This is a genomic window from Nocardioides sp. AX2bis, from assembly GCF_902506435.1.
Classification (GTDB): domain Bacteria; phylum Actinomycetota; class Actinomycetes; order Propionibacteriales; family Nocardioidaceae; genus Nocardioides.
Window position 1 is genome coordinate 2,603,642 of sequence record NZ_LR733215.1, and the last position, 113,430, is coordinate 2,717,071.

Here is a 113,430-nt window from a genome sequence, read left to right on the forward strand (position 1 = left end):
GGGGGAGGCCACACCGGCGAGCCTACGCCCGCCGCGGGGCCGTGGTGCCGGAACCGCTCGGCCCGCGCTGTGACGTGGTCGGGCCGGAGAGGGGGACCTAGGGGGGTAGCCGCGAGCCCCCCGACCGGCGAACGTGGGCTGCAGCGAAGGCAGGTGCTGTGCCCCGACCCACCGGCCGCCCTGAACCCCGCGCACCCTCGTCCTCGAGTGGTGCGCCCGCGCCCGAGAGGTACGTCATGAGCCCACGCCCAGCCGCCGCGCCACCGGCACCGCTCGTCGTCGCGTCCGTGCCTGCCGACCACCCGTACGTCCGTCACCTCGCCGCACCGGACACCGTCCAGGACGCGTCCGTCGTCCGCCTGCCCGACCCGGACCCGGACCACCCCGACGACCCGACCCGCACCGCGCAGGGCCGCTGGTGGCCGCCGGCCATGCTGCGACCGGAGTGGGTGCCCGCGCGCGACGTCGACCTGCTGCACGTGCACTTCGGCTTCGACGACCGCACGCCGGCGCAGTTGCACGACCTCGTGACCGCCCTGCGCGACCGGCGCCGGGCGCTGGTGCTGACCGTCCACGACCTCCGCAACCCGCACCACACCGACCCCGCCCTCCTGATCGCCCAGCTCGACGTCCTCGTACCGGCCGCGGACGCGCTGCTGACCCTGACCGACGGCGCCGCGGACGAGGTCCTCGCCCGGTGGGGCCGGCGCCCCACCGTGGTGCCGCACCCGCACGTGGTCGACCTCGACGTCATGCGTCGGGTGCGCGCGGCCCGCGCCGGCACTCCCACCAGCACTCCCCGCGTCGGCGTCGCGGTCAAGGACCTCCGCGCCAACACCGACGTCCTGCGCCTGCTGCCGGCCCTGGAGGCCCTGGCGGGCGACGGGGTGCGTCCGGTGGTCAGCATCCACCGCGCCACCCACGACCAGCCCCGCGACGACCGCGCCGCGCGCCTGGTCGCCTCCCTCGACGCCGCCCACGCCCGCGGGACGATCGAGCTGGTCGTGCACGAGCCGCTGGACGACGCCGCCCTCTGGTCGGCGGTCGCCGGGCTCGACGCGATGGTCCTGCCCTACCGCTTCGGCACCCACTCCGGCTGGCTCGAGATGTGCCACGACCTCGGCACCTCGGTGGTCGCGCCCAGCACCGGCCACTACGCGACGCAGGGGGCCGACACGACGTACGCCGCCGAGGCGGACTTCCCCGACGGCGAGGGCGCGGACACCGCGTCCGTCGTGGCCGCGGTCCACCGCGCGCTCGCCGCCCGCGCGGCCGGGCTGCCCGGTCTGGACGCGGACGCCCGCCACGCCCAGCGCGTCGCCGTCGCGCGCACCCACGACGTCGTCTACCGCGACGCGGTCCGCTCCGCAGCCGCCCGTCCCGCCCGTCCCGCCCGCACCAGCGCGAGCGAGGGCGCCGCGTGACGGCGGTCGTGGCGGGCCCGCCGCCCACGAGCACCGTCGGCGGCGGGTCCGGACCACGGCTGCGCGTCGCCGTGATCGGGCCGGCCCGCTTCCCGCTGGTCGAGCCCTTCGCCGGCGGCCTCGAGGCCCACACCCACGCCCTCGTCGTCGGCCTGCGCCGCCGCGGCCACGCGGTCACCGTCTTCGCCGCCCCCGGCAGCGACCCCCGCCTGGCCGCTGTCGACCTCGCGGTCGACACCTTCGCCAGCAGCCCCGCGGCCCGCGCCGACGTCGGCGCGCCCCCGGAGCGCTGGATGCGCGAGCACCACGCGTACCTCGACCTCATGCTCGGCCTGCGCCGCCGCACCGGGCGCCGCTTCGACGTCGTCCACGACAACTCTTTGCACCACCTGCCGATCGCGATGGCCGACGTCCTCGACGAGCCCGTCGTCACCACGCTGCACACCCCGCCCGTGCCGTGGCTGGAGTCGGCCGCCGCGCTGGCCTCGGAGCGGCACCGGTTCGTCGCGGTCAGCGACGCCACCGCCCGCTCCTGGCGGCACGCCCTGCACGCCGAGGTCGTGCCCAACGCCGTCGACACCGAGGCCTGGTACGCCGGCCCGGGCGGCCGCCGCGCGCTCTGGTCGGGCCGCCTGGTGCCCGAGAAGGCGCCCCACGAGGCGGTGCTCGCGGCCCGCGCCGCCGGGGTGGCCATCGACCTGGCCGGACCGGTGCTCGACCGCGCCTACTTCGAGCAGCAGGTGCGCCCGCTGCTGGCCGAGGACGCCCGCTACCTCGGCCACCTCGGCCGGGCCGCGCTGCGCCACGTCGCCGCGCACTCCTGCGTGGCGGTGGTGACCCCCGCCTGGGAGGAGCCGTTCGGGCTGGTCGCGATCGAGGCGCTCTCCAGCGGCACCCCCGTCGCCGCCTACGCCCGGGGCGCGCTCCCGGAGATCCTCACCGACGGCGTCGGCGCCCTCGCCGAGCCGGGCGACGTCGCCTCCCTGGCCCGGGCGATCAGGACCGCGGCCCAGCTCGACCGGGGCGCGGCCCGCGAGCACGCGGTGCGGCACTACTCCCACGACGTCATGCTCGCCGCGTACGAGCGGGTCTACGCCCGCGCCGACCAGGGCGACCTGGTCGCGTGAGCACCGGGCGCCCCGTCACGATCGGCTACTACGTCCACCACCACGGCTCGGGCCACGCGCACCGCGCCACCGCCGTGGCCGGCGAGCTGCACCGCCGTGGTGCCCTGGTCACCGGGCTGTCGTCGGCACCCCGCCCGACCGGCTGGCCCGGGGAGTGGGTGGCGCTGGACCGCGACGACGACCCGGCCGTCGCCGACCCCGATGCGGTGGACGCCACGGCGCACGGACGGCTGCACTGGGTGCCACAGCACCACCGCGGCCTCGCCCGTCGTACGGCGCAGCTGTCGGCCTGGCTGGCCGACGCCGACCCCGACGTGGTGGTCACCGACGTCTCGCAGGAGGCGACCCTGCTGGCGCGCCTGCACGGCGTGCCCGTCGTCTCGGTCGTGCTGCCGGGCCGCCGCGACGACGCCGCCCACGCCCTGGGGCTCGGCGTCTCGGCCGAGGTCGTGTCGTTCTGGCCGCCCGCCGCGGACGGGATGTCGCCCGGGCTGCCCGACGACGTCGCGGCCCGGCTGCGACCGCTGGGCGGGCTGTCCCGCTTCGCGCCGGAACCGTCCCCGGTCGCGGGAGCAGCCTCGGGCTCGGTCGTGGTGCTCGCCGGGACCGGCGGCGGCTCCGAGGTCCTGCAGGAGGCCGCCGCCCGCGGCGCCGCCGCGGCGCCGGACCTGGCGTGGCGGGTGCTCGGACCGGGGTCGTGGAGCACCGACCCGTGGGCCGAGATCCGGGCCGCCGACGTGGTGGTCACCGCGGCCGGCCAGAACTCGCTGGCCGAGGTCGCGGCCGCCCGCGTCCCCGCCGTGGTCGTCCCGCAGGACCGCCCGCACGACGAGCAGCGCACGACCGGCCGCGTCCTGGCCGGTGACGCCTGGCCGGCCCTGGTCGTCGACGACCCGGCCACCGCCGACTGGGCGGACCTCGTACGACGCGCGGCCCGCCTCGACGGCGGCCGCTGGGCGGCCTGGGTCGACGGCGGCGCCGCCGCCCGGATGGCCGACGTCGTCCTCACGGCCGGGGTGCGGCCGTGAGCACCGCCGTCGTCACGATCGTCCACGGCCGGGCCGCGCACCTGCGCCGCCAGCACGCCTCGCTCCTGGCCGACCCGCCCGACCACTGGGTCGTGGTGGCGATGGACGACCCGTCCGTCGCCGGGTGGCGCCCCGACCGGCTCGTCCCCGACGTGGTCGAGGTCGACCGCGACCCCCTCGGGCTGCCGCTCGCGGCGGCCCGCAACGCCGGCGCCCGGCGCGCCCGCGAGCTCGGCGCCGACGTGCTCGTGCACCTCGACGTCGACTGCCTGGCCGGCGACGGCCTGGTGACGGCGTACGCCGCGGCCGTCCGCTCCCGGCCCGGCCGCGTGTGGTGCGGCCCGGTCACCTACCTCCCCCCGGCCCCGCCGGAAGGCTACGACCTGGCTCGTCTGCCCGAGGCCGACGCGCCCCACCCCGCCCGGCCGGCACCGGCCCCGGGCGCGCAGGAGGACTCCGAGGACTGGGACCTGTTCTGGTCGCTGTCCTTCGCGCTGGCCGCCGACGACCTCGCCGCGCTCGGCGGCTTCTGCGAGGAGTACGTCGGGTACGGCGGCGAGGACACCGACGCCGCCCAGCTCGCGCGCCGCACCGGGCTCGGGCTGACCTGGCTCGGCGGCGCCCGGGCGTACCACCAGCACCACCCGGTCAGCAGCCCGCCGGTCGAGCACGTCGCCGACATCGTGCGCAACGCCCACCTCTTCCACCGCCGGTGGGGCTGGTGGCCGATGGCCGGCTGGCTGGAGGCGCTCAGCGAGCGCGGGCTGGTCCGGCTCGGACCCGACGGCTGGGAGCTGGTCGGGTGAGCGCCCTGGTCGGCACGGCCGCCCGTACCCCCGCCGAGCGGGCGCACTACGGCGACTTCTACGACGGCCCGCCCGCGCCCGGCGAGGGCGTCCCGCTGCTCGCGGTGATGGGCAACTGCCAGGCGGAGTCGCTGCGGCTGGTGCTCGAGGACGACGACGTGCGCACGGTCCGGCTGCCCGCGATCCACGAGCTCGGCCCCGGCGACCTGGCACCGCTGCACCGGCTGCTCCCGCGGCTCGACCTGCTGGTGAGCCAGCCGGTGGGCGCCGACTACCGCGGGCTCCCGCTGGGCACCGCCCAGCTGCTCGAGCGGGCCCGCCCCGACCTGCGGCACGTGCTGGTGCCGCCGGTGCGGCACGCCGGGCCGTACCCCTGCCACCTGGTCGTGCACCCGCCCGGCCTGGCCGACCCCGACCCGCCGCTGGTGGCCTACCACGACGTGCGCACCGCCGTCCGCGCCGCGTGGCTGCGCGCCGGGCGCACCCCGCCGCCGGTGGGCGCCGCCCTCGGGCCGGCGCCCGACGCCGCGACGGTGGCCGCGGTCTGCGCGGACTCGCAGGCCCAGCTGGCCCTGCGCGAGACCCGGCACGGCACGGTGGTCGCCCACGACCTCCTGCTCGCCCCGACCTTCGCGCACCTGCGCACGGTCAACCACCCCGGCAACGCCCTGCTGGAGCCGCTGGGACGGCGGGTCCGCGCGGCGCTGGGCCTGGCCGACCGCCCGACCCGGATCGCCCGGCCGCTGCTGGACCACGTCCACGCACCGCGCGAGGCCTCGGTCGCCGCCGTGCTCGACCCGGGCGAGCCGGCGCGCGACCACTGGCTGCTGGGTGGGGTTGCGGTGCCCGTCGCGGAGGTCGAGGCCGCGCACCTGGCCTGGTACGCCACCCGCCCCGACGTGCTCGACGTCGTCCTGGACCGCTCGGTCGCGCTGTGCGGGCTGCTCGGGCTCGAGCTCCCGGGGGGTGCGTCGTGAGCGCGCCACCGGTCCACCTCCTCCCCGACCTGCCCGGCCACGGCGTCACGCTGCACGCCTCGCAGGTCGCTGCGGCGGTCGGGGCGGACACCCTCGACCTGACCGCGCTGCTGGACCTCGCGCCCCAGCCGGTGCACGTGCACGTCACCGACCGCCTGCTCGGTGCCACCGGCGAGGAGACCTCCGCCCGGCTGGTCGCGCTCGGCCGGCGCCAGCCGATGACGGTCACGCTGCACGACGTCCCGCAGCCCGGCGACGGACCGGTCTTCGCGCGGCGCGTGCCCGCGTACGCCGCCGTCCTCGCCGCCGCCCGCGGCTGGGTGGTCAGCTCCGAGCACGAGCGGGCGCTGGTGCGACGCCACCTCGCCCCGACCGACGACGGCGCCGTGGTGCCGCTGCCGGTGATGCCGCTGCCGGTGCCGGACGGCGCCGGCCCGCGGACGTGCCCGGCCGACGGGCCGCTGGTCGTCGGCGTCCTCGGCTGGGTCTACCCCGGCAAGGGCCACGACGAGGTGCTGCGCGCCTGCGCCGGGGTCCGCCGCGACCGGTCGGGTCCGGTCGTCCTGCGTGCCCTCGGCCGGGTCGCCGCCGGCCACGACCACCTGCTCGACGAGCTCGCCGCGCTGGCCGCCGACCTCGACGTCGGGCTCGAGGTGAGCGGCTGGGTCGCCGACGCGGACCTGCCGGCGGCGCTGACCGACGTCGACGTCCCGGTCGCCGCCCACCACCACGTCTCGGCGTCGGGGTCGATGAACAGCTGGGTGGCGGCGCGGCGTCGGCCGCTGGTCACCGACGGGACGTACGCCCGGGAGATGGCCGCGCTGCGCCCCGGCACGCTGACCCTCGTCGACGACGACCTCGCCGCCGCGCTGGCCCGGGCTGCGGCCGACCCGGCGGGCACCTGGCTCGCCCCCGGAGTCGGTCTGGCACCGGGCCTGGACGAGGTCGCGGCGGCGTACCGCGCGTGGTGGTCGCGGTGAGGGGCCGCACCGTCCCCGGCAACCGCTGGGACCTGCTGGCCGACGTTCCCGCGCCGCCCCCGAGGGTGACCGTGGTCGTCACGCACTACCAGCAGCCCCGCGAGCTGGCGCGGACCCTGCGCGCGCTGGCCCGCCAGGACCACCCGGCCGACCTGCTGCAGGTGGTGGTCGCCGACGACGGCTCGTCCGAGCCGCCGCGGGTGCCCGCCGGGGTCATGGTGGTCACGCACGTCCACGACGGGTTCGGGGCCGCGAAGGCGCGCAACCGCGGCGCCGCGGCGGCGACCGGCGACGTCCTGGTCTTCCTCGACGCCGACACCACGCCGGAGCCCGGGTACGTCTCCCGCGTCGCCCGCCTGCCCGGCCTGGCCCCCGAGGTCGTCACCACCGGACGGCGCCGGCACGCCGACCTGTCGGGAGTGCCGACCGACGCCGACGTCGAGGTCGCGGGTCCCGCGCACGAGCTGGCCTCCCCCACCTGGCTGCGCGACGAGCTGGCGTGGAGCAGGGACCTGCTCGACGCCGACGAGACCTCGCTGCGCCTGGTGCTCGGCGCGGTCGTGTCCTGCTCGGCGGCGATGTTCGCGGCGGCCGGCGGCTTCGACGAGACCTTCGACCGGTACGGCGGGGAGGACTGGGAGTGGGCGCACCGCGCCTGGACCCACGGCGCGCTGCTGGCACACGTGCCCGAGGCGGTGGCCTGGCACGACGGCCCCGACCGCGCCGAGCGGCCCGGCTGGGGCACCGAGGGCGAGGGACGGGAGCGGCTGCTGGCCGAGACCCTCGCCGTCGGCGCCCGGATCCCCGCGCCGGGCCTGGGCCCGGCCGGTCTGTCCCCCGACGGCGCGGCCGACCCGCTGGTCACCCTCGACGCCGGGCTCGGCGGCGACGCCCTGGTGGTGGCGGTCGACAGCCTGCTGGCCGCCCTCCCCCGCGCCCGGGTGCTCGCCATGCCGGAGCAGCACGCGCTGCTGCTCGGCGACCACCGCGTGGTGGTGCACCCCGCCGGGGCCGACCACCTCGCGGCGGCACCCGCCCGGACCGCGTGGCGCCGCCTGCACCTGCACGCCGCGGTCAGCGGGCCGCCCGCGGCCTGGACCGAGCACGCCGACCTGCTGCGGGGCGCCGACGCCGCGGGGCACGTCGCGGTGACCCGCGGCGGGGCTCCGCTCGTGACGTGGTCGACGCTGCGCGCCGAGCGCCGCGCCGCGCGGTGGGGACGCGAGGACCTGCACCCCCGGCTCGCCCGCCCGGCCTCGGGGCTGACGGTGGTCGGCGGCGACGTGACCGTCCAGGCGCGCTGGGGCGGTTGGCGCTGACGGCGCCGACGAAAGAACGTACACAGCCCGTCGCCGGCCCGACCTGCCCGCCGACGGCGCCGCATCGTCGCAGGTCAGCCGGGTGTGTCTCCGGGCGCGCTCACGGCGGGACGGCTTGTGTACGTTCTTTCGTCGGCATCCGCCTGGTCGTCCCGCGTAGTGATCGCGCGACGCTCGGATGGGGCGGCCCGCTGACCTGCAGCGACGCGAGCAGCCCGGGCCGTGGCTCCACCTTCACTACGCAGGACGACCGGCCTCGGTGAGGATGGGGGCGTGATCGTCACCTTCGACCTGTTCAGCGCCCTCACCGACACGCGCACCGGAGCCTCCCGCACAATCGGCGCGATCGCCCGGCGGCGCGGGTGGTCCCAGACCGGCGAGGAGCTCTACGACCGGTGGGACGCCTGCAACAAGGCGGCCCAGCGCACCGCCGAGCACCCGACCTCGTTCCGCGACGTCTCGCTCGACGCGCTGGCGGAGGCCTACGGCGCGCTCGGCGTCGACCCCGCGCTCGCCGGCGCCGACCTCGGGGAGCTGCACGCCGGTGTCGGCGACTGGCCGCTGTGGCCCGACGTCGCCGCCGCCGTCGCGGCGGTCGCCGAGCAGGCGCGGGTGGGCCTGCTGTCCAACGTCGACGACGACCTGGCCCGGTTGACCCGGGCACACGCGCTCGTCGACCCGACCCTCGTCCTGAGCTCGCAGCGGCTCGGCGCCTTCAAGCCCGACCCGCGGATCTACGCCGCCGCCGTCGACGCGGCGGCACCCGACCGGCTGGTGCACGTGGCGGCGTCGGCCCGCGACGTGCGCGGCGCGCTCGAGGCCGGGATCGACGTCGTCCGCCTGGTCCGTCCGGGCCACGCCGTCGACCCCGACGGCCCCGCCCCCGCGCACGAGGTCACCGACGCCGCCGACCTGCCGTCGGTCCTGCGCGACCTGACGGCCGGGCGGGGATAGCCGGGGACTATCCCCGCGGCGGGCTCGGTTGTGCCGACCATCGACGTCACCGACCGAGGAGTACCCATGAACAGCACCCCCGCCACCGGCCCCGCCACGACCACCGCCTGGGTGGCCCGCGGCGGCCGCGGGCCCGACGACGAGGACGCCTTCACCGAGACCACGGTCGAGGTGCCCGCGCCCGAGGGCCACGACCTGCGGGTACGGGTGGCCGCGGTGTCGGTGAACCCGGTCGACACCAAGGTCCACGCCGGCCTGGCCGAGGGGACGCAGCAGCTCGGCTGGGACGCCTCCGGCGTGGTCGAGTCGGTCGGGTCCGAGGTGACCCGCTTCGCCCCCGGCGACGAGGTCTACTACGCCGGTGACCTGACCCGGCCGGGCACCGACGCCGGGCTGCACCTGGTCGACGAGCGGGTCGTCGGTCGCAAGCCGGCCACGCTCGACCACGCCCAGGCGGCCTCGTTGCCGCTGACCGCGATCACCGCGTGGGAGACGCTCTTCGACCGGTTCGGCCTGGCTGCCGACAGCACCGGCACGCTGCTCGTGGTCGGCGGCGCCGGCGGCGTCGGGTCGGTGCTGGTCCAGCTCGCCCGGCAGCTGACCGGCCTCACCGTCGTGGCGACCGCGGGCCGCGAGGAGAGCCGGGCCTGGGTGGAGGGCCTCGGCGCGCACCACGTCGTCGACCGCCGCGACCTCGTGGCCGCGGTGGGGGAGGTCGCCCCGGACGGGGTCGACCTCGTCTTCACCGCCCACTCGGCCGGCAACGTCGAGGCCTTCGCCGAGGTGCTGCGGCCCTTCGGCGAGGTCGTGGCGATCGACGACCCCGAGCAGCTCGACCTGCTGCCGCTCAAGGGCAAGTCCATCGCGTGGCACTGGGAGCTGATGTTCACCCGCTCGATGCAGGGCACCGCCGACCTCGTCGAGCAGGGCCGGCTGCTGGACCGGGTCGCGGACCTGGTCGACGACGGCACGCTGCGCCACACCGCGACCACGGTCGTCGAGGGTCTCGACGCCACCACGCTGCGGGAGGCCCACCGCCGGCTCGCGTCCGGCTCGACGATCGGCAAGGTCGTCCTCACGCTCCGCGGCTGACCCCTCGGGGACGCAGCGAGGCCCCCGTCGCGGACGACGGGGGCCTCGGTGGGCGTACGAGGTGCGTCAGTTCGTGTACTGCTGGTTGAGCTCCTGCTCGCACTTGTCGATCGCGGACTGACCGCCACCGTTGTCCTCGACGCACTGGGTGATGTCGCTGACGAGGCCCCCGACGAACAGCCCGATCGCCGCGGCGAGGACCAGGCCGAGGATGCCGAGCACGATGCCGCTGATCGCGAAGCCCTTGCCCCCGTGGGTCGGCTTCTTGGACTGGACCAGCGCGACGATGCCGAGGATGACGGCGACCAGGCTGAGGATGGCGCCGAAGACGATGAGACTGCCGAAGAGTCCCAAGATGCCGAGGACCAGCGCCGCGATGGCCAGGCCCTTCTTCAGCTTGGCCGGCTGACCGCCGTACTGCTGGTTGCCGTACTGGTTGGACTGCGGCGGCTGGTTGCCGTACTGGTTGGGCTGGTTGCCGTACGGGTTCGGCTGGCCCGGCTGGTTCGGGTTGTTGCCGTAGGGGCTCTCGGGAGGGGGCTGGGTCATGGCAGGGACTCCTTGCAGTGGGGGAAGACGGGCCTGGGGTGGTCAGCGCTTGCGGTGCGGGTCGCGCAGCATCCGTACCCCGGCCCACGCGGCCAGCGGGACCGCGAGCACCAGGACGAGCAGGACGAGCCAGGTCGTGGTGGACATGGCGGCACCGTACTAAGGGCTCACCCCCCTTCCGGGTCCCCTCGGCGCCCCGGCGCGTCCCGGGGGCGAGCAGCGTCCGGCGTGCGGGGCCGAGGCGGAGGTAACGTGACGGCGCTCACCACCCGCCTCGGAGGAGACCGCCATGTCCACGTCCACCACCTCGCGACCGCCCGGGGACGCCGCGCCACAGCCGCGCCGCGCCGACCGCGCCACCCCGCGCTCGATCGCCGTCTGGGTCCTCGTCGCCCTCGTCGGCGCCACCTGCTGGGTCGTCCTGGCCCTGAGCCGCGGTGAGTCCGTCTCGGCGCTGTGGATCCTGTTCGCGGCGCTCTCGTCGTACCTGATCGCCTACCGCTTCTACGCCCGCTTCATCGCGCGGCGGGTGCTGCGGCTCGACGACACCCGGGCCACCCCGGCCGAGCGGCTGGAGAACGGCACCGACTTCGAGGTCACCGACCGCCGCGTGCTCTTCGGGCACCACTTCGCCGCGATCGCCGGCGCCGGTCCCCTGGTCGGGCCGGTGCTGGCCGCCCAGATGGGCTACCTGCCCGGCACGATCTGGATCGTCGTGGGCGTGATCGCCGCCGGCGCGGTGCAGGACATGGTCGTGCTGTTCTTCTCGATGCGCCGCGACGGCAAGTCGCTGGGTCAGATGGTGCGCGAGGAGATCGGCGTGGTCGGCGGCACCGCCGCCCTGATCGCGGTCTTCGCGATCATGATCATCCTGCTCGCGGTGCTGGCGCTGGTCGTCGTCAACGCCCTGGCCGAGTCGCCCTGGGGCGTGTTCTCGATCGGGCTGACCATCCCGATCGCACTGCTGATGGGCTTCTACCTGCGCTTCTGGCGTCCCGGCAAGGTCCTCGAGGTCACCGGGATCGGCGTCGTGCTGCTGCTCGCCGCGATCGTCGGCGGCGGCTACGTCGAGAACAGCGCGCTGGGCGACACCCTCACCCTCTCGCCCGAGACGCTGACGATCGCGCTGGTGCTCTACGGCTTCGTCGCCTCGATCCTCCCGGTCTGGATGCTGCTGACCCCCCGCGACTACCTGTCGACGTTCATGAAGATCGGCGTGATCCTGCTGCTCGCCGTCGGGCTCGTGCTGGCGCGCCCGGTGCTGGAGAACCAGGCCGTCACCGAGTTCGCCTCGAGCGGCGAGGGCCCGGTCTTCGCCGGGTCGCTCTTCCCGTTCCTGTTCATCACCATCGCCTGCGGCGCGCTGTCCGGCTTCCACGCCCTGATCGGCTCCGGGACCACGCCGAAGATGCTGGCCAAGGAGAACCAGGTCCGGATGATCGGCTACGGCGGCATGCTGATGGAGTCCTTCGTGGCCATCTCCGCGCTGATCGCGGCGAGCGTCATCGACCAGGGCCTCTACTTCGCCATCAACTCGCCGGCCGCCGCGACCGGAGGCACGATCCAGGGGGCCACGGACTTCGTCAACGGCCTCGGCTTCACCCTCACCCCGGAGACGCTCCAGGCCGCCACGGCGGCGGTCGAGGAGGACCTGGTCTCCCGCACCGGCGGCGCCCCGACCCTGGCCCTCGGCATCTCCCAGATCTTCACCTCCGCCTTCGGCGGCGGGCTGGCGGCGTTCTGGTACCACTTCGCGATCATGTTCGAGGCGCTGTTCATCCTCACCGCCGTCGACGCCGGCACCCGGGTGGGCCGCTTCATGCTCCAGGACACCGTCGGCAACGTCTGGAAGCGCTTCGGCGACACCTCGTGGAAGCCCGCGTCGTGGACGGCCTCGGCCGTCGTGGTCGCCTGCTGGGGCTACATGCTCTACGTCGGGGTGACCGACCCGCTGGGCGGCATCAACCAGCTGTTCCCGCTGTTCGGCATCGCCAACCAGCTGCTGGCCGCGATCGCGCTGACCCTGTGCGTGACGCTGTTCCTCAAGCACGGCTGGCTGAAGTGGGTCTGGGTGCCCGGCATCCCGCTGGTCTGGGACCTCGTGGTCACGATGACCGCGAGCTACCAGAAGGTCTTCTCCGACAACCCGCTCATCGGCTACTTCGCCCAGGCCGACCGCTACCGCGCGGCGCGGGACGCCGGCGAGGTGCTGGCCCCGGCCACCGACGCGAGCCAGATGGACACCGTCATCTTCAACTCCACGGTCAACGGCGTCCTCCAGGCCAGCTTCGCCCTGCTGGTGCTGGTGATCCTGGCCAACGCCGTGCTGATCTGGGTGCGCGCCATCAGCCGCGGGTCGCTGCCGACCACCGAGGTCCCGGCCCAGCCCTCGCAGCTGGTCGCCCCGGCCGACTTCATCGCCACCGCGGAGGAGAAGGACGCCGTGCGCGCCTGGGACGAGCGGCAGCGCGACGGCGTGGGGTCGCGCCGGTGAGCGCCGCGTCGGCCCGGACCACGACGGGCCCGGGGCCCGTACGCCGGGCGCTGGCGGGCGTCCGCTGGTACGCCCGGGAGCTCAGCGGCGAGGCGAAGTGGGACGACTACCTCGCCCGCTGCTCCCGGGAGGGCACCGAGCCGATGACCCGCCGCGCCTTCGAGCGCCACCGCGACCACCTGCGGGAGGGTGCGACCCAGGGGCGGTGCTGCTGACCCCCGCCCGCCCTGCGTGACGTGCTGCAGCCCCCGCCGGTCGGCGGGGGCTGCTGTCGTACGGGCGCGATTGCGCGGTTCCTGCAGGTTCTGGTCGGGCGGATCAGTCACAACTCCGCCATTGCGGAGCTGTGGCGTCAGCCCGCGGCGTACGCCCCGACCATCCCGCGGTGCATGACCCGGTCGCCGACCACGCCGGCGTGGTCGGCGCGGTGGAGGACGGCAGCGTTGTCCCAGATGACGACGTCGCCGGGCGCCCAGGCGTGGTCCAGGGTGTTGTCGGGGCGCGTGGAGTGCGCGAGCAGGGCCGCGACGGTCTCCTCGGTCTCCGCCGGCGTCATCCCGCTGATCGCCGAGCAGCGCTTCGGGCTGGTCAGGTAGAGCGCCGGGCGGCCGGTGACCGGGTGCGGACGGAAGACCGGGTGGTCGGCGGCGGCCTCGTCGTCCGGGCCCAGGTCGACGCCGGTCACGACGTGGGTGATCGTGCGGCCCTCGAGCCGCTCACGCAGCTCGTCCGGCAGCGTCTCGTAGGCGCGGTACTGGTTGGTGAACTGCGTCGCGCCGCCGGCCGCGGGGATGCTGACCGCCCGGAGCGCGGTGTACGCCGGGGGCTGCGCGACGTAGGAGGTGTCGACGTGGAAGTTGCTCACCGGCGCCGTCTCGCGCCCGACGTTGCTGATCAGGTTCAGGTCGGGGTAGCCCGGCAGCGGCGTCTCGCCCGTGGTGAAGGTGAGCTCGCCGAAGCCCTGGAGGAAGGCGAGGAACGCGTCGTCGTCGATCTCCTGGCCGGGCAGCACCGCCACGCCGTGCTCGGCGAGCAGCGCGCGCAGGCTCGCCCAGAGGTCGGCGTCGGGGCGGGACAGGTCGACGTCGGTGACGCGGACGCCGACGGGCTCGAGGATCTCGGTCTGCATGGTCACTCCTGGGATCGGGGGCGGGCGGCAGGGCTGGCAGCAGGGCGGGCGGCGGGGCTGGCGAGGGCGTCGTCGACGGCGAGCGCGAACAGCCGGTCAAGGTCGATGCCGGCGGCGCCGGCCATCACGGCCACGACGCTGGTGCGGGCGTAGGAGCAGTAGAGGCCGGCCTCGAGGAAGTACGGCTCCCCGACGGGGTCGACCCGGAAGTCGAACAGGCCGTAGTGCCGGCAGCCGAGCGCGTCGTAGCAGCGCAGCGCCGCCTCCTGCACGCGCGCGACGACGGGGTCGTCGTCGGCCACGATCCAGGCGTGCTCGGCGTCCTTGGCGACCAGGCCGAGCTCGCCGTCCTCGGCGCGCCGCAGCTTGTCGGCCTCGTCGCGGATCGGCTTGGTGGTGGCGTCCACGGCGTACTCCTCCAGCGGCAGCGCCACCAGCTCGCCGTCGACGTCGACGACGCCGCAGCGGACCTCGCGGCCGAGCTCGACGTAGGCCTCGACCAGCGCCCGCCGGGCACCGACGGCATGCGCGCAGGCGGCCTCGACGGCGGCCGGGAGGTCGGCGCTGTCGCGCACGAGCGTCACGCCGAGGGAGTTGTCGGCGTCGACCGGCTTGACGACGACGGGCAGCTCGAGGGTGACCTCGTCGCCGGGCCGCACGACCTGGGAGGCCGGCACCCGGACGCCACGCGCGCCGACCACGGCCGAGGCGCGCGCCTTGTCGGCGCCCACCGCCATCACGTCGGGGGTGTTGCCGAGGTACGGCACGCCGAGCAGGTCGAAGAGCGCGCGGTAGTGGGTCATCCCGGCCACGCAGAACATCTGCGGGACCATCACGTCGGGCGCGATCGCGGCGATGCGGGCGACGGCACCGGGCAGGTCGACCGGCTCCGCGGCGTCGATCGCGGCGGCGGACAGGTCGGTCGGGAAGCGCCACCGGCCGTCGGGCGTCACGTAGGCGACGTGGAACTCGTACCGCTCCCCCGCCGTGGCCTCGAGGCAGTCCGCGGCGTAGAGCCGCGAGACGTCGGCGTAGAAGTCGCTGGTCGAGGAGCCCGCGAGGTGCAGCACGGTGGTGGTCACGTCAGTCCCCTGCCGGCTCGACGAGCTTGCCGATGTTGAGGTCGATCTTCAGCCAGGGCCGGAGCCGGACCAGGTTGCCCAGCAGCAGCGCCGGCACGTGCACGTGGTGCAGCCACCAGAACGGCACCGGGTCGGCGGCGTCGAAGACCGCGTCGCGCCCGCCGCGCAGGGTGCGCAGCCGCGCCGGCAGCGACCGCGGGTGCCGCAGGCCGAGGTAGAGCTCGTGGTAGGTCCAGTACGTCGGGCGCGCGCCGACCGGCTCCAGCGCGGGCGCGCCGACCGGGGCGTCCTCGAGGTACGCCGCGGCGAGCCCCGGGTGGCCGTCGAGGAGCGTGATCGCGGAGTGCGTGCGCGGGTTGCACTCGATCGCGCGCACGACGCCCCCGGCGTCCTCGATGAAGTCCAGCGAGACCTGGCCGGTGAACCCCTCGCCCTGCGCGGCCACGAAGGTCTCGACCCACTCCCGGATGCCGGGGTGGTCGACGTGGTCGTAGGTCAGCTGCCAGGCCGAGGACCGGCAGCACACGTGCACCCGGAGCCGGCCGTCGCGAACGGTGCCGTGGGTGCAGTACTCCGTGCCCTCGACGAACTCCTGCAGGATCCAGGGCTGCTCGGGCGAGATGGGCAGCGAGCGCACGAACGCCTCGGTCTCCGCGCGGGTCGGTCGGGGCAGCAGGGTGAGGTCGAGGCGGCGCACGGGGTCGTACGGGATGGACTTGAGGATGTAGGGCCGCGGCCGGTCCTCGAGGTCGAGGTCGATCACCTGCTGCGGGTCGGTGATCCGGTGCGAGTCCGGCACGGCCAGCCCGGCGGCGACCGCGGCCTCGGCGAAGGACGCCTTGTCGTCGACCATCCGCAGGTCGGCGGGGCCGAGGTGGACGACCTCGCAGCCGACCGCCTCCAGCGCGTCCTTGGTGTCGGCGTCGGCCACGCTCGAGGCGGGGCTGCAGACCGGGACGTAGACGTCGGCGCCCTCGCTGCGGGCCACCTCGACCAGGGCGGCGGGGTACGCCGGGTCGGTCTCGTGCGGCACGACCCGGAAGGCGTCGACGGCCCGGGAGAACCGGTGGGCGGTCAGGCGGTAGCGGCCGGACTCGACCAGCACGACGCGGTGGCCGGCGGCGTGGAAGGCGCGGGCCAGGACCAGGGACTTCGACATCTTGCCGCCGCTGACCAGGACCGTGCGGCGCTCCGCGGCCGGGGAGGGCTCCACGCGGCGGCGGCGCAGGAGGGCCGCAGCGGTGACGACGGAGTCGACCGGGAGCGTGGCCTGGAGCAGCGCCAGCGCACCCGCGGTCCGGCCCAGCGTGCGTGCGGCCGTCCTCACCTCCACGCTCACACCCGTCGCAGCAGGGTGACGCCGTCACGCAGCGGCACCAGCACCTGCTCGACCCGCGGGTCGGCGGCCACACGCTCGTTGAACGACGCGACCGCGCGGCCGTTGGCCGAGCCCGGCCCCTCGGCCCACGGCTCGCCCTGGAGCAGGGTGTTGTCGACGCAGACCACGCCGCCGTCGGCGAGCAGCCCCTCGTCGTCGGGGCCGGTGCCGAGCACGGCGTCGAGGTAGGCGGCGTACCCGGGCTTGTCGGCGTCGATGAAGACCATGTCGAAGAGCTCGCCGGCGTCGGAGAGCCGGACCAGGGTGTCGGCGGCGGGGCCGACCTCGACGGTGATCCGCTCGCCGGCGGTGGACGAGGCGAAGCACTCCTGCGCGAAGGCCGCCGTCGCCGGGTCGAGCTCGCACGCCACGACGTCGCCGCCCTCCCCCACGGCCTCGGCCATGGCCAGCGCGGAGTAGCCGGTGAACATGCCGACCTCGAGCACGCGGCGGGCCCTCGTGGCGTGCACCAGGAAGGCCAGGAAGCGGCCCTCGACGTGGCCCGAGAGCATCTCCTGCTCGAGCACGAGCCCGGCCTGCTCGGTACGCGTGCCCCAGTCGGCCCTGCGGGTCCGTGTCTCGAGCGCCGCGAGGGCCGGCGAGGCCGGGCTGGTCACCGCGGCGACGTACGGGTCGAGACCGGCGACCAGCGAGGTCGCCCGGGCCAGGTCGGCCCGGACGTCGTCGTCGATGCCGTCGACCCCGGACAGACGCCGCTCGACCCGCTCCAGCAGGTCGGCCGCGATGCCCAGCGGCGTGACCGGGCGCGGGTCAGGCACTGGCGGCCTCGGGCAGCTCGGGGACGCGCGGGCCGACCTTCTCGCTCGAGGTGTACTGGTCGACGCCCTCGCCGCCGCGCGGGTAGCCCGCCGCGACGCGCTTGTGCTCGGCCAGGATCGTGGCCAGCTCCTCGACGGTGAGGTCGTTGACGAAGTGGCAGGTGCCGATCGGGCGCGGCACGGCCGCGCGCAGCTTGCCGTCACGGGTCTGCAGGATCGAGGCCGTGGCGCGCTCGATCAGCTCGGCGGTGAAGTACGGGCTGTCGATGGCCAGGCCGAGCTGGCTGAAGAGGCCCAGCACGCGGTCGCGGTCGGCGGTGGTGATGTAGCCGCGCTGCTCGGCGATGGTGGCCGAGAACGCCATGTCGACCGCGATCGCGTGGCCGTGGAAGAGCGGCGGCTCGGGCGTCAGCTCGAGCGTGGGGCTCCAGGTGTGGCCGTAGGCGATGACGCGGTCGAGGTCGAGCTCGTGCAGGTTCGGCACCTCGAGCTCGAGCATGGTGTGGATCGCGTCGTAGGTGATCGAGTCGGAGACCTCGCGCAGGTGCTCGGCGCCCTCGGCGTACCCGAAGGCGCTGTGGAGCAGCTCGTCGCCGTACTTCTCCAGCGACTCGAAGATGCCGGCGTGGGAGACGGTCGCGATCTTGATGATCTCGGCGATGCCGTTGCGGACCTGGTCGATCGGCAGCGTCTGCAGCAGCGAGAAGTCCAGGAAGACCTTCTTCGAGGCGTGGTAGGCGCCGAGGCGGTTCTTGAACTTGCCGTGGTTGGCGCCGACCTTGATCGAGACGCTGGCGTCGATCAGCCCGATCAGGGTGGTCGGGATCCGCACGTAGTCGGTGGTGCGCTTGTAGGAGGCGCACGCGAACCCGGCCACGTCGGTGGTGAGGCCGCCGCCGACGACGAGGACCTGCTCCTTGCGGAGCAGGCCGAAGTCGCTGAAGGAGTCGACGATGTCCTCCAGCGTCCGCAGCGACTTCGCGGTCTCGGCGATCCGGACCTCGACGACGGTGAGGTCGATGCCGTGGTGGTCGAAGTACGCCTGCGCGCGCTCGCCGTGGAGGGCCTGGACCTGCTCGTCGACCACCATCAGGCAGCGGCCGAAGGAGCGGAACGTGTCGGCGAGCTCGGGGCGGGCGGGGTCGAACACGTGGGGCGTGAGCAGCAGCGAGTAGTCGATCTTCTCGTAGGCCTCCACGTGGAAGGCGTTCTCGGTGGCCTCGAGCCGGGCCTGGGGGTCGCTCATGATGATCTCCTGTGGCCCACACGGGCCGGACGGGTGCGGTGGAGCAGTGCGGTGGGGCGGCAGGGGTACATCAGGGGGTCGTGCTGTCGGGGGCGTAGGGGGCGGCGACGCTCAGGAGGCGTCGAGGTACTCCTGGAGGTCGACCAGCGTGAGCTGCTCGAGCCTCCCGGCGGCCCCCGAGAAGTCGTGGCCGGCGGTGTTCTCGTTGGGGAAGGCCACCGAGGGGACCCCGGCGGCGTTCGCGGCCTGGATGCCGCCGACGTTGTCCTCGATCGCAACACAGGCGCCCGGCTCCTCGCCGAGCTGCTCCAGGGCGTAGCGGTAGGCGGCCGGGTCCGGCTTGGAGGTCTCGACCTGGGTCGCGTCGACGACGAGGTCCAGCGCGGACAGGTCGACGTGGGCGGCCAGCGCGCGGGCGAGGGCGTCGATGTTGTCGCGGGAGGTGGTGGTGACCAGGGCGACCTTGGTGCCGGCCTCCTGGGCCTGGCGGATCGTCTCGACGACGCCGTCGCGCGGGGCGATGTCGGCCTCGGCCAGCGCGGCCTGGAACAGCTCGGACTTCGTGGCGTGCACGGCGGCGGCGTCGACGTCCTCGCCGCGCTCGCGGGCGTAGTCGGCGACGCGGTCCTTGCCGCCGTTGCCCTGGAGCAGCCCGCGGTACTCCTCCTGGCCCCACTCCCAGTCGAGGCCGTGCTGGGCGAAGGCCCGGTTGAAGGCGTCGCGCTGGATCTCGGAGGTGTCGGCGACCGTGCTGATGGAGCCGAGGAGGAGGGCGGTCATGAGGGTCCTGTCGTCGCGTGGGAAGGGGGGCGCGGCGGCGGGGCCCCAGACGGGACCACCGGGCTGCGGCGCGATGACGACCCTGCCAGGGCCCCCCAGGGCGGGGACCCTCCGCACGGGTGGGGCCGGGCGCTCGGATGAACGAATGGTGAACGTGGGCCGAACGCGGCATGATCCACCGGGTGCTCCCGTCCCCGCTTCTCCTCGTCGCGTGGCGGTTGACGGTCGCCGCGAGCGGGCTGCTCGGCGTGGTGCTGGCCGCCCAGGTCTACGACGTCTGGTGGACGGCGCTGTCGCAGCTGGCCAACCTCGCGGTCGCGGGGACGTACGCCGCCCTGGCGGTGCTGGCCGCCGCCGGGCGCGACACCGGCCGCTCCTGGCTCCCCGGCGCCCTCGCGGCCACGATGTGCCTGGTGGCGCTGGCCTACCTGCCGCAGCAGAACGGCAACCTGCTCACGGCGTGGTCGCTGCTCGAGCACGTCGTCACGCCTGTCCTCGTCGTCCTCGACTACGTGCTCGGCCGTCGGCGCGCGGCCGCGCGGTGGTGGCACCCGCTGACCTGGACGATCGCGCCGCTGGCCTACCTCGCCTGGTACGTCTCCGCCGACCTCGCCGTCTACGACGCCCTCGACCCGGGCCGGCCGCTGGTGATGACCGGGCAGGTCGTCGTGCTGGGCGCGGTCCTGGTGGGCTGCGGGTACGCGCTCGTGGCGACGGGGCGCCGTACGGTGGTGGCGTGAAGAGCGTCTGCGTGTTCTCGGGGTCGGCGTCGGGACGGCGACCGGAGTACGCCGCCGCGGCGACCGCGCTGGGCGGCGAGCTGGCGGCCCGCGGGCTGCGCCTGGTGTACGGCGGGGCCCGCGTCGGCCTGATGGGCGCCGTCGCCGACGGGGCGCTGGCCGGTGGCGGCGAGGTGGTCGGCGTCATCCCCCAGGGCCTGGCCGACCGTGAGGTCGCCCACGACGGCCTGGCCGACCTGCGCGTCGTCGGCAGCATGCACGAGCGCAAGGCGCTGATGACCGAGCTGTCCGACGGCGTCGTCGCGCTCCCCGGCGGCCTGGGCACCCTCGACGAGCTCTTCGAGTCCCTCACCTGGGCCCAGCTCGGCCTGCACGGGCTGGAGCGCAAGCCGGTCGGGCTGCTGGACACCGGGGCGTACTGGTCCCCGCTCCTCGCCCTCGTCGAGCACACCGTGGACGAGGGCTTCGTGGGCCGCGACCGCCTCGACCACCTCCTCCGCGCCGACGACCCCGCCGCCCTCCTCGACCTGATGGCCGCCCGCGCCTGACGGGGTGGCGGTCGAGGAGCGAGCGCCAGCTCCGGTGGTCGAGGAGCGAGCGCAAGCCCCGGTGGTCGAGGAGCCAGCGCAAGCCCCGGTGGTCGAGGAGCCAGCGCAAGCCCCGGTGGTCGAGGAGCGAGCGCAGCGAGCATCACGAGACCAGGACCGGTGGTCGAGGAGCGAGCGCAGCGAGCATCACGAGACCAGGACCGGTGGTCGAGGAGCGAGCGCAGCGAGCATCACGAGACCAGGACCGGCGGTCGAGGAGCGAGCGCAGCGAGCATCACGAGACCAGGACCGGCGGTCGAGGAGCGAGCGCAGCGAGCATCACGAGACCAGGACCGGCGGTCGAGGAGCGAGCGCAGCGAGCATCACGAGACCAGGAGGGGTGGGGCGGGTGGCGTGGTCCAAACGCGGGGCTCGACCGGGAGGTCCAACCTAGACGCCGGACGGCCCGGCCGCCGTGGGGCGACCGGGCCGTACCGGCGTGTCCTTACTAGAGCGCCGAGGCGTCGCGGTCACCGGTGCGGACTCGGACGACGGAGTCGACCGGGGAGACCCAGACCTTGCCGTCGCCGATCCGGCCTGTCTGCGCGGTCTTCACCACGATCCCGACGACGTCGTCGGCGTCACCGTCGTCGACGACGATCTCGACGCGGATCTTCGGCACGAGCGCGATGTCGTACTCCGCGCCCCGGTAGACCTCGGTGTGGCCCTTCTGGCGGCCGTAGCCGCTGACCTCGCTCACGGTCATCCCGGTGACGCCGAAGGTCTCGAGCGCCTCGCGGACGTCCTCCCACTTGTGCGGCTTGATGACCGCGGTCACGAGCTTCACGTCCGGGCTCCCGTGTTCGGGGCGGCCGCCGTGGCACCGGCCACGACGCTGGACTTCACGCCGCCGCCGACCCCGGTGTGCAGGTCGTAGGCGCTCTCACCGTGCTGCGACAGGTCCGCACCGCCGACCTCGTCCTCCTCGTCCATGCGCCAGCCGAGGGTGAACTTGATCGCCATCGCGATCACCAGGGTGATCACCCCGCTGTAGCCGACCGCGACGAGCACGCCGAGGACCTGGGCGACCAGCGAGTCGGCGCCGCCGCCGTAGAAAAGGCCATCGACCCCGCCCGCGCCGTCACTGGTGGAGAAGAACCCGATCAGCACCGTGCCGGCGATGCCGCCGACCAGGTGGACCCCGACGACGTCGAGCGAGTCGTCCAGTCCCAGCTTGAACTTCCAGCCGACCGCGACGGCGCACAGCGCGCCGGCGATGGCGCCGATGGCCAGCGCACCCTCGATGTCGACCGCACCGGCGGCCGGGGTGATCGCCACCAGGCCGGCGACGATGCCCGACGCCGCGCCCAGGGAGGTCGCCTTGCCGTGCATGAGCCGCTCGACCACGAGCCAGCCGAGGATGGCGGCCATGGTGGCCAGGGTCGTGTTGGCGAAGGTGCGGCCGGTCTCGGAGTAGAACTGCTCCATCAGCAGGCCCTCGTCCGCCAGGGACTCCTCGGAGAAGACGATCGAGCCGACGTTGAAGCCGTACCAGCCGAGCCACAGCATGCCCGCGCCGAGCATCGTCAGCGTCAGGTTGTGCGGACGCATCTTGTCCTTGGGCCAGCTGATGCGCTTGCCGACGACCACGGCCAGGACGAGCGCCGCGACGCCGGCGTTGATGTGGACCGCCGTGCCGCCGGCGTAGTCCTGCGCGCCGATCCGGCCGCAGATGAGCGAGTCGTCGGTGCAGCTGAAGACCATGTGGGCCATCGGGAAGTAGACCAGGACGGCCCAGATCGGGATGAACAGCACCCAGGCCGAGAACTTGACCCGGTCCGCGATCGCGCCGCTGATCAGGGCGACGGTGATGATCGCGAAGGTCATCTGGAACATCACGTAGATGTAGTCGCTGGTCTCGACGCCGTTGAGCATCACCAGCGCGAACGGGTCGGCGAAGAACGTGCCCTCACCGCTCCAGCCCATCGACCAGCCGACGGCGACGTAGAGGATGCCGACGATCGCCGCAGCGACGAACGACATCATGATCATGTTGAGCACTGACTTCGAGCGGGACATGCCGCCGTAGAACAACGCGAGCGCCGGGACCGTCATCATCAGCACGAACGCGGTCGCGACGAGCATGAAGGCGTAATAGCCGTCCACAGGACCTCCATGGAGTGGGGTGTCTCGGGCAGGCGTCCGTCCCGGGACTTCACTGTCCCCCGGGCCCACCCCGTTGTCGGCACACTGTGTCCAGCCCAGATTTCGGCGTCGCCCGCGCCTCGTTGCGGTGAGGTAACGACCCACTCCGTCGCGTTACGACCGCATTTCGTCGTACCCCCGGGGGGATGGGTGCGGGGACGGACGCGGGGCTGGGCTCAGCCGAGGAGCGCGTCGACGAAGGCGCCGGCGTCGAAGGGGGCGAGGTCGTCGGCGCCCTCGCCGAGGCCGACCAGCTTGACCGGGACGCCGAGCTCGCGCTGCACGGCGACCACGATGCCCCCCTTGGCGGAGCCGTCGAGCTTGGTGAGCACGATGCCGGTGACGTCGACGACGTCGGAGAAGACCCGCGCCTGGATCATCCCGTTCTGGCCGGTCGTCGCGTCGAGCACCAGGAGCACCTCGGTCACCGGCGCCTGCTTCTCGATGACGCGCTTGACCTTGCCCAGCTCGTCCATCAGGCCCTGCTTGTTCTGCAGGCGGCCCGCGGTGTCCACGATGACGGTGTCCACGCCGGTCTCGACACCCTGGCGGACGGAGTCGAAGGCGACGCTGGCGGGGTCGGTGCCCTCGGGGCCGCAGACCACGTCGACGTCGACCCGCTCGCCCCAGGTGGCGAGCTGCTCGACGGCGGCGGCACGGAAGGTGTCGGCCGCACCCAGCACGACCGAGCGGTCCTCGGCGACCAGGATCCGGGCGATCTTGCCGACGGTCGTGGTCTTGCCCGCGCCGTTGACGCCGACGACCAGCACGACGCCGGGGCGGCCGTCCTCGCCGCTCACCTTCAGCCGGCGGTCCAGGCCCTCGCCCGGGTCGACGAGGTTGATGAGCTCCTCGCGCAGCACCGTCCGGGCCTCGGCCGCCGTGCCGCCCTCGACGCGCATCCGGGTGCGGAGCCGGTCGACCAGCTCCTGCGTCGGCGCCACACCGATGTCGGCCCCGATCAGGACGTCCTCGATGGACTCCCAGGTGTCCTCGTCGAGGCGCTCCCGGCTGAGCAGGGCAAGCAGGCCGCGACCGAGCCCGCCCTGCGAGCCGGCCAGCCGCTGCCGCAGCCGCACCAGGCGCGAGGCGGTGCTCTCCGGCTTGTCCAGGACAGGTGCGGGCGCCTCCGCGGCGGGCTCCGGCTCCAGCTCCGGGACGGTCTCGATCGTGGCCGGCGGCGAGCTGACCTCGACCGGCGGGGCGTCCGGGTCCGTCGGGACGATGACGTCGGTGTGGGTGTCGGGCAGCGGCGCCGGCTTGCGCCGGCGGGTCACCACGAGACCGGCGACGGCCCCCACGAGGAGCACGCCGACGCCGGCGATCGCGAGGATGATCAGGGAGAGGGCTTCCATGCCCGCAATCCAAGCACGGCGTCGTCGGCCGCCCTCCCCCGGCGACCCATCGCGGCCACCGGCGTGGCCGGGGCGTCAGCCGGGCGGCCGCAGGAGCGGCACGACCGCCGCGCGGATCTCCTCGGGCATCGCGGTGACCGGCCGGGCGGGGTCGGTGTCGTCGACGTAGACGTGCACGAAACGTCCCTCGGCGGCCGCGTGGTCGCCCTCCCCCTGGAACAGCCCGATCCGGTACACGACCGAGGACCGGCCGACCTTGTCGACCACGAGGCCGGTCTCGATGGGGCGCGGGAAGCCGAGCTCGCGGAAGTAGCGGCACGACGTCTCGGCCACCACCCCGATCGCGGGCAGCCGCCGCACGTCGAGCCCGGTCGCCTCGTAGAGGTGGGCGTTGACGGCGGTGTCGAACAGCTCGTAGTAGGTCGCGTTGTTCAGGTGGCCGTACGCGTCGTCGTCGCGCCAGCGCGTGGTCACGGTGCGCCAGGCGACGTACTCGTCGCGGTGCGGCGCGGGGGGTCGCTCGCTCATGCCGGCTCGGTCTCCCGCAGCCGCTGGCTGATCACCGCGGAGACCCCGTCACCGCGCATCGTGACGCCGTAGAGCGCGTCGCCGACCTCCATCGTCCGCTTCTGGTGGGTGATGACGAGCAGCTGCGAGCTCTCGCGCAGCTCCTCGTAGATCTGCAGCAGTCGGCCCAGGTTGGTGTCGTCCAGCGCGGCCTCGACCTCGTCGAGGATGTAGAACGGCGAGGGCCGGGCCTTGAACAGCGCGACCAGGAAGCACACCGCGACGAGCGAGCGCTCCCCGCCGGAGAGCAGCGAGAGCCGCTTGACCTTCTTGCCCGGGGGCCGGGCCTCGACCTCGACGCCGGTGGTGAGCATGTCGTCGGGCGCGGTGAGCAGCAGCCGCCCCTCCCCACCGGGGAAGAGACGCGCGAAGGTCGCGTCGAAGGCGCGGCTCACGTCGGCGTAGGCCTCGGTGAAGACCTGCTCGACGCGCACGTCGACCTCCTTGACGATGTCCAGCAGGTCGCGCCGGGTGCTGCGGAGGTCCTCCAGCTGCTCGGTGAGGAACTGGTGGCGCTCCTCCATCGCCGAGAACTCCTCGAGGGCCAGCGGGTTGATCCGCCCCAGCTGCGCCAGCGCCCGCTCGGCCGAGCGCAGGCGCTTGGCCTGCTCGTCACGGTCGTACGGCGTGGTGACCGGCGTCGCGTCCGGGTCGTCCTCGCGGCCCGTGTCGGCCGTCACGTCGACGGCCGCGTCGACCGGGACGGGGAGGTGGGGGCCGTACTCCGCGACCAGCGAGTCGGGGTCGACACCGACCTCGGCGAGCACCTTCTCCTCGAGCTGCTCGAGCCGCATCCGCTGCTGGGCGCGGGCGACCTCGTCGCGGTGCGCGGTGCCGACGAGCTCGTCGTGCTCGCGGCCCAGCTCGCGCAGTCGGCCCCGGACCGCGACCAGCTCCTGCTCCCGTCCCCGGCGCGACTCCTCGACCTCGCGGCGTGCGGCCGCCGCCTGCTCCAGCGAGACCTCCAGCCGTTCCAGCGCCCAGCCGACGGCGGTCGCCACCGCGGTCGCGGCACGGCCCTCGCGCTCCAGCCGGGCCCGGCGCTCGGCGGCGCGCCGGCGGTTCTCGCGCTCCTGGCGGGCGGCGCGCTCGAGCGAGTCGGCGCGGCCGTTCAGGGCCCGGGCGCGCTCCTCGGAGGTGCGCAGGCCGAGCCGGGCGTCGGTCTCGCCCTGGCGCGCGGTCCGGGCGGCCTCGGCGCGGTCCTCCCGCTCGGTGGTGTCGGGCTCCTCCTCCGGGGCGTGCTCGGCCCGGGCCAGCCGTTCCTCGAGCTCGGCCAGGCCCGCGAGGTCGCGGTCCCGGGCGGTCTCCGCGTCGGCGATCGCCCGGTCCAGCCGCTCGGCCTCGCCGCGCGCGGAGCGGGCCAGCGAGCCGTGCTGGGAGAGCTCCTCGGCCACCGCGGCCAGGGTCGCGTCCGACTCGTGCAGCCGGGCCAGGGCGACGTCCACGGACTGCTGCGCCTCGTGCCGCTCGCGCTCCAGCCGGGAGGTCTCGAAGCCGAGCCGCTCGGCGGCGGCGGTGGCCGCGCCGAGCTGGGCGGTGGCGTCGTCGACGGCCGCCTGGATCTCCAGCAGGCTCGGCTGGGAGGACGACCCGCCGCGGGCCTGCAGCAGGCCGAGCACGTCGCCCTCCCGGGTCACCGCCGTCCAGCGTGGACGCTCCGCGACCAGTGCCCGTGCCGCGGCGAGGTCCTCGACCACGGCCGTGGTCGACAGCAGCGCCGCCAGGGCCGAGCCCATCCCGGCCGGCGCCTCGATGACGTCCAGGACGCCGACGGCCCCGGCGGGCAGCGGCTCGACGTCGACCCCGTCGTCCGCGCCGTCGTCCGCACCGGGGTCCGGCAAGCCGTCGGTGCCCGCGACCAGCAGCCCGGCCCGGCCGAGGTCCTCGTCCTTGAGGTGGCGCAGGGCGGCGAGCGCGGCGTCGGGGCCCTCGACCACGACGGCGTCGGCGGCGGCGCCGAGCGCGCCGGCCACGGCGGTCTCGAAGCCGGCGCGCACCGACACCAGCGCGGCCACGGAACCGAGCAGGCCGGAGACCTCGTCGGTGGCGGCCAGCAGCGCACCGGCACCGTCCTTGCGCGCCAGGCCCATCTCGAGGGCGTCCTTGCGCGCGGCCAGCGACGAACGGTCCCGGTCGGCCTGGGCGGCCTCGGCCCGGGCCTTGGCCAGCCGCTCCTCGAGGTCGTCGAGCAGGGCCACGGCCGTCTCGTGCTCGGCGTCGAGCCCCTCCTCGCCGGCGTCGAGCCCGGCGACCCTGGTCTCCAGCGCCGTGTAGTCACGCTGGGCCCGAGCGGCACGCGCCAGGGCGTCCTCGCGCGCCTGGCCGAGCCGGCCGGTCTCCTCCTCGGCGGCGCGGGCGCGCGAGCGCAGGGTGTTGACCTGCCCGTTCAGCCGGGCCAGTCCCTCGCGTCGGTCCGCGGCGGCGCGGACGAGGGCCGAGACCCGGCGCTCCTCCTCGGCGGCGGCGTCCTCGGCCTCACGGCGGGCGGTGACGGCCTGCTCGAGGGCGGTGCGGCGCTGCTCGACCTCGGCCGCGATGCGCTGCTCCCGCTCGCGCATCCGCACCGACTCGGCCTCGAGCTCGTCGGGGTCGCGTCCGGTGGCGGGAGCGTTCTCCACCGCTCCGGTGGCGTTGCGACGACGCTCGGCGGCGACCGAGGCGGTGCCGCGGAGCCTCTCGCGCAGCCCGGTGAGCGACGACTGCGTGTCCTGGGCGGCGGCCAGCGCCGGGAGGTCCTCGCGCAGGGCCGCCTCGAGGGCCGCCTCCTGCTCGCGCCCCCGGGCCAGGGCGCCCTCCACCTCGGTCCGCCGCTCGACCAGGGCCGACTCGTCGGCGCGGTCCTGGGCCAGGGCCTCCCGGGCCGTGACGAGGTCGTCGGCGAGCAGCCGCGACCGGGCGTCGCGCACCTCGGCCTGCACGGTCGCTGCCCGTCGGGCGACCTCGGCCTGGCGGCCCAGCGGCTTCAGCTGGCGCCGGATCTCGCTGATCAGGTCCGAGAGCCGGTTCAGGTTGCCCTCGGTCGCGTCCAGCTTGCGCAGCGCCTTCTCCTTGCGCTTGCGGTGCTTCAGCACGCCCGCGGCCTCCTCGATGAACCCGCGGCGGTCCTCGGGCGTCGCGTGGAGGATGGTGTCGAGCTGCCCCTGCCCGACGATGACGTGCATCTCGCGGCCGATCCCGGAGTCGCTCAGCAGCTCCTGGACGTCGAGCAGCCGGCACGACGTGCCGTTGATCGCGTACTCCGAGCCCCCGCTGCGGAACATCGTGCGGCTGATGGTGACCTCGGCGTACTCGATCGGCAGCGCGCCGTCGGTGTTGTCGATCGTCAGCACGACCTCGGCCCGGCCCAGGGGCGGCCGGCCGGAGGTGCCGGCGAAGATGACGTCCTCCATCTTGCCGCCGCGCAGGCTCTTGGCGCCCTGCTCGCCCATCACCCAGGCCAGGGCGTCGACGACATTGGACTTGCCGGAGCCGTTGGGGCCCACGATGCAGGTGATCCCGGGCTCGAGGGCCAACGTGGTCGACGAGGCGAAGGACTTGAAGCCCTTGAGGGTCAGGCTCTTCAGGTACACCGCGCGGGCTCCTCGGTCGTGGGCTCAGCCGCCGCTCACGCTACCGCCGGTACGCCCCCGCGCGCCGCAGGCGGGCGTGTCAGACGGGCTGCAGGTGCTCGAAGGACCCTGCCGGGCCGTCGAGCAGCTCGGCGGCACGCGCGGCCACGAGCCGGTCGTTCTCCTCGCTGAGGCGCAGCACCAGCGTCTCCAGCTCGGCCACGCGGGCACGCAGCCGCACGTTGTCGCCCCGCAGGTGCGGGTCGGGCGCCTGGGAGGTGAGGTAGCCGGTCAGTGCCTTGGCCATCGGCTCGGTCCCTTCGGTTCACGTCGGTCGGACCCGTGACCGGGCCGTCTACCAGGGTGACACCCGTCCTGTCCAGGGTCAATCCGGGACGGCGGGGGGCGCGGGACGGACCCGGCGGCGTCGGGGGACGGGCTGGCAGACCCCGCAGAAGAACGACGAGCGGTTCATGAACGCGACCCGGCGGATCGGCGTCCCACAACGCCTGCAGGGCCGTCCCTCCTGGCCGTAGGCGTCCAGGGAACGGTCGAAGTAGCCGGACTCGCCGTTGACGTTGACGTAGAGCGCGTCGAAGGAGGTGCCGCCCTGGGCGAGGGCTTCCCCCATCACCGCCCGGACGTGGCCGAGCAGCTCCCAGGCCTGGGCCCGGGTGAGCCGGTCACCGGGACGCTCGCCGTGCAGGCGGCTGCGCCACAGGGACTCGTCGGCGTAGATGTTGCCGACGCCCGAGATCAGGCCCTGGTCGAGCAGGAGCCGCTTGACCCCCGACGTGCGCCGACGCAGCCTGGCCACGAACTCGGTGTCGTCGAAGGCCGGGTCGATCGGGTCGCGCGCGATGTGGGCGATCTCCGGCGGGAGGTCGGCACCCCCGGTCGACATCGACAGCCCACCGAACATCCGCTGGTCGACGAAGCGCAGCTCGCGGGGCCCGTCGAGCACGATCCGCACCCGCAGGTGCCGCTCGGGGGCGGCCTCACGGGGCTGGACGAGCATCTGGCCGCTCATCCCGAGGTGCCCGAGCAGGGCGTCCCCGCCGTCGAGCGGCAGCCAGAGGTACTTGCCGCGGCGTCGGGCACCCTCGAGGACCCGACCGGTCAGCGCGGCCGCGAAGCCCTCGGGCCCCCCCGGGTCGCGGCGCACCGGTCGTGGGTGCAGGACCTCGACCCGCTCGACGGTACGACCCACGACGTGGCGCTCGAGGCCGGCGCGGACGACCTCGACCTCGGGGAGCTCCGGCACGTCGGCCGTCAGTCGCCGGGCGCGACGACGGGCGTGACGGGGAGCGTCCCGTCCACGGCCGGGGCCAGCTCGCCGTAGGCGGTCTCGGCGGCCGACTGCTCGGCCTCCTTCTTCGACCTGCCCGCGCCGTCGCCGTAGAGCGCGTCGCCGACGCGGACCTGGGCGGTGAAGGTCTTCATGTGGTCCGGGCCGTCGTCCTCGATGACGTACTCCGGCACGCCGAGGCCGAGCTCGGCGGACAGCTCCTGGAGCGAGGTCTTCCAGTCCAGGCCGGCACCCAGCGCCGAGGCCTGCTCCATCAACGGGTCGAAGAGCATGTGGACGACCTGGGCGGACTGCTCGATGCCGCCGCCGCTGAGGTGGATCGCACCGATCAGCGCCTCGACGGTGTCGGAGAGGATCGAGGCCTTCTCGCGACCACCGGTGGCCTCCTCGCCGCGACCGAGCTTGACGTGGTCGCCGACGCCGATCTGCCGACCCACCCCGGCCAGCGCCCGGGCGTTCACGACGGCCGCGCGGAGCTTGGCCAGCCGTCCCTCGGACAGGTCGGGGTGGGTCAGGTAGAGCGTCTCGGTGACCACCACGCCGAGCACGGAGTCACCGAGGAACTCCAGTCGCTCGTTGGTCGGCAGGCCCCCGTGCTCGTAGGCGTACGAGCGGTGCGTGAGGGCGCGCTCGAGCAGCCCGGCGTCCAGGACGGGGTCGCCGAGCGCCGAGCGCAGTGCCGGGTAGGTGGTCAGTGCGGGGTCCGGCTCAGAGCACCTGGCGACGGGCGCCGCGGGCGCCGTACTGGCCGCAGGCCGAGCAGGCGCGGTGCGGCAGGTGCTGCTCGCCACAGGCCGGGTTGGCACAGGTGACCAGGGTCGGCGCCACGGCCTTCCACTGCGAGCGGCGGTGCCGCGTGTTGCTGCGCGACATCTTGCGCTTCGGGACAGCCATCTTCTTCTCCTCAGCTAGCCGGGGGCCCGGACGGGCTCCTGGTGCGGTTCTCGGTCGGTGGAGCGGTGGTGCGGGGTGGTCTCAGGGCTTCTCGGGCTCGGCCAGGGCGGTCAGCCCCGCCCAGCGCGGGTCGATCGGGTCCTCGTGGTGGTGCTCCGGGTCGTCGGCCAGGCGCGCCCCGCAGTCGGGGCACAGGCCGGGGCAGTCGTCGCGGCACAGCGGTTGGAACGGCAGGGCGAGCACCACCGCGTCCCGCAGCAGCGGTTCGAGGTCGAGCACGTCGTCCTCCAGCACCCGGACGTCCTGGTCGTCGTCGTCCGGGGCACGCTGGTCGTGCTTGTCGGCGTAGACGAACAGGTCCTGCAGGTCCACGTCGATCTCGTCGTGCAGCGGCTCCAGGCACCGTACGCACTCACCGACCAGGTCGGCGTGCGCGGTCCCGGTGACCAGGACGCCCTCCATGACCGCCTCGAGCCGCAGGTCGAGCTCGACCGGTGACCCCTCGACGACCGAGAGGACCTCGATGCCCAGATCTGCCGGCGCCGGGGCGGTCCGTGACACCTCGCGCTGGGACCCGGGACGACGACCGAGCTCGCGCGTGTCGAGCACGAGCGGTGCTCGCGGGTCCAGGGTGCTCAGCGTCTTCACTTTCTCATCCAGGCAGGGCAGATCAAGAGATGAGCGTACGCGCCCGGCCGGTGACCGGGCAAAACGCCCTCCCCGACCGCACCTGCGAGGCTCGGCCGGCCCCTCACCGCCCGGCCTGGGCGGCCCGCTCGGCCAGCCGCGCGAGCAGCGCCTCGTGCACGACGTCGGGCAGCAGGCCCCGCACGTCGCCCCCCAGGCCGGCGACCTCCTTGACCAGGCTGGAGGCCACGTACGACCACCGGGGGTCGGTGGGCAGGAAGACCGTGTCGACGCCGGTCTGGCGGCTGTTCATGCCGGCCATCCGCGCCTCGTACTCGAAGTCGGCCGGACCGCGCAGGCCCTTGACCACCGCCTGGGCGTCCTGCTCGGCACAGAGGTCGGTCAGCAGCCCGGTGAAGCCGACCACCCGGACGCCGGGCAGGTCCGCGCAGGCGCGCTCGAGCATCGCGATCCGCTCGTCGTCGTCGAAGAGGCGGTTCTTCGAGGGGTTCACCCCGACCGCGACGACGACCTCGTCGAAGAGGCGGGCGGCCCGGGTGATCACGTCGAGGTGACCGTGGTGGACGGGGTCGAAGGTGCCGGGGCACACGGCGCGGCTCATCACACGTCCTGGGGTCTCGGCGGCAGGGCGGCGCGACCGTACCAGAGCACGGTCTCGCCGTAGCGGCGCGAGCGCTCGGCCTCCCACCCCGCCGGCCAGGGCGGCTCGGGGCTGCGCGAGGAGCGCTCGAGGACGACCAGCGCGTCGTCGGCCAGCCAGTCGGGCAGGGCCCGCAGGTCGCGGGCGAGGTCCTCCTCCGAGCGGGGGTACGGCGGGTCGGCCAGCACCAGGTCGTACGCGGGCCGCTCCCCCGGCCCCCGGTCCAGGACCGTGCCGACGGAGCCGGTGACGACCTCGGTGAGCCGGTCGAGCCCGAGGTCGCGCGCGTTGACGGCGACCAGCCGGGCGGTGGCGCGGTCGTGCTCGACCGCGGTCAGCGCCGCGGCTCCCCGCGAGAGCGTCTCCAGGCCCAGCGCCCCGGACCCGGCGTACAGGTCGAGGACCCGCAGGTCTCCCCAGCCGCCCCAGACGACCTCGAGCGCGGAGAAGAGCGCCTCGCGCACGCGGTCGCTGGTGGGTCGGGTGCGGTCGCCGGGCGGGGTGCGGAGCCGGCGACCGCCGGCGCTGCCCGCGATGACCCGGGTCACGACTTGTCCATGTAGTCCGAGGCGGTCGAGCGCTCGAGCTCGTCCACGGCACGGGCCAGGTCGGGCGCACCGGTCAGGTCGGGGTCGGTGTCGAGCAGGTCCTCGGCGGCCTCCCGGGCCTCGGTGATGGTCTGCTCGTCGCGCAGGACACGGAGGACCTGCAGGCCCGAGCGGCCACCGGACTGGGAACGGCCGAGGACGTCGCCCTCGCGGCGCTGCTCGAGGTCGACCCGGCTGAGCTCGAACCCGTCCCGGGTCGAGGCCACGGCGTCGAGGCGTTCGCGCGCCGGGGTGCCGGGNGGGCAGGGGCGGGCCGGCGTCGGGGTCGTCGAAGAGGTCGTCCTCGAACGGGTCGACCTCGGGCAGCTCCTCGGGGGCGTCGCGCTCACCCTGCTCCGGGACGTCGGGGCTGATGCGGGGGCACACGACGTAGACGCGGTTCCCGGCCGCGACCTCCTCGGCGACCCGGGCCCAGACCCGGTCCCACCAGTCGGGGTTGTCGGTGAGGTACACCGCGGTCGTCTGCACCGGCGCCCGGCCGGCGGGCAGCTCGCGCAGCGTGGATACCTCGAGGTCGCCGAAGACGGTCATCGCGACCGTCCTCGGGATGGGGGTCGCGGTCATCACCAGCACGTGGGGCGGGGTGCCGGCCTTGTCGGTCAGCGCGGCGCGCTGCTCGACGCCGAAGCGGTGCTGCTCGTCGACCACGACGAGGCCGAGGTCGAAGAACGAGACCCGGTCCTCGAGCAGGGCGTGGGTGCCGACGACCAGCCCGGCCTCGCCGCTGGCCAGGCGCAGCAGCGCCTCGCGGCGGCGCGCGGTGCTCATCGACCCGGTCAGCAGCTCGACCCGGGTCGCCCCGGCCGGGCTGCCCAGGACCCCGCCGTCGGCCAGGTCGCCCAGCATCGCGCTGATCGAGCGGTGGTGCTGCTGGGCGAGCACCTCGGTCGGCGCCAGCAGGGCCGCCTGCCCGCCGGAGTCGACCACGCGCAGCATCGCCCGCAGCGCGACCAGGGTCTTGCCGGAGCCGACCTCGCCCTGGAGGAGCCGGTTCATCGGGTGCGGGCGGGCCAGGTCGGAGGCGACCTCGTCGCCGATCCGCTGCTGCCCGCCGGTGAGCTCGAAGGGCAGCCGGGCGTCGAAGGCGGCCAGCAGCGCGCCGTCGCCGCCGTCGCGGGGTCGCGCGCCCAGGGCCGTCACGGCCCGCCGCCGGCGACCGAGGACGACCTGGGTCACCAGGGCCTCCTCGAACCGGTAGCGCCGCCGCGCCCGTGCCACCTGGGTCTGCTCGTCCGGGGCGTGGATCCACTCCAGCGCCTGGTGGGCGTCGAGCACGTCGTAGCGCTCGCGCACCGCGGCCGGGACCACCTCGGGCAGCTCGTCGACCACGGACCGTGCGAACGTCACCGCCCGCTGGAGGTCCCAGTGGTCGACGCCCCTGGTCAGCGGGTAGAGCGGGTAGAGACCGCGGATCTGGTCGGCGGTCGCCCGGGTCTCCTCCTCGTCGACCCAGCCGAAGACCAGCATCGTGGGGTTGGTCAGCTGCCACTCGTCGCGGAACCGTCCCGCCTTGCCCAGGAAGAGACCGGTCCGGCCGACCTCCAGGCGGCCGGCCTGCCACTTCGAGACGTGCGCGCTCTTGGCGAAGAAGGTCATCGACAGCGACGGACCGGACGTCTTGAGCCGGGTCTCCAGCCGGAACGCCGGCTTGCCGGTGCGACGGTCGGTGTAGGAGTGCACCTTGCTGTGGACGATCTCCCCGATCACCGTCAGCAGCTGCCCCTCCTGCAGGTCGGCCACCCGGGTCAGCTCCCCGGTGCGCAGGTAGCGGCGCGGGTGGTGGGCGAGCAGGTCGCCGACCGTGCGCAGGCCGAGGCCCTTCTCGACCTTCTCCCGCTTGGCCTTCTTGTCCCCCATCACCGCCGCGACCGGGGTCTCCAGCGCGATCACCGCGTCCTCCTCCCGCGCCCGGCCCGGACGGCCCGCACGCTCACTCCACCGCCAGCATCAGCGCGTACCGGTCCTGGCCGCCGTCGAAGACGGCCAGGTCGACCACGGGGTGCTCGGAGGCCAGCCACGCCGCGGTGCGCTGCCCGAGGTCGGGCGGCGCGACCGTGGGTGCGCCGACCACCACCGTGACCAGCTCGCCACCCCCGGCCAGCAGGCGCCCGAGCACGTCGGTCGCCACGGCGTGGGCGTCGTCGCCCACCACGACGTAGTCGCCCGCCACCATGCCGAGGACGTCTCCCGGCTCGCAGGGCCCGGCCATGGTCATCGCCCGCTCGGTGGCCACCGTCACGGCGCCGTGCCGCACGTGGCGCGCCGTGGCGGTCATCTCCACGACGTCGCGGTCGAAGGAGCGGCCGGGCTCGTGCACGGCCATGGCGGCCAGGCCCTGCACCTGCGCCTCGGTCGGGATGACCGCGACGCGCAGGCCGGAGTCGGCCTCGGCGGCCTCGGCGGCGGCGCGGGCCACCCGGACCGCGTCGACGTCGTTGGCGAGCACCACCACCTCGGCCGCCCCGCACCCGGTGATCGCCGCGAGCACCTCGGCGCTGGAGGGCTGGTGGCCGGGGCCGCCCCGGACCACCGTGGCCCCGGCCTCGGTGAAGAGACGGTCCAGGCCGGGACCGGCGGCGACCGCGACCACCGCGCGGCCGGCACGGTCCCGGTCGCGCCCGTGCCGGGTGCGGCGGGCGGCGACCTGCTCGGCGAAGTGGGTGACCCGGACCCGGTGGGGGCGACCTGCCTCGATCCCGGCCTCGACGGCGGCGCCGACGTCGTCGACGTGGACGTGGACGTTCCACAGGCCCTCGCCGCCCACCACCACGAGCGAGTCGCCCAGCGCGGCCAGCCGCCGCGGTGCCCGCGCTGCGTGAGCGGCTGGGGCGTCGAGGAGGTACATCACCTCGTAGGACGGGCCGTCCTCGTGCAGGTCCGCCCCGGCGACCGGTCGAGGCCGTCTCGGCGGCGTCGAGGAGCACGCACAGCCCGCGCCCGCCGGCGTCGACGACGCCGGCGTGGGCGAGCACGTCGAGCTGCTCCGGCGTGCGCGCGAGCGCGGCGCGGGCCGCGGCGGCCGCCGCGGTGACGACCTCGCCGGTGCGGGCGGCGGGGTCGGTGGCGCGCTCGACCGCGGCGTCCGCGGCGGCCCGGGCCACGCTCAGCATCGTGCCCTCCACCGGGGTGCCCACCGCGGCGTACGCGGCCTCGGCGGCCCGCGCCAGCGCCTCGGCCATCACCACCGCGCCCCGCTCGTCGACGCGGGCGCGGCCGATGCGGCGCACGACCTCGCCCAGCATCTCGCTCAGGACCACGCCGGAGTTGCCGCGAGCGCCGAGCAGCGCCCCCCGGGCCAGGGCCGCCAGCGCCGCCTCGCGCCCCGCGTCGGCCTCCAGCGCGGCCGTGAGGCCGTCCCGGGCCGCCGAGACGGTCAGGTGCAGGTTGGTGCCGGTGTCGCCGTCGGGGACCGGGTAGACGTTGAGGGCGTCGATCTCCTCCCTCGCCGACCCGAGGGCGTCGGTGGCGAGGTCGACGAACCGCGCGAGCGTGCGCAGCGCGATCGTGCCCTCGAGCGGGATCTCTTCCATGGCGAGGGCCAGCGTAGGGTGGGGCACCGACGGCCGTGGTGATCGGCCACCGGCCGCCACCGCACGATTTCGACGCCTGCTCGGTCGTCGGATACGCTAGGGCGGTTGCCCGTCGTCGGGCTCACACACTTTTCACCGAACCGTTCAGGAGACAAACCCGTGGCTGCCGTCTGCGACCTCTGCGACAAGAAGCCGACCTTCGGCAACAACCGCCCCTGGTCGCGCAAGATCACCAAGCGCCGTTTCGACCCCAACATCCAGCGGGTCCGCGCCACCGTGAACGGGACGCCCAAGCGTCTCAACGTCTGCACCCGCTGCATCAAGGCCGGCAAGGTCACCCGCTGACCCTGCACGTCCGCTGAGGCCGCCCCCGACTCGTCGGGAGGCGGCCTTCGTGCGTCCTGCGGGACGCTCCGATGAATCCGGCGCACCGCCCGGGTCACTCCTCCTGCCACCACCCGCCTGCCCCAGGAGTCCCCGTGCGCGACGTCGTCGTCTACACCCTGCTGTCCCTCGACGGCGTCGCCGAGGAGCCGGGCGACTGGATGTTCGAGGCCGACGAGGAGGTCTTCGCGAACCTGGCCTCCGTCATCGGCACCCAGGACGACGTCCTGCTCGGTCGAGGCACCTACGACTACTGGTCCGACTACTGGCCGACCTCCGACGTCCAGCCGTTCGCCGACTTCGTCAACGGCACCCCCAAGCACGTCGTCACCTCCGACCCGGCCGAGCTGGCCTGGGCGGGGTCGACGCCGGTCACCGGCCCGCTCGCGGCGCACGTCGGACGGCTGAAGGAGAGCCCCGGCGGTGACATCGGCGTCCACGGCAGCATCCGCCTGGCGCAGAGCCTGGTCGCCGCCGACCTCGTCGACCGCCTCGAGCTCGTCGTCGTCCCCACCATCGCCGGTGCCGGCCGCCGGCTCTTCACCGGGTCCGACAGCCTGCGCCGGCTGAGGCTGGTCACGACGAGCCGGTCGTCGACGGGCTGCGTGTTCCTCGGCTACCGGCTCCGCTGACGGGGGGGCGGCGCCACCGTCCGGGACGGCTCAGAAGTGGGTCCACCCCGTGGCGCCCTCGTAGGCCGCGCCGTCGACGGTGACCTCGCCGGGCGTGCCGCCGTCGAGCACCTCCCCCACGACCGTCCAGCCGTCGGGGACCTGACCGGGCGGGAACGTGGCGAGCAGGCCGTGGTCGTCGCCACCGCCGAGGACGAAGGACAACGGCTCGGAGCCGAGCGCCGCCCCGACCGTGGCCAGGGGCTCGGCGACCTCCAGCGTCGCGGTGCGCACGTCGATCGCGACCCCCGAGGCCGTGGCGAGGTGCCCGGCCTCCGACAGCAGGCCGTCGGAGACGTCGATCATCGAGGTCGCGCCGGCCTCGGCGGCGGCGGGCCCGGCGTCGTACGGCGGGGTCGGTCGGCGGTAGGCGTCGACGAGCACGCGCGGTGAGCGGAACCCGCGGGACAGCACGGTGAGGCCACCGGCCGCCCAGCCCTGGCGCCCGGCCAGGGCCAGCTGGTCGCCCGGCCCGGCGCCCGAGCGCAGCACCGGCGACCGGGTGCAGGTGCCGAGGACGGTCACCGCGACCACGACCTGGTCGGCGCGGGTGAGGTCGCCGCCGACGATGCTGGCCCCGACCAGGCCGCACTCCTCGGCGAAGCCCGCGGCGAGGTCGAGCGCCCAGGCGACCGGCAGGTCGGCCGGGGCGGCCAGCCCGATGGTCAGCGAGGCGGCCCGGCCACCCATGGCGTTGACGTCGGAGATGTTCTGCGCCGCGGCACGGTGGCCGACGTCGGCGCCGGAGGCCCAGTCCCGCCGGAAGTGGCGGCCCTCCACCATCAGGTCCGTGGACACCACGACGTGCCCGGTACGCACCCGCAGCACCGCCGCGTCGTCCCCCGGACCGACCAGGACGTGCTCGCCCTGGGGGAAGAGCGCGGTGAGCTCGGAGATCAGTCCGAACTCCCCGACGTCGGCGAGGGTGGCGTCAGCGGGGAGGGCCATGACCCCCATCCCACCAGAGGCCGCTGCGCGGTAGGTTGACCCGGGTCGCCACCAGCGTGGTCGACCCGTCGTGGCTCCCGGGGCCCCGACGACCCACCCGTCTCAACGAGGAGATCCCCATGGTCGTCCAGGCCTACATCCTGATCCAGACCGACGTCGGCAAGGCCGCCGAGGTCGCTGCTGCCATCGCGCAGGTCAAGGGCGTCACGCTGGCCGAGGACGTCACGGGCCCGTACGACGTGATCGTGCGCGCCGAGGCGCGCAACGTCGACGAGCTCGGCCAGCTCGTGGTCTCGCGGGTGCAGAACCTCGACGGGATCACGCGCACGCTGACCTGCCCCGTCGTCCACATCTGACCCGCCTGCCGACGCGCCCGAGGTGACCCGGTCCGGCCCGCGCGCCCGCGCCGCGGTCGCGCTCGGGGCCACCCTCGGCGTCGTGCTCGCCGTGAGCGGCTGCTCGGGCGCGGTCGACGTCGACGTCCCCTCCCTGGACGCCGAGCAGCAGGCGGCGTGCGACCAGCTGATCGACGCGCTGCCCGACCGGCTCGAGGACCTCGGTGAGGACGGCCTCGACCGCGTGGACGTCGACCCTGCCGACGCCACCGCGGCCGCCTGGGGCGACCCCGCGGTCGTCGTCGCCTGCGGCGTCGACGCCCCCGAGGGGTACGACCGGTTCCAGCTCTGCCAGGAGATCGACGGCGTGGGCTGGTTCGTCGACGACGCCGACCTGCAGGACGAGCCGACCGAGGTCACCCTGACCGCCGTCGGCTACCGCCCGCGGGTCTCGCTGGTCGTGCCCGCGGAGTACTGGCCCATGGGCGGTTCCTCGGCTGCGGCCGAGGTGGCCGGTCCGGTCCTGCGGGCGACCGAGCTCGTCGACGCCTGCCGCTGAGGCCGCCCGTCCCCTCAGCGCAGGCCGGTCCCGCGGGCCAGCGCGAGGCGGATCAGCCGGTCGACCAGGTCCGGGTAGGACAGCCCCGTCGCCGCCCACATCTGCGGGAACATCGAGGTCGGCGTGAACCCCGGCATCGTGTTGATCTCGTTGACCACCAGCGCCCCGTCCGGCATCACGAAGAAGTCGACCCTGGCCAGGCCCTCGCAGCCGACCGCCGCGAAGGCCCGTGCGGAGAGCGTGCGCACCCGGGCCGTCAGCGCCGGGTCGAGGTCGGCCGGGATCACCGTGCGGGTGGACTGCTCGGGCAGGTACTTGGCCTCGAAGTCGTAGAAGTCGTGGTCGTCGCCCACCAGCACCTCGGCCGGCATGCTGGTCTCCGGTCCGGCGCCGGGCCCGCCCGCTGCGTCGGGGAGGCGTTCCAGGACGCCGCACTCGACCTCGCGGGCCCCCTCGGCGGCCAGCTCGACCAGCACCTTCGGGTCGTGCTCGAAGGCCCCCTCCAGCGCGCGTCGCACGGCGGCACCGTCCCCGGCGTCGCCGACCTTGGCGATCCCCATGCTGGACCCACCGCGGGCGGGCTTGACGAAGACCGGCCGACGTCGACCCGCGCCGTCGTCGGCGAGCCCGAGCACGCGGGCGAGCACCTCGTCGGCGTCGGCCACCCAGGCGGCGCGGGTGACCGTGACGCTCGGCATCACCGGCAGCCCGGCGTCGCGGAGCACCACCTTGAGGAAGGCCTTGTCCATGCCGACCGCGGAGGCCAGGACGCCGGCGCCGACGTAGCGGACGCCCGCCATCTCGAGCATGCCCTGCAGCGTCCCGTCCTCGCCCCAGGGCCCGTGCAGCAGCGGGAAGACGACGTCCACGTCGCCGAGGGCACGCGGCGGCGACCCCGGGTCGGTGACGACGAGACCCGCACGGCCGTCGGGGTCGCCGCCGGGAGCCAGGCTGAGGGACGCACCACCGGCGTCGACGGCGGGGAGCGCGTCGGGCGTGGTGATCCGCAGCCGCTCGGGGTCACCGGACTCCAGCACCCACCGGCCGTCGGGCGCGATGCCGACCGGGACCACGTCGTAGGCCTCGGGGTCGATCGCGGCGAGCACGCTGCCCGCGGTGACGCAGGAGATCGCGTGCTCGCTGGAACGGCCGCCGAAGACGACGGCGACGCGTGGCTTGACGGTCTGGCCAGGCGCAGAGGGCTCCGGGGTCACCGCACGGACCCTAGCGTTCCTAGGATCAGGGGATGCCCGACGACGCGCCCGTGCCCGCACCCGCCGACCGACCCCTGCACCCCGCCACGCTGGCGGTGACCGCCGGCCGCCCCAAGGACGATCCCGACGCACCGCTGAACGAGCCGCTGACGATGGCCTCCACCTACGTCGCGGGTGGCGAGCGCGAGTACGGCCGGTACGGCAACCCCACCTGGCAGGCCTTCGAGGCCGCCCTCGGCGCGCTCGAGGGCGGCCGCTGCCTGGCGTTCTCGTCCGGCATGGCGGCGGTGTCGACCGTGCTGGACCTGGTCGGCCAGGACGGACGCGTGGTGATGCCGCAGCACGCGTACCTGGGCAGCGTGGCCTACCTCGGTGACCTGGAGGCGCGGGGCCGGGCGCGCAGCGTCCTGGTCGACATGACCGACCTCGACGCCACCCGCGCCGCCTGCGAGGACGCCGCCCTGGTGTGGGTGGAGTCCCCCACCAACCCTGCGCTCGAGGTCACCGACGTCCGGGCAGTCACGGAGGCCGCACACGCCGCCGGGGCCTACGTGGTGGCCGACAACACCTTCGCCACGCCCGTGCTGCGCCGCCCCCTGGAGGACGGGGTCGACCTCGTCCTCCACTCGGCGACGAAGTACCTCGCCGGTCACAGCGACGCCCTGATCGGGGCGGTGGTGACCCGCGACGACGCGCTGTTCGACGTGCTCAAGAAACGCCGGGACCTCGCCGGCGCGGTGCCCGGCACGCTGGAGGCCTGGCTGGCCCTGCGCGGGCTGCGCACCCTGCACCTGCGCGTGGAGCGGGCCCAGGCCAACGCACAGGTGCTGGTGGAGCGGCTGCGCGAGCACCCCGCGGTCGCGGAGGTGCGCTACCCCGGCTTCGGCGGCATCGTCTCGGCGGTCCTGGCCCAGGGCGAGATGGCCGCGGACCTGCTCCCCCGCAAGACCCGCCTGTGGGTCCACGCGACCTCGCTCGGCGGGGTCGAGTCCACGCTGGAGCGCCGGCGCCGGTGGAAGGGCGAGGCGCCCACCATCCCCGAGGGCCTGGTCCGGCTCTCGGTCGGCATCGAGGACGTCGAGGACCTGTGGTCCGACCTGCGCCGGTGCCTGGACGGGTTGGTCTGAGCCTCGGTCGATGACCCCCGGGAGTATTTCTGTCCCGGATGAGAATTGAAACATCAGGGGGCCCCCACCCGGGACTTTGGCATCTTTCTCGTAGTCCGTCCCGGGAAAAATGGGGGTTTCACGTGCCGGCACCGCTTACTCCACTGCGCGACGACTCGCCACTCGGGTCCGATCGCGTGAACGTCGCGTCCCGGGTGGCCTGGCTGCTCCGGATGGCGCGACTGACCGCCGGTGGCGGTCACAGCCAGGCCGCCGTGGGCACCGCCCTGCGGGCCACCGGCGTGCGCACGCACGCCCGGCTGATGTCCGAGGTCGAGAACGGCAAGGTCCGCCACGGCCGCATCATCGACGGCTACGAGCGCGCCCTGGGACTCCGCGAGGGACAGCTGCGGGCCCCGGTCGACGTGCTCTGCCGCGCGCTGCCGGGAGGTCCGCCGGACCGCGACGACGCGAGCCGCGCGATCGGTGGCGAGCAGCTCGGGGTGGACGAGATCTCCGAGCGCGGCGAGCGGGTGCGCCAGCCCCGTCGTACCGGTGGCGCGTGGCTCTCGTGGGCGCGTGCCATCACGGCGCCGGAGGCCCGCGGGTTCCCGACCTGGGTGGCCGCACCGTGGCTCGACGAGCTCGTCGACGAGCTGGGCCGCAGCGTCGGCACCGCCTATGTCACCCGCTACGAGGCGCTCAGCCTGCTGCGGACGAGCCCGTACGGGCACCTCGTGCTCGAGGCGGCCCGCCGCGCGGTCGCCGACCCGCACGCGCAGGTGCTCGTCGACACCGTCGCGGCGACGGCCGACCGCCCCACCCCCGACGTCCTCCTCTGGGCCTCCGAGCTGCTCGCCGACCACCGTCCGATGGCGGTGCGCGCGGCCTGCCACGCCCTGCACGGCGTGGCCGCGGCCGGTGGTGGCGAGCCGGAGGACTGGGACCTGCTGGTGGACCCGTTGGTGACCGCCTACGAGCGGGCGGTGTCCCGCGCCGACGCGGCGTGGCACCACACGCTGTCGGGCGTGGTCACCTCCCTGCCGGAGCGCCAGGCCCGGGACGTGGTCGGACGGCTGTCCCGCCCGCCGGTGCCCGCGACGTCGCGGACGGCGCTCGGCGAGCGCACCCAGGCCGACCGGAGGTGGCGCACCGCCACCGAGCTCGCGGAGCGGGTCGCGGAGCCCGACAACCTCCCCGACCGCCCGTTGCTGGCCCGGCTGCTGTTCGAGGTCATCCACGACCAGCGGCCCCGTCACCACTTCACCTCCAGCATGCTGCTGGTGGCCGTGCCGTTCGCCGACCGGGTCGTGGACGTGCTCCACGACCACGCCGTGCGCGAGGCCTCCGACCGCGACCGCCACACGATCCTGTTCCGCCTCGCCCAGATGGCCCCCAGCCCCGGGCTCGGGTCGATGGCGGCCCTGGCCGCCGGGGACGTCGCGGACCTCTCGGCCCGCGCGGTGCTGCTGGCGCACGGCGGGCAGCGGGTCGAGCGCGAGGTGCTGGACACCCTGATGGTCGGTGGGCACCGCCGGCGCGCCCTCTACGCGGCCGGGATGACCCAGGACCCGTGGCTGGACAAGGTGGTCCACGCCGACGAGCTCCCCGAGGAGGTCCGGGGGGCCGCGCGCTGGTGGCTGGATCGCGACGGGCTCGTCGACGACGTGCCCGGTCCCCGCTGACCGGTCGCCGCGCGGGGACGGCGGGTCCTAGTCGGTCTCGGCCTTCGGGTCCCGGTTGATGAAGGCGTCCATCATCTCGAAGGGCGTGGTGCGTCCCGCGACCACGGCGTCGACCTGGTCGGCGATCGGGGCGTCGACGCCCCAGCTCCGTGCGAGGGCCAGCAGCGAGGAGCACGACTTCGCGCCCTCGGCCACCTGCCGGGTCGAGGCCAGGATCTCCTCGGTCGACATGCCCTGCCCGAGCTTCTCGCCGAAGGTCCGGTTGCGGGACAGCGGCGAGGAGCAGGTGGCCACCAGGTCGCCGAGCCCGGCCAGGCCCATCAGCGTGAGCGGGTTGGCCCCCATCCGCGTCGCCAGCCTCGCGGTCTCCGCCAGGCCCCGCGTGATCAGCGAGGCGGTCGTGTTGTCGCCGAAGCCCAGCCCGACGGCCATCCCGACGCACAGCGCGACGACGTTCTTGTAGGCCCCGCCGATCTCGCACCCGACGACGTCGACGCTGGTGTAGGGCCGGAAGGCGGCCGTGTGGCAACGCGCCTGCAGCCGACGCGCGACGTCCTCGTCGGCGCAGGCGACCACGGAGGCCGCCGGCTCGCGACGGGCGATCTCCTTGGCCAGGTTGGGACCGCTGAGCACACCGATCCGCTCGGGTCCGGCCCCGGTGACCTCGGCGATCACCTCGCTCATCCGCTTCACGCTGCCGAGCTCGACGCCCTTCATCAGGGACAGGAAGACCGCGTCGTCGGGCACGTGCGGGGCCCAGCCGGCGAGGTTCTGGCGGAGGCTCTGCGACGGCGTGGCCAGCACGACGACCTCGGCCCCCTCGAGCGCGAGGGCCACGTCGGAGGTCGCGGTGACCCCCCGCGGCAGCTCGATGCCGGGCAGGTAGTCGGCGTTCTCGCGGTCCCGGGTGATCGCCTCGGCCTGCTCGGGCCGACGCGACCACAGCACGACCTCGTTGCCGGCGTCGGCGAGCACGATCGAGAAGGCGGTCCCCCACGAGCCGGCACTGAACACGGCGACCTTGCCGTGGCCGCCCGGGGTTGCTGTGTCGGTGGTCACGAGGCTCCGTCCTCCCGGGTCTGCTCGGCACGGTGCCGTCGCAGGTCGTAGCGCTCCGCGGGCGGCTGCTCGCCCCGGATGTCGGCCACGAGGCCGGTGATCGCGTCCATGACCTGGTCGGTGGCCAGGGCGACACGTCGTGCCGTCACGGGCCCGTCGGCCAGGTGCGCCAGGTCCAGGGGCCGCCCGACCTTCATCGTGACCAGCGTGCGCGGCAGCAGCGAGGGCTTGTGGGAGTAGGGCGCGAGCAGGTCCTGCGGACCCCACTGCCCGACGGGCACGACCGGGCACCCGGTCGTCAGCGCGATCCTGGCCGCGCCCGACTTGCCGGTCATCGGCCACAGGTCGGGGTCACGCGTGATGGTGCCCTCGGGGTAGACCACGACGCACTCGCCGGCGCGGACCGCGTCGACCGCGGCGGCGTACGCCCCGACGGCGCTGCTGGTCGCCCGCTCCACGGGGATCTGGCCGGCCGCGCGGAGGAAGAACCCCAGCGCACGGGTGCGGAAGAGCCCGGACTTGGCCAGGTAGCGGGGGATGCGGCCGTGGTCGTAGACGAGGTGCGCGGCGGTGAGGGGGTCGACGTGGGAGAGGTGGTTGACCACGACCACGCAACCGCCGGTGGCCGGGATGTTCTCACCGTCGATCCACCGGCGCCGGGTCAGGACGAGCAGGACGGGCTTGACGAGGACCACGATGACGGCGAAGGCCCAACCCCGTCGCTGCTGCAGCTTGCGGACGCTCACGTGCTCCCTTCCTCCTCGCCTCCGGCCGGGGGCGGGGACCGGCGTGCCGGTCGGGACGCAGGGTACCGCCGCCGGGGCGGCACCGAGGCTCCGACGCGGCGACGGTGGGCGGCCGTCAGGACCGCGGACCTGAGAGGATCCTCGTGATGGCCTCCCACGACCCGACCGATCCGCCCTCCACCTCGTTCGTCGCGATCCTGCCCGTCAAGCCCCCACGCGTGGGGAAGTCCCGTCTGGGCGACGTCGAGGACGTCCGGCGCCGGGACCTCGCCGGGGCGTTCGCGCTGGACACCGTGACCGCCGTGGTGGCGTGCCCCGAGGTGTCGGAGGTCCTCGTCGTGACCGACGACGCCGCGTTCTCCCGCGACCTGGTGGCGCTGGGGTGCGCGAGCATGCCGGACGGTGACACCCACGACCTGAACGCGACCCTGCAGCAGGCAGCGCTCGAGGCGATGCGGCGCTGGCCGCGGCTGCAGCCGGTGGCGATCTGCGCCGACCTCCCCGCGCTGCGGCCCGAGGACCTCGGCGCCGCGCTCCAGGTGGCCTCGGCCGGTGGCGCCTGGTTCGTGGCGGACGCGGACGAGGTCGGCACCACGCTCTACACCGCGCCGTACGCCGGGTTCGCCCCCCGCTTCGGGGTGGGTTCCCGCCTGGCGCACCAGGCCTCGGGCGCCCGGGCCGTCACGGGCGACCTGGCCTCGCTGCGCTGCGACGTGGACGACCACGCCGACCTGCGACGGGCGCTGTCGCTCGGCGTGGGCGCCCACACCACCGCGGTGGCCGCCCCGCTCACCTGAGCGGGGCGGCACGGCGTCAGCTGGACGAGCGGGTGCTGCCGGTCGAGCCGGTCGAACCGGTCGAGCCGGACGAGCCGGTCGAGCCGCTGCTCGTTGACCCGGTCGCGGTGGCCGCGCTCGTCGCCGTCGTGGCCTTCTTAGCGGGTGCCCTCGTCGCCGGAGCCTTCTTCGCCGTGGTGGTCTTCGCCGTGGTGGTCTTCGCCACGGTGGTCTTCGCCGCGGGCGCGGACTTCTTCGCCGTCGAGCCGGCGGCGGAGGAACCGGAGGCGGCCGTCTTCGTCGCGGTCGCCTTCTTGGCGGTCGCCTTCTTGGCGGTCGCCTTCTTGGCGGTCGCCTTCTTGGCGGTCGTCTTCTTGACGGTTGCCTTCTTGGCAGGCGCCTTCGTCGCGGTCGCCTTCTTCGCAGGCGCTGCCGTTTTCTCCACCGCGCTCGCAGCAGAGGCAACGGCGTTGTCGGCCTGAGCGGACGCGGTACCGGCTGCTGCTGCTCCGGCCTCGGAGGCCGCCTTCCCCGCGGTGGAGACCTTCTCGGAGGCGCTGCTCGTCGGGGACCCCTTCACCGTCTTGCGGGCCGCCTTGGCCGCGGCTCGCGCCGGGGCGGTGGCCACCGAGACCGCGGAGGTGCCCGCGGCAACGGTCAGCTCGGGCAGCTTCTTGACCCCGGAGACGACGGCCTTGAGGTCGGAGCCGGGCTTGAACCTCGGCACGGCCCCCGTGCCCGAGGCCTTCGACGATTTCTTCGACGAGGACTTCTTGCCGGACTGCTTCGTGGGCTTGCGGGACCCGAGGACCTTCTTCTCGAAGGAGCCGAACCCCTGGATCGCCACCTTCTCGCCCTTGGCCACCTCGCGGGTGATGGTGTCGAGGACCGACTCGAGGGCGTGCGCCGCCTGCTTGCGGTTGCCCTCGAAGCGCTCGGCGAGCGCATCGATCAGCTGAGACTTGTTCACGGTGGTGTCCTTCCGGGAGCAGTGCCGTCCGACGTTGTTGCCCGACGTCCCGTGCAACCTAGGGATGCACGGGGGTGCTCCACAACGACCGGAGGGGCTGTCCTCGTGATCGGTGGGGCCTCGTCGGAGCCGCCGGAGCCGACCACGGGTTACGGTGCCGACGTGCGCGAGGCGTCCGTACGCTCGGTCGAGCGGTGGTGGTCCACGGTGCTCGGCGTGCCCGACGACGAGCTGTGGTGCGGCACGACCCTCCGCCCGCACTCCCCCACCAGCCCGCTCTCGGTCTACGGCGGCTGGTGGGTGGTCTGGTCGTCGACCGGTGGCCTCCACGTCTCGCTGCCGCCGGGGGCCTGCGAGCCCGACGACGAGCTTCTCGGCGACACGCACCGGCGTACGGAGCCCTCGGTGTGGCGGGCCGTGGCGCGCGAGCGGCGGCTGCGGGTGGTCGGCCCGTCGGTCCACGCCTACCTGGACCGCGCCCCGGCCGTCGTGTCGACGACGGCGTCTGCCGCCGCCGACGGCGCCGAGGTGCGTCGTTGGGACCCGCGCGACCTCACCGACCTCCGCGACCGCGTCGGGCCGGGTGCGTGGGGCGAGTCGGGGTTCCGCGACGTCGACCCGCTCACCGACCACTGCTTCGCGGTGGTGATCGCGGGGACGGTCGTCGCAGCGGCGAACCTGACGCCCTTCGACGGCGCCCCGCGCGACGTCGGGGTGCTGGTCGCGCCGCCGTGGCGCGGCCTGGGCCTGGGCGCCCGGGTCGGCGGCCACGCGGCGGCGTACGCCGTGCGCCACCACGGCCTGGCGCGGTGGCGGGCCCTCAGCGACAACCGGGCCTCGCTCACCGTCGCCCGGGGGCTCGGCTTCGAGCCGTGGTGCACCCAGCTCGCGCTGCGGTGACGCGGGCCGCGCTCGAGCAGGCCGTGCTGGAGCAGGGTCGGTCGGGTCAGGTCAGCGCGGGCTTCCAGGCCGGACGGCCGGCCTCGAAGGACGTGATGTCCTCGTCGTGGGTGAGCGTGATGCTCACGTCGTCGAGACCCTCGAGCAGGCGCCAGCGCGTGTAGTCGTCGATGTCGAAGGAGTCCTCGACGGCGTCGGGACCCTCGCCGGCCCGCACGGTGCGCGACTCCAGGTCGACGGTGACGGTGGCGCCGGGCTCGGCCTCGAGCAGGTCCCACAGCCGCTGGACGACCTTCTCGTCGACCTGGGCGGCGACCAGCCCGGCCTTGCCGGAGTTGCCGCGGAAGATGTCGGCGAAGCGCGAGGAGATCACGGCGCGGAAGCCGTAGTTCTGCAGCGCCCAGACGGCGTGCTCGCGCGAGGAGCCGGTGCCGAAGTCGGGGCCGGCGACGAGCACGGACCCGGCGGCGTACGCCTCCTGGTTGAGCACGAAGGACTCGTCGCCGCGCCAGGCGGCGAACAGGCCGTCCTCGAAGCCGGTGCGCGTGACCCGCTTGAGGTAGACGGCGGGGATGATCTGGTCGGTGTCGACGTTGCTGCGGCGCAGCGGCACGCCGACTCCGGTGTGGGTGGTGAACGCGTCCATCAGGGGCTCCGATCAGTCCAGGTCGGCGGGCGAGGAGAGGGTGCCGCGCACGGCGGTGGCCGCAGCGACCGGGATCGAGACCAGGTGCGTGCGACCGCCCTTGCCCTGCCGGCCCTCGAAGTTGCGGTTGGAGGTCGAGGCGCTGCGCTCGCCGGGCGCGAGGGTGTCGGGGTTCATGCCCAGGCACATCGAGCAGCCCGCGCCGCGCCACTCGGCGCCGGCCTGCTTGAAGACCACGTCGAGGCCCTCGCTCTCGGCCTGCAGCCGGACCCGGGCCGAGCCCGGGACGACCAGCAGCCGGGTGTCGGCGTCGACGGTGCGGCCCTCGATGATGCTGGCGGCCAGGCGGAGGTCCTCGATGCGGCCGTTGGTGCAGGAGCCGATGAAGACGGTGTCGACCGCGACCTCGCGCATCGGGGTGCCGGCCTCGAGGGCCATGTAGCGCAGCGCGTTCTCCGCGGCCACGCGGTCGCCCTCCTCCTCGAAGTCGGAGGGGTACGGCACGCTGCCGCTGAGCGGCACGCCCTGGCCGGGGTTGGTGCCCCAGGTGACGAACGGGGCCATCTCGGAGGCGTCGAGGACGATCTCCTGGTCGAACTCGGCGTCGTCGTCGGTGCGCAGGCTCGTCCAGTGCTCGACCGCCGCGTCCCAGTCCGCGCCCGTCGGCGCCTCGGGGCGGCCCCGGACGTAGTCGAAGGTGGTCTGGTCGGGCGCGATCATCCCGGCCTTGGCGCCCCACTCGATGGACATGTTGCAGATCGTCATCCGCGCCTCCATCGAGAGCTCCTCGATGGCCGGGCCGCGGTACTCGACGACGTAGCCCTGGCCCCCGCCGGTCCCGGTGTGGGTGATCAGTGCCAGCACGAGGTCCTTGGCGGTGACGCCGGCCGGCAGGCTGCCGTTGACGGTGACCGCCATCGTCCTCGGGCGTGCCTGCGGGAGGGTCTGGGTGGCCAGCACGTGCTCGACCTCGCTGGTGCCGATGCCGAAGGCCAGCGCGCCGAAGGCGCCGTGCGTGGAGGTGTGCGAGTCGCCGCACACGATGGTCATCCCGGGCTGGGTCAGGCCGAGCTGCGGGCCGACGACGTGCACGATGCCCTGCTCGACGTCGCCGAGCGGGTGCAGGCGCACCCCGAACTCCTCGGCGTTGCGGCGCAGCGTCTCGACCTGGGTGCGGGAGACGGGGTCGGCGATCGGCTTGTCCCAGTCGACCGTCGGGACGTTGTGGTCCTCGGTGGCGATGGTGAGGTCGGGGCGGCGGACCGTACGCCCGGCCAGCCGCAGGCCGTCGAAGGCCTGCGGCGAGGTGACCTCGTGGATGAGGTGGAGGTCGATGTAGAGGAGGTCGGGCTCCCCGGGGGTCGAGCGGACGACGTGCTCGTCCCAGACCTTCTCGGCCAGTGTCCTGCCCATGGGTGCTCCTCGTGCTGTGTCGCGGGATGGGCCACTGGGGCGGCCCGGTACCAGCACAGCGTAGTACTTGCGTCCCAGGAAGTGAGACGGCAGTATTGCCATATGGACACCTCCAGCGGCGTCGGCGTGCTCGACAAGGCCGCGCTCGTGCTCACCGCGCTGGAGTCGGGACCGGCGACGTTGGCCGGCCTGGTGGCCGGCACCGGGCTGGCCCGTCCGACCGCGCACCGCCTGGCCGTGGCCCTCGAGCACCATCGTCTCGTGGCCCGCGACCTGCAGGGACGCTTCGTGCTCGGTCCCCGGCTCGCCGAGCTGTCGGCCGCCGCGGGCGAGGACCGGCTGCTGGCGACCGCGGGACCCGTGCTGGCGCGGCTGCGCGACATCACCGGCGAGTCCGCCCAGCTCTGGCGGCGGCAGGGCGAGGCCCGGATCTGCGTCGCCGCCGCCGAGCGTCCCTCCGGCCTGCGCGACACCATCCCGATCGGTTCGCAGCTGACCATGCGGGCCGGCTCGGCCGCCCAGGTCCTGCTGGCCTGGGAGGACCCCGACCGCGTGCACCGCGGCCTGCAGGAGGCGGCGTTCTCGGCGGCCGCCCTCTCCGGCATCCGCCGGCGCGGCTGGGCGCAGTCGGTGGGCGAGCGCGAGCAGGGTGTCGCCTCGGTCTCGGCGCCCGTCCGCTCCCCCGGCGGCAAGATCATCGCCGCGGTCTCGGTCTCCGGCCCGCTCGAGCGGCTGTCGCGCCAGCCGGGCCGGATGCACGCCCCCGCGGTGCTCGCCGCGGCCGAGCGGCTCTCGGAGTCGCTGCGACGGGCGGCCGCGGCCGGCGTCTGAGCGCCGGAACAGTCACCTCGAGGCGCCGCGAGCGTCATCTCGGCTGTCCGCGAGCGTCATCTCGGCGGGTCAGAAGAGGGCGGCGGTCTCCAGGTCGAGCAGGAGCTGCTTGCGCTCCAGGCCCCCGGCATAGCCGGTGAGGGTGCCGTTGGCACCGATCACGCGGTGGCACGGGACGACGATCGGGATCGGGTTGCGGCCGTTGGCCAGTCCCACGGCCCGCGAGGCCGCCGGGGTCATCCCGAGCCGCACCGCCACGGCGCCGTAGGTCGCGGTCTCCCCCCAGCCGATGCCGCGCAGGGCCTCCCAGACGCGCTGCTGGAACGGGGTCCCCCCGGGGTCGAGCGGGAGGTCGAAGTCCTTCAGGTCGCCGGCGAAGTACGCCGCGAGCTGCGAGGCGGCCTCCACCAGGACGGGCGCGGTCGCGTCCTCGGACCCGCGCGGTCGGCCGTCGGTCGCCGGGCCGTGGGGGGAGAACTCGACGTGGGTCAGCGCGCCGTGGTGCTCCACGAGCCGCAGCGGGCCCACCGGACTGTCGGTCACGGTCCACATGTCAGGTCTCCTCGGTGGTGTCGGGGTCGGTGCGGGGGCGGGGGTCTGGCAGCGCCGGGATCACGGTGGCCCACAGGTGCATCAACGCCGTCGAGCGCCACGGCGACCACCGCCCGCCGTCCCCGGTGACCTGGGGCAGGAAGGTCGCGGGCTCCTCGCCGAGCCCGGTCAGCGCGTTGCGGACGCCGATGTCGGTGGGCAGGAAGACGTCGGGGTCGCCCAGGGCGCGCATCGCGACGTAGTCGGCCGTCCAGGGCCCGATCCCCTTCAGCGCCAGCATCGCCGCCCGGGTCTCGGCCCGCGCGACGCTCCGGTCGAGCCGGACCCTCCCGTCGGAGAGCGCGGCGCAGAGCCCCACCAGCGCCCGCCCGCGGGCCCGCGGCATCGGGAGCGTCTCCGGGTCGACGGCGGCCAGGACGTCCGCACGCGGGAAGAGGTGGGTCAGCCCCGGGACCCCCGTGGCCACCCGGCGGCCGTGCGCCTGGACCATCCGCGCGGTGACGGTGCGCGCCCCGACCACGCTGACCTGCTGACCGACCACGGTGCGGACCGCGGTCTCGTCGCCGTCGACCTGACCGGGCACGCGCAGCCCCGGGCGTGCAGCGCCCAGCGGGGCGAGCACGGCGTCCTCGCCGAGGTGGCGGTCGACCACCACCGGGTCGGCGTCCGCGTCGAGCATCCGGCGGACGCGCTCGACCGCTGCCGGGAGGTCGCGCAGGTCGTCGAGGCCGAAGACGGCCTCGACGGTCGCCGTGCCCGTGCCGGGCTCCGGGTCGTCGAGCAGGACGCGGACCGTGCCGGGGGCGTGGGGCAGGTCGAGCGTGCGGGCGTACCAGCCAGGTCCGGCGGTCTCGACGCCCGGGACCACGTGGTAGGCCAGGAAGGCCAGCAGCTCGCGGCCGGCGAACGGGGTGCGGACCGGCAGCCGCAGCGTCAGCGCACCGGGCGGGTCCAGGTCCTCTTGCACCGCCCGCCGCCCGCCGCCCGGCCCCGTGCGCCCGCGTCGGGAGCGCAGCTCGCCGGGGGTCGCTGCGTACACGTCCTGCACGGTCTGGTTGAACTGCCGCACGCTGGTGAAGCCGGCGGCGTGCGCGACGTCGGTCAGCGGCAGGTCGGTCCGTTCGACCAGGGTGCGCGCGGTCTGGGCGCGACGGGCCCGGGCCAGCGCGAGCGGTCCGGCACCGAGCTCGTCGCCGAGCAGCCGCGTGAGGTGGCGCGGGGTGTAGCCGAGGCGTCCGGCCAGGCCGGGCACGCCCTCCCGGTCGACGACCCCGTCGGCGATCAGCCGCATCGCCCGACCGGCCGTGGTGGCGGCGACGTCCCAGTCCGGGCTGCCCGGCGAGGCGTCCGGACGGCAGCGCCGGCAGGCCCGGTAGCCGGCGGCCTGCGCCGCTGCCGCGCTGGCGTGGAAGGTGACGTTGCGCGGCGCCGGTGTCCGCGCCGGGCAGGACGGGCGGCAGTAGATGCCGGTGGTGCGCACCGCGGTCCAGAACACCCCGTCGAAGCGGGGGTCGCGCGACTCCACCACCCGGTAGCAGGCCTGCGGGTCCAGCGTGTCGGCCGGCACCTCAGCGGGCCGCTCGGGGAGGTCGTCGGTGGTGGTCACGCCCCCATCCTGCCCCGCTCCCCCCGGACGGTGCTGGCGGGATTCGGACACGGCGGCGGCGACCGCCGACCGGCGCCGTGGCAGGCGACGCTTCGGATCGTCGTCGGGATCCACCGCCCATAGGCAACACTGGGTACGTGGCCGTCGACGACGAGCGGACGCCGGCCGGTGCCGGCACGCCCTCTCCCTCCTCCCCCAGCGCTGCGTCCCCCAGCACCGCAGCCCCGCTCGCCCGGCACCACCGCCGGCGCGTGTGGACCGTGGTCGTGGCCAGCCAGGTGGTGCTCGCCATGGTCACCGCGCTCGTCGTGGTGCTCGCCTACCGCAGCCTCGACGGCAACATCGCCGAGGGCGAGGCGATCAACCACCTCGTCGAGCCCCCCGAGCCCGTCGTCGAGGAGGAGGGCGAGGAGGCCGACCTCCAGCCGATGAACGTGCTGGTGATGGGCTCCGACTCCCGCGCGGGCGAGGGCAACTCCATCGACGGCGAGTCCGGCGGCGGCGGGTCCGACACCACGATCCTGCTGCACGTCTCGGCCGACCGGCAGGAGGCGTACGGCGTGAGCCTGCCCCGCGACGCCCTGGTCACCCGCCCCGACTGCAAGACCCCCGACGGGACCGTGCCCGGCGGCGAGCTGCAGATGTTCAACACCGCCTTCGCGCTGGGCGGCCCGCTGTGCACCGTGCAGATGGTGGAGGCGCTGACGGGGATCTACGTCGACCACTACCTGGTGCTGGACTTCAACGGCTTCAAGGACATGGTCGAGGCCGTCAAGGGCGTCGAGGTCTGCATCCCGGAGGACGTCGTGGACCCCGAGCACAACATCTACTTCGACGCCGGCGTCCAGACCCTGACCAGCGACCAGGCGCTGAACTACGTCCGCGAGCGCACCGTGCTGTCGTCCACCGGTGACATCGGGCGGATGAAGCGCCAGCAGGCCTTCATCGCCTCCATGGTCAACAAGGTCGTCTCGGCCGGGACGCTCTCGCGCCCGACCCGGGTCTTCGACTTCCTCGACGCCGCGACGTCGTCCATCGTCGTCGACGAGAACCTCGACTCGATCGGGCGCCTGGTCGACCTGTCGATGCAGTTCCGCGACACCGGCCTGACCGACATCAGCTTCATCACGGTGCCGATCGCGGCCTACGAGCCCGACCCCAACCGCCTGGTCTGGACCGACCAGGCCGACCAGCTGTGGAAGCTGATCCGCACCGACCGCCCCCTCGGCGGCACCCTCGCCGAGGGCAGCCTCACGGCCGCGGACGACGTCGGCACCCCCAGCGGGACGCCGTCGGGGAGCCCGAGCACCGCCGGTGGCGGACAGGACGCCCCGGGCACCCGGGTCCCGGAGGCCGACCCAGCCCAGTCCGAGGAGCAGCGCGCGGCCCGGGTGGCGGCCGGCCTCTGCGCCTGAGCCCGTCCAGACCTGTCGTCCGACTTCGCTCGAGGGGAAGGGAGGCGTTCGCCGGCGGACTCACCGGGACGCTCGGGGCGCGGGCGGACGAGCTGGCGGGCGCGACCCGCACCCGGGTCCACGACGGGATCAAGGCCACGGCGGCAGGGCGCGACATCTTCATGAGGGGACTGATCGACGTCAAGGCCGACGTGGTGAGCAGCGTGCACAGCAACGCCGTCGGCAGCCTGCACAAGGGGCTCGGCGACGGCGGTGGCGAGCTGTTCCGTCAGGTGACCGACGACGAGCCCGGCATTGACGACGGCAGGGTCGGCGGCAAGGCTCTCGGCGGCGGGCTCGCCAGGCCGCTCCCCACAGGGGTGTCCGGTCCGACCGGCAAGGGGATCAGCGAGGGTGTCGACGCCGTCGTCCCCTGACCGGTCGCGCACCCGCAGCCCTCCGTAGACACGAAGAGAGGGTCATCGACATGTGGAACCGGCTGCTGAAGTCCCTGGGGGTGCCTGACGGGCCCGCGACCGTGCACGCGCCGGCCCCCGACCGCGGCACGCCGTCCCTGGCCCGTGAGGCGCTCCTCGCCGCGATCAACCCGACCACCGGCAGGCGCTGGAACACCAACACGAGGTACGCCGTCGCGGCGGCGATCCTGCTGGAGCTGGCCCACGAGGGGAGGTTCACGGTCTCCGGCACCGGCAAGGCCCTCCGCTACACCCTCCGCGACTCCACCCCGCTCGGCGACCCGGTCCTCGACGAGGCCCTGCAGAGCCTCGACGCCGCCGGGTTCGGGAAGGAGCTCGCCCGCTACGTGTCGGTCATGCCGAGCGACGACCGGTTGATCGAGCAGCTGGTCGGCCAGGGCCTGCTCGTCGACGAGACGCACCGGGTGCTCGGCGTCCTGCCCAGGCGTCGCCTCCTCCCCACCGCCACCGCGGGCCGCGAGGAGGTCGTGGCCAGGATCCGCAGCGCGCTGGTGGGCGAGGCGGTGCCGGACGAGCGGACCGCGCTGCTCGTCGTGGCCCTCCACGTCGGCATCCCGTGCTCGCTGTTCGTGCCGAGGGGCCGGGTCAGGGAGGCCGACCGTCGTCGCGACGAGCTGCTCGAGAGCATCGGTGACGACGTGCGGGCCGTCGTCATGGCTGTCAGGGCGGTGCGCGACCGTCGCGGGGGCGGTGAGAGCTCGAGCGTCTGACGTGACGCCCACAGGACCGCGCCCGCTGCCACCGTCCGCCGCATGACGACTCGGATCAGGTTGGCCGCAGCAGCGGGTGTCTCGGTGCTGGCGATGGTTCTCGCAGGGTGCTGCGGGTGGTCCACGGCGGCGACGCGGCCGGCGGCGTCGTAGGTCCACGACATCGTGGTCTCGTCCCGGGTCTGGCGCAGGACCTGGCCGCGTCGGGTCCAGGCGGTCGTGCGGCGCCCGACGCGTCCGTCCCCGCGGGTGCGGTCGGTGACCTCGACCGACCTGGCCCGCGCGTCCCACCGCCGGGAGCTGAAGGGCCTGACCGTGGGCGGTCGCGTCCTGGTCAACGGCGCCAAGGTCGCGGGCATGAGCACGAAGGCGAAGGTCGCCGTCCAGGCCGGGATCGGCACCGTCGAGGGATACGGCTCGGCCGTGGCCGGCGGGGCCGATCGGCTGTCCACGGAGGCGTTCGGCAGCGGCGCGGCCAGCGGTCTCACCGGCGGCGAAGGCGTTGACGACGGCAAGGTCGGCGGCAAGGCTGTCGGCAGCGGGCTGTCCAGGCCGCTCCCCGACGGGCTCCGGTCCGGTCGGGCAGGGACTCAGCGCAGCGACGGACGCGGCCGTGAGCTGACGGCCCCGACCCGGGGGTGGCCCCGGGCGCGCGAGGTGCACGCCGGGTGCACCACAGGACGAGAGGGCATCGGATGCTGGGTCGGCTGCGCAAGGCACGGCAGGCCCTCGCGGACGCCGAGGAGAGCTTCACCGCGGCACCCCCGCGCGGAGTCCCGTCGGTCGCGCGTGACCTGGTGGTCGCGGCGCTCGACCCGGAGGAGGGCAAGCTCATGCCGTCCGGTCGCGCCGCCGTGCCCGGGGCGCTCCTGCTCGAGCTGGTCCGGGAGGGTCGGCTCGAGGTGTCGGGGGACGGCAGGAAGACACGCGTCACCGTGCGGGACCTCACCCCCCTCGGCGACGCCGAGCTGGACGACGCGCTGCTGGCCGTCGAGACCGGGGTGTTCGGGGACAAGGTGTCCCGCCTGGTCGAGTTCCTCCCCACGTCCGACCAGGTCCTCGACCGCCTCGTCGCCGCCGGCGGGGTCACGGAGGAGTCGCAGCAGAAGCTCGGGATGTTCAACGTCACCCGCCGGTACCCCGCGCCCTCGGCGCGACGGGACGAGGTCGTGGGGCGGTTGCGGAGCGCCCTGCTCGGCGAGTCGGTGCCCGATGAGCGGACCGGGATGCTGGTCGTGGTGCTGCTGTCGAGCACGAACCTCAGGCACTGGGTCGGCCGGCAGCACGTCAAGGCGGCCGACCGCCGCGCCCGGGAGATCCTGGAGGGCCTGCCGGAGCACGAGCAGAGACTCGTCGCCGCGATCAAGGCCGCGGTCGTGAGCGGCAACGCCGACAGCACGACGCTCTGACCCGTGGCGCCCCGGCCGCGTCCAGGGTGACCCCGGCCCTTCGTGCTGCTGTTCCCGACCGCCCCAACCGTCCCGACCGATCCCGGAGGTACTGACGTGCTGCAGCGGTTGCGCAAGGCCTTGGGCGGTACGGACCGTCCCACCGAGGCCCACTCCCCGCCCCTGGACCGCACCGTGGTCCCGCTGGCCAGGCAGGCGCTCCTGGCGGCGATCAGCCCGGCGACCGGCAGGCGCTGGAACAACAACGCCAGGTACGTGGTCGCCGCCGCGGTCCTGCTGGAGCTGGCGCACGAGGGCAGGATCTCGGTCGCGGGCGCGGGCAGGAAGGCCCGCTACCGGGTCCTCGACTCGGCCCCGCTCGGGGACCCCGACCTCGATTCCGCGCTGCGTGGCCTCGACGCCGGAGGTGTCGGGCGCACGGTGGCGCGGAACGTCGGCCTCCTCCCCCGCGACGACCAGGTCGCCACGCGCCTGGTCGCCGAGGGGCTGCTGCTCGAGGGGACCGGCAGGACGCTCGGGGTCATCCCGAGCCGCCGGCTGGACCCGACTCCCGCCGCGGGCCGGGACGAGGTCGTCGCCCGGGTCCGGGCCGCGCTGCTCGGAGAGTCGGTGCCCGACGACCGGACGGCCCTGCTCCTCGCCGCGCTCCTCCTCGGCACCCCGAGCAAGCTGTTCGTGCCGAAGGACCGGGCCAAGGAGGCCGCCCGCCGGTGGCTGGAGATCGTCAACGGGATCGGGGAAGACGGGCTGGCCATCGTCTCCGCCGTCGCCGCGGTGCGCGACCGCAACCAGAGCGACTACGGCTCGAGCGTCTGACGGGTCCGGCGGGCCGCATACGTGCTGCCGCGGCTGCTCGGGACCACGGGCGCTCCCGCCCCGCCGACCTCTGCTGCTCGGTGGGTCGGGGGTCGTCGGCGCAGGTCAGGACACCGTCGTCCTCCGAGCAGTCGTCGCGCGTCGTGCCGTCGATCACGATCCGGCAGTCACGACCACCGCTCCCGTCCGGGTAGCCCGTGATGTCGATCTGCTCCTCGTAGCGGGCGTTGAGCTCGACCCGCCGGTCCTGCACGCTGTCGACCACGGTCGCGGGCCCGTGCGCGGCCTCAGCGGCGGCCCGGACGCACCCGGCACCCGGGTCCCCGAGACCGACCCGGGCCAGTCCGAGGCGCAGCGCACGGCCCGCCTGGCCGCCGGCCTCTGCGCCTGAGCCCGTCCAGACCGGTCGACCCAGTTCGGCGTGAGGGGAAGCGGCCACCCGGGCGAGGGGTGACACTGTGCCCCGGCGGCGGCGCTCGGGACACGACCAGAGGGAGAGCACGGCATGGGGACGTACGGGACCGGTTCGGACGAGGCGGCGCGCGGGGAGCGCACCCGTGGTTGACACCAGCGGGTGGGCCGGGCTGCCCGACGTCGAGATGGACGAGGGGGCCGCGAACCTGCTGGCCGCGGGCTGCGAGGACGCCGCCCGCCTCCTGCGCGAACAGGCGAGCACCCGGCGGTCGTTGACAACCGACGCGCTGCAGGACTTCGAGGGCCGCTTCTCGCGGATCTTCGAGCAGAACCAGGGCACGGCGGACAGCGACAGCGAGGAGATCGCGGTCGCGCTGAGGGACGTCGCCACCCAGATCCGGCACCTCGTCTCGATCGTGCCCGACGAGAACGCCCGCCGACGCGCCGCCCGGGAGTGGGCCGAGCGTCGCGCCGAGGACAAGAGCAAGCTCTCCGCCGGGGACCTCCTCGGCGACGAGGACCCGCCGGAGGGCCCGACATCACCTCCCGCCCCGCAGGTGATGTCGGCCTCGGCGACGACCCGCGAGAACCCCCCGCTCGGAGCCGGCGGGGACAGCGCGGGCACATCCTCCGCCCGCCCCGCCGAGCTGCGCGGCTTCGTGACCGGCGTCGAGGGCAGGATCCAGGAGCTGGACGGTAGGCCAGGGAGGCTGGAGGGGCTCAACAGCGCCTTCACCACCGGGTTCGACTGGGGCACGGGTGAGCCCTCCGGCGTCGACGGGGCCTCGGTCTACGCGGCCCTACGCACCTTCAGCCAGCTCAACCGGCAGGACAAGCTGTGGGTCAACACCCTCGCCGAGGCGTTTGAGCAGGCCGGCGGCCAGGCCCCGGGCGGGATGGTCAGCCTGTCCAACGCCGCGCTCGCTGCGTCCCTGCGCGCCGCCGGGGTCAGCGTGTCGCGGCTCGACATCGCACCGACCTCCCCCCGGCTCTACGGCATCACCCCGACCACGGGCTACGCCGACGACCCCGTCAACGCCGCCACCGGCAACTTCGTCGAGCCGGAGACCGATCTCGCCTTCTCCGGGGGCTGCGGCGCCCTGGTGCTGACGCGGATGTACAACTCCTTCCACCGCGCGGCGGGTGCCTTCGGCCCCGGCTGGTCGAGCTGGACCGAGACCCGGCTCGACCTCGACGACGAGGCCGCCCACCTGACGCTGCCGGACGGACGGGTCGTCGTCTTCCCGCGCCTCGGCGAGGGCTGGGACCGCGCCACCGGCGAGTCGATGTGGCTCGAGCGCGACGCCGCCGCCGACGAGCTGCGCGCCACCGACAACGGCGGCGGTACGTGGCGCTTCAGCCGCGCCGGCACGCCTCTCTCGCAGGACCGGGGCGAGGGCACGATGGTGGGCTTCGTCCATGAGGACGGTCGCCTGGTCCGGCTCGAGCACGAGCGCGGCCGCCACGTCGTCCTCACCTGGGACGGCGACCGCGTCGTCGCCGCTGCCGCCTCCGACGGACGACGGGTCGACTACGCCTACGACGAGGGCCGGCTGGTCGCCGCGACCGGCGCCCTGGGAACCCGCACCTACCGGTGGGACGAGGCCGGTCTCGTCGAGGCGGTCATCGACGCGGACGGCGTGGTCGAGGTGGAGAACGTCTACGACGAGCAGGCGCGGGTGACCGCCCAACGTTCCCCGCACGGGCGCACCAGTCGCTACTCCTACCTGCCGGGCCACGTGACGCAGGTCGCCGACCCTGACGGGACCCGGTCCAACACGTGGATCCACGACAGCCGCGGACGCCTGATCGGCCTGGTCGACTCCGACGGCCACCGGCAGTCGACGAGCTACGACCAGCACGGCAACGCGGTGCTGCTCACCGCGCGGGACGGCTCGGTGACCGTCCGCGAGCACGACCAGCGCGGCCGTACGGTGCGCGAGGTCAGCCCCGCGGGTGCCGACCTGCGCTTCGAGCACGACGACCTCGACCGCCTGGTCCGCGTGCTGACCGCCGACGACGCCGAGACGCGTCTCTCCTACGTCGGCTCGTCCCGCAACCCCTCGCTGCTGATCGACCCCGAGGGTGGACACACCCGCTTCGAGTGGGAGCGCGGACTACTCGTGCGGGTGGTCGACCCCACCGGGGTGCCTGTCCTGCTCGAGCACGACGTGCACGGCGACCTCGTCGCCACCAGCAACGCCCTGGGCGACACCGCGCGGATCGAGCGCGACGCGGCCGGCCGGGTGACGGCGGCCGTCACCCCGTCCGGCCACCGGACCACCTACCTCCACGGCCCGGCCGGGGTGACGGAGCGCCGGGACCCCGACGGCGCGGTGTGGCTCTTCGAGTACACCGCCGGCGGCCGTCTCGCGACGGTCGTCGACCCCACGGGCGGCCGCGCCGTGGTCGAGCACGGGGACGACGGGGACGAGCGTCGCCGCGTCGACGCGCTCGGCCGGTCGGTGCAGCAGCAGCGCGACGACCTCGGCAACCTGGCCTCGGTCGAGCTGCCCGACGGCAGCCGTTGGCACTTCACCCACGACGCCCTCTCCCGGCTCGTCTCGACGACGACGCCGGACGGTCAGACCTGGACGCGCCGCTACGACGCGGTCGGCAACCTGGCCGAGACCGTGGCCCCCACCGGGGACCGGGTCACCGTCTCCACCGACACCGCCCGCGGGACGGTCGTCGCGCAGGACGGCACCGCGGAGGTCATCCACCGCTTCGACGCCCTCGGCCGCCAGCTGGGCGTGCAGCAGTCCGACGGCTCCGCGGCCGTCGCCACCTATGACCGCTGCGGCCGCGTCGTGGAGCAGCTGGACGTCGAGGGCGGGCTGACCCGAATCGACCGCGACGCCGGTGGACGCGCGGTGTCGGTCACCTCCCCCACGGGCGAGGTGACCCGGTTCGAGCACGACGCGTGCGGACGTCGCAGCGCGGTCGTGGACCCGCTCGGTGCCCGCACCGAGATCGGCTACGACGCCGACAGCCGCCCGGTCCGCGTCGTCCTCCCCACCGGGGAGGTCGGCTGGACGCGCTTCGACGAGTGCGGGAGGCCCGTCGCCGGGTTCCGTCCGGGCCAGGGCCTCGTACGTCACGCCTACGACGCGGCCGGACGGATCGTCGAGACGCAGGACAGCGCCTCCGGGCTCCGCCGGTTCACCTACGATGCGGTCGGTCAGCTGGCGTCCGCGACCAACGGCAACGGCGGCGTCACCCGCTACGACCACGACGTCCGGGGCCGGATGGTCGCGGTCACCGACCCGATGGGTGGCGTCACCCGTCGGGCGTTCGACGCGATGGATCGCTGCGTCGCGGAGACCGACTCGCTGGGAAGGACCACCCGGGCCGGGTACGACGCCGCCGGTCGCCAGGCCTGGCAGGAGGACGCGCGCGGCCGTCGGACCGAGTGGTCCTACGACTCGGCCGGGCGGGTCTCCTCGGTCAGTCTGGACGGTCGCCCGCTGGCACGGATCAGCAGGGACGTCCACGGCCGCTCGCTGACCCTCACGGACACCACCCGCCCCGACGGCCGCCCGGTCGTGCACGAGGCCGAGTGGAACCGGCGCGGCCAGCTCGTGCGCCGCTCCCGGGACGGCCAGACCATGCGCTGGAGCCACGACGCGTCGGGACGGCGCGAGTCGATGACCCTGCCCGACGGTCGCCAGGTCACCTACTCCTACGACGCGGCCGGCCGGCTGGCCGCGGTGGACCACCCGCTCCTGGGGAGGGCCACGATGGAGCGGGACGCGACCGGCCGGGTCACCGGAGCGACGGCGGGCGAGCTCCGCCAGAGCTGGACCTACGCCGACGGTTTCCTCGCCTCCCACCGCACGGCCGATGGCCGGGGCGCGACCCGCACCACCGTGCAGCGCGACGACGAGGGCCGGATCCTCAGCCTCGACCGCGACGGTGAGGTGACCTCGTTCGACTACGACGCCGCCCACCAGGTGGTCGAGTCGCGCACCGGTGGTGACGCCGTCCACTGGCGCTACGACCCCTCGGGCCGGATCACGAGCGAGTCCACCCCCCAGGGTCGGCGCGACTTCGCCTACGACGCCGGCAGCCAGCTGCTGGCCGTCGAGGGACCGGAAGGCACCACCCGGCACGCCTACGACGAGCTCGGGCGCCGCACCCGTACGACCTGGGCCGACGGCCGCACCCGGGACCTGACATGGTCCCCCACCGGGTGGCTCGCCACGATCGTGGACGAGAGCGGTGGTGAGCGGGTCCGCACCGAGCTGCACGTGGACGCCTCCGCCGAGCTGGCCTCGATCGACGGGACGTCGGTCCTCTGGGACACGGCGGTCGGCTACGCTCCCCCGCTGGCCCAGCTCGGCGACGTCCCGGTCCTGGCCCTGGGTGCGGTCACCGCGGTCGGCCAGGACTGGCTCTCCCCGGGCTGGCGCGGGTCCAGGGCCGACGGTGAGGACGTGTGGAGCGTGCTCGGCGGCACCGCGGGTGCCGGACCCGGCCTGCCGGGCGGCGTGGGGATCAGCCCCGCCGGCCAGCTGACGATCGGGGACCTGGAGTGGTTGGGCGCGAGGGTCTACGACGCCGCCGGCCGCGGCTTCCTCGCCGCCGATCCCCTCGACCCGGTCACGGGAGCCGGGTGGTCGGGCAATCCCTATGCCTACGCCGGGAACGACCCCCTGCACGCGCTGGACCCGACCGGGCTGAAGCCTGTCTCCGAGGCCGACCTGCAGGCTGCGAACATGTCGTGGGCCGAGGCCGCCTGGGACGGCACGAAGCAGTGGGCCAAGGACAACACCGACTACCTCATCGGGGCGGGGATAGCGGCCCTCGGCGTCGCGGCGCTCTTCATCCCGGTCGTGGGTCCCGCTGTCGGCGGCGCCCTCATCTCCGCCGGTGCGGACGTGATCATGCAGCGGGCGGAGGCGGGCAGGGACGGCCAGATCAACGTCGGCCAGGTTCTCGTCGCCGGGGCTGCCGGGCTGGTGGGTGGTGGCGCTGGGTCGGTGATCAAGGCCTCCAGCATGGGTGTCGCCCGCAAGGTCGTGACGAACATCGCCGTCGAGACCGGTGTCGGGGCCGCGTCGGGTTTCGGGACCTACGCGGTGGACGAGGACCGCAAGGGGTGGGACTGGGGCGACGCGGGTGTCAAGACCCTGCAGGGCGGCGGCGGCGGGCTGATCGGCGGCAGCCAGACCGCGAAGTTCAACCCGCTGAGCGACGCCGCTGGATCAGCCGCTGCGAGGCGCCTCGGCGCCGTGGCACCCGAGGTGGGCGAGGACGCCGTACGGCTCACGACGGAGCAGGTCCTGGCCAGGCACGCGGCGGAGCTCGGTGTGAACGTGGTGAAGAACGCCGAGACCGAGCTCCTCAAGCAGACGCTGACCACGGGCGAGCTCGATCCCCAGAAGTTCCGCAACAGCATGCTGCAGAGCACCGGGACCGGCGCACTGGGCGCCGTGAAGCCGGGCGCGGCCACCATCGAGGCACCGACGCAGTGACGTCGTGGGACGGGTCCCCGACCCGCCGGGCCTACTGCTCGGTGGGTTGGGGGTCGTCGGTGCAGGTTAGGACACCGTCGTCCTCCGAGCAGTCGTCGCGCGTCGTGCCGTCGATCACGATCCGGTAGTTACGACCACCGCTCCCGTCCGGGTAGCCCGTGATGTCGATCTGCTCCTCGTAGCGGGCGTTGAGCTCGACCCGCCGGTCCTGCACGCTGTCGCCGAGCTGCGCGAACCAGACGACGGCGGCGATGATCAGCGGCACGGCGACGACGAGCACCAGCGGCCAGAACCACCAGGGCTTCTTCGTGGAACCCCACCGCTGAAGTGCTGTCTGCTGCTGCTCTGCCATGTGCCCCCCACTCGCTGGTCGCCGTTCCGCCGGGCACATGTAACCATGCGGCACCGGCGGCCGCAGCCGGACAGTCGTCGAGCACGCAGGACGAGACGACGGCGGCACGACGAGCCCCGCACGGACCACCCGCGCGGTGTGGTGCCGGATGGGCGAAGTGGCGTCCACAGGGCTGCCTCCGCTGCTAGCGTCCGCCGCATGAATACTCGGATCAGGTTGACCGCTGCGGCAGGTGTCGCGGTGCTGGCGATGGCTCTCGGAGGGTGCTCCGACGACGCGCCCGCCGCCTCGGAGGGTGGGTACACCGGCCCCCCGCCGTGCTCGGACTACGCGAACGGCGAGGTGATCGACGAGGAGCTGTCCCTGAACGGGTGCGAGGGCGAAGGCGTCTCGGTCAACGAGTCCACCAGCTGCGACGGTCACAAGCTGCTCGCCGTGGGCCCCGTCTACGGGTTCGAGGGCAAGCCGGCCAACTACCTCGCCGAGGGTGAGGACGCCACGACGTCGCCCGAGTGGGAGCAGTTCAAGGCGGACTGCCCGTACGACACGGAGTAGCCGACCACGAACGACGAAGGGGCCCGGGTCGCAGTGACCCGGGCCCCTTCGTGGTGCTGTACCCCCGACCGGATTCGAACCGGCGCTACCGCCGTGAGAGGGCGGCGTGCTAGGCCGCTACACAACGGGGGCCTGGCGTGCTCATGTGGTGCGTCCGACCGTCCTGGCTTGGACGACCGAGAGAACTTTAGCGAACCTCGTCCCTCCCGACAAAACCGGGTCTCACCTGGGGCGACGCTGTCGATCTCGCTGGGGTACCTGGACTCGAACCAAGACTAACTGAACCAGAATCAGTCGTGCTGCCAATTACACCATACCCCACCGGAACGCAAGTCTTACCTGGTCCGACCTCGCGGTCGACCCCGGCCTTGCGAGCCGTCGGGAACCTTACACGCGGGGTCCGGTCCCCTCAAAAACGGGCCCCCGCTCGGCGCCCTGGGGCGCCCCGCCGGCCCGCGCGAACGGCGCGCCGGGGGCCGTACGGGTGGCCACGCCGGTGGCGCGGGCGACCCAGATCGCCAGCGCGGTGTAGGTGACCGACTGCGTCAGGGTGACCGGGATGCTCCACCAGGTGCCGCCGGTCGGGTTGAGCGCGGAGCTCATGTCGCCGAAGGCCAGCGCCAGGCCGAAGGCCAGGAAGTTGTTGAGCACGTGCATCGCGATCGCGGCCTCCAGACCGCCGGTGGCGATGGTGAGCACGCCGGCCACCAGGCCGAAGGCGAACCGGTCGAAGAAGATCGGCGCGTCCTGGGCGCCGTGGGCCAGCGCGAAGAGCAGCGAGGGCACGAGCACGGCCACCACGACCGCCACCCGCGGGTTGGCGAAGACCCCGCCGAGCGCCTGGGTGAGGTAGCCACGGAAGAGGTACTCCTCCCCCGCCGCCTGCAGCGGGGTCAGCAGCAGCACCACCAGCACGAAGTCGCGCGTGGTCGAGGTGAAGGAGTTGAGGTCCGTCGAGACGGTCGCGCCGTCGGCCTGCGCCGGGAGCAGCGCGGACACGACGAGGGTCGCGACCAGTGCGGCCACCGACAGGCCCAGGCTGATCGCGAACCAGCCCCACCTGATCCGCGGGCGCACCGAGCTCAGCCACCCCGGGCGCAGGCCGTGGAGGACCCGTGTCACGAACCAGACCACGGGGATGATCGCGGCCAGGCTGAGGTTGAGGTACGCCAGGCCCGCCGGCGTGACGTCGGTGGTGTCGACCAGGCTCAGCGTCCGGTCGGCGACGTCGCCGCCGGTGAGCAGGAAGTACGCCACGAAGACGAGCAGCACCACGAGCGGCATCAGCAGGAGCATCCCCAGCACCGCGAGCAGCACCCCGACCAGTGCGCGCCACCAGCCGTGCCGGCCGTAGGACCCGATCCGGTGTATCCGGTGGTAGGGCACCTCGCTGGGCCGCTGCTCCGGGGCGGCGGGCGCACCCATCGGGCGACCACCGTACGGGTTCGCGGTGGCGTAGGGCGCGGCGTACGGGCCGGCCTGCGGGTCGGTGCCGTAGGCGTACGGGTGGGGCGNCGCGGGTTGGCGAAGACCCCGCCGAGCGCCTGGGTGAGGTAGCCACGGAAGAGGTACTCCTCCCCCGCCGCCTGCAGCGGGGTCAGCAGCAGCACCACCAGCACGAAGTCGCGCGTGGTCGAGGTGAAGGAGTTGAGGTCCGTCGAGACGGTCGCGCCGTCGGCCTGCGCCGGGAGCAGCGCGGACACGACGAGGGTCGCGACCGAGGAGCTCGAGGCTCTCGAAGAGCGGCGGGGAGACCCGGCGGCCGGTGACCGCGACGCGTACGGGTCCGAAGGCCACCCGCGGCTTGAGCCCGCGCTCCTCGACCAGGGTGCGCTGCAGGGCGTCCTGGATCGCGGCGGTCGACCACTCGTCGAGGGCGGCCAGGGCGTCGTGGGAGGCTCGGACGACGTCGGTGCCCGTCTCGTCGAGGAGCTTGGCGGCGTCCTTCTCGTCGAGGACGAAGTCGGCCTCGTCGACGAAGAGGAAGTCGAGCATCGCGACGGCGTCACCGAGGGTGTTGATCCGCTCGGCGACCAGCGGCATCGCCAGCTCCAGCAGCTGCCCGTCGGCCGACGACAGCGGCTCCGAGACGACGCCGGCACGCTGCAGGAACGGCACCACCAGGTGCGTCATCTCCTCCACCGGGACCGTGCGCATGTGGGCGGCGTTGATCGCCTCGAGCTTCTTGAGGTCGAAGCGGGCGGGGTTGGGGTTCACCCGGGTGATGTCGAAGGCCTCGACCATCTCCTCCATCGTGAAGACGTCGCGGTCCGCGGCGATGCCCCAGCCGAGCAGCGCCAGGTAGTTGAGCACCCCGGCCGGCAGGAACCCGCGGTCGAGGTACTCGGTGAGCCCGGACCCGGCGTCGCGCTTGGAGAGCCGCTTGTTGCCCTCCCCCATCACGATCGGCAGGTGGCCGTAGCGGGGCACGCCGCTGCCGAGGCCGAGCTCGACCAGCGCCTCGTGCAGCGCGATCTGGCGCGGGGTGCTGGAGAGCAGGTCCTCGCCGCGCAGCACGTGGGTGATCCCCATCAGCGCGTCGTCGAGCGGGTTGACCAGGGTGTAGAGCGGGTCGCCGTTGGCACGGACCAGCGCGAAGTCGGGCACGTTCTCGGGCAGGAAGGTGATCTCCCCGCGCACGAGGTCGTCGAAGACGATCGGGGCGTCGGGCATCCGCAGCCGCAGCGTGGGGCGCCGGCCCTCGGACTCGAAGGCGGCGCGCGCGTCCGCGCCGAGGTCGCGGCAGAAGCCGTCGTACCCCTGGATCTTGGAGCCGGAGGCCTTGCGGCGCGCGTCGACCTCCTCCGTGGTGCAGAAGCAGTCGTAGGCCTTGCCGCTCTCGCGCAGCCGGGCCGCGGCGTCGTCGTAGACCTCGCGGCGCTCGGACTGGCGGTACGGCCCGTGGTCGCCGCCGACCTCCGGGCCCTCGTCCCAGTCCAGGCCGAGCCAGCGCAGCGAGCCGAGGATGGAGTCGTAGCCCTCCTCGGTGTTGCGGGCGGTGTCGGTGTCCTCGATGCGGAGCACCAGCGTGCCGCCGTAGTGGCGGGCGAAGGCCCAGTTGAAGAGCGCGCTGCGCACGTTGCCGACGTGGATGAACCCGGTCGGCGACGGGGGGAACCGGACGCGTACCTGCTCGGGGGCGAGGTCGCCGAGGACGCGGTCGGGGGTGCTGGGGCTGGCGCTCATCGGCGGACCACCTTGTTCGTCAGGGTGCCGAGGCCCTCGATGGACACCTCGACCTCGTCGCCGACCTCCATCGGGCCGACGCCCTCGGGGGTGCCGGTCAGGATGACGTCGCCGGGCAGCAGCGTCATCGCCGCGGAGACGTGCGCCACGAGTGCGGGCACGTCGAAGATCATGTCGGCCGTGGTGCCGTCCTGCTTCAGGTCGCCGTTGAGGTGCGTCTGGACCTTCAGCCCCTCGGTGAACCGGACGGGGTCGAGGTCGGTCTCGACCCACGGACCGAGCGGGCAGAACGAGTCCATCCCCTTGGCCCGCGCCCACTGGCCGTCGCTGCGCTGGAGGTCACGGGCGGTGACGTCGTTGGCGATGGTGTAGCCGTGGATGACGTCGGTGGCCTGCTCGGCGGGGATGTCTCGGCAGATCCGGCCGATCACGACCGCCAGCTCGCCCTCGTAGTGCAGGTCGCTGGTCTGGCGCGGGTAGTAGACCGGGTCGCCCGGGCCCACCACCGAGGTGTTCGGCTTGAGGAACATCAGCGGTTCCGCCGGCAGGTCGTGACCCAGCTCGGCGGCGTGGGCGGCGTAGTTGCGCCCGATGCCGACCACCTTGCTCCGCGGCAGGACCGGCGCCAGCAGGCGTACGTCCTCCAGGCGGTGCTCGGTGTCGAGCAGCTTGATCCCGACGTAGAGCGGGTCCCCGGCGAGGGCGACGACGACCGCGTCCTCCTCCGGCTGCCCGAACTCGTCGAGCTCGCCGGTGAGGACGCCGTAGGAGGGCTCGTCGCCCGTGGTGAATCTGACGATGCGCACGGCGCGACCCTAGCCGGGTCGGGCGGGGGCTAGCCTGCCGGTGTGGGCGAGCGGGTGCTGGACGAGACGACCTGGCGCGCCCGGGCCGCCGCGCACGAGGCACGGGTCGAGGCGTACGTCGGGCCGCACCTCGCCCGCCGCGACGCCGGCGTCAAGCACCCGGTGCACGACTTCCTCTTCGGCTACTACTCCCAGCGCCCCGGGCAGCTGCGGCGCTGGCACCCGGGGCACGGCACGACGCTCGCCGGCGGCGCCGCGTCCCACGGCGGGCTCAAGGGGTACGAGGTCACCGACGACGGCGGTGCGCGCGTCACCGACGACCACGTCGCGGGCCAGCGGGTCCTGCTGACCACGCTGCGGCGCCTCCTCGCGGCGACCGCGTCGCGCCCGGCGTCGTACGGGTGTTTCGGGCTGCACGAGTGGGCGATGGTCTACCGCCTCGCCGACGACGAGACGCGGCACGCGGACTGGCCGCTGCGGCTCGGCGGCGCAGGCACCGACACGGTCGTCGAGCAGCACCGGATCACGTGCACGCACTTCGACGCGTTCCGCTTCTTCACCCCGCCCGCGCGCGGCCTCAACACGCTGTCGCCGACCGCCGACGACCGCCCGGCCTTCGAGCAGCCGGGGTGCCTGCACGCCGGGATGGACCTCTACAAGCACGCCTTCCGGCTCAGCCCGATAATCTGCTCCGACCTGGTCGCCGACTGCTTCGAGCTGGCCTGGGACGTGCGGCAGCTCGACATGCGCGCCGCGCCCTACGACCTCGCCGACCTCGGCTTCGAACCGGTGCGGATCGAGACCGCCGCCGGCAAGCGCGAGTACGCCGCCGCGCAGGCGGAGCTCGCCGAACTCGCGGCGCCCCTGCGCGCCCGCCTGGTCGCCGAGTGCGACCGCCTCCTCGCCTCCTGACCCCACCCGCCGAGATGACGCTCGCGGACAGCCGAGGTGACGCTCGCGGCGCGTCGAGGTGACGTTTCCGGACAGGGCGATGGTCGATGTGTGGATCGCGTCTACCTGGTGCATGCGATCCGCACATCGACACCGTGGTCGAGGAGCGAGCGCGCCACAGTGGTCGAGCAGTGAGCGAGCGTCACGAGACCAGACCCCGCCCCGGTGGTCGAGGAGCGAGCGAAGCGAGCGTCACGAGACCACGCCCGCCGAACAGTTCGGCCTATGTCCGTCGGTGGAAGGTGACCTTGTTGTCGGCGTGGATCGTCATCTCATAGGCCGGGTCGTGGGCCCGGGCGTGGTGGTTCGGGCACAACAGCCGCCCGTCCTTCAGGTCCGTCTTGCCGCCCTTCGAGACCCAGGTGTCGTGGTGGAAGTGGCACAGGTACGCCGGCCAGTCACAGCCTCGGGCGGTGCAGGTCTTGTCGCGCAGCGCGATCGCGATCCGCTGCGGAGTCGAGAACAACCGCTTGCCGTCGCCGAGGTCGAGGATCTCCCCGTCACCACCGAGGACCACAGGGATGATCTCGGCCTCGCACGCCAGGCGACTGACCTGCGCGACCGTCATCTCCCCGCCGGTGTCGAGGGTGGCGGTACCGATGCCGTCCTGGAGGTCCTTGAGGAACGTCGCGATCACGACCGTCGCCGACGTCCCGCCGACCTTTGGTGCGCTCGTGCGGGGATAGTTCTCGATCAGCTCGCAGAACGCCTCACCGAGCTTCTGCGCCGACGGGCGACCCTTGACCCATTCCCGCTTCTCGCCCTCGGCATCACTTGTGCAGTTGACGTGGCCGGGGGCCGCAAACCCGTGGAGGAGCTTCTGCAGCATCTTGCCCTGGACCTCAGGGATGGTGAACCGGCCGTGGGCGGAGCCGTGGCCGTCGAAGGACAGCGTCGGCCGCCGCTTCTGCGCGGCCCTCGCCTCGGCTGCTTCGAGCCTCTTGCGGTCGATCTCCTCGCCGACCTCGGGTGCGATCAACGTCAGGATGTGCGCGCCGAGCTGCCGCAGCTCGGTGGGGTCGAAGTTCGCGGCGTAGGCGACCAACGCCTCCTCGGCCTGGGCCAGGAGGGCGGCGTCGAGGTCCTCGGGGAGGTCCTCCAACGCGTTCACCACGACCCGGACCTGGTCGGCGTTCATGGACCCGTTCGCCAGGGCGTCACGCACGCGGTGCCACCTCGTCTGGAGCGCGGTCGCCAACCTGACCTGGGCGGCGGACACGTTCTTCGGTGACCGGGTCGCATTCGCGGCCCAGACCCCGGTCGAGGTGCAGCCGGTGTCAGCACCGACGGCGACTTTTTCGGCGTGGGCGAGGACGGCGTACTCGTAGGCCGCGAGGCGGGACTTCAGCTCGGCCAGGGCCACGATCGTCTGGCGGGTGGTGGCGGCGTCCAACGCGAACAACGGCCGCTCCGCCAACGCCGTCACCGAGGCCGACAATGCGCGGACAGCACAGGGCACGGGGTGCCCGGTGGTGGTGTCCTCGGTGGTGGCCATGGATCAATCCAAGCACTCGCCGCCGACAGCCCTGGCCTGTTTCCACAGCTCAGAGGCGGTTATGCACAACCAGCGCGTCTACATTCGATCAAACGTTCAGTAATATCCTCTGGGGGTCTCGTGACGCTCGCTTCGCTCGCTCCTCGACCACCTGCGGGCGGGGGTCTCGTGACCCTCGCCGCGCTCGCTTCTCGCCTCCCGCAGCGGCGCTCGACGCTCGCGCATCGGCAGCACCGCACCCGCGCGGAGCGCGGTGAAAGATCCCCCTCGCGGAGCGAGGAGGTCGCACTGATGCACGACCGGCCGCTGCCCGAGCCGGTGGAACGGGCGCGGGCCGACGTGGGTCCCGACCTGGGCGCCCTGTCGCTGCACACCGACGCGGTGGACGGCGTGCTGCGCCACCTCGCGGCGCTGCTGCACACCGAGGGCGTCGTGGACCAGGACGACTTCTGGGCCGAGGTGGCCGCGTGCCTGGACCGGCACGCCGCCGACCACCCGGAGCTCGCCGCGGCCGCGGCGGCCTACGACCTGCGGCGCGACAGCTTCCGCCACTCCTGCCTGAACCGGCTCCAGCTGCGCGACCACCGGGAGATGGTCGACCTGGGCGACCAGGCGTCGTCGCTGATGTGGGCCGGGGAGCTGGAGAACCCGTTCGGGCGCTCGCGGGTGGCGGCCGCACCGCCCGCTGTCCGCGCCGGTGGTGTCCGTTCCGGTGGTGTCGGGTCCGCCGTCTAGCCCGCCGGTCACGAGCGAGCCGCGGGAGCACGTCGAGCAGACCTGGCGCGGCGCGGACCGGGACGCCACCGACCTCGCCGATGTCCGGTTCGTCCGCTACGCGGCTGCACCCTCTTCGACGCCACCTCCGAGGGCTGCAGGCTGACCGGCACGGCGTTCGAGCCCCGCACGACCCGGCCGTGGCGGGTGCTCGGCCGGCGGCGCGGGGTGTCGCCCGCGGGGCCGACCTGGCCCGGCCGACATGCGGGCGCGGTCCTGCTGGCCGAGGCGTCAGGGGCGGTCGTCGACCTCGCCCCGGACGGGGGTGCCGGGGCGGCCGACCGACGCGCGGAGCGCGATGCCGTCGACCACGAGCCCGAGCCCGACGCCGAAGTCGGAGCCCGGGCGCGGGGCGTCGGCGATCGCCCCGGCGGCGCCGGCCTGCAGGTGGGTCTGCTCGTCCAAGGTGTGGCCGAGCACGAAGTGGAGCACGGTCCGGGCGGCCGTCGGCGCTAGGCCGTCGGGCAGCCCGGCGTCGTCCAGGACGGTGAGCAGGTCGGCGTACGGCTGGTCGGCGCCGAGCCCGAACGCGACGACGGTGGAGACGAGCTCGGCGGCGTCCCGGTAGGCCAGCAGCGCCTCCCGCAACCCGCCGCAGACGTCGGTCAGGCGGGCCGGCCACGTCGCGGCCGGGCCGACCACCTCGGCGCGCGGCCCGCGGCGCAGGACCTCGTCGGCGACCGCGGCCAGCAGCACCTGCTTGCTCGGCACGTGGTGGTAGAGCGCGGAGGGCCGGACGTCGAGCTCGGCGGCGAGCCGCCGCATGGTCAGGTCGGCCAGGCCGTGGGCGTCGAGGACGGCCAGCGCCGTGCGTACGACGTCCTCGCGGCGGTGCGCCACGTCCTCCCCCTCACGTTGACCCGGTGGTGCGCACCACCCTAACCTGAACACCGTTCAGTTCCGGGTCGTACGACCCCGTCAGGATCCTGAGGACCACGATGACCAGCACCGACCAGCAGCCCACCAGGCCCCGGACGCGCCGCCTCGACACCACCGACCTCGCGCTCGTGGCCGGCTTCGCCGCCCTCGTCGTGGTGTGCTCGGCGCTCCCCGCGATCAACGTCACCGGGATCGTGCCGATCACGCTGCAGACCTTCGGCGTGCTCCTGGCCGGCGCCGTGCTGGGACCGGTGCGCGGCTTCCTAGCCGTCCTGCTCTACCTCGCGCTCGGCGCCGCCGGCCTGCCGGTCTTCTCCGGCGGAGCCGCCGGCCTCGGCGTGCTGGCCGGGCCGACCGCGGGCTACCTGATCGGCTTCCCGCTGGCCGCCGCGCTGACCGGGCTGCTCGTCGCCCGGCTCCCCCGCGGCGCCGCGGCCCGCAACGTCCCGCTGGTCTTTCTCTGCGGCCTGGTCGGCAGCGCGGTGTTCATCCACACCCTCGGCATGGCCGGTCTCGTGCTGCGCGCCGACCTGACCTGGGCGCAGGCCTTCGACGTCGACAAGGTCTTCTGGATCGGCGACGTGGTCAAGAACGTCGCGATGGCCCTGGTCGCCACGTCGGTGCACCGCGCGTTCCCCGACCTGCTGCACCGCCGGCGCGCGGCCTGAGCACCGCGCGCAGCCGGGCCGACCTCGAGGACGTCACCGTCCGGGTCCCGCTGGCCGACGGCGACCTCCAGGTCCTGCACCCGACCTCGCTCGCCCTGTCCGAGCGCCGGATCGCCCTCGTCGGCCCCAACGGCTCCGGCAAGTCGACCCTGGCGCGGCTGCTGAACGGCCTGGTCACCGCCTCGACCGGGCGGGTGCTGGTCGACGGTCTCGACGTGGCGCGCCACGGCCGCGAGGTCCGTCGTCGGGTCGGGTTCGTCTTCACCGACCCCGCCGCCCAGCTCGTGATGCCGACCGCCGTCGAGGACGTCGCCCTCTCGCTGCGCCGCACCCACCGGGACAAGGACGTACGCCGGCGCGCCGCCCTCCAGGTGCTGGCCGACGCCGGCCTCGACGGCCTGGGCGACCGCAGCGTGCACGGGCTCTCCGGCGGCCAGCGGCAGCTGCTGGCCCTGGCCGGGGTGCTCGCCACGGACCCGTCGCTGCTGGTCGCCGACGAGCCCACCACCCTGCTCGACCTCGGCAACAGCCGCCGGGTCGGCGACCTCCTGCTGGGCCTGCCGCAGCAGCTGGTCCTGGTCACGCACGACCTGGAGCTGGCCGCCCGCTGCGACCGGGCGCTGCTGGTCACCGACGGACGGGTCGTGGCCGACGGCGCGGCCCGCGAGGTCGTCGAGCACTACCGGCGCGTCGCGTGAGCCTGCTGCTCGGGATGCACCGTCCCGGCACCACCTGGCTGCACCGGCTCCCGGCCGGCGCCAAGCTGCTGGGGCTGGTCGTGCTGGGCCTCGTCGTGGTGCTGGTGCGCGGACCGGTGAGCGCCGTCGTCGCGCTGGTGGTGGCGGTCGGCCTGGGGGCGTACGCCGGTCTCACCGCCCGGGAGGGCCTGCGGACCCTGCGCGGGCTGCTCCTGGTCGCCGTCCTGCTGGGCGGGTTCCAGGTGTGGAACAACGGGTGGGCGCGCGCGGTCGAGTCCGTCGGGGACCTGCTCGCCCTGGTCGTGCTGGCCACCGTGCTCACCCTCACGACGCCCGTCGACGAGGTGCTCGACGCCCTCGTCCGCGCCCTGGGGCCGCTGCGCGGACTCGGCGTGGACCCCGACCGGGTGGCGCTGACCATCTCGCTGGCGCTGCGCGCGATCCCGACCACAGTGGCGATCGCCGAGGAGACCCGGGACGCGGCGGTCGCCCGCGGGCTGGAGCGCAGCCCGCGCGCCCGGCTGGTGCCCCTCGTCGTCCGCGTCGTCTCGCACGCCCGCGCCACCGGCGACGCCCTGCACGCCCGCGGGGTGGGCGACGACTGAGCCCGGCGGCCCGTCCTCGTAGGGTCGTGGCACGTGACGGGGGTCTTCGCAGGGTTCGCCACCATCGGCGTCGTCGTCGGGGTCGGGATCCTGCTGGGCCACCTGCGCCTGGTCGACCAGTCCGGCCAGCGCACCCTGTCCACCGTGGCGTTCTACGTCGCGAGTCCGGCCCTGCTCTTCACCACGCTGCAGGACAGCGACGTCCGCGCGCTCTTCTCGGGCAACCTGGTGGCCATCGCCGGCGCGATCGTGGTGACCGTGGTCCTCAACGTCTCGGTCCTGGCCGTACGACGCACCGACCTCGGCACCGGTGTCGTGGCGACCCTGTCGTCGTCCTACTGCAACGGTGGCAACCTCGGCCTGCCGATCGCCTTCTACGTGCTCGGCGACGCCGCCCTCGTGGTGCCGGTGCTGCTGATCCAGCTGCTCCTCCTGCAGCCGCTCGCGCTGACGCTGCTCGACGTCGCGGTCAGCCCGACCCGGCTGTCGGTCGGCCGCGTCCTGCTCCGCCCGCTGAAGAACCCCATCACCGTCGGCTCCGGGCTCGGCCTGGTCGTCGCGCTGACCGGCGTCGACGTCCCGTCGGTGGTCGCCGACCCCGTCGAGCTGCTCGGCGCGATGGCGGTGCCGGCGATGCTGGTGGCCTACGGCGTCGCGCTGCGGCTGGGTCCGCTCCCGGGGCGCGGGGTCCCGGCGTACGACCTCGGCCTCGCCGTCGGCCTCAAGCTGCTGGTCCAGCCCGCGGCGGCGTACGTGATCGGGAGCCTCCTCGGCCTCGACGACGGGGCGCTGCTGGCCGTCACCGTCCTGTCGGCACTGCCCACGGCGCAGAACGTCTTCGTGATCGCGCAGCGCTACGACCGGGCGGTGCTGCTCGCGCGCGACGCCATCTTCGTCAGCACCGTGGCGTGCGTCCCCGTCGTGATCGTCGTCGTCGCGCTCCTCGGCTGAGACCCCGCGGGGTCCGACCTAGGCTGGCCACGTGAGCATCGCCCCGGACACCCTCGACCCCGTCGCCGCCGACGAGGTCTACGTCGCCGGGATCGAGCCGCACCCCCGCCCGCGGGGTCGCCGCGTCCTGGAGGCCGCCCTCGACCTGTGGTGCGCGAGCTTCGGGGGCCTGATGGAGCTCAGCAGCGCCGGGGACGTCGTCGTACGGCGTCGCCACGACGGGGTCGAGGAGCTGCGCCTGGCCGCCGGTCCCCCGCAGCACGCGACCGGGGTGCTGCAGGAGGTGCGCGACGACCTGGTCCGGTTGGACCCGGAGGAGTTCCGCGCCGCCTGGGCGATCACCTGAGTCGTGGACACCGGGCGGAAGCTGTCCGGAATCGTCACCTCGAAGCGCCGCGAGGGTCATCTCGGCCCGCCGCGAGCGTCACCTCGGCGGTCACCAGCCCGGCGGGCGACGGTCGCGCCACGGGGCGGTGGCCTCGACCTGGGCGGCCGCCGCGAGGAGCAGCTCCTCCTCGGCCGGGCGAGCGGCGAGCATCACCCCGACCGGGAGCCCGCCGGGCGCTCCCGGGAGCGGCGCGGTCTGGTGCAGCGGCAGGGACACGGCCGGCATCCCGGTCACGTTCCACGCCGACGTCCACGGGGTGAAGGCCTTCTGCGCCTCGAAGTCGGCCGCCGGGTCGGCGTCGTCACGGATCGCCCCGACCGGCAGCGGCGGCGAGGCGAGCGTCGGCGTGAGCACGAGGTCGTACGGCGCGAGCGCCTCCAGCGCGGTCGCCGCGTGGCGCCGCACCGCCCCGACGGCGGTGCCGAACGCCTGGCCGCTCACGGCCTGACCGCGCGCGGCCAACCACCGGGTCAGCGGGCGGAGCAGGTGCTCGCGCTCCGGCGGCACGGGGGTGAGCGCGGTGAGAACGGCCCAGCAGGTCTCGAAGTCGGCGACGGCCGCGCGCGGCAGCGGCACGGGCACGTCCTCGACCTGGTGGCCGAGCCGTTCCAGCAGCAGGGACGCGTCCTCCCAGGCCTGCAGGCACTCCGGGTCGACGTCGACATCGGTGATCACGGGCGCCGCGAAGCGGGCCACCCGCAGCCGTCCGGGGTCGCGGTCGCAGGCGGCCAGGAACGTGCCCCGCGGCGGCGGGGCCCACGTGGGGTCGCCGGTCCGGCGCCCGGCCAGCACGTCCAGGAGGGCGGCGGCGTCCCGGACGTCGCGGGCCAGCGTCCCGGCGGTGGCCAGGCCGACCGGGTCGCCGTACGACGGCCACCCGCTGATCCGTCCCCTGGTCGGCTTGAGCCCCACCAGCCCGCAGCAGGACGCCGGGATCCGGATCGAGCCGCCGCCGTCGGAGCCCTGGGCGAGCGGGACGAGACCGGCCGCGACCGCCGCCGCCGCGCCGCCCGACGACCCGCCGGCCATCCGGGTGCGGTCCCACGGCGTGACCGCGGGCGGACGGCCCTCCGGCTCGGTGTAGCAGGGCGACCCGAGCTCGGGCGTGCTGGTCTTGCCGAGGCTGACCGTCCCGGCGGCCTCCAGCGACAGCACGACGCCGTCGGACTGCTCCGGCACGAAGCCCTCGAAGACCGTCGACCCGAAGGAGGTCGCGACGCCCGCGGTCGGGTTCAGGTCCTTGACCGCGGTGGGGACGCCCCACAGCGGGCCCGCACCCTCCGGGCGTACGCCCAGGGCCGCCGCCCGCTCCCGGGCCAGCGCGAGCGTCGCCGTCACGAACGCCCCGACGTCGTCGAGGCGGTCGACCCGGTCCAGGTAGTGGTCGACCAGCTCGACCGGGAGCACCTCACCTGCCGCGACCAGCGCGCCCTGCTCGAGCGCGGTGAGGTCGTGCAGACCGCCCGTCACGAGGGCATCGCCGAGGTCGCGACGGCGGAGCCGACCAGCACCAGCAGGAACCACGCCACCACCGCGACCAGCGGCACCCACCACGCCGGCTGCCGCCGCGCCAGGCGGCGCGCGCACACCACCACGGCAGCGATCCAGCAGACGACCGGGGCGAGGACGTTGATGAGGGTGCCCGTGCCGACCCGGGAGCCGCACAGGTCGTCACCGAAGCACCCGTCGGAGACCATCCCGGTGAACATCCCGAAGAACGCCGCCACCAGGCCGAGCGCCCCGGTCACCAGGAGCAGCACCACGGTGACGACGACGTCGGCGGTGCGCCGCCCGGCCGCGGGTGCGGGGGCAGCAGCGGGCGGCGGAAGGTCGGGAGCGGTGGCCACCGGCCCAGGGTAGGGCCGGTGGCTCGCGCCGTCAGGCGGCTGGGATCACGGGGTCGACCGGGTGTCCGCGAGCGTCACCTCGACTGTCCGCGAGCGTCACCTCGGCTGTCCGCGAGCGTCATCTCGGCTGGGTCAGGCGGCTGCGTCCTCGCGGGAGACGAGGGTCGCGAGCGCGGCGTCGAGGCGGGCGCGGACACCCTCGTCCTCGACCGGGTCCACGTCGATACCCGGCTGCGAGACGGTGACGTCCTCGACCGGGAGGGCCCCGGCGATGCCGGCCGAGCGCAGCGTGTCGGCGTGCGCCCACTGGCCGCCGTAGGGGGTCGGGGTGGTGCCGACGACGCCGAAGCGCTTGCCGACCAGGGCGCCGGCGCCGTACGGGCGCGACAGCCAGTCGATGGCGTTGTTGAGCGCGGCCGGCATGGTGCCGTTGTACTCCGGGGTGACCGCGAGCACGACGTCGGCGGCGGCGACCCGCTCGCGCAGCGCGACGGCGGCGGCCGGGACGGCGACGGCGTCGGAGTCCACGTCCTCGTTGTAGAACGGGAGAGTGCCGAGGTCGTCGACGACGTCGAGCACGACGCCCTCGGGGGCACGGTCGCGCAGGGCGAGCGCGAGGCGGCGGTTGACGGAGTCGGCGCGGAGGCTGCCGACCAGGACGGCGACGGTGGTGTGAGTCATGGAGGCCCAAACGGACCACGGTCCGTTTGTATTCCCGCCCACCCCGCCACCCGGGGTGGGCTCTGCCACACTCGGCCCACGATGACCTCCGACCCCGCCCGCCGGCTCCTCCCGCTGGCCGACCAGGCCGCGCCCGAGCGCGCCGACGCCGCACGCAACCGCGAGCTGCTGCTCGACGCCGCGGCCGCGATGGTCGCCGAGCTCGGCGCGGACGAGGTCACGATGGACGCGCTCGCCGCCCGGGCCGGGGTCGGCAAGGGCACCGTCTTCCGGCGCTTCGGCAGCCGTGGCGGGCTGATGGCCGCGCTGCTCGACCACACCGAGCGCGCCTGGCAGGCCGCGGTCATCTCCGGCCCCCCGCCGCTCGGCCCGGGCGCGCCCCCGCTCGAGCGTCTGCTGGCCCTCGGCGACTCGCGGCTGCGCACCACGCTCCAGCACGCCGCTCTCATCCGGGCCGCCGGGGCCGAGGGTGCCCGCGCGAGCGGGGCGCACTCATTCGCCGCCCTGCACGTGCGCCACCTGCTCACGCAGCTCGAGGTCGACGGCGACCTGCCCCTGCTCGCCGTCGCGCTCCTGGCGCCGCTGGAGGTGCCGGTGCTCGAGCAGCAGGTCCGCCTCGACGGGCTGCCTGTCGAGCGGGTGCTCGCCGGCTGGGCCGACCTGGTGCGCCGCGTGGTCGGCCGCCCGGCGGTCACTCCTCCCGGCGGGGCCACCTGATCGGGCCCTCGGTGCGCAGCGCCCGCGGCGCGTTGAGGTCGAGGCCCACCGCCACCAGCCGGACCACGGTGACCAGCCCGGCGCAGCCGACCGCCACCGCCGAGGACAGCACCCCGAGGTGGTCGGCCAGGACGACCAGCCCGGCGCCGGTGAGGGCCGGCACGGCGTAGAGCTCGCGTCGCAGCACCTCGGGCACCTGCCCCACGAGCAGGTCGCGCAGCAGGCCGCCACCGATGGCGGTCACCCCACCGACGATGGTCGCGGTCAGGGGCCCGGCCCCGACCGCCAGCGCCAGCAGGGCGCCGTTGACGGCGAACACACCGAGCCCGACCGCGTCCAGCACGCGCACGGCGTACGACGCCCGCCCCCAGCGCACGTCGGGGTGCCGCCGGGCGAGGTCGCGGTAGGCGCCGTACAGCGCGAAGACCAGCAGCCCGGCCAGCAGCGCGGCCGTGACCAGCCGGCCGTCGCTGACCCCGGCCGGCGGCGTGAGCCCGAGGAGCACGTCGCGCAGGGTGCCGCCGCCGAGGCCGGCCACCCAGGCCAGCACGAGCACGCCGAAGAGGTCGAGCCCGCGCCGCACGGCCAGCAGCGCCCCGGACAGGGCGAACACGAACACGCCGACCACGTCGAGGACCAGCCTCAGGGTGGCCAGCGTCCCGGGGTCGGTCAGCTCGTCGGGTCCCACCTGCGACGCTCAGGCGCCCTGACGGCGCAGTCCGTAGGTGAGCCCGTCGAGCAGCGCACCCCACGAGGCCTCGATCACGTTGGCGCCGACCCCGACGGTGACCCAGGACGACTCCCCGTCGCTGGTCTCGATCAGCACCCGCGTGATCGCGTCGGTTCCGTGACCCTGGTCGAGGATCCGGACCTTGTAGTCGATCAGCTCGAAGCGGGTCACCTGCGGGTAGGCCTGCCCGATGGCGGTGCGCAGGGCCTGGTCGAGGGCGTTGACGGGCCCGTTGCCCTCGCCGGTGGTGACGTAGCGGACGCCGCCGGCCCGGAGCTTGACCGTCGCCTCCGAGATCGCCTCCTCACCGGGGGCGGCGTGGGTCAGCGTCTCGGTGATCACGCGCCACGACTCGACCTCGACGTACGACGGCCGGGCGCCCTCCAGCTCCTCGAGCAGCAGCAGCTCGAAGGAGGCGTCGGCGGCCTCGAAGGTGTGCCCGCGCAGCTCCAGCTCCTTGACCCGGCCCGTGACCCGGGCGACCAGGTCGCGACCCTCGGCGGAGTCGGTGCTGAGGTCGAAGCCCAGCTCGCGGCCCTTGAGCTCGATGGAGGCCCGCCCGGCCATGTCGGAGACCAGCAGCCTCATGTCGTTGCCGACGCCGAGGGGGTCCATGTGCTGGTAGAGGTCGGGGTCGACCTTGATCGCGCTGGCGTGCAGCCCGGCCTTGTGGGCGAACGCCGAGGTGCCGACGTACGGCTGCCGCGACGCCGGCGGCACGTTGGTGACCTCCGCGACGGCGTGCGCGATCCGGGTGGCCTCGCGCAGCAGCCCCTCCGGGAGCACCTGGCGTCCCAGCTTCAGCTGCAGGTTGGCGACCACCGCGACCAGGTCGGCGTTGCCGGTGCGCTCGCCGTACCCGTTGACCGTGCCCTGCACGTGGCTCGCGCCCGCGTCGACCGCGGCCAGGGTGTTGGCCACCGCGCAACCGGTGTCGTTGTGGCAGTGGATCCCGACGCGGGCGCCCGTGGACTCGACCACGTCGTGCACGACGTCGCCGACCCAGCCCGGCAGCATCCCGCCGTTGGTGTCGCACAGCGCGACGACGGACGCGCCGGCCTCGGTGGCGGTCCGCAGCACCTCGAGGGCGTAGGCCCGGTTGGCGCGGTAGCCGTCGAAGAAGTGCTCGGCGTCGAGGAAGACCTCCTGACCCTCCGCGCGCAGGTGGGCCACGGTGTCGCGCACCATGGCCAGGTTCTCCTCGAGCGTGGTACGTAGCGCGAGCTCGACGTGGCGGTCGTGGCTCTTGGCCACCAGCGTGACCACGCCCGCCCCGCTGTCGCGCAGGGCGGCGACGAGCGGGTCGTCGGCGGCGGCCACGCCGGCACGCCGGGTCGCGCCGAAGGCGGTGAGCTTGGCGTGGCGCAGGTCCAGCTCGTCCCTGGCCCGGGCGAAGAAGGCGGTGTCCTTGGGGTTGGCCCCGGGCCAACCACCCTCGACGTAGCCCACCCCGAGCCCGTCGAGCTGCCGCGCGATCGACAGCTTGTCGGCCACCGACAGCGTCAGGCCCTCCTGCTGCGCACCGTCGCGCAGCGTCGTGTCGTAGACGTGGAAGTCGCCGTGCAGGTCCATCGGGCGGGCCCTCCTGGGCTGTCGGGTACGGCTGGCGGAACGGCTGGGTCGGGGCACAAAAAAACCTCCCGCGGACGAGAGGTGGGCGCGTCGAGGTGCTCGACGCGCTAGCGAATGATGAGGCGGTGCGGCAGGGGCCGCGACGGGGTGCTCATGGCGTCATCGTGCCACGGCGCCCGCGATGTGGACAGAGGTCTCAGGATCCGGTCGGTGCAGACACGCGGTCGGACGTCAGCCGCCGGCGCCGAGCGACCCGATCGGGTCGGTCAGCGAGGGCGCGCCGCCGGGGGTCCAGTCGGGCCCGGCCGAGGCCAGCGCGGCCAGGCCGGCCGCCGCCCCACCGACCAGCACGACGGCGAGCAGCCAGACCGGCAGCCGGTGCGCCAGCGGGCGTACGACGGAGCCGACGGGTCCGCGCACCCGGCTGGCCCCCGGGCCCCACCACAGCGCGAGGGCCAGGGCCGCGCCGGCGACGCCCAGCGCACGGGGCATCTCACCGGTCGCGGCGACCGCGACCAGGCCGGCCGAGGCCGCGAGCGCCCCGGCGACCAGGGCGAGCCCGACCGTGCTGGGCAGGCCCCGGAGCAGGTGGAGCGGGCTGCCGACGACCAGGGCCGGACCCTCCCACCAGCTCGACCGACCGCGGCGCAGGCGTCGGTCAGCGACCCGGGAGCGGGCCGCCGAGCCGCTGCGCAGCACCCACACGACGAGGAGCACGGTGATCGTGGCGAGCCAGGGGAAGGCGGCGACGCCGGCGGCGACGGCGGCCCCGGTCAGCAGGACGAGCGACCCGCGGCGGGCACGCTCGGCCGCCGTGGCGCGGGGCGGCTGCCAGGGCTCCCAGACCTGCTCGGGGTCCTGCTCGTCCCACCGGCCGTCCCCCTGCCACCGGCCGTCCCCCTGGCCGCCCCACCGGTCGTCACGGCGGTCGTCCTGGAGCCCGGCCCGGTCGTCGTAGCGGGTCGGCGGCGGAGCGTCCTGCCAGGCGCCCGGGAGCCAGGTGTCGTCCCGCCCGGGCGCTGCGTCACGGTCGTCGACGGCGGTCAGCACCCGCGTGTCGTGGACGTCGTCCGGGTCGGGCGCACCCCGCAGCGTGGTGTCCTCGTGCCAGTGGTGCAGCCCGACGGGGGCGGTCTCGTGCGCCCAGCCGGGTTCCTCGGCGGGCTCGTCGAGGTCGGCGTCGAGGCCCGTCCACGCGTCCTGGCCGGACGGTCCCAGCGGGGGCGGCACGGGCCGGTCGTGCGGACGGGTGGACTGCGGGCGCAGCCAGTCCAGGAGGCTCGCGAGGTCCGGGCGCTCCTCGGGGTCCGGGTCGAGGGCGGCGACGACGACCGAGCGCAGCGGCTCGGGGAGGTCGGGGTGACCGTCGAGGGCGTGCTGGCCGCGGCGGACGCGGTCCATGATCGCCATCGCCGGGCCGCGCCCGAACGGCGGCGCACCGGTCGCGGCATAGGCCACCGTCGCCGCCCAGGAGTGCACGTCGGCGGCCGGCGTGGGCTCGTCGCCGTGCAGGATCTCGGGCGCGAGGTAGCCGGGGGTGCCGAGCAGCCAGCCGGTGTGGGTGAGCTTGGGGTCGTCGGCGACCCGGGCCAGGCCGAAGTCGATCAGGATCGGGGTCCGACCCTCCATCAGCACGTTGGACGGCTTCACGTCGCGGTGCAGGACCCCGGCGGCGTGGACGCTGGCCAGCCCCTCGGCCAGGCAGCCGGCGAACCAGGTCAGGTCGCGGCCGGTCACCTTGCCGTCCTCGAGCACGTGGTCGTGCAGCGACAGACCCGGCACGTAGCGGGTGGCGACGTACGGGACCTCGGCCCACGGGTCGGCGTCGACGATCTCGGCGACCCAGCGGCTGCGGATCCGTCCGAGGGAGGAGACCTCGCGGGCCAGGCGCGCCCGGGCCTCCTGGTCGCCCACCACGTGCGGGCGCAGGACCTTGAGCGCGACCCGGTCCTCGCCGGGGCGGCGGGCCAGGTGGACCACGCCCATCCCGCCCTCGCCGATCTTCACGATCAGCTCGTAGTCACCGACGCGCGGACGCACCGGGGGCGAGGAGTGGGTCGAGGTCACGCACCGAGGGTATCCGCGGCGGGCGTGCGAGGCGCTCAGCGTCGGGGGCCGAGTCGCGGGACGTCGTACGGCGGCGCGCCCGACCGGGGTCCGGGGCGCATGACGTACGGGCGGCGACCCGGGACCGGCGAGCTAGGTGTCCGCGTCGAGCCGGTCGAGCAGCCGCTTGCCGGCGACGGTGCGGTACGACGACTCCAGCAGCTCGCCGACCTCGGTCCAGTCGACGTCGTGCGCGGCGCCGTCCAGGTCGAGGCCGACCCAGCCGGACGGACCGTAGTAGGCCGGGCTGAAGAAGCGGTCGTCCTCGGCGAGCGCCCCGGCCTCGGCCGGGTCGGGCTTGAGCAGCACCGCGTGGTCGTGCCGCTCGTGCTCGCCCGGGCGGACCTTGACGCCCCCGCCGTAGACCGCGAAGACCTTGCCCTTCTCCCCCGCCGTCAGCACCGGCCGGCCGTGGGAGACCTTCTCGTGCACGTCGGGCAGCCGGGCCGCGGCGTCGCGCAGCCGGGCGAGGACCGGGTCGTCCTCGTCGAACATGATCGGGTGCGTCATCGCCCCATCATCGTCACGGCCGGTCGCGCGGACCAGTCCCGCACGCGGCGCCGGGTGCCTCAGACGATGCGGTGCATCCAGCCGAACGCGTCGTCGGCCCGGCCGTACTGCACGTCGACGAGGGCCTGGCGGACCCGGGTCGTCAGGTCGACCGAGGCCGGCGCCGGGGTGGAGCCGCCGTCCCAGTGCAGCGCACCGACCGGGGTGACCACGGCGGCGGTGCCGCAGGCGAAGACCTCGGTGATCCGGCCCGACGACACGCCCTCGCGCCACTCGTCGATCGAGAAGCGGCGCTCCTCGACGGTGTGGCCGAGCGTGCCGAGCAGCTCGATGATCGAGGCGCGGGTGATGCCCTCGAGGATCGTGCCGGTCTCGGGGGTCACGACGTGGCCGTCGTCGTGGACGAAGTAGAGGTTCATCCCGCCGAGCTCCTCGACGTGGCGCCCCTCCTGGGCGTCGAGAAAGACGACCTGGTCGCAGCCGTGCGCGGTGGCCTCCTGCTGGGCGACCAGGGAGGAGGCGTAGTTGCCGCCGGTCTTGGCGGCGCCCATCCCGCCACGTCCGGCGCGGGTGTACTCCTCGGTCAGCCACAGCGAGACCGGGTTGACCCCGCCCTTGAAGTAGGAGCCGGCCGGGCTGGCGATCACCATGAAGGTCACGTGCTGGGCCGGGCGCACCCCGAGGAACGCCTCGGAGGCGAACATGAACGGGCGCAGGTAGAGGCTCTTCTCCCCCGCGGCGTCCGGCACCCACCGCTCGTCGACGCGCACCAGCTCGTCGACGCAGGCCACGAAGTCCTCCACCGGCAGCTCGGGCAGCGCGAGCCGCTGCGAGGACCGCACCATCCGCGCGGCGTTCTCCTCCGGCCGGAAGGACCACACCGAGCCGTCGTCGCGGCGGTAGGCCTTCATGCCCTCGAAGATCTCCTGCGCGTAGTGCAGGACCGCGGTCGCGGGGTCGAGCGTGAGGGGGGCGTACGGCGTGACGCGCGCGTCGGTCCAGCCGGTCGTCGGGGTCCACTCCACGGTGAGCATGTGGTCGGTGAAGTGCGTCCCGAAGCCGGGTTCGGCGAGGATCCCGGCGAGGACGTCGTCGGCGGTCGGGGCGCTGGTCCGGGTGGTGCTGATCTGCATGGCAGGCACGGTAGTCCCCTCGGTCTCGGCGGGTCGGATCAGGCCGGGCGGGTCGGGCGGGTCAGGCGGGTCAGGCCAGGCGGGCGGCGACGGCGTCACCGGTCTCGCTCGTGCGGCGCGGCACGGCCGGGTCCCGCTCGGCGAGGTCGGCGACCACCGCCGCCTCGAGCGCGGCCGCCTCGTCGGTGAAGCCGAGGTGGTCGAGCAGCAGCCCGGCCGAGAGGATCGCGGCGGTCGGGTCGGCGATCCCCTGGCCGGCGATGTCGGGCGCCGAGCCGTGGACCGGCTCGAACATCGACGGCGCGGTGCGGTCGGGGTTGACGTTGCCGGACGCCGCGAGGCCGATGCCACCGGTGATGGCGGCGGCCAGGTCGGTGACGATGTCACCGAAGAGGTTGTCGGTGACGATCACGTCGAAGCGCGACGGGTTCGTCACGAGGTGGATCATCACGGCGTCGACGTGCATGTAGTCGACGGTCACCTCGGGGAACTCCGCGGCGACCTCCTGCGTGATCCGCCACCACACGGCCCCGGCGTGCACGAGCACGTTGGTCTTGTGGACCAGCGTCAGCTTCTTGGCCCGGCGGCGCTGGGCCCTCGCGAAGGCGTCGCGCACGACGCGCTCCACGCCGTAGGCGGTGTTCAGCGAGACCTCGGTGGCGACCTCGTGCGGCGTGCCGGGGCGGATCGCGCCGCCGTTGCCGGTGTAGGGCCCCTCGGTGCCCTCCCGGACGACGACGAAGTCGACCTCCCCGGGGTTCGCCAGCGGTGAGGTCGCCCCGGGGTAGATCCGCGAGGGGCGCAGGTTGACGTAGTGGTCGAGCTCGAAGCGCAGCCTCAGCAGCAGGCCGCGCTCGAGCAGGCCGGGCGGCAGGGCGGGGTCGCCCGGCCGGCCCCCCACGGCGCCGAGCAGGATCGCGTCGTGCCCGCGGATCTCCGCGAGGACGCTGTCCGGCAGCACCTCGCCGGTCGCGAGGTAGCGCTCGGCGCCGAGGTCGTAGCGGGTCTGCTCGACCTTCACCCCGCTGGGAGCGGCGACCTCGAGGACCTTCACGGCCTCGGCGGTCACCTCCGGTCCGATGCCGTCGCCGGGGATGACGGCGAGGTGGACGAGGTCCGGACGGGGGGTCTGGGGGGTCTGCGGCATGGGGACGAACCTAGTTGTCGTCGGGGCGCTGGCCGCCGTTGTCCCGCAGGTCGAGCGAGGCCTGGACGGCCTCGAAGGAACGGGGGTTCTCGGGCAGGTGGCTGGCGGGGCCCCACTCGGGGTACATGTCGTACATCGGTCTCTCCTCCGGTGCGTGGTGGTCGTGCGGTCGGGTCGTGTGCGTCAGCGGCCGGCCCGGACCTGGCCCGGGTGCCGCTGCTGACGTCGCCCCGCGGAGCGGGCGAGGACGACCGTGGATCGCACGGACGGGAGAGACCGGCAGGCTGCGGATCACGCGCTCTGCGGGGACACCCGCCACGAGGGGCGACGTCAGAGAGGGTCGTGAAGCCGTCGTTGAGGACCACCGCGACGAGGTGGCCTCACGAGCAGTGCTGTTACTGCTGGGCCCCGTCGCGGCGCTCGATGAGTACGAGGACGGTCCGCATGGTGAGGAGACGGTACGACGGCCTCACCGTCCCGCGCACCGGGACACCCCGAACATCTCACGATGCGGGACGACCGTACTGCGGGCCGGACACCGGCCGGACACCGGTCAGGCGTCGGTCGGGCGTCGGTCAGGGCGCGACGGGCGCCTGCGCCACGGCGGCGGCGCGGCGTGCCCGGGCGGCGCGGGCGCTCGAGACCGCCCCCACCGCGACCCCGGCCAGGACGAGCAGGGCGCCGACGACCGTGAGCGGGCCCAGGTGGGAGTCCGGCCCGAGGGCGTCGATCAGCAGGGAGCCGACGACGAGGCCGGCCACGGTGCACAGGCTGAGGACCAGGACGCCGTGGACGCTCACCAGACGGGCGGACAGCGTGATGAACAGGACCCCGACGGGTCCGCCGGCGTAGAGCCACCAGGTGCCCGGCAGGCCCTGCAGGTCGCCCGGCGCCACGAGGAGCACCACGACCAGGAAGGTCACCAGCGCCGTCAGCCCGACCACGAAGTTGTTGAAGGCCGCGGCGATCGGCCCGCCGACCGCGGACACCCGGCCGTTGACGGCCTGCTGCCACGAGGTGGCCGCGCCGGCGAGCAGCGGCAGCAGGCAGAGCAGGAGGACGCCCACGGTCAGCGGGTCCCCTCCACCGAGGCGGCCCGCCACGCCGAGGACGACGGCCCCCACCGTCAGGGTGGCGCCGACGACCCGGCCGGCGCTGACGGCCTGCGGGCCGGACGGGCCGAGCCCGGCGCGGTCGACCAGCAGGCCGCTGGAGGTCTGGCCCGCGACCATCGCCACGGTGAAGAGCGCGACGCCGATCGTGCCGACCGCCAGTCCCTGCGAGGCGACGAGGGACGCTCCGGCGACCCCGCCCAGCAGCTGCCAGGCGGGGAGCCGGCCACCCCGGACCGCGGACAGGATGCGGACCACCCCGGCCCGCTGGCGCGGCGCGGCGAGGACCACGGTGGTGAGGACGACCAGGCCGAGCCCGAAGCTGACGACGGCGGCGGCGGCCCCGCCCTTCGCCCCTCCCCCGAGCTCGGTGGCCAGGCGGCCGTTGATCTCCGACTGCACCGCGATCAGGGCGCCCACGCCCACCATGGCGGGGATCGCGAGCACCTCCAGCAGCGAGGTGTCCTCCGAGCGGGCCATGCCGCGATCGTGCCACGAGCCCGTCCGCGGGCTGGGACGGCCGTCTCACGGGTGCGAGGATCGACCGATGAGCGCTCCCCTCGACCTGCCGGCCGTGGTGCGACGCGCCTTCGACGTCTCCCGCCGGGCGGGGTACGTCTCCTTCTGCCGCAACGAGACCGGCCGGCTGCTCGCGACGCTGGCCGCGACCCGGACCGGGACGATGGCCGAGTTCGGCACCGGCTGCGGGGTGGGCACGGCCTGGCTGCGCTCCGGTCTGCGCGGCGACGCCCACATCCTCACCGCGGAGCTGGACGGGAAGCTCGCCGAGGCCGCCGCGGAGATCTTCGTCGACGACCCCCAGGTCGAGGTCCGCTCGGCCGACTGGGACACCCTGCGCGACCAGGGCCCGTTCTCCCTGCTCTTCCTGGACTCCGGCGAGCCGACCGCGGTCTCGGTCGAGGCCGTCGCCGACCTCGTCGAGCCCGGCGGCATCGTGGTCCTCGACGACTTCGTGCCGTGCGAGCAGTGGCCGCCGATGGCCGACGGCCGGGTCGACGCGATGCGCGAGCGCTGGCTCTCGGACCCCCGCTTCACCGCCTCCGAGGTGATGGTCGCCTCCGACGCCGCCGCGATCATCGCCACCCGCCGCTGACGCCGAGATGACGCTCGCGGACAGCCGAGATGACGCTCGCGGCGCCTCGAGATGACGGTTCCGGTCAGTCGGGACGGCGCGCGCGGTCGGGCGAGGGCAGCGCGACGGTCGCCCAGGGCAGCATCAGCTGCGTGAGCGGGCCGATCGCCAGGGCGTAGAGCACCGTCCCGACGCCGGCGACCCCGCCGAGCAGGAGCCCGAGCGCGACCACGGTGACCTCGAGGCCGGTGCGCACCAGCCGCAGCGACAGGCCCGTACGCCGGTTGAGCCCGGTCATCAGCCCGTCGCGGGGGCCCCGGCCGAACTGGGAGCCGATGTACAGCGCACCCGCTGCCGCGCAGAGCACGATGCCGACCAGCATCTCGGGGATCCGCCACAGCAGGTCGTTGCTGGCCGGCAGCACGCGCAGCGTGAGGTCGGCCGTCACGCCCACCAGGACGGCGTTCGCGAAGGTGCCCAGGCCGGGCTTCTCGCGCAGCGGGATCCACAGCAGCAGGACCACGAAGCTGGCGAGCACGATGACCTGCCCGACGCTCAGCGGGCCGTTGCCGGCGACACCGACGTGCAGGACGTCCCACGGCATCGCGCCCAGCCCGGCGTCGACCATGAGTGCGACCGAGACGCCGAACAGCGCGAGCCCGACGGCGAGCTGCACCAGCCGACGACCGAGGCGACCGGCGCGCAGCTGCTCGATCGGACCGAGGTCGGCGAGCCCGGAGCCCGCGGTGGCCCGGGGACGGGCGGGAACGGTGGTGTCGCTGCGCATGCTCCAAGTCTGCGCGTGATTGGCCTTCTGCTCCATAGCCAATCGTGAGACGGTGGACTGCATGCAGCAGTCCATCTCCGCGACCCGCCTCGCGACCCTGGTCGAGGGCTTCGACCGCGCCCCGGCCTACGTCGGTCTCGCCGACGCGGTCGTCGAGCTGGTCGGGTCGGGCCGGGTTCCCTACGGCACGCGGCTGCCGAGCGAGCGCGACCTCACCGGCGTGCTCGAGGTCTCCCGGACCACGGTGACCAGGGCGTACGCCGCCCTGCGCGACAGCGGGTACGCCGAGGCCCGGCAGGGCGCGGGCACCTTCGTCCGGATGCCCGGCGGACCGTCCCGGCGCCTGGACCGGGCGCTCCAGCCCCGCCACGTCGAGGGCGGGGTGGACCTGTCCTGCTCCGCGGCCGCGGCCCCGGCCGGGCTGTCCGCGGCCTACGCCGACGCCGCCGCCGACCTGCCGCCGTACCTCGCCGGACACGGCTACTTCCCGGCCGGCCTGCCGGTGCTGCAGGCCGCGGTCGCCGCGTCGTACGAGGCGCGCGGCCTCCCGACCGACCCGGAGCAGGTGCTGGTGGTCCCCGGCGCCCTGGCCGCCGCGGCCCTGGTCGAGCAGGCCCTCGGCGGACCCGGCGCGCGCGTGGTCGTCGACTCCCCGTCCTACCCCAACGCCGCCCAGGCGCTGTCGCGCCGCGGCGCTCGCCTGCTCCCCTCGCCGGTGGACCCCGGCGGCTGGGACGTGGACGCGGCGGTGCGGGTCGTGCAGCAGGCGCGGGCGCGGCTGGCGTACCTCATCCCGGACTTCCAGAACCCGACCGGGCACCTGATGGACGCGAGCGGGCGGGAGCGGCTGGCAGTCGCGATGCGCCGCGCCGGCACCGTGCCCGTCGTGGACGAGGCGCACGCCGCCCTGGCGCTCGACGGGCAGGAGATGCCGCCGCCGATGGCGGCGTTCGCGGCCGACGCGATCACGCTCGGCAGCGCCAGCAAGAGCTTCTGGGGCGGCCTCCGCCTGGGCTGGGTGCGCGCGCCGCACGCGCTGGTCGCGGACCTGACCGACGCCCGGCTCGGCATGGACCTCGGCAGCCCCGTCCTCGAGCAGCTCGTGCTGACCCGGCTGCTGGCGCGCGGACCGGTGCTGCCGGGCCACCTCGACCGGCTGCGCGAGCAGCGCGACGGGCTGGTCGCGGCGCTGCGCGGACGGCTGCCGGAGTGGCGGTTCGTGGTCCCCGGCGGCGGCCTCGCCCTGTGGTGCGAGCTGCCGCACGGCAGCGCGACGGCGCTGTCCGCCGAGGCCGAGCGCCGGGGTGTCGCGGTCACCCCGGGCCCGATGTTCGCCCCCGGCGGCGGGCTCGACCGGTTCGTGCGCGTGCCGTGGACCCGCCCCGCGCACGAGCTCGAGCGCGCGGTCGAGGTGCTCGCCGAGGCGTGGGAGTCGCTCGGGGCGCAGCAGGGCCGCCCCCCGCGGGCCCGCCGCCGGGTGATGGTCGCCTGACGGCAGGACCGCCCGCCGAGATGACGCTCGCGGACAGCCGAGATGACGCTTGCGGCGCGTCGAGGTGACGGTTCCGGCGCCCCGCGCCGTCCGGAAAACCGGTGGCCGGTGCCTCTCGCGCCGTGCCACGCTGCGACCGTCCCGTCCCCGACCACCAGGTGCCCCACGTTGAAGCTCTGAGCCGCCGTCCGCCGCGTCCACCCCCCGGGTGGTCGTCCGACCCGCGTCCTCAGGAGCCCCCGTGCCCACCACCGACCCCGCGGTCCTCACCGCCTCCGGCCTCGGCCTGACCTGGCCCGACGGCACCCCGTGCCTGCACGACCTCGACCTCCTCGTCCCCCCGGGCCGCTCCGGCCTGGTCGGCGTGAACGGGTCGGGCAAGTCGACGCTGCTGCGCCTGCTCGCCGGCGACCTCGCGCCGACGAGCGGGCACGTCCGGGCGTACGGGCGGGTGGGCCACCTCCGCCAGGACCTCGCGGCCGCCGCCGGGGACCGTGCCTTCGTCGACCTCCTCGGCATCGGCGACGTCGTGCGCGCACTGAGCGCCCTCGAGGCCGGAGAGACCGATCCCGCCCGGCTGACGACGCTGCTCGAGACGATCGGCGACGACTGGGACGTCGCCGAGCGGACCGCCGCCGAGCTGGCCCGGCTCGGTCTCGACACCACCGTGCTCGACCGCCACGCCGCCGATCTCTCCGGTGGCGAGCTGGTCCGGGTCTCGCTGGCCGCGCAGCTGCTGGCACGTCCGGAGGTGCTGCTGCTCGACGAGCCCACCAACAGCCTCGACCGCGACGCCCGCCTCCGGGTGCACGAGCTCGTCGCGACGTGGCCGCGGACCCTGCTGGTGGTCAGTCACGACCGCGCGCTGCTCGAGCACGTCGACCGGATCGGCGACCTGCGCGCCGACGGCGTCCGCTGGTACGGCGGGGGCTGGTCGTCCTATGTCGAGCAGGTCGGCGCCGAGCAGCGAGCCGCGGTGCAGGCGGTGGCCACGGCACGAGCCGACCTGCGTCGGCAGAAGCAGGACCGGATGGACGCCGAGCTCGTCCTGGCCCGGCGCAAGCGCGTCGCCCGGCGCGCCGAGGCGACCCAGGGCCTGCCCAAGGGCGTCGTGGACGCCAAGAAGAACCAGGCCGAGGGATCGGCGGCGAAGCTGCGCGGCGTGCACACCGACCGCGAGAGCGGCGCGCGCGACCGGCTCGAGCAGGCCGAGGACCGGCTCCGCGAGGACCGCACCCTGCGCGTCGACCTTCCCGGCACGGCCGTGCCCCGTGGACGTGAGGTGCTCCGCTGCCGCGACCTCGTGCTGCGTACCGGGGCCCCCGTCGCACTCGACCTCCGCGGTCCGGAGCGGGTCGCGCTCGTCGGCGCCAACGGGTCCGGCAAGTCCACGCTGCTGCACACCCTGGTCGGCGAGGTGCCTCCGGCGGCCGGGACCGTCGAGGTGCTGGTGCCGGTGGGGCTGCTCCGCCAGGGACGGGACGACCTCGACCCCGGCGCCACCGTGGCCGAGAACGTGGCCGAGCGCTCTCCCGGGACGCCGGTCCAGGACGTGCGGGCGGCCCTGGCGAGGTTCCTGTTCCGCGGCGCCGCGGCCGATCGACCCGTCGCGGCCCTCTCGGGGGGCGAGCGGTTCCGGGCCGCGCTGGCCGCCGTCCTGCTGACCGCGCCCGCCCCCCGCCTGCTGCTGCTCGACGAGCCGACCAACGACCTCGACCTCGACCTCGCGTCGTACTACGCCCTCGTCGAGGCGTTGCAGGGCTACGCCGGTGCGCTGGTCGTCGCCAGCCACGACCAGCCGTTCCTGGACGCGGTCGGGGTGGACCGGGTGCTCGACCTGTCCGCAATCGTCACCTCGACGCGCCGCGAACGTCATCTCGGCGCGCCGCAAGCGTCATCTTGGCGGGTCAGGTGAAGAGGGCCTGGCCGACGTGCTCACCCTCGCCGACGCCCGGGGGGACCGCGAAGAGCGCGGAGCCGGTGACCTTGAGGTACTCCATCAGCGCATCGCTGCGCGCCATCGCCAGCTGCACCGGCACGAAGTCGGTCGCGGGGTCGCGGACGAAGGCCAGGAAGAACAGGCCGGCGTCGAGGCCGCCGAGCTCGTTCGTGCCGTCGACGAAGTTGTAGCCGCGCCGCAGCATCTGCGCGCCGCCGTTCGACGAGGGGTGCACCACCCGGACGTGGGCGTCGACGGGGATCACCGGCTGGTCGTTGCTGCCGGGCATCGCGAAGTCAGGCGGGGTCGTCTCCTCGCCGCCCGACAGCGGGGCGCCGGTGCCCTTGGCGCGGCCGACGATCCCCTCCTGCTCGGCCAGCGTCTGGCGGTCCCAGGTCTCGATCGTCATGTTGATCCGCCGGGCGACCAGGTAGGAGCCGCCGGCCAGCCAGGACCCCGCGGCGTCGTCGTCGGCGCCGACCCAGACGTGCTCGCCCAGGGCGGTGTCGTCCTCGGCGCGCACGTTCGCGGTGCCGTCCTTGAAGCCGAACAGGTTGCGCGGGGTGTCCTGGGCCGCGGTGGTGCTGGAGGTCCGGCCGAAGCCCAGCTGGGACCACCGGATCGCCACCGTCCCGAAGCCGATCCGGGCCAGGTTGCGGATCGCGTGCACCGCGACCTGGGGGTCCTGGGCGCAGGCCTGGACGCACAGGTCTCCCCCGGTACGCCGCCCCACGAGCTGGTCGCCCGGGAAGTGCGGCAGGTCCTGGAGGGATGCGGGCTGCCGGTCCGCCAGCCCGAACCGGTCGGTGCCGCCGGCGTCGCGGAACAGCCCGGGCCCGAAGCCGAAGGTGAGCGTCAGCCCGCTGGCCGGGAGTCCGATCGCCTCGCCGGTGTCGTCCGGCGGCAGGTCGGCCGCGCCCTCGACGGGGCCGACCGGGCCGGCCGGTCCACCGCCGGTCATCCGCTCCGCGGCCGCGGTCCACAGCTGCAGCAGCGCGACCAGCTCGTCGCGGGAGTCGGTGGTGACGTCGAACGCCGCGAAGTGCAGCCGGTCCTGGGCCGGCGTCACGATCCCGGCCTGGTGCTCCCCGCGGAACGGATAGCGCTCCTCCCCGGCCCCCGCGGCCCCGGTCGCGGGGTCCTCGACGCGCCCGAGGCCGTACGCCCCGGCCAGCCCGACCGCAGCCGCGCCGCCGCCGAGCAGGCCGCGTCGGGAGACCCCCCGCACCACGCGCGCCGCCCTAGGCCAGCACGGCCGCGGTCAGGCGCGACAGCGGCTCGGAGAGGGCGTTCACGGCGTCGGCGAGCTGCTTGACCTCACCGGCGGGGACCTCGTCGTAGCCGACGAAGCCGTCCCCGCGTCGCTGCTCGTCGAGCAGGTCCTGCAGGTCGGTGAACCGCAGGTCGAGCTGGGCCGCGAGCTCGGGGTCCTTCTCCTGCAGCAGCGGCTCGACGCCCTCGAAGCCCACCCGGGCGCCGTCGACGTTGGCCTGGAAGTCGTAGAGGTCGGTGCGCGACCAGTACTCCTCCTCGCCGGTGACCTTGCCGGTCGCGACCTCCTCGAGCAGCCCGCGGGAGCCGTTCGCGATCTGGTCGACGGTGAACTCCATCTCCCCGAGGCGGGAGTCCAGGGTCTCGGTGTCGTCCATCAGCTTGCCGGCGTAGCGCGCGCGCTCGGCCTCGGTGAGCGGCGTGTAGCCCTGCGCGCGCTGCGGCCACAGGTCCTTCTCGAGCAGGTGCCAGCCCGTCCAGGCCTGACCGGGCTCGAGGTCGGCCTCGCGGGCGTCCATCTGCGGGTCGAGGTCGCCGAAGGACTCCGCGACCGTCTCGATCCGCTCCCAGTGCGTCCGGGCCTCGGGGTAGATCTCCCGGGCGCGGTCGTCGTCGCCGCTCGTGTACGCCGCCACGAACGCCTCGGTGCCCACGACGAGCTGGTCGGACTGGTCCTGGACGTAGGCCTGGTAGCTGGTCTCGGCGGTGTCCACGAGCTGCTGCTCGTCGGCCGACACCACCACCTCCTCGTCGGAGGGCGTGACGGTGAAGGCCGAGCGGATGCCCTCCCCGACCATGCCGGGCTTGCAGACGGTGACGTACTCCCCGGCGGGGGCGTCGACGACGAGCTGGCGCGACAGGTTCGGACCGACGTTCTCGACCTCGGCGACGATCCGCAGGCCGTCCTCGGCGAGGAGGTAGAACTCGGTGACCTCGTCGCCGGCGTTGGTGACGTCGAAGGTCAGGGTGCCGGCCGGGGCCTCCTCGGCGGAGACCTCGCAGGCGTCCGAGGTCGACGACACGCTGAGCGCCCGTCCCTCGCCCCCGGCGGCGTCACCGGCCGGCGCGTTCTCGGTGCAGGCGCTCAGCCCGCCGCCGAGGGCCAGCGCGGCGAGGGTGGCGGTGAGCGGGCGCAGGTGCGTCATGGGGCGGGTTCCTTCGGGAGGCGGGAGAGGGTCAGGAGGCCGAGGCGGCGGGCGCGGCGGGGACGGGCTCCCTTGCGGGCGGCCCGCCGGCGTCGCGGCGTCGCACCAAGCGCAGGAAGAGCGTCATCGTCGGGACGAGGTAGAGCACCCAGGCGACGGCCTCGAGCACGGTGGTGGCCGGGGAGAAGTTGAAGACGCCCTTGAGCACCACGGCGTACCAGGCGCCGGGCTCGATCACCTCGGAGACGTCGAAGGCGAGGGTGTTCAGGCCCGGCAGCACGCCGGCCTCCTGCAGGTCGTGGATGCCGTAGGACAGCACCCCGGCCGCGACGACGACCAGGAAGGCGCCGGTCCACGTGAAGAACACCGACAGGTTGATGGTCACCGCGCCGCGGTAGAGCAGCCAGCCGACCACGACCGCGGTGAGGATGCCGAGCCCGGCGCCGAGCAGCGGCTGCCAGGTGGGCGCGGGCGCGCCGACGACGGCCGCGTCCGTGCCGGCCTGGGTGGCCGCCCACAGGAACAGCGCCGTCTCCAGGCCCTCGCGCCCCACGGCCAGGACCGCGACCACCACCAGGGACCACGGACGGCCCTCGGCGGCCGCGTCGACGCGGCCGCGCAGCTGACCGCTCAGGCCCCGGGCGGCGCCGGCCATCCAGAAGACCATCCAGGTCACGAAGCAGACGGCGACGATCGACAGGCTGCCGCCGATCAGCTCCTGGGCCCGGAAGGTCAGCCCGCGCGGGCCGTAGGTCAGCAGCGCGCCGAAGGCGAGGCTGACCGCCACCGCGAGCGCGACGCCGGCCCAGATGGGGCGGAGCAGGTGGCGGCGGTCGGTCTTGACCAGGTAGGCGACCAGGATGCTCACGATGAGCACGGCCTCGAGCCCCTCGCGGAGCCCGATCAGGTAGTTCGCGAGCACGGCGGCGCCTCCTGGCAACTTAGGTGAGGCTCACCTTAGATGAGAGTCCTCTCATCTGCACCTGCGACCTGGGTCACACTCAGATCGCACAACCCTCGGGCCCGCAGGCCGCTCCGTCGGCCCCACCCTCGGCCGCCCCGCCGACCGTCGTGAGCAGCGGAGCGGGCTCGGGGTGGGCGTCGGCCCAGGCCCGCTCGAGGGTCTGGCTGAACACCTCGACCGGCTGCGCGCCGGAGACGCCGTACCGGCCGTCGACCACCGTGAAGGGCACCCCGGAGATGCCGTACGCCGCGCCCTGCTCGACGTCCGCCTGCACGCCGTCGGCGTGGGCACCGCTGCCGAGCACCTCGCGGGCCACCGCCTCGTCCATGCCCGACTCCCCCGCCATCGTGACCAGCTCGTCGTGGTCGGCGACGTTGCGGGCCTCGATCATGTAGGCGGCCATCAGCCGCTCCTTGAGGTCGGCCTGCACCGCGGGCGAGACCTCGAGGGCGGCGTGCAGCAGCCGGTGGGCGTCCAGCGTGCCGACCCGCTGCGCGTCGCCGAGGCGGTAGAGCAGCCCCTCCTCGGCCGCGACGGCCTCCATCTGGTCGATCAGCCTGCGCCCGTTCTCGGCTCCGCCGCCGTACTTGCCACCGAGGTGCTCGGCCAGCGAGTCCGTCGGCGTGGTGGGCGCGCCCGGCTCGAGCTGGAAGGAGCGGAACACCACCTCGGGTGCCTCCGGTCCTCCGGGGGCGGCGGACGGGTGCTCCTGGCCCAGGGCGACCAGCGCCTTCTCCAGCCGGCGCTTGCCGACGTAGCACCAGGGGCAGACGACGTCGGACCAGATCTCGATACGCATGCCGGCACAACGCAGGAGCCCGCCGCCGGTGTTCCCGGCGACGGGCTCGAGGTGCTGCGGGCGGTGACCGACGGTCGTACGACCGGGGCCACCGTGGGGGCTCAGCGCGCCGAGCTGCCCTCGACGTAGTCCGAGTCGTGGCTCTTGACCCACGCCATGAGCTTGCGCAGCTCCTTGCCGGTGGACTCGATCGGGTGCGCGGCGCCCTTCTCGCGGAGCGCGGTGAACTCCGGCGAGCCGGCGTCCTGGTCGTCGATGAAGCGCTGGGCGAAGGAGCCGTTGGTGATGTCCTCCAGCACCGCCTTCATGTTCTCCTTGACGCTCGGGTCGATGACGCGGGGCCCGGAGACGTAGTCGCCGTACTCGGCGGTGTCGGAGATCGACCAGCGCTGCTTGGCGATGCCGCCCTCATACATCAGGTCGACGATCAGCTTCAGCTCGTGCAGGCACTCGAAGTAGGCGACCTCGGGCTGGTAGCCGGCCTCGATCAGGGTCTCGAAGCCGTACATGACCAGCTGGCTGGCGCCGCCGCAGAGCACGGCCTGCTCGCCGAAGAGGTCGGTCTCGGTCTCCTCGGTGAAGGTCGTCCGGATGCCGCCGGCTCGCAGGCCGCCGATGGCCTTGGCGTAGGCCAGGGCGAGGGGCCAGGCGTCGCCGGACTCGTCCTTCTCGACGGCGACGAGCACGGGGACGCCGCGCCCGTCGACGTACTCGCGACGCACGAGGTGGCCGGGGCCCTTGGGCGCGACCATGAAGACGTCGACGCCGGCCGGCGGGGTGATGTAGCCGAAGCGGATGTTGAACCCGTGGCCGAAGACCAGGGTGTCGCCCTCGGCGAGCTGGGGCTCGATCTCCTCGGCGTAGAGCTTCCGCTGGTGCTGGTCGGGAGCGAGGATGACGATGACGTCGGCCTCCTCCGCGGCCTCGGCCGGGGTCAGCACACGGAGGCCCTCGGCCTCCGCCTTGGCGCGGCTCTTCGAGCCCGGCTGCAGGCCGATGCGGACGTCGACGCCCGAGTCGCGCAGCGAGAGCGCGTGCGCGTGGCCCTGGCTGCCGTAGCCGATCACCGCCACGTTCTTGCCCTGGATCAGGGACAGGTCGGCGTCGTCGTCGTAGAACATCTCAGCCACAGGTGGGCCTCTCCTTCGATGGGTGGGTACGTCGGGTGGTGCGTGCGGGAGGGCTCAGACGGCCCGGGTCGGCGCGACGGGGCGCAGCGAGCGCTCCGAGATCGAGCGCTGGCCGCGACCGATCGCGACCATGCCCGACTGGACCAGCTCGCGGACCCCGAAGGGCTCGACCACGCGCAGGAAGTCGCCGAGCTTGTCGCGGTTGCCGACGATCTGGACCGTCAGCGCCTCGCTGGCCACGTCGATGACCTTGGCGCGGAACAGCTGCACGGTGTCGAGCACCTGGCCGCGGGTCTCGGGCGTGGCGGCGATCTTGACCAGCATCAGCTCGCGCGTCACCGAGGTGTCGCGGTCGAGCTCGACGATCTTGATCACCTCGACCAGCTTGTTCAGCTGCTTGGTGACCTGCTCGAGCGGCGTGGACTCCACGTTGACCACGATGGTCATCCGGGAGACGTCGACGTGCTCGGTCGGGCCGACCGCCAGGGACTCGATGTTGAAGCCGCGGCGGCTGAACAGCCCGGCGATGCGCGCCAGGACACCGGGCTTGTCCTCCACGAGGACGCTCAACGTGTGCATGCTCATGTCAGCTCGTCCTCGTCGAACTCGGGGGCCAGGTCGCGCGCGTGCTTGATGTCGTCGTTCGAGGTGCCGGCGGCGACCATCGGCCACACCATGGCGTCGCGGAAGACCCGGAAGTCGACCACGACGGGCATGTCGTTGATGCCCATCGCCTTCTCGATCGTGGCGTCCACGTCCTCGGGACGCTCGCAGGCCAGGCCGACGCAGCCGTACGCCTCCGCGAGCTTCACGAAGTCGGGGACCCGCTTGGAGTGCAGGTCGGTGTTGGAGTAGCGCTCCTCGTAGAAGAGGGTCTGCCACTGCCGCACCATGCCCAGCGACTCGTTGTTGATGATCGCGACCTTGATCGGGATGTCGTTGATCGCGCAGGTGGCCAGCTCCTGGTTGGTCATCTGGAAGCAGCCGTCGCCGTCGATGGCCCACACGGTGCTGTCCGGGCAGGCGACCTTGGCGCCCATCGCGGCCGGCACGGAGTAGCCCATCGTGCCGAGGCCGCCGGAGTTGAGCCAGGTGCGCGGCTTCTCGTACTTCACGAAGTGCGCGGCCCACATCTGGTGCTGCCCGACGCCGGAGGTGTAGATGGTGTCGGGGCCGGCGATCGCGCCGAGGCGCTCGATGACGTACTGCGGGGAGAGCGCACCGTCGGCGGGGACGTCGTAGCCCAGCGGGTACGTCTTCTTGACCCCGGCCAGGAAGTCGACCCAGCCCTCGTAGTCGCCGGTGGTGCCCTGGTCCGCCTCGGCCTGCAGCAGGACGATGAGGTCGGCGAGGACCTCGCGGACGTCACCCACGATCGGCACGTCGGCGTGGCGGTTCTTGCCGATCTCGGCCGGGTCGATGTCGGCGTGGATGACCTTGGCGCCGGGCGCGAAGGAGTCGAGGTTGCCGGTCACGCGGTCGTCGAAGCGGGCGCCGAGGGTGATCAGCAGGTCGGCCTTCTGCAGGCCGGCCACCGCCGCCACGGTCCCGTGCATCCCGGGCATCCCGAGGTGCTGCGGGTGGGAGTCGGGGAAGGCACCCAGCGCCATCAGCGTCGTCACGACCGGTATGCCGGTCATCTCGGCCAGGCGCAGCAGCTCGGCCGAGGCGTTGGAGCGGATGGTGCCGCCGCCGACGTAGAGCACCGGCTTGCGCGACTCGAGGATCAGCCGGGCGGCCTCCCGGACCTGCTTGGCGTGCGGCCTGGTCACCGGGCGGTAGCCGGGCAGGCCGAGGTCGGTGGGCCAGGTGAAGGTGGTCTGCGCGGTCAGCGCGGACTTCGCCACGTCGACCAGGACCGGCCCGGGACGGCCGGTGGAGGCGATGTGGAAGGCCTGGGCCACGGCGCGCGGGATCTCGGCGGGGTCGGTGACCAGGAAGTTGTGCTTGGTGATCGGCATCGTGATGCCGCGGATGTCGGCTTCCTGGAACGCGTCGGTCCCGATCATCGAGGCGCCCACCTGGCCGGTGATCGCGACCAGGGGCACGGAGTCCATGTGCGCGTCGGCCAGCGGGGTGACCAGGTTCGTCGCGCCGGGTCCGGAGGTCGCCATGCAGACGCCCACCCGGCCGCTCGCGGCGGCGTACCCCTGCGCGGCGTGGCCGGCGCCCTGCTCGTGGCGGACGAGGATGTGGCGCATCGAGGAGTCCATCATCGGGTCGTACGCCGGGAGGATCGCGCCGCCCGGGATCCCGAACACGTGCTCGGTGCCCGCCGCCTCGAGCGAGCGGATCAGGCTCTGCGCGCCGGTGATCGTGCCCGACGTCGTCGTCGTGCTCTGCTGGGTCATGTCTGGTCCGTTCTCGGGGCTGGTCCTGGCAACAAAAAACCCCTCGGTTGCCCGGGCAACGAGGGGTGACGCGCTGGCGGTGTGACTAGCCGACGCGTCGAGGACGTACGAGGAGGTGGCGCATGTCGCCACCGTAGCCCGGTGCCCCTGGCCGCGTCAGCAGCCTACGCGCGACCGGCCACATGGTGAGACAAGGGTCCCACCACGTGGACGCCTGGGTGCGGTCCCGGTGCGGTCCCGGTGCGGTTCCGGTGCGGTCAGGGCGTGGGGGCGCCGATGCCCTTGCGCCACGCCGAGAACGACTGCACCGCCGCCGGACGCGGACGAGCCAGCCAGGGCCAGGGGTGGGCCTCGACGACGTCGACACGGGCGGCGTGGCGGGCCCAGCCGGGGACCGGCGCCCAGGTCGCCGCCAGCGGGCGAGGACCGAGCTCCTCGGGGACCGCACCCCGGCGGACCTCGAGGTCGCGTCCGACGGCCAGCTCACCGAGGGTCTCGGCGAGCAAGACCAGCCGCTTGCCGGAGAGCGTCAGGCGGCGCAGCAGCGGCTCGTCGAAGACGAAGACGGCCGGCCGGGCGGGGTCCGCGGCGAGCGCCGGGTCGCCCTCGCCGAGGGACTCGGCGGTCAGCCAGACCCGCTCTCCCCCGTCGCCCTCGACCGTCGCGGGGCCGGCCGGGATCTCGCCGCGGGACAGGTCGGGGCCGTCGACGGCGGGACCGCGGTCGGCGTCCGGCCAGGACTGCACGGGGCAGGCGTGGGAGAGCGCGCAGGAGCCGCACAGGGCCGGCGCCCGCTTCTCCACCTGCCAGCGGCTGAACCCGTACGGCTTGCCGCTGCCGGTGCCGGTGGTCCACTGCCAGCCGAGCCGGTTGGCCGCCCGCGAGCCGTCGAGCAGGTGCACGAACATCTCCTGCTCGCCGTCGCGCCAGTCGGCACCGGCGCGCACCGCCCACTGCGAGGCCAGCCACATCCGGGTCTGGTTGACCAGCCACCCGTCGTCGTGGAGCTCGCCGACGACCGCGTCCATGCACCTCATCTGCACCGGCCAGGGGTCCGCCACGCTGATCGGACCGGCCGCGGCGGCACCGGGCGCGGAGCGGGGCTGGTCGTGGCGCAGGGAGGCGCCGAGGTCGGTGCCGACCCGGGCGTAGAGGTGCCGGGCGTACTCCTGCCAGAGCAGCTCGTCGCGGTACTTGCGGCGGTCCCGGGCCGGTGCGGCACCGGCGGCGTCCCAGACCTCGCGCAGCTGCAGGAGGCCGTGCCGGATGTAGGGCGACATCCGGCTCGCGCCACGCCGGGACTCCGGCAGCACGGTGCTGCGGCGGGAGGCGTACCCGGTGACGTCGAGCGTGGCCAGCGCGGTGTCGGCCGCGGACTGCCCGCCGCTCAGCCCGCCGGCGGCGATCCCGTCGGGCCCCTCCAGGGCGAGGTCACCGAGGTGCTCGGCGACCCAGGAGACGACGTCGTGCTGCTCGGCGCCGTCGGCGACCGACGGCGGAGGGGGCAGGATCACGCGTCAGCCACGCCCCACCCAGGTGGTCACGCAGGCCTTGTTGCCCTGCGCGTCGGCCAGCACGGTGAAGCGCGGGGCCATCGCGTCGTCCACGAGGGTGCCGCCGGCGTCGAGCGCGGCCTTGATCCGACGCTCGGCGTCCTCGGGGGGCAGCCGCAGGTCGAGGTGGAAGCGCTGCACGGGCGACGCGGCCGCCTGGCGGTCGGCCTCGGTCACCGGCTCGTCGGTGACCTGGAACCACAGCGTGGGCCCGCGACCGTCGGGGTCGACCACGGCGTCGTCGTCCTCCGGGGTGTCGTAGGCGAGCAGGGCCGCCCAGAAGGGGCGGACCGCGTCCAGGTCGCGGGTGTCGAGCGCGATCTCGAGCACCTGGAGCTTCTCGGTGGCCGCGCGGGCGCCGAGCCGGCCAGCGTGGTCGCTGATCGTGCGGGCCAGGTCGACGTCACGGCTGGTGACCCCGCCGACGTCGTGGCTGCTGAGGTGGACCTCGACGAAGCCGTAGCGCAGGTCGACGTCGGGGTGGTGGTCTGCCTTCTCGGCCGCCTTGCCGATGTGGTCGACCAGGGTCAGGCCGGTGGCGAAGTCGCCGGTCTCGAACCGGGCGTGGAGCTGGTCGAACATGACGCGCCAGTCGTCGAGCAGGGCCGCCTCGACACCGTGGCCGCCCAGGACGACCTTCGGGTCCGGCTCCTCCACCGTCGCGGTGCCCTTCTCGTGGGCGTCGCGGCCGTCGGGGGCGTGCACCTCCTGCGGCTCCTCGGGGGTCTCGTCCTGCCCGTCCTGCGTGTCGTCGCGGTCCTGGTCGGCCTGGTCGACCTGGTCGTCCTGCTGCTTCTCGTCGCTCATCGCCTCACCCTGTCCCGCGCGGACCTCGCAGGGACAGCCCTGTGGGGGTGGGATCGCCTCGTCACGGCAGCACCGAGGCGCCGATCGGGCCCGGGTTGAACGCGACCTCCCAGCGGATGCCGGCCGGGTCGGCGAAGTAGCCGGTGTAGCCGCCCCACTCCCGCGAGGCGCCCTGACCGACCTCGCTCGCGCCGGCCACCCGGGCGTCCTGGAGCACCAGGTCGACCTCGCTGCGCGAGGCGACGTTGTGGGCCAGGGTCACCGGTACCAGGCCCGGCCCGGTGCGTACGGCCCCGACCTCGCTCTCGAAGGAGGCCTGCTCCCACAGCGACAGCACGACCCGGTCGGCCACCCTGATCATGATCACGTCGCCCACCTCGACGTCGGCGTGCCAGCCGAGCCCGTCGACGTAGAAGGCCCGCGCTGCGGCGAGGTCGGGCACGGCGAGGGTCACGAAGCTGAGGCGCTGGTCCATGACCCGAGGCTAGGGCGGCCCGCCGACACCTGACCACCGCGCCACGTCCCGACGAGGGTGTCCGGAACCGTCATCTCGACGCGCCGCGAGCGTCATCTCGGCTGTCCGCGAGCGTCATCTCGGCGGGGCGAGCTCCTCGGCGATCGCGTCCATCCCGGCGCGGACCTCGGCGAAGGAGGTCGACAGCGGCGACAGGCCCAGGCGCAGGCCGCCGGGGTCGCGGTAGTCGGGGACGACGTCGCGGGCCCACAGCCGCCGGGTGACCTCCTGCATCGCCGGGTGCCGCAGCGTCACGTGGCCGCCGCGCAGGTGCGCCTCGCGCGGGGAGGCCAGCTCGACGCCGTGCTCCCCCAGCTCGGCGTCGGCGAGCGCGACCACCATCCGGGTCAGCGCCTCGGACTTGGCTCGCACCGCCGTCATCCCGACCTCCTCGAGCAGGTCGAGCATGTCGGCGAGCGCGAGCATCCCGACCACGGGCGGGGTGCCCGACAGCATGCGGCGCACCCCGGCGGCCGGAGCCCAGTCGGGCCCCATCCGGAAGGGCTCGGCGTGGCCGATCCAGCCGCGCACCGGCTGGGTCAGGGCGTCGGGCCCCTCGAGGTGCCGGGCGGCGACGTAGACGAACGCCGGCGCACCGGGGCCGCCGTTGAGGTACTTGTAGGTGCAGCCCACGGCCAGGTCGGCGCCCCAGGCGTCGAGGGCCAGCGGGACCGACCCGACGGAGTGGGAGAGGTCCCAGAGCACCAGCGCGCCCGCCTCGTGGGCAAGGGCCGTCAGGGCGGGACCGTCGGCGATCCAGGCCGAGCGGTAGGCCACGTGGCTCAGCGCCACGAGCGCCGTGTCGGGACCCAGGACCGCGGCCAGCTGGTCCGCGGTGACGCCGGCCGCGGGGTCGACGTCGATCCACCGGACCCGCAGCCCGAGCTCGGCGGCCACGCCCGCGGCCAGGTACCGGTCGGTCGGGAAGTTGTCGCTGTCCATCACGATCTCGTGCCGCCCGGGCCGGGCGGCCACGGCCGCGCGCATCGCCTTGTAGAGCAGGACGGTGGTCGAGTCGCCGACCACCGTCTGGCCGGGGGCCGCGCCGAGGCAGGCGGCGCCGATCCGGTCGCCGAGCAGCGTCGGCAGCTCCATCCACTGCTCGTCCCAGCCACGGATGAGCCGTCCGCCCCACTCCTGGTCGACGAACGCCGCGAGCCGGGGGCCGGTCACCCGCAGCGGGCGACCGAGGGAGTTCCCGTCGAGGTAGACCAGCGGCTGCTCGGCGCCCACGAAACGGTCGCGACAGGCCGCGAGCGGGTCGGCGGCGTCGAGGGCGCGGGCGTCGGTCGGGTCGGACGGCGGGGTCGGCTCGGGCACGCGGCCGACCCTAGACGCGAGCGACGCCCCGCTCCTCGACGGGAGCGGGGCGTCGGTCCGAGCCGGTGGGTCTCAGTCCGTCGAGACCTGGTGGCGGAACTCGCCGCGCTCGGTGTGCATCGTCCAGAGGCGGTCGGCGAGGACCTCGGGGTCCTTCTCGCCACCGGGCTCGATCGCGCCGCCGATGATGAGCTGCCCGACGTGGATGCCCTCCTCCTTCAGCTCCTCGTGGAGCAGCTGGGCGTACGCCGCCTGCCCCGCGAAGGCGACCGAGGTGCCGGTCACGGCGCGGCCGGGCTTGACCGCCGAGCCGCCGTTGACGAACAGGATCGTGCCGCGGTTCTCGCCCAGGAAGCGCATCCCGGGGACGACCTCGTGCACGGCCGCGACGGGGCCGTAGATGGAGAACTGGATCGGGCCGACGAGGTCCCGCGGCATGGTCTCGAGGACGGGGCGCATGAACTTCTTGTCCGGCAGCGGGCTGTACTGCAGCACCTCGATCGGGCCGAGCTCCTTCGTGGCGTCGTCCAGGGCGCGACGCAGCGACGCGGGGTTGCGGACGTCGGCGGTGAAGCCCTGGGCCTGCACCCCGTCGCCGGCCAGCTCCGCGGCGAGCGCGTCGAGCCGGGCCTGGTTGCGGGAGATCAGCGCGACCGAGAAGCCCTCCCGGCCGAACCGACGTGCGACGGCGGCGCCGAGGCCGCTTCCTGCTCCGATGATGGCGAGTGTGGTCATGACAGCCCCAACCGGACCGGTCGCCGTCGTCTTCCGTCCCCCGGCGTGAGGAACGACTCCCCAACCCCGGAGGTCGAGGTAGTCCCTGACGAGATCGTCCTCGATCCTGGCGATCGGCGACGATTTCGTCAGGGACTATCCACCCTCAGCTGGTGACGGCCCCGACCGCGGCGGACTGCACGGTCTTGGCGTACTTGCCGAGCACGCCGCGGGTGTACTTCGGCGGGAGCGGCTCCCAGCCCTCGCGGCGCGAGGCCAGCTCGGCCTCGTCCACGTCGACGTCGAGCAGGCGTCGGGCGACGTCGAGGGTGATCGTGTCGCCGTCGCGCAGGAACGCGATCGGGCCGCCGTCGACGGCCTCGGGGGCGACGTGGCCGACGCACAGGCCGGTCGTCCCGCCGGAGAACCGGCCGTCGGTCAGCAGCAGGACGTCCTTGCCCAGGCCGGCGCCCTTGATCGCGGCGGTGATCGCCAGCATCTCGCGCATGCCGGGACCGCCCTTGGGGCCCTCGTAGCGGATCACGACGGCGTCGCCGGCGGTGATCTCGCCCGCGGTCAGCGCGTCCATCGCGGCGCGCTCGCCGTCGAAGACCCGTGCGGTGCCGGTGATGACGGACTCGTCGAAGCCGGCCGACTTCACCACGGCGCCCTCGGGGGCCAGCGAGCCCTTGAGGATGGTCAGCCCGCCGGTGGCGTGGATGGGCGAGCGGAGCTGGCGGATGATCGTGCCGTCGACCGGCGGCGGCGCGATGTCGGCGAGGTTCTCCGCGACGGTACGCCCGGTGCAGGTCAGCGCGTCCCCGTGCAGCAGGCCGGCCTCGAGCAGGGCCTTCATCACCATCGGGATGCCACCGACCCGGTCGAGGTCGACCCAGACGTACTTGCCGAAGGGCTTCATGTCGGCCAGGTGCGGGACCTTCTCGCCGATCCGGGTGAAGTCGTCCAGGGTCAGCTCGACCTCCGCCTCGTTGGCGATCGCGAGCAGGTGCAGCACGGCGTTGGTGGAGCCGCCGAGCGCCATCGCCACGGCGATCGCGTTCTCGAAGGCCTCCCGGGTCATGATCTGGCGCGCGGTGATGCCGTGGCGCAGCATCTCCACGACGGCCATCCCGGACTGGTGGGCGATCTTGTCGCGGCGGCGGTCGACGGCCGGCGGGGCGGCCGAGCCGGGCAGCGCCATGCCGAGGCCCTCGGCGACCGCGGCCATGGTGTTGGCGGTGTAGGCGCCGCCGCAGGCACCCTCACCGGGGCAGATCGCGCGCTCGACCTTGTCGACCTGCTCGCGGGTGATCTTGCCGGCCAGGCAGGCACCGACGGCCTCGAAGGCGTCGATGATCGTGACGTCCTCGCCGTCGACCTTGCCCGGCATGATCGTGCCGGCGTAGAGGAAGACGCTGGCCAGGTCGAGGCGGGCCGCGGCCATCAGCATCCCGGGCAGCGACTTGTCGCAGCCGGCCAGCAGCACCGAGCCGTCCAGGCGCTCGGCCATCATCACGGTCTCGACCGAGTCGGCGATGACCTCGCGGGAGACCAGCGAGAAGTGCATCCCCTCGTGGCCCATGGAGATGCCGTCGGAGACCGAGATGGTGCCGAACTCGAGCGGGAACCCGCCGGCGGCGTGCACGCCGTTCTTGACCGCCTTGGCCAGCCGGTCCAGCGACAGGTTGCAGGGGGTGATCTCGTTCCAGGACGAGGCGACGCCGATCTGCGGCTTGAGGAAGTCGTCGTCGTCCATGCCGACCGCGCGGAGCATGCCGCGGGCGGCGGCCTTCTCGAGGCCGTCGGTCACGTCGCGGCTGCGCGGCTTGATGTCCACACCGGGCTCGGCGCCCTGGGTGCCGGTGGTGGTGCTGCTCTCGGGGCCGTCGACCGTGGTGCTCATGGGGCGAGGCTACGACGCCCGCCGGCGTCCCGGCGCCGCAGGTCAGCCCGCGGTCACCGCGAGCAGCACGACCAGCTGCACGCCGTAGACCGCGGCACCCAGGCAGTCGCCGGTCTGCCCGCCGAGCCGGCGCACCAGGACGCGCCCCCACCACACGAGCAGCAGCGCCGACCCGATCGCGCCGAGCACGAGCCCGAGGGGGTCGAGCACGGCCAGCGGCACCGCGAACGGCACCGCGAGCAGCGCAGCAGCGGCCAGGGTCCGCCCGGACGCCCGGCCGCCGACGTCCTTGGACAGTCCGGCGGGACGGTCCGCCGGCGGCACCAGCCGCATCACCGTCACCGCGCCGAGGCGCCCGAGCGCGGCCGAGGCGACGACCCCGGCCACCACCAGGCCGGCGCCGGCCGTGGCCGCCAGCGTGGTCAGCAGCGCGACCCGCAGGCCGACGGCGAGCACCAGCCCGAGCGCGCCGTACGAGCCGATCCGGCTGTCCTTCATGATCTCGAGGGTCCGCTCGCGGGTCGTCCCGCCACCGAGCGCGTCGCAGGTGTCGGCGACCGCGTCCTCGTGGAACGCCCCGGTCAGGCGCGCCTCCACCACCAGCGCCAGCAGCACCGCCACCCACGCCGGCCACCAGGCGCCCGCGCCGAGCACGACCGCGGCGGTGACCAGACCGACCAGTCCACCGACCACCGGGAACCACACCAGGCTGCGGCCGAGGCCGGTCCGGACCTGCTCGGCGGTGAGCGCGGCGGTGCCCGGCACCGGCACCCGGGTCAGGAACTGCACCGCGAGCAGCGGGGGCGCCCAGGACGGCGGGGAGTCGTTCACGGCGCCAGTCTCCCCCGCCGGGCGGCGGCCGCGCCGACCCCCATGACACGTCCCACACCACCGCGCGGGCCCGGAGGACGCTCCCTGCCCATACCCTTGGATCGTGCCAATCCACCTCGCGCAGTCCTGGTCGGCCCACGAGGCCGTCCTCTTCGACCTCGACGGCGTGGTCACACCGACCGCCGAGGTCCACATGCGCGCCTGGTCGCACATGTTCAACGCCTGGCTGGACGGCCTCCGCGAGGCCGGCGCCGCCCCCGCCGCCGACCTCTCGGCGTACACCGACGCCGACTACTTCGCCCACGTCGACGGCAAGCCGCGCTACGACGGCGTCCGCGACCTCGTGGCCGCACGCGGGATCGAGCTGCCCGAGGGCGACCCGTCCGACGAGCCCTCCGCCGAGACCGTCTGCGGGCTGGGCAACCGCAAGAACGACTCCTTCAACGAGGTGCTCGAGCGCGACGGCGTCACCGCCTACCCCGGCTCGGTCGCCCTGCTCGACCACCTCCGCGACCTCGGGCTGCCGCTCGCGGTCGTGTCGTCCTCGGGCAACGCCCCAGCCGTGCTGGAGGCCGCCGGTCTGCTCGACCGGTTCGCCTTCGTCATGTCCGGCGTGGTGGCCACCGAGCGCGGCCTGCCCGGCAAGCCCGCCCCCGACACGTTCCTGGCCGCCGCCGTGGAGCTCGGCGCGTCCGCCGCCGGCTGCGTCGTCCTGGAGGACGCCGTGTCGGGCGTGAGGGCCGGTGCCGCCGGCGGCTTCGCCGACGTGGTCGGGGTCGACCGCGGCGTGGGGGCCGACGCGCTGACCGCCGCCGGCGCGACGCTGGTCGTCACCGACCTCGCCGAGCTGGTGCCCGCCGACGCCACCGAGGCGGGCGCCTCGTGATCGCCCACGACGCCACCAGCGACCCGCTGGACCGCGGCCGCTTCCCCGCCGACCCCTGGCGCCTGGTCGAGACCTCGCACTCGGCGGCCGACCTCGGCGTCACCGAGACCCTGTTCACCACCGCCAACGGCTACCTCGGCCTACGCGGCAACCCCGAGGAGGGCCGCGACGCCTACGCGCACGGCACCTTCGTCAACGGCTTCCACGAGACCTGGCCGATCCGCCACGCCGAGGCCGCGTTCGGCTTCGCGCGCACCGGGCAGACGCTGGTCAACGCCCCCGACGCCAAGGTCCTCAAGATCTACGTCGACGACGAGCCGCTGATCCTCGGCACCGCCGACCTCGAGCACTACGAGCGCACGCTGGACTTCCGCGACGGCGTGCTGCGCCGCAGCCTGGTCTGGCGCACGCCGTCGGGCAAGCGGGTCCGGGTCGAGTCGAGCCGGATGGTCTCCATGGTCGAGCGGCACCTCGTCGTGATGCGCCTCGAGGTCACCATGCTCGAGGGCGACGCCCCGATCGTGATCTCCTCGCAGCTGCTGAACCGCCAGGACGGCAAGGACGAGTACCACGTCCCGGACGCCGCGATGGGCGAGGGCGTCGACCCCCGCAAGGCCAGCGCCTTCGAGGACCGGGTCCTGCTCCCCCGGACGGCCTCGGCCACCCCGGAGCGGATGGTGCTGGGCTACCGCACCGCCCACTCGGAGATGACCGTCTGCGTCGCCGCCGACCACGTCTTCGACTGCCAGGACGTCCACGAGGTCCGGGCCTCCCACGAGGACGACCTCGCCAAGGTCGTCTTCCGGGTCGAGGCCCGCGAGGGCCACCCGATCCGGCTCGACAAGCACACCAGCTACCACACCTCCCGCGGGGTGCCGGTCCGCGAGCTCGCCGACCGCTGCGACCGCACCCTGGACCGCGCGGCCGGCCACGGCGTCGAGCACTACCACCGGGTGCAGCACGACTGGTTCGACCGGTTCTGGGAGAACACCGACGTCGTGCTCGACGAGGGCGCCCCCGACGCCGCGTCGGTGCAGCAGGCGATCCGCTACAACCTGTTCTCGCTGGCCCAGGCCAGCGCCCGGGCCGACCAGCAGGGCGTCCCGGCCAAGGGCGTCAGCGGCTCCGGCTACGAGGGTCACTACTTCTGGGACACCGAGGTCTACGTCGCCCCGTTCCTGACCTACACCCAGCCCGACCTCGCCCGGAACACGCTGCACTTCCGGGCCCGGATGCTTCCGGCGGCCAAGGCCCGGGCCGGCGAGCTGGCCCAGACCGGGGCGCTGTTCCCCTGGCGCACCATCAACGGCGAGGAGGCCTCGGCCTACTACGCCGCCGGCACCGCGCAGGTCCACATCGACGCCGACGTGGCCTACGCCCTGTCGAAGTACGTCGACGCGACCGGCGACGTCGGCTTCCTGCTCCGCGACGGCATCGACATCCTCGTCGAGACGGCCCGCTTCTGGGCCGACCTCGGCTTCTGGCGCAGCAACGGCTCCGACACCTTCCACATCCACGGCGTCACCGGGCCCGACGAGTACACGACGGTGGTCAACAACAACCTCTTCACCAACGTCATGGCGCGCTACAACCTCGAGCGCGCCGCGTGCGCGGTCGACCTGGTCCGCGACACCGACCCCGCGTCGTACGACCGGATGCGCCACCGCCTCGGGTTCGACCCGGCGGAGGCCGAGGAGTGGCGCCGGTGCGCCGAGGGGATGACGATCCCCTTCGACGAGGGCATGGGCATCCACCAGCAGGACGACCACTTCCTCGACCGCGAGGTGTGGGACCTGTCCCGCACCCCGGCCGAGAACCGGCCGCTGCTGCTGCACTACCACCCGTTGGTCATCTACCGCTTCCAGGTGCTCAAGCAGGCCGACGTGGTGCTCGCGCTGTTCCTGCAGGGCGACCGGTTCACCGCGGAGGAGAAGCGCGCCGACTTCGAGTACTACGACCCGATCACCACCGGCGACTCGACGCTGTCGGCGGTCGTGCAGTCGGTGATGGCCGCCGAGGTCGGCTACCACGAGGTCGCGCTGTCGTACTTCTGGAAGGCGCTCTTCGTCGATCTCGACAACCTCCACGGCAACACCGTCGACGGCCTCCACGTCGCCTCCTGCGGCGGCGTCTGGAGCGCGCTCGTCTTCGGCTTCGCCGGGATGCGCGACCACGGCGGCGTGATCAGCTTCGACCCGCGCCTGCCCGAGGAGTGGCCCTCCCTGACCTTCCCGCTGCGCTGGCGCGGAGCCCGGCTCCAGGTGCAGGTCACCGGCGACCACCTCGCCGTCGAGGTCCTCCAGGCCGGCGCCGAGGACGAGGTCGCCCTCTGGGTCCGCGGCACCCGGTACGCCGTGTCCGCGGACCGTCCGCTGCACGTCGACCTCGACGGCCACGGCCTGCGGATCGACGGCGAGCTCGGCGACACGCCCCTGATCGGCGGTCGCCGCGCCGACGGCACCCGGATCACCGCCGGGGTCCCCGAGCCCAGCCTGCCGGGCGCCGAGCGGGACGGCTCCGGCCCGGACGGCATCGGCCCCGCGCCCGGGTCACCGACGGCGCCGCCGGTGGGCCCGCACGTGGCGACGACCTAGGCCCGAGGGACCCGGGCGGCGCGCACCACGAGCACGTCGGGCAGGTCCGAGACCAGCGTGCTCCACGACCCGCCCCCGTCGACGGAGGCCCAGACCGACCCGGCGCGCGTGCCGACGTACAGCCCGGCCTGGTCGTGGTCGTCGGTACACATCGCGTCCCGCATCACCCCGACGTAGGCCCGCTCCGGCAGACCCCGGCCGAGCCCCTCCCAGGTCTCGCCGGCGTCCCGCGAACGCCAGACCAGCGGACGCCCCTCGGGGGCGTACCTGCCGATGCCGCCCTCGCCCCCACCGAGCGGGAAGACGAAGATCGTGTCCGGCTCGTGGGGGTGGACCACCACCGGGAACCCGAAGTCGGTCGGCAGGCCCGCGGCGATCGAGGTCCAGCTCGCGCCGCCGTCGTCGGAGCGGTAGACACCGCCGTGGTTCTGCAGGAACACCCGGTCGGGGCGGTCGGGGTGCCGCGCGACCTTGTGCACGCACTGGCCGTACGCCGGGTACTGCTGCCCCTCGGGCAGGAACTCCGCGCGGACGCCCTGGTTCGACGGCGCCCACGACGCACCGTCGTCCTCGGTGCGGTAGACGCCGCCGGTCGAGATCGCCGCCATCAGCGACGTGGGGTCGTCGGGGTGGGGCAGCAGCGTGTGGAAGGCCTGCCCGCCGAACCCCGCTCCCCACGACGGCCGGTGCGGGTGGTCCCACAGTCCCCGCTCGAGCGCGAAGCTCTCACCGCCGTCGGTCGAGCGGAAGACCGCACCGGGCTCGGTGCCGGCCCAGACCACGCCGGGGGCGCTGCCGGCCGCGAGCTGCCAGACCCGCTCGACGCTGGCGTCCACGTCGTCGGGGAACCGCACCGCTCCGCCCGGCGTCTCCGCCCAGGTCGCGCCGAGGTCGTCGGAGCGCCGGACCTGGGGACCGACCCAGCTCGACGAGGCCCCGACCAGCAGCCGTGGCCGCTCACCGCGGGTGTCGACCAGGCAGGAGTAGACCTCCTCCATGTCGTGGTGGGGCCCGGTGAGGTCCCAGTCGCGTCGGGCGGCGTCGGAGCGCCCGATCCACAACCCCTTGCGCGTGCCCACCAGCAGCACCGTCTCCATGTCGGTTTCCCTGTCGGTTCCCAAGTCGGATCCCGTGTCGGACTCCACGTCGGTCATCTGGCCCTCCTGCGTCGGTCGTGTCCCCTGATGCCTAGCCTGACCCGGTGACACCCCGATCCTCACCGGTCTGGCTGGTGCTGGTCGGGATCGTCTCGGTCCAGCTCGGCGCGGGCTTCGCCAAGCTGCTCTTCGACGAGGTCGACCCGACGATGCTCGTCTGGCTGCGGCTGGCCACCAGCGCCCTGGTCTTCGCGGTCCTCGCGCGCCCGCTGCTCCGCGGCCACAGCCGCGACGACTGGCTGGTCGTGATCGCCTTCGGTGCGTGCCTGGGGCTGATGAACTGGGCGATCTACCAGTCCTTCGCGCGGATCCCGCTCGGGATCGCGGTCACCATCGAGTTCGTCGGCCCCCTGACGCTGGCCCTGCTGTCCTCGCGCCGTGGGCGCGACCTGGCCTGGGTGGGGCTGGCGGCCCTCGGCGTGGCGGCCCTCGGCCTGGAGCGTGCCGACCTCGACCCCGTAGGAGTGACCTACGCCCTGCTCGCCGGGGCGGCCTGGGCCGGCTACATCCTGCTCTCGGCGCGGACCGGGCAGCGCTGGGCCGGCATCAGCGGGCTGACCGTGGCCAGCGTGGTCGCCGCCGGCGTGCTGCTGCCCGCCGCCCTGGTCGCCGACGCCGACGCGCTGACGTCGCCGCGCGTACTGCTGATCGGGCTCGCCGTCGGACTGCTGAGCTCGGTGGTCCCGTACTCCTGCGAGCTGGTCGCGCTGCGCACCCTGCCCGCGGCCACCTTCGGGGTCCTGATGAGCCTGGAGCCCGCGGCGGCCGCCCTGGTCGGGATCGCGGTGGTGGGCGAGGAGCTCGCCGCGCTGCAGTGGGTGGCGGTGGGCTGCGTGGTCGTGGCCAGCGCCGGCGCCACCCGCGCCGGCGCCCGGCTCGGCGGCCCGGTCCCCGACTGAGTCCGGCGGCCGCGCCGCAGCCCCGGGGACGGCCCGCGTTCACGGGAACGTCATACCGCAGGCATGGCCCGTGACGGGTCGGGCGCCGTAGGCTCGACCCGTCGGCCAGACCCGTCGTCACCGCCACCTCTCCACCCGTTCGGAGCGTCCGATGCTGATCCCCACCAGGCTGGTGACCCGGCCCGCGGCCCTGGCTGCGACCCGGGTGCGTACCTGGTCGGTCGGCTCCCAGCAACGGGCCCGGCGCAACGCGATGGTGGCCGCAACGGACTGCGCCCAGCGTCGCGCCGAGCGCGAGGACGTCGAGGACTTCCTGGCCCGCCGGGCCGGTCGCCGCGTCGAGGAGGCGCTTCCGCCCCCGACAGCCGACCGGGCAGCCGACCGGGCAGCCGACCGGGTCGCCGAGGGCTGACCGGACCCACTGTCAGGACACGCCCACCACGGCACCGTCCTCGGGCACACTGGGCGCATGCCGACCTCCGCAGCGCGGGCCGCGCTGGCTCCCACGATCGCCTACCGCGACGTCCTGTCCGACGACGGCACGATGCTGCGTGCCTGGACCAACGACCCCGAGGGACGCCTTG

Annotated in this window: 106 protein-coding genes, 2 tRNA genes and 4 pseudogenes (1 of these 112 running past the window's edge); 45 read left to right on the top strand and 67 right to left on the bottom strand. The window is 74.3% G+C overall.

Annotated elements, in window-relative coordinates; translation table 11 throughout:
- Window positions 1-236 precede the first annotated feature (236 nt).
- The 9 genes from GV155_RS12450 (at window position 237) to GV155_RS12490 (ending at window position 9,707) form a co-directional block, all read left to right on the top strand.
- Window positions 237-1,424 carry a glycosyltransferase family 1 protein gene (locus GV155_RS12450; RefSeq protein WP_201300156.1) on the top strand — a complete coding sequence of 396 codons (1,188 nt, stop codon included), beginning with the start codon at window positions 237-239 and terminating at the stop codon, window positions 1,422-1,424.
- Complete coding sequence (locus GV155_RS12455; RefSeq protein WP_201300157.1) at window positions 1,421-2,551, top strand: glycosyltransferase; 1,131 nt, start codon at window positions 1,421-1,423, stop codon at window positions 2,549-2,551. The genes GV155_RS12450 and GV155_RS12455 overlap by 4 nt, the downstream gene beginning before the upstream one ends.
- Window positions 2,548-3,579: a glycosyltransferase gene (locus tag GV155_RS12460; RefSeq protein ID WP_160008370.1), complete on the top strand. Its 1,032-nt coding sequence runs from the start codon at window positions 2,548-2,550 to the stop codon at window positions 3,577-3,579. Before GV155_RS12455 ends, GV155_RS12460 begins: the two co-directional genes overlap by 4 nt.
- Window positions 3,576-4,385 carry a glycosyltransferase family 2 protein gene (locus GV155_RS12465; RefSeq protein WP_160008372.1) on the top strand — a complete coding sequence of 270 codons (810 nt, stop codon included), beginning with the start codon at window positions 3,576-3,578 and terminating at the stop codon, window positions 4,383-4,385. The genes GV155_RS12460 and GV155_RS12465 overlap by 4 nt, the downstream gene beginning before the upstream one ends.
- A complete protein-coding gene (locus GV155_RS12470) occupies window positions 4,382-5,362 on the top strand; it encodes a WcbI family polysaccharide biosynthesis putative acetyltransferase (RefSeq protein WP_160008374.1) in 981 nt (326 codons plus the stop codon). Before GV155_RS12465 ends, GV155_RS12470 begins: the two co-directional genes overlap by 4 nt.
- A complete protein-coding gene (locus GV155_RS12475; protein WP_160008376.1) occupies window positions 5,359-6,342 on the top strand; it encodes a hypothetical protein in 984 nt (327 codons plus the stop codon). The genes GV155_RS12470 and GV155_RS12475 overlap by 4 nt, the downstream gene beginning before the upstream one ends.
- Window positions 6,339-7,661, top strand: coding sequence for a glycosyltransferase (locus tag GV155_RS12480; RefSeq protein WP_201300158.1), 1,323 nt, complete (start codon window positions 6,339-6,341; stop codon window positions 7,659-7,661). The genes GV155_RS12475 and GV155_RS12480 overlap by 4 nt, the downstream gene beginning before the upstream one ends.
- A 273-nt stretch (window positions 7,662-7,934) precedes the next feature.
- Complete coding sequence (locus GV155_RS12485; RefSeq protein WP_160008380.1) at window positions 7,935-8,615, top strand: HAD-IA family hydrolase; 681 nt, start codon at window positions 7,935-7,937, stop codon at window positions 8,613-8,615.
- A gap of 66 nt (window positions 8,616-8,681) precedes the next feature.
- Window positions 8,682-9,707, top strand: a complete 1,026-nt coding sequence (locus GV155_RS12490; protein WP_160008382.1) for a zinc-binding alcohol dehydrogenase family protein — start codon at window positions 8,682-8,684, stop codon at window positions 9,705-9,707.
- A gap of 66 nt (window positions 9,708-9,773) precedes the next feature.
- Here the strand turns inward: GV155_RS12490 and GV155_RS12495 are convergent, their stop codons facing one another.
- Window positions 9,774-10,256 (bottom strand): DUF4190 domain-containing protein, encoded by a 483-nt coding sequence (locus GV155_RS12495; RefSeq protein WP_160008384.1) that lies wholly within the window; start codon window positions 10,254-10,256, stop codon window positions 9,774-9,776.
- Window positions 10,257-10,545: 289 nt separating this feature from the next.
- Between GV155_RS12495 and GV155_RS12500 the strand changes: the two genes are divergently transcribed.
- Both GV155_RS12500 and GV155_RS12505 read left to right on the top strand, forming a co-directional pair.
- Window positions 10,546-12,750, top strand: a complete 2,205-nt coding sequence (locus tag GV155_RS12500; RefSeq protein WP_160008386.1) for a carbon starvation CstA family protein — start codon at window positions 10,546-10,548, stop codon at window positions 12,748-12,750.
- Window positions 12,747-12,965, top strand: a complete 219-nt coding sequence (locus GV155_RS12505) for a YbdD/YjiX family protein (RefSeq protein ID WP_160008388.1) — start codon at window positions 12,747-12,749, stop codon at window positions 12,963-12,965. The genes GV155_RS12500 and GV155_RS12505 overlap by 4 nt, the downstream gene beginning before the upstream one ends.
- Before the next feature lie 137 nt (window positions 12,966-13,102).
- On the opposite strand, the gene GV155_RS12510 is transcribed toward GV155_RS12505, so the two are convergent.
- The 6 genes from GV155_RS12510 to GV155_RS12535 all read right to left on the bottom strand — a co-directional run bounded on the left by GV155_RS12510 (window position 13,103) and on the right by GV155_RS12535 (window position 19,144).
- Entirely contained in the window at window positions 13,103-13,879 is a 777-nt protein-coding gene (locus GV155_RS12510) for a TauD/TfdA dioxygenase family protein (protein ID WP_160008390.1), read from the bottom strand.
- Window positions 13,880-13,881: 2 nt separating this feature from the next.
- The gene (locus GV155_RS12515) at window positions 13,882-14,961 is read right to left on the bottom strand and encodes a D-alanine--D-alanine ligase family protein (RefSeq protein ID WP_160008392.1); all 1,080 of its coding nucleotides are present in this window, start codon (window positions 14,959-14,961) and stop codon (window positions 13,882-13,884) included.
- A 1-nt stretch (window position 14,962) separates the two neighbouring features.
- Entirely contained in the window at window positions 14,963-16,294 is a 1,332-nt protein-coding gene (locus GV155_RS12520; RefSeq protein WP_201300159.1) for a hypothetical protein, read from the bottom strand.
- Between the two features lie 2 nt (window positions 16,295-16,296).
- Entirely contained in the window at window positions 16,297-17,118 is an 822-nt protein-coding gene (locus GV155_RS12525; protein ID WP_201300160.1) for an O-methyltransferase, read from the bottom strand.
- Entirely contained in the window at window positions 17,111-18,364 is a 1,254-nt protein-coding gene (locus GV155_RS12530; RefSeq protein ID WP_160008396.1) for a sedoheptulose 7-phosphate cyclase, read from the bottom strand. The genes GV155_RS12525 and GV155_RS12530 overlap by 8 nt, the downstream gene beginning before the upstream one ends.
- A 111-nt stretch (window positions 18,365-18,475) precedes the next feature.
- Window positions 18,476-19,144: an HAD family hydrolase gene (locus GV155_RS12535; RefSeq protein ID WP_160008398.1), complete on the bottom strand. Its 669-nt coding sequence runs from the start codon at window positions 19,142-19,144 to the stop codon at window positions 18,476-18,478.
- Between the two features lie 182 nt (window positions 19,145-19,326).
- On the opposite strand from GV155_RS12535, the gene GV155_RS20760 reads away from it, so the two are divergent.
- Together GV155_RS20760 and GV155_RS20765 are read left to right on the top strand one after the other, a co-directional pair.
- Window positions 19,327-19,884, top strand: a complete 558-nt coding sequence (locus GV155_RS20760; protein WP_236554297.1) for a hypothetical protein — start codon at window positions 19,327-19,329, stop codon at window positions 19,882-19,884.
- On the top strand, window positions 19,881-20,432 hold the full coding sequence (locus tag GV155_RS20765) for a TIGR00730 family Rossman fold protein (protein WP_236554298.1): 552 nt from the start codon (window positions 19,881-19,883) through the stop codon (window positions 20,430-20,432). The genes GV155_RS20760 and GV155_RS20765 overlap by 4 nt, the downstream gene beginning before the upstream one ends.
- 487 nt (window positions 20,433-20,919) lie before the next feature.
- Here the strand turns inward: GV155_RS20765 and GV155_RS12545 are convergent, their stop codons facing one another.
- The 16 genes and pseudogenes from GV155_RS12545 to GV155_RS20785 form a co-directional block, all read right to left on the bottom strand.
- Window positions 20,920-21,258 carry a P-II family nitrogen regulator gene (locus GV155_RS12545; RefSeq protein WP_160008402.1) on the bottom strand — a complete coding sequence of 113 codons (339 nt, stop codon included), beginning with the start codon at window positions 21,256-21,258 and terminating at the stop codon, window positions 20,920-20,922.
- Window positions 21,255-22,577 carry an ammonium transporter gene (locus tag GV155_RS12550; protein ID WP_160008404.1) on the bottom strand — a complete coding sequence of 441 codons (1,323 nt, stop codon included), beginning with the start codon at window positions 22,575-22,577 and terminating at the stop codon, window positions 21,255-21,257. Before GV155_RS12550 ends, GV155_RS12545 begins: the two co-directional genes overlap by 4 nt.
- Window positions 22,578-22,792: 215 nt before the next feature.
- Window positions 22,793-23,971: a signal recognition particle-docking protein FtsY gene (gene ftsY / locus GV155_RS12555; protein WP_160008406.1), complete on the bottom strand. Its 1,179-nt coding sequence runs from the start codon at window positions 23,969-23,971 to the stop codon at window positions 22,793-22,795.
- A 75-nt stretch (window positions 23,972-24,046) separates the two neighbouring features.
- Window positions 24,047-24,499 carry an acyl-CoA thioesterase gene (locus GV155_RS12560; RefSeq protein ID WP_160008408.1) on the bottom strand — a complete coding sequence of 151 codons (453 nt, stop codon included), beginning with the start codon at window positions 24,497-24,499 and terminating at the stop codon, window positions 24,047-24,049.
- Window positions 24,496-28,107, bottom strand: coding sequence for a chromosome segregation protein SMC (gene smc / locus GV155_RS12565; protein ID WP_160008410.1), 3,612 nt, complete (start codon window positions 28,105-28,107; stop codon window positions 24,496-24,498). Before smc ends, GV155_RS12560 begins: the two co-directional genes overlap by 4 nt.
- A gap of 79 nt (window positions 28,108-28,186) precedes the next feature.
- The gene (locus tag GV155_RS12570; RefSeq protein WP_160008412.1) at window positions 28,187-28,393 is read right to left on the bottom strand and encodes a hypothetical protein; all 207 of its coding nucleotides are present in this window, start codon (window positions 28,391-28,393) and stop codon (window positions 28,187-28,189) included.
- A 78-nt stretch (window positions 28,394-28,471) separates the two neighbouring features.
- Complete coding sequence (gene mutM / locus GV155_RS12575; RefSeq protein WP_160008414.1) at window positions 28,472-29,350, bottom strand: bifunctional DNA-formamidopyrimidine glycosylase/DNA-(apurinic or apyrimidinic site) lyase; 879 nt, start codon at window positions 29,348-29,350, stop codon at window positions 28,472-28,474.
- Between the two features lie 8 nt (window positions 29,351-29,358).
- Window positions 29,359-30,186 carry a ribonuclease III gene (gene rnc, locus GV155_RS12580; RefSeq protein ID WP_160008416.1) on the bottom strand — a complete coding sequence of 276 codons (828 nt, stop codon included), beginning with the start codon at window positions 30,184-30,186 and terminating at the stop codon, window positions 29,359-29,361.
- Entirely contained in the window at window positions 30,104-30,289 is a 186-nt protein-coding gene (gene rpmF / locus GV155_RS12585; protein WP_160008418.1) for a 50S ribosomal protein L32, read from the bottom strand. The genes rnc and rpmF overlap by 83 nt, the downstream gene beginning before the upstream one ends.
- 81 nt (window positions 30,290-30,370) lie before the next feature.
- Window positions 30,371-30,928 (bottom strand): YceD family protein, encoded by a 558-nt coding sequence (locus GV155_RS12590; RefSeq protein WP_160011293.1) that lies wholly within the window; start codon window positions 30,926-30,928, stop codon window positions 30,371-30,373.
- 112 nt (window positions 30,929-31,040) lie between these two features.
- Window positions 31,041-31,538, bottom strand: coding sequence for a pantetheine-phosphate adenylyltransferase (coaD, locus tag GV155_RS12595; protein WP_160008420.1), 498 nt, complete (start codon window positions 31,536-31,538; stop codon window positions 31,041-31,043).
- Window positions 31,538-32,125: a 16S rRNA (guanine(966)-N(2))-methyltransferase RsmD gene (gene rsmD, locus GV155_RS12600; RefSeq protein ID WP_160008422.1), complete on the bottom strand. Its 588-nt coding sequence runs from the start codon at window positions 32,123-32,125 to the stop codon at window positions 31,538-31,540. Before rsmD ends, coaD begins: the two co-directional genes overlap by 1 nt.
- Window positions 32,122-32,424: pseudogene (locus GV155_RS20770) on the bottom strand (ATP-dependent DNA helicase RecG); the annotation flags it as partial. The pseudogene GV155_RS20770 and the gene rsmD, both read right to left, overlap by 4 nt.
- Before the next feature lies 1 nt (window position 32,425).
- Window positions 32,426-34,042 (bottom strand): annotated as a pseudogene (locus tag GV155_RS20775) (ATP-dependent DNA helicase RecG); the annotation flags it as partial.
- A gap of 73 nt (window positions 34,043-34,115) precedes the next feature.
- Window positions 34,116-35,030: a hypothetical protein gene (locus GV155_RS20780; RefSeq protein ID WP_236554299.1), complete on the bottom strand. Its 915-nt coding sequence runs from the start codon at window positions 35,028-35,030 to the stop codon at window positions 34,116-34,118.
- 121 nt (window positions 35,031-35,151) lie between these two features.
- Window positions 35,152-35,715: pseudogene (locus GV155_RS20785) on the bottom strand (DAK2 domain-containing protein); the annotation flags it as partial.
- A gap of 159 nt (window positions 35,716-35,874) precedes the next feature.
- Here GV155_RS20785 and rpmB point away from each other — a divergent pair.
- On the top strand, window positions 35,875-36,060 hold the full coding sequence (gene rpmB / locus GV155_RS12615; protein WP_160008424.1) for a 50S ribosomal protein L28: 186 nt from the start codon (window positions 35,875-35,877) through the stop codon (window positions 36,058-36,060).
- A 134-nt stretch (window positions 36,061-36,194) separates the two neighbouring features.
- Window positions 36,195-36,731 (top strand): dihydrofolate reductase family protein, encoded by a 537-nt coding sequence (locus GV155_RS12620; RefSeq protein ID WP_160008426.1) that lies wholly within the window; start codon window positions 36,195-36,197, stop codon window positions 36,729-36,731.
- A gap of 30 nt (window positions 36,732-36,761) precedes the next feature.
- Here the strand turns inward: GV155_RS12620 and GV155_RS12625 are convergent, their stop codons facing one another.
- Window positions 36,762-37,718, bottom strand: coding sequence for a thiamine-phosphate kinase (locus GV155_RS12625; RefSeq protein ID WP_160008428.1), 957 nt, complete (start codon window positions 37,716-37,718; stop codon window positions 36,762-36,764).
- Window positions 37,719-37,837: 119 nt separating this feature from the next.
- Here GV155_RS12625 and GV155_RS12630 point away from each other — a divergent pair, with 119 nt between their 5' ends.
- Window positions 37,838-38,074 (top strand): Lrp/AsnC ligand binding domain-containing protein, encoded by a 237-nt coding sequence (locus GV155_RS12630; protein ID WP_160008430.1) that lies wholly within the window; start codon window positions 37,838-37,840, stop codon window positions 38,072-38,074.
- A 22-nt stretch (window positions 38,075-38,096) separates the two neighbouring features.
- Window positions 38,097-38,612: a DUF3515 domain-containing protein gene (locus GV155_RS12635; RefSeq protein WP_160008432.1), complete on the top strand. Its 516-nt coding sequence runs from the start codon at window positions 38,097-38,099 to the stop codon at window positions 38,610-38,612.
- A 14-nt stretch (window positions 38,613-38,626) separates the two neighbouring features.
- On the opposite strand, the gene GV155_RS12640 is transcribed toward GV155_RS12635, so the two are convergent.
- Window positions 38,627-39,826 (bottom strand): D-alanine--D-alanine ligase family protein, encoded by a 1,200-nt coding sequence (locus GV155_RS12640; RefSeq protein WP_160008434.1) that lies wholly within the window; start codon window positions 39,824-39,826, stop codon window positions 38,627-38,629.
- 32 nt (window positions 39,827-39,858) lie between these two features.
- On the opposite strand from GV155_RS12640, the gene GV155_RS12645 reads away from it, so the two are divergent.
- Both GV155_RS12645 and GV155_RS12650 read left to right on the top strand, forming a co-directional pair.
- The gene (locus tag GV155_RS12645; protein WP_160008436.1) at window positions 39,859-40,953 is read left to right on the top strand and encodes a trans-sulfuration enzyme family protein; all 1,095 of its coding nucleotides are present in this window, start codon (window positions 39,859-39,861) and stop codon (window positions 40,951-40,953) included.
- 176 nt (window positions 40,954-41,129) lie between these two features.
- Window positions 41,130-42,617: a hypothetical protein gene (locus tag GV155_RS12650; RefSeq protein WP_160008438.1), complete on the top strand. Its 1,488-nt coding sequence runs from the start codon at window positions 41,130-41,132 to the stop codon at window positions 42,615-42,617.
- Window positions 42,618-42,644: 27 nt separating this feature from the next.
- Here GV155_RS12650 and GV155_RS12655 read toward each other — a convergent pair whose 3' ends face one another.
- Both GV155_RS12655 and GV155_RS12660 read right to left on the bottom strand, forming a co-directional pair.
- The gene (locus GV155_RS12655) at window positions 42,645-43,676 is read right to left on the bottom strand and encodes an NAD(P)H-dependent glycerol-3-phosphate dehydrogenase (protein WP_160008440.1); all 1,032 of its coding nucleotides are present in this window, start codon (window positions 43,674-43,676) and stop codon (window positions 42,645-42,647) included.
- Window positions 43,673-44,422, bottom strand: coding sequence for a lysophospholipid acyltransferase family protein (locus GV155_RS12660; protein ID WP_160008442.1), 750 nt, complete (start codon window positions 44,420-44,422; stop codon window positions 43,673-43,675). Before GV155_RS12660 ends, GV155_RS12655 begins: the two co-directional genes overlap by 4 nt.
- A 146-nt stretch (window positions 44,423-44,568) precedes the next feature.
- On the opposite strand from GV155_RS12660, the gene cofC reads away from it, so the two are divergent.
- On the top strand, window positions 44,569-45,219 hold the full coding sequence (gene cofC / locus GV155_RS12665) for a 2-phospho-L-lactate guanylyltransferase (RefSeq protein ID WP_160008444.1): 651 nt from the start codon (window positions 44,569-44,571) through the stop codon (window positions 45,217-45,219).
- Window positions 45,220-45,235: 16 nt separating this feature from the next.
- On the opposite strand, the gene GV155_RS12670 is transcribed toward cofC, so the two are convergent.
- Window positions 45,236-46,168 carry an HU family DNA-binding protein gene (locus GV155_RS12670; protein WP_160008446.1) on the bottom strand — a complete coding sequence of 311 codons (933 nt, stop codon included), beginning with the start codon at window positions 46,166-46,168 and terminating at the stop codon, window positions 45,236-45,238.
- Between the two features lie 162 nt (window positions 46,169-46,330).
- On the opposite strand from GV155_RS12670, the gene GV155_RS12675 reads away from it, so the two are divergent.
- Window positions 46,331-47,068, top strand: a complete 738-nt coding sequence (locus GV155_RS12675) for a GNAT family N-acetyltransferase (protein ID WP_160008448.1) — start codon at window positions 46,331-46,333, stop codon at window positions 47,066-47,068.
- A gap of 46 nt (window positions 47,069-47,114) precedes the next feature.
- Here the strand turns inward: GV155_RS12675 and leuD are convergent, their stop codons facing one another.
- Together leuD and leuC are read right to left on the bottom strand one after the other, a co-directional pair.
- Window positions 47,115-47,714 (bottom strand): 3-isopropylmalate dehydratase small subunit, encoded by a 600-nt coding sequence (leuD, locus tag GV155_RS12680; protein WP_160008450.1) that lies wholly within the window; start codon window positions 47,712-47,714, stop codon window positions 47,115-47,117.
- 12 nt (window positions 47,715-47,726) lie between these two features.
- Entirely contained in the window at window positions 47,727-49,127 is a 1,401-nt protein-coding gene (leuC, locus tag GV155_RS12685) for a 3-isopropylmalate dehydratase large subunit (RefSeq protein ID WP_160008452.1), read from the bottom strand.
- A gap of 102 nt (window positions 49,128-49,229) precedes the next feature.
- Between leuC and GV155_RS12690 the strand changes: the two genes are divergently transcribed.
- Complete coding sequence (locus GV155_RS12690) at window positions 49,230-49,958, top strand: IclR family transcriptional regulator (protein WP_160008454.1); 729 nt, start codon at window positions 49,230-49,232, stop codon at window positions 49,956-49,958.
- A 69-nt stretch (window positions 49,959-50,027) separates the two neighbouring features.
- Here the strand turns inward: GV155_RS12690 and GV155_RS12695 are convergent, their stop codons facing one another.
- Together GV155_RS12695 and GV155_RS12700 are read right to left on the bottom strand one after the other, a co-directional pair.
- Window positions 50,028-50,510 carry a methylated-DNA--[protein]-cysteine S-methyltransferase gene (locus GV155_RS12695; protein ID WP_160008456.1) on the bottom strand — a complete coding sequence of 161 codons (483 nt, stop codon included), beginning with the start codon at window positions 50,508-50,510 and terminating at the stop codon, window positions 50,028-50,030.
- Window position 50,511: 1 nt separating this feature from the next.
- On the bottom strand, window positions 50,512-52,116 hold the full coding sequence (locus GV155_RS12700; protein ID WP_236554300.1) for an AlkA N-terminal domain-containing protein: 1,605 nt from the start codon (window positions 52,114-52,116) through the stop codon (window positions 50,512-50,514).
- A 137-nt stretch (window positions 52,117-52,253) separates the two neighbouring features.
- On the opposite strand from GV155_RS12700, the gene GV155_RS12705 reads away from it, so the two are divergent.
- From GV155_RS12705 to GV155_RS12730, 6 genes are all read left to right on the top strand, one after another.
- Window positions 52,254-53,531 carry an LCP family protein gene (locus tag GV155_RS12705; protein ID WP_160008458.1) on the top strand — a complete coding sequence of 426 codons (1,278 nt, stop codon included), beginning with the start codon at window positions 52,254-52,256 and terminating at the stop codon, window positions 53,529-53,531.
- A gap of 161 nt (window positions 53,532-53,692) precedes the next feature.
- A complete protein-coding gene (locus GV155_RS12710; protein WP_160008460.1) occupies window positions 53,693-53,947 on the top strand; it encodes a hypothetical protein in 255 nt (84 codons plus the stop codon).
- A 50-nt stretch (window positions 53,948-53,997) separates the two neighbouring features.
- Window positions 53,998-54,717, top strand: a complete 720-nt coding sequence (locus GV155_RS12715) for a GOLPH3/VPS74 family protein (protein ID WP_160008462.1) — start codon at window positions 53,998-54,000, stop codon at window positions 54,715-54,717.
- A 695-nt stretch (window positions 54,718-55,412) separates the two neighbouring features.
- Window positions 55,413-56,126, top strand: a complete 714-nt coding sequence (locus GV155_RS12720; RefSeq protein ID WP_160008464.1) for a GOLPH3/VPS74 family protein — start codon at window positions 55,413-55,415, stop codon at window positions 56,124-56,126.
- A gap of 96 nt (window positions 56,127-56,222) precedes the next feature.
- Entirely contained in the window at window positions 56,223-56,942 is a 720-nt protein-coding gene (locus GV155_RS12725) for a GOLPH3/VPS74 family protein (protein WP_160008466.1), read from the top strand.
- A 557-nt stretch (window positions 56,943-57,499) separates the two neighbouring features.
- Window positions 57,500-62,833 (top strand): DUF6531 domain-containing protein, encoded by a 5,334-nt coding sequence (locus tag GV155_RS12730; RefSeq protein WP_160008468.1) that lies wholly within the window; start codon window positions 57,500-57,502, stop codon window positions 62,831-62,833.
- Between the two features lie 31 nt (window positions 62,834-62,864).
- Here GV155_RS12730 and GV155_RS12735 read toward each other — a convergent pair whose 3' ends face one another.
- Window positions 62,865-63,185 carry a hypothetical protein gene (locus tag GV155_RS12735; protein WP_160008470.1) on the bottom strand — a complete coding sequence of 107 codons (321 nt, stop codon included), beginning with the start codon at window positions 63,183-63,185 and terminating at the stop codon, window positions 62,865-62,867.
- Window positions 63,186-63,383: 198 nt separating this feature from the next.
- Between GV155_RS12735 and GV155_RS12740 the strand changes: the two genes are divergently transcribed.
- On the top strand, window positions 63,384-63,740 hold the full coding sequence (locus GV155_RS12740; RefSeq protein ID WP_160008472.1) for a hypothetical protein: 357 nt from the start codon (window positions 63,384-63,386) through the stop codon (window positions 63,738-63,740).
- A 59-nt stretch (window positions 63,741-63,799) separates the two neighbouring features.
- On the opposite strand, the gene GV155_RS12745 is transcribed toward GV155_RS12740, so the two are convergent.
- From GV155_RS12745 to GV155_RS12760, 5 genes and pseudogenes are all read right to left on the bottom strand, one after another.
- Window positions 63,800-63,872 (bottom strand) — tRNA-Glu (locus GV155_RS12745).
- Window positions 63,873-63,989: 117 nt separating this feature from the next.
- Window positions 63,990-64,061: transfer RNA gene (locus GV155_RS12750), tRNA-Gln, on the bottom strand.
- A gap of 66 nt (window positions 64,062-64,127) precedes the next feature.
- Complete coding sequence (locus GV155_RS20460) at window positions 64,128-65,165, bottom strand: CPBP family intramembrane glutamic endopeptidase (protein WP_201300316.1); 1,038 nt, start codon at window positions 65,163-65,165, stop codon at window positions 64,128-64,130.
- Window positions 65,166-65,255: 90 nt separating this feature from the next.
- A pseudogene (gltX, locus tag GV155_RS20465) lies at window positions 65,256-66,926 on the bottom strand (glutamate--tRNA ligase); the annotation flags it as partial.
- The gene (locus GV155_RS12760) at window positions 66,923-67,732 is read right to left on the bottom strand and encodes a fumarylacetoacetate hydrolase family protein (protein ID WP_160008476.1); all 810 of its coding nucleotides are present in this window, start codon (window positions 67,730-67,732) and stop codon (window positions 66,923-66,925) included. The gene GV155_RS12760 and the pseudogene gltX, both read right to left, overlap by 4 nt.
- A 42-nt stretch (window positions 67,733-67,774) precedes the next feature.
- On the opposite strand from GV155_RS12760, the gene GV155_RS12765 reads away from it, so the two are divergent.
- Window positions 67,775-68,644, top strand: coding sequence for a 3-methyladenine DNA glycosylase (locus GV155_RS12765; RefSeq protein WP_160008478.1), 870 nt, complete (start codon window positions 67,775-67,777; stop codon window positions 68,642-68,644).
- 262 nt (window positions 68,645-68,906) lie between these two features.
- Here GV155_RS12765 and GV155_RS12770 read toward each other — a convergent pair whose 3' ends face one another.
- Window positions 68,907-70,178, bottom strand: coding sequence for an HNH endonuclease signature motif containing protein (locus GV155_RS12770; RefSeq protein ID WP_160008480.1), 1,272 nt, complete (start codon window positions 70,176-70,178; stop codon window positions 68,907-68,909).
- A gap of 291 nt (window positions 70,179-70,469) precedes the next feature.
- On the opposite strand from GV155_RS12770, the gene GV155_RS12775 reads away from it, so the two are divergent.
- Entirely contained in the window at window positions 70,470-70,913 is a 444-nt protein-coding gene (locus tag GV155_RS12775) for an IucA/IucC family C-terminal-domain containing protein (protein WP_160008482.1), read from the top strand.
- Window positions 70,914-71,183: 270 nt separating this feature from the next.
- On the opposite strand, the gene GV155_RS12780 is transcribed toward GV155_RS12775, so the two are convergent.
- Window positions 71,184-71,792 carry a TetR/AcrR family transcriptional regulator C-terminal domain-containing protein gene (locus GV155_RS12780; RefSeq protein WP_160008484.1) on the bottom strand — a complete coding sequence of 203 codons (609 nt, stop codon included), beginning with the start codon at window positions 71,790-71,792 and terminating at the stop codon, window positions 71,184-71,186.
- 98 nt (window positions 71,793-71,890) lie between these two features.
- On the opposite strand from GV155_RS12780, the gene GV155_RS12785 reads away from it, so the two are divergent.
- The 5 genes from GV155_RS12785 (at window position 71,891) to GV155_RS12805 (ending at window position 75,099) form a co-directional block, all read left to right on the top strand.
- Entirely contained in the window at window positions 71,891-72,499 is a 609-nt protein-coding gene (locus GV155_RS12785) for a biotin transporter BioY (protein WP_160008486.1), read from the top strand.
- Between the two features lie 110 nt (window positions 72,500-72,609).
- On the top strand, window positions 72,610-73,197 hold the full coding sequence (locus GV155_RS20995; protein ID WP_268892622.1) for an energy-coupling factor ABC transporter ATP-binding protein: 588 nt from the start codon (window positions 72,610-72,612) through the stop codon (window positions 73,195-73,197).
- Window positions 73,194-73,802, top strand: a complete 609-nt coding sequence (locus GV155_RS12795) for an energy-coupling factor transporter transmembrane component T (RefSeq protein WP_236554301.1) — start codon at window positions 73,194-73,196, stop codon at window positions 73,800-73,802. Before GV155_RS20995 ends, GV155_RS12795 begins: the two co-directional genes overlap by 4 nt.
- Window positions 73,803-73,835: 33 nt before the next feature.
- Entirely contained in the window at window positions 73,836-74,753 is a 918-nt protein-coding gene (locus GV155_RS12800) for an AEC family transporter (RefSeq protein ID WP_160008488.1), read from the top strand.
- Window positions 74,754-74,784: 31 nt separating this feature from the next.
- Window positions 74,785-75,099 carry a hypothetical protein gene (locus GV155_RS12805; protein WP_160008490.1) on the top strand — a complete coding sequence of 105 codons (315 nt, stop codon included), beginning with the start codon at window positions 74,785-74,787 and terminating at the stop codon, window positions 75,097-75,099.
- A gap of 90 nt (window positions 75,100-75,189) precedes the next feature.
- On the opposite strand, the gene GV155_RS12810 is transcribed toward GV155_RS12805, so the two are convergent.
- The 3 genes from GV155_RS12810 to GV155_RS12820 form a co-directional block, all read right to left on the bottom strand.
- On the bottom strand, window positions 75,190-76,611 hold the full coding sequence (locus GV155_RS12810; protein ID WP_160008492.1) for an amidase: 1,422 nt from the start codon (window positions 76,609-76,611) through the stop codon (window positions 75,190-75,192).
- On the bottom strand, window positions 76,608-76,988 hold the full coding sequence (locus GV155_RS12815) for a DUF6264 family protein (RefSeq protein ID WP_160008494.1): 381 nt from the start codon (window positions 76,986-76,988) through the stop codon (window positions 76,608-76,610). Before GV155_RS12815 ends, GV155_RS12810 begins: the two co-directional genes overlap by 4 nt.
- A gap of 132 nt (window positions 76,989-77,120) precedes the next feature.
- Window positions 77,121-77,669, bottom strand: a complete 549-nt coding sequence (locus tag GV155_RS12820; protein ID WP_160008496.1) for an NAD(P)H-dependent oxidoreductase — start codon at window positions 77,667-77,669, stop codon at window positions 77,121-77,123.
- Between the two features lie 81 nt (window positions 77,670-77,750).
- Here GV155_RS12820 and GV155_RS12825 point away from each other — a divergent pair, with 81 nt between their 5' ends.
- Window positions 77,751-78,386: a TetR/AcrR family transcriptional regulator gene (locus GV155_RS12825; protein WP_160008498.1), complete on the top strand. Its 636-nt coding sequence runs from the start codon at window positions 77,751-77,753 to the stop codon at window positions 78,384-78,386.
- On the opposite strand, the gene GV155_RS12830 is transcribed toward GV155_RS12825, so the two are convergent.
- The 8 genes from GV155_RS12830 to GV155_RS12860 all read right to left on the bottom strand — a co-directional run bounded on the left by GV155_RS12830 (window position 78,361) and on the right by GV155_RS12860 (window position 87,176).
- A complete protein-coding gene (locus GV155_RS12830; protein WP_236554302.1) occupies window positions 78,361-79,074 on the bottom strand; it encodes a trimeric intracellular cation channel family protein in 714 nt (237 codons plus the stop codon). The two genes, GV155_RS12825 and GV155_RS12830, sit on opposite strands and share 26 nt — an antisense overlap.
- 9 nt (window positions 79,075-79,083) lie before the next feature.
- A complete protein-coding gene (gene cimA, locus GV155_RS12835; RefSeq protein WP_160008500.1) occupies window positions 79,084-80,688 on the bottom strand; it encodes a citramalate synthase in 1,605 nt (534 codons plus the stop codon).
- Window positions 80,689-80,919: 231 nt separating this feature from the next.
- The gene (locus GV155_RS12840) at window positions 80,920-82,755 is read right to left on the bottom strand and encodes a serine/threonine-protein kinase (RefSeq protein WP_160008502.1); all 1,836 of its coding nucleotides are present in this window, start codon (window positions 82,753-82,755) and stop codon (window positions 80,920-80,922) included.
- Window positions 82,756-82,887: 132 nt separating this feature from the next.
- Window positions 82,888-83,304, bottom strand: coding sequence for an MmcQ/YjbR family DNA-binding protein (locus GV155_RS12845; RefSeq protein ID WP_160008504.1), 417 nt, complete (start codon window positions 83,302-83,304; stop codon window positions 82,888-82,890).
- Window positions 83,305-83,363: 59 nt separating this feature from the next.
- On the bottom strand, window positions 83,364-84,437 hold the full coding sequence (locus GV155_RS12850; RefSeq protein WP_160008506.1) for a branched-chain amino acid aminotransferase: 1,074 nt from the start codon (window positions 84,435-84,437) through the stop codon (window positions 83,364-83,366).
- Window positions 84,438-84,507: 70 nt separating this feature from the next.
- Window positions 84,508-85,584 (bottom strand): 3-isopropylmalate dehydrogenase, encoded by a 1,077-nt coding sequence (locus GV155_RS12855; protein ID WP_160008508.1) that lies wholly within the window; start codon window positions 85,582-85,584, stop codon window positions 84,508-84,510.
- 10 nt (window positions 85,585-85,594) lie between these two features.
- A complete protein-coding gene (locus GV155_RS21000; RefSeq protein ID WP_268892605.1) occupies window positions 85,595-85,720 on the bottom strand; it encodes a hypothetical protein in 126 nt (41 codons plus the stop codon).
- A 439-nt stretch (window positions 85,721-86,159) separates the two neighbouring features.
- Window positions 86,160-87,176: a DMT family transporter gene (locus GV155_RS12860; RefSeq protein ID WP_201300161.1), complete on the bottom strand. Its 1,017-nt coding sequence runs from the start codon at window positions 87,174-87,176 to the stop codon at window positions 86,160-86,162.
- Window positions 87,177-87,243: 67 nt separating this feature from the next.
- On the opposite strand from GV155_RS12860, the gene GV155_RS12865 reads away from it, so the two are divergent.
- Window positions 87,244-87,810 (top strand): O-methyltransferase, encoded by a 567-nt coding sequence (locus GV155_RS12865; RefSeq protein WP_160008510.1) that lies wholly within the window; start codon window positions 87,244-87,246, stop codon window positions 87,808-87,810.
- A gap of 64 nt (window positions 87,811-87,874) precedes the next feature.
- On the opposite strand, the gene yczE is transcribed toward GV155_RS12865, so the two are convergent.
- A complete protein-coding gene (gene yczE / locus GV155_RS12870) occupies window positions 87,875-88,576 on the bottom strand; it encodes a membrane protein YczE (protein ID WP_160008512.1) in 702 nt (233 codons plus the stop codon).
- A 61-nt stretch (window positions 88,577-88,637) separates the two neighbouring features.
- Between yczE and yczR the strand changes: the two genes are divergently transcribed.
- Complete coding sequence (yczR, locus tag GV155_RS12875; protein ID WP_160008514.1) at window positions 88,638-90,068, top strand: MocR-like transcription factor YczR; 1,431 nt, start codon at window positions 88,638-88,640, stop codon at window positions 90,066-90,068.
- A gap of 241 nt (window positions 90,069-90,309) precedes the next feature.
- Complete coding sequence (locus GV155_RS12880) at window positions 90,310-91,983, top strand: ABC-F family ATP-binding cassette domain-containing protein (protein ID WP_160008516.1); 1,674 nt, start codon at window positions 90,310-90,312, stop codon at window positions 91,981-91,983.
- Here GV155_RS12880 and efeB read toward each other — a convergent pair.
- From efeB to GV155_RS12950, 14 genes are all read right to left on the bottom strand, one after another.
- Window positions 91,976-93,238, bottom strand: a complete 1,263-nt coding sequence (gene efeB, locus GV155_RS12885) for an iron uptake transporter deferrochelatase/peroxidase subunit (RefSeq protein WP_236554303.1) — start codon at window positions 93,236-93,238, stop codon at window positions 91,976-91,978. The two genes, GV155_RS12880 and efeB, sit on opposite strands and share 8 nt — an antisense overlap.
- Window positions 93,239-93,248: 10 nt before the next feature.
- On the bottom strand, window positions 93,249-94,424 hold the full coding sequence (efeO, locus tag GV155_RS12890) for an iron uptake system protein EfeO (protein ID WP_160008517.1): 1,176 nt from the start codon (window positions 94,422-94,424) through the stop codon (window positions 93,249-93,251).
- Between the two features lie 31 nt (window positions 94,425-94,455).
- Window positions 94,456-95,346, bottom strand: coding sequence for an iron uptake transporter permease EfeU (gene efeU, locus GV155_RS12895; RefSeq protein ID WP_160008519.1), 891 nt, complete (start codon window positions 95,344-95,346; stop codon window positions 94,456-94,458).
- A 79-nt stretch (window positions 95,347-95,425) separates the two neighbouring features.
- Window positions 95,426-96,187, bottom strand: coding sequence for a DsbA family oxidoreductase (locus GV155_RS12900; protein ID WP_160008521.1), 762 nt, complete (start codon window positions 96,185-96,187; stop codon window positions 95,426-95,428).
- A gap of 101 nt (window positions 96,188-96,288) precedes the next feature.
- A complete protein-coding gene (gene ilvC, locus GV155_RS12905) occupies window positions 96,289-97,317 on the bottom strand; it encodes a ketol-acid reductoisomerase (protein ID WP_160008523.1) in 1,029 nt (342 codons plus the stop codon).
- A gap of 54 nt (window positions 97,318-97,371) precedes the next feature.
- Window positions 97,372-97,902: an acetolactate synthase small subunit gene (ilvN, locus tag GV155_RS12910; protein WP_160008525.1), complete on the bottom strand. Its 531-nt coding sequence runs from the start codon at window positions 97,900-97,902 to the stop codon at window positions 97,372-97,374.
- Complete coding sequence (locus tag GV155_RS12915) at window positions 97,899-99,668, bottom strand: acetolactate synthase large subunit (RefSeq protein WP_160008527.1); 1,770 nt, start codon at window positions 99,666-99,668, stop codon at window positions 97,899-97,901. The genes ilvN and GV155_RS12915 overlap by 4 nt, the downstream gene beginning before the upstream one ends.
- A 257-nt stretch (window positions 99,669-99,925) precedes the next feature.
- Complete coding sequence (locus GV155_RS12920; protein ID WP_236554304.1) at window positions 99,926-101,182, bottom strand: FAD-binding domain-containing protein; 1,257 nt, start codon at window positions 101,180-101,182, stop codon at window positions 99,926-99,928.
- A 3-nt stretch (window positions 101,183-101,185) separates the two neighbouring features.
- Window positions 101,186-102,028, bottom strand: a complete 843-nt coding sequence (locus tag GV155_RS12925) for a 4a-hydroxytetrahydrobiopterin dehydratase (protein ID WP_160008529.1) — start codon at window positions 102,026-102,028, stop codon at window positions 101,186-101,188.
- Window positions 102,029-102,089: 61 nt separating this feature from the next.
- Window positions 102,090-102,503 carry a VOC family protein gene (locus tag GV155_RS12930; RefSeq protein WP_160008531.1) on the bottom strand — a complete coding sequence of 138 codons (414 nt, stop codon included), beginning with the start codon at window positions 102,501-102,503 and terminating at the stop codon, window positions 102,090-102,092.
- A 114-nt stretch (window positions 102,504-102,617) separates the two neighbouring features.
- The gene (locus GV155_RS12935; RefSeq protein ID WP_160008533.1) at window positions 102,618-103,862 is read right to left on the bottom strand and encodes a kynureninase; all 1,245 of its coding nucleotides are present in this window, start codon (window positions 103,860-103,862) and stop codon (window positions 102,618-102,620) included.
- A gap of 72 nt (window positions 103,863-103,934) precedes the next feature.
- Entirely contained in the window at window positions 103,935-104,597 is a 663-nt protein-coding gene (locus GV155_RS12940) for an SDR family NAD(P)-dependent oxidoreductase (RefSeq protein WP_160008535.1), read from the bottom strand.
- Window positions 104,598-104,742: 145 nt separating this feature from the next.
- Window positions 104,743-106,479, bottom strand: a complete 1,737-nt coding sequence (gene ilvD / locus GV155_RS12945; protein ID WP_160008537.1) for a dihydroxy-acid dehydratase — start codon at window positions 106,477-106,479, stop codon at window positions 104,743-104,745.
- Window positions 106,480-106,521: 42 nt separating this feature from the next.
- Window positions 106,522-107,310: an adenosylcobinamide-GDP ribazoletransferase gene (locus GV155_RS12950; protein ID WP_201300162.1), complete on the bottom strand. Its 789-nt coding sequence runs from the start codon at window positions 107,308-107,310 to the stop codon at window positions 106,522-106,524.
- Window positions 107,311-107,419: 109 nt separating this feature from the next.
- Here GV155_RS12950 and GV155_RS12955 point away from each other — a divergent pair, with 109 nt between their 5' ends.
- Window positions 107,420-108,196, top strand: a complete 777-nt coding sequence (locus GV155_RS12955) for an HAD family hydrolase (protein WP_442938868.1) — start codon at window positions 107,420-107,422, stop codon at window positions 108,194-108,196.
- Window positions 108,196-110,790 carry a glycosyl hydrolase family 65 protein gene (locus tag GV155_RS12960; protein WP_160011311.1) on the top strand — a complete coding sequence of 865 codons (2,595 nt, stop codon included), beginning with the start codon at window positions 108,196-108,198 and terminating at the stop codon, window positions 110,788-110,790. Before GV155_RS12955 ends, GV155_RS12960 begins: the two co-directional genes overlap by 1 nt.
- Here GV155_RS12960 and GV155_RS12965 read toward each other — a convergent pair.
- Entirely contained in the window at window positions 110,787-111,887 is a 1,101-nt protein-coding gene (locus tag GV155_RS12965) for a WD40/YVTN/BNR-like repeat-containing protein (RefSeq protein ID WP_160008541.1), read from the bottom strand. The genes GV155_RS12960 and GV155_RS12965 overlap by 4 nt on opposite strands.
- Before the next feature lie 104 nt (window positions 111,888-111,991).
- On the opposite strand from GV155_RS12965, the gene GV155_RS12970 reads away from it, so the two are divergent.
- The 3 genes from GV155_RS12970 to GV155_RS12980 all read left to right on the top strand — a co-directional run.
- Complete coding sequence (locus tag GV155_RS12970; protein ID WP_236554305.1) at window positions 111,992-112,846, top strand: EamA family transporter; 855 nt, start codon at window positions 111,992-111,994, stop codon at window positions 112,844-112,846.
- 151 nt (window positions 112,847-112,997) lie between these two features.
- On the top strand, window positions 112,998-113,258 hold the full coding sequence (locus GV155_RS12975) for a hypothetical protein (RefSeq protein ID WP_160008543.1): 261 nt from the start codon (window positions 112,998-113,000) through the stop codon (window positions 113,256-113,258).
- A 57-nt stretch (window positions 113,259-113,315) separates the two neighbouring features.
- Window positions 113,316-113,430 carry the 5' end (the start) of an alpha/beta fold hydrolase gene (locus GV155_RS12980; protein ID WP_160008545.1) on the top strand. 806 nt of this gene lie beyond the right edge of the window, so only the first 115 of its 921 coding nucleotides appear in the window; its start codon is at window positions 113,316-113,318; its stop codon lies off the right edge, out of view.

Coding starts and splice junctions, on each gene's coding strand:
- GV155_RS12450 (WP_201300156.1), top strand. CDS start 237: ATGAGCCCACGCCCAGCCGCCGCGCCACCGGCACCGCTCGTCGTCGCG.
- GV155_RS12490 (WP_160008382.1), top strand. CDS start 8,682: ATGAACAGCACCCCCGCCACCGGCCCCGCCACGACCACCGCCTGGGTG.
- GV155_RS12495 (WP_160008384.1), bottom strand. CDS start 10,256: ATGACCCAGCCCCCTCCCGAGAGCCCCTACGGCAACAACCCGAACCAG.
- GV155_RS12500 (WP_160008386.1), top strand. CDS start 10,546: ATGTCCACGTCCACCACCTCGCGACCGCCCGGGGACGCCGCGCCACAG.
- GV155_RS12510 (WP_160008390.1), bottom strand. CDS start 13,879: ATGCAGACCGAGATCCTCGAGCCCGTCGGCGTCCGCGTCACCGACGTC.
- GV155_RS12530 (WP_160008396.1), bottom strand. CDS start 18,364: ATGAGCGACCCCCAGGCCCGGCTCGAGGCCACCGAGAACGCCTTCCAC.
- GV155_RS12535 (WP_160008398.1), bottom strand. CDS start 19,144: ATGACCGCCCTCCTCCTCGGCTCCATCAGCACGGTCGCCGACACCTCC.
- ftsY (WP_160008406.1), bottom strand. CDS start 23,971: ATGGAAGCCCTCTCCCTGATCATCCTCGCGATCGCCGGCGTCGGCGTG.
- GV155_RS12560 (WP_160008408.1), bottom strand. CDS start 24,499: ATGAGCGAGCGACCCCCCGCGCCGCACCGCGACGAGTACGTCGCCTGG.
- GV155_RS12570 (WP_160008412.1), bottom strand. CDS start 28,393: ATGGCCAAGGCACTGACCGGCTACCTCACCTCCCAGGCGCCCGACCCG.
- rpmF (WP_160008418.1), bottom strand. CDS start 30,289: ATGGCTGTCCCGAAGCGCAAGATGTCGCGCAGCAACACGCGGCACCGC.
- coaD (WP_160008420.1), bottom strand. CDS start 31,538: ATGAGCCGCGCCGTGTGCCCCGGCACCTTCGACCCCGTCCACCACGGT.
- GV155_RS20780 (WP_236554299.1), bottom strand. CDS start 35,030: ATGTACCTCCTCGACGCCCCAGCCGCTCACGCAGCGCGGGCACCGCGG.
- GV155_RS12625 (WP_160008428.1), bottom strand. CDS start 37,718: ATGGCCCTCCCCGCTGACGCCACCCTCGCCGACGTCGGGGAGTTCGGA.
- GV155_RS12630 (WP_160008430.1), top strand. CDS start 37,838: ATGGTCGTCCAGGCCTACATCCTGATCCAGACCGACGTCGGCAAGGCC.
- GV155_RS12645 (WP_160008436.1), top strand. CDS start 39,859: ATGCCCGACGACGCGCCCGTGCCCGCACCCGCCGACCGACCCCTGCAC.
- cofC (WP_160008444.1), top strand. CDS start 44,569: ATGGCCTCCCACGACCCGACCGATCCGCCCTCCACCTCGTTCGTCGCG.
- leuD (WP_160008450.1), bottom strand. CDS start 47,714: ATGGACGCGTTCACCACCCACACCGGAGTCGGCGTGCCGCTGCGCCGC.
- leuC (WP_160008452.1), bottom strand. CDS start 49,127: ATGGGCAGGACACTGGCCGAGAAGGTCTGGGACGAGCACGTCGTCCGC.
- GV155_RS12690 (WP_160008454.1), top strand. CDS start 49,230: ATGGACACCTCCAGCGGCGTCGGCGTGCTCGACAAGGCCGCGCTCGTG.
- GV155_RS12695 (WP_160008456.1), bottom strand. CDS start 50,510: ATGTGGACCGTGACCGACAGTCCGGTGGGCCCGCTGCGGCTCGTGGAG.
- GV155_RS12710 (WP_160008460.1), top strand. CDS start 53,693: ATGAGGGGACTGATCGACGTCAAGGCCGACGTGGTGAGCAGCGTGCAC.
- GV155_RS12715 (WP_160008462.1), top strand. CDS start 53,998: ATGTGGAACCGGCTGCTGAAGTCCCTGGGGGTGCCTGACGGGCCCGCG.
- GV155_RS12720 (WP_160008464.1), top strand. CDS start 55,413: ATGCTGGGTCGGCTGCGCAAGGCACGGCAGGCCCTCGCGGACGCCGAG.
- GV155_RS12735 (WP_160008470.1), bottom strand. CDS start 63,185: ATGGCAGAGCAGCAGCAGACAGCACTTCAGCGGTGGGGTTCCACGAAG.
- GV155_RS12740 (WP_160008472.1), top strand. CDS start 63,384: ATGAATACTCGGATCAGGTTGACCGCTGCGGCAGGTGTCGCGGTGCTG.
- GV155_RS20460 (WP_201300316.1), bottom strand. CDS start 65,165: ATGGGTGCGCCCGCCGCCCCGGAGCAGCGGCCCAGCGAGGTGCCCTAC.
- GV155_RS12770 (WP_160008480.1), bottom strand. CDS start 70,178: ATGGCCACCACCGAGGACACCACCACCGGGCACCCCGTGCCCTGTGCT.
- GV155_RS12775 (WP_160008482.1), top strand. CDS start 70,470: ATGCACGACCGGCCGCTGCCCGAGCCGGTGGAACGGGCGCGGGCCGAC.
- GV155_RS12785 (WP_160008486.1), top strand. CDS start 71,891: ATGACCAGCACCGACCAGCAGCCCACCAGGCCCCGGACGCGCCGCCTC.
- GV155_RS12820 (WP_160008496.1), bottom strand. CDS start 77,669: ATGACTCACACCACCGTCGCCGTCCTGGTCGGCAGCCTCCGCGCCGAC.
- GV155_RS12825 (WP_160008498.1), top strand. CDS start 77,751: ATGACCTCCGACCCCGCCCGCCGGCTCCTCCCGCTGGCCGACCAGGCC.
- cimA (WP_160008500.1), bottom strand. CDS start 80,688: ATGGACCTGCACGGCGACTTCCACGTCTACGACACGACGCTGCGCGAC.
- GV155_RS12845 (WP_160008504.1), bottom strand. CDS start 83,304: ATGACGCACCCGATCATGTTCGACGAGGACGACCCGGTCCTCGCCCGG.
- GV155_RS12850 (WP_160008506.1), bottom strand. CDS start 84,437: ATGCAGATCAGCACCACCCGGACCAGCGCCCCGACCGCCGACGACGTC.
- GV155_RS12855 (WP_160008508.1), bottom strand. CDS start 85,584: ATGCCGCAGACCCCCCAGACCCCCCGTCCGGACCTCGTCCACCTCGCC.
- GV155_RS21000 (WP_268892605.1), bottom strand. CDS start 85,720: ATGTACGACATGTACCCCGAGTGGGGCCCCGCCAGCCACCTGCCCGAG.
- GV155_RS12860 (WP_201300161.1), bottom strand. CDS start 87,176: ATGGCCCGCTCGGAGGACACCTCGCTGCTGGAGGTGCTCGCGATCCCC.
- GV155_RS12865 (WP_160008510.1), top strand. CDS start 87,244: ATGAGCGCTCCCCTCGACCTGCCGGCCGTGGTGCGACGCGCCTTCGAC.
- yczE (WP_160008512.1), bottom strand. CDS start 88,576: ATGCGCAGCGACACCACCGTTCCCGCCCGTCCCCGGGCCACCGCGGGC.
- yczR (WP_160008514.1), top strand. CDS start 88,638: ATGCAGCAGTCCATCTCCGCGACCCGCCTCGCGACCCTGGTCGAGGGC.
- efeO (WP_160008517.1), bottom strand. CDS start 94,424: ATGACGCACCTGCGCCCGCTCACCGCCACCCTCGCCGCGCTGGCCCTC.
- GV155_RS12900 (WP_160008521.1), bottom strand. CDS start 96,187: ATGCGTATCGAGATCTGGTCCGACGTCGTCTGCCCCTGGTGCTACGTC.
- ilvN (WP_160008525.1), bottom strand. CDS start 97,902: ATGAGCATGCACACGTTGAGCGTCCTCGTGGAGGACAAGCCCGGTGTC.
- GV155_RS12915 (WP_160008527.1), bottom strand. CDS start 99,668: ATGACCCAGCAGAGCACGACGACGACGTCGGGCACGATCACCGGCGCG.
- GV155_RS12925 (WP_160008529.1), bottom strand. CDS start 102,028: ATGAGCGACGAGAAGCAGCAGGACGACCAGGTCGACCAGGCCGACCAG.
- GV155_RS12930 (WP_160008531.1), bottom strand. CDS start 102,503: ATGGACCAGCGCCTCAGCTTCGTGACCCTCGCCGTGCCCGACCTCGCC.
- GV155_RS12940 (WP_160008535.1), bottom strand. CDS start 104,597: ATGACCACACTCGCCATCATCGGAGCAGGAAGCGGCCTCGGCGCCGCC.
- ilvD (WP_160008537.1), bottom strand. CDS start 106,479: ATGAGCACCACGGTCGACGGCCCCGAGAGCAGCACCACCACCGGCACC.
- GV155_RS12965 (WP_160008541.1), bottom strand. CDS start 111,887: ATGGAGACGGTGCTGCTGGTGGGCACGCGCAAGGGGTTGTGGATCGGG.
- GV155_RS12975 (WP_160008543.1), top strand. CDS start 112,998: ATGCTGATCCCCACCAGGCTGGTGACCCGGCCCGCGGCCCTGGCTGCG.